This window comes from Starkeya sp. ORNL1 (assembly GCF_012971745.1).
GTDB lineage: Bacteria > Pseudomonadota > Alphaproteobacteria > Rhizobiales > Xanthobacteraceae > Ancylobacter.
In genome coordinates this window covers 6090853-6206195 of sequence record NZ_CP048834.1, presented here as the reverse complement: position 1 = coordinate 6206195, position 115343 = coordinate 6090853, and the positions used below count along the sequence as shown (strand labels likewise).

Sequence of the window (115343 nt, the reverse complement as noted above, 5' to 3'; positions counted from 1 at the left end):
TGCTCGATCGGCGCACCCGACCGCTTGTGCCAGAAGGTTGCCCAAAGATAGGCGTCTGCCACGCTCACCTCGTTGCCGGTCAGGAACCGGCGGCCATCGGAGAGACGGTCGTCCAGCATCCTGTAGGCGCTGACGAGCTTGTTCCGGCTCCAGGCAATGCCTTCTTCGGTCAGCAGCTTGCGCATGAGCGGGATGTGCTTCTGCGCGATCTCGGTGGCGATGAAGACCAGGAGCTGGTCGAATTTGGCCCGCTCGAACGTACCCCGCGTGGGAATGAGTCCTGCGTCCGGATGCTGGTCGGCGAGATAGGAGATGATCACGATCGTCTCGGAAAGCTGATCATCATTGTCATCGCCCGTCTTGAGCACCGGGACGTAGAGCATGGGATTGACCCCGGAGAACTCCTCGCCATTGGAGGTCGTCTTGCCGAAGACATCGAAGTGCACGAGATCGAGGTCGAGCCCGAGCTCATTGGCGATGATCTGGACCGCCTGGGAGCAGGTGTTGTCGGCGAGGTAGAGTTTCATGGGAAGCATCCTTGCTGTGCCTGACGCGTCCGATCCGTCGTCGCGCCGCGTCTGATGCCCCTTTATCGCCGTCGCGCCTGGAGCGATAAACTACCAGAATGCAGATACTCTTTCGCTCCTGAGGCGACAATGAAGAGATGAAAAAGGCGCCGCGGATCTTAGCCGCGACGCCTGGTTTTTCGCCTTTGTGTCAGCCCGCCCTCAGGCGCGGATGGCCTCTGAGGGTGCAGCGTGCATGTCGAGCTTCCGCCCTCCACTCAGCCGCCGGACCACCACGTAGAAGACCGGCGTGAAGGCAAGACCGAAGAGCGTGACGCCGAGCATGCCGAAGAACACCGCGATGCCCATCGCTTGCCGCATCTCGGCGCCCGGGCCACTGGAGGTCACCAGTGGCAGCACGCCAAGGATGAAGGCAAAGGACGTCATGAGGATGGGCCGCAACCGCAGCCGCGCCGCCTTAACGACGGCTTCGACAACGGCGTGACCTTCTTGCTCTAGCTGGCGAGCCACCTCGACGATCAGGATCGCGTTCTTGGCGGCAAGGCCAACCAGCACGATGAAACCGATCTGGGTCAGGATGTTGATGTCCTGGCCCAACGCTCGCACTCCGGCCGAACCGGCCAGAAGGACCATAGGCACGATCATGAGGATCGAGAACGGCAGGCTCCAGCTGCCATACTGGGCGGCCAGCACGAGATAGACGAACACCACGCTGAGCGGAAAGATCAGCAGACCCAAATTGCCGGTGGTGGTCTGCTGGTAGCTGAGGTCGGTCCATTCGAAGCTGATGCCGGCCGGCAGGACCTGCTTCGCCAGTTTCTCCATCGTGGCGATGCCGTAAGCCGCCCCGAAGCCCGGCAGGGTGTCCCCGTTCACCTCCGTCGCGGGGTAGAGGTTGTAGCGCGGCACGCGGTCGGCGCCGAAGCCGTCGGAAAGCGTGACCACATTGCCGAGCGGCACCATGTCGCCGACGGCGTTGCGGACCTTGATCCGGGTCAGGTCCTCGGCCGTCGTGCGGAACGGCAGGTCAGCCTGTGCCGTCACACGATAGGTGCGGCCATAGAGGTTGAAGTCGTTGATGTAGCTCGATCCGAAATAGCTCTCGATCGCGCCGTTGACGTCCTCGCTGGCCACGCCGAGCATCTCTGCCCGCTCGCGGTCGATCTCCACCTTGGTCTGCGGCGTATTGGCCGAGAAGGTGGTGTAGACGCCGACCAGACCCGGCGTCGCGTTGGCCGCCGCGACGAGATCGTTGGTCGCCTTGGCCAGGGCCGCGGTGCCGAGACCGGCGCGGTCCTCCAGCCGCATGGAGAAGCCGCCGGCGCTGCCGATGCCCGAGACTGGCGGCGGCGGCACGACGAGGATGCTGGCGCCGGTGATATGCGCGACGCGCTTGCGCAACTCTTCCAGGATCGATTGCGCCGTCTCGCCATGCTTCATGCGTTCCTCGAACGGCTCCAGCACGACATAGGCGGCCGCCGAACTCGACGAGATGGTCTGCGTCGCGCCGGAGAAGCCAGCGAAGGTCGGCAGGTGCGAGACACCAGGAATGTCGAGCGCGATGCGCCCGACTTCCTTGGCGATCTCGGTGGTGCGCTCCAGCGATGCGCCGGCAGGCAACTGCGGGATGGCGATGATGTAGCCCCGGTCCTGCGTCGGGATGTAGCCCTTCGGCGTCGTCACCAGCAGATAGCCAGTGGCCCCGAGCAGGATCACATAGAGGCCGAGCATTGCCTTGCCATGGGCGACCAGACGCGTGACGAGCGCGCCATAGAGCACGGACAGTCCTTCGAAGCCGGCATTGAACGTGTCCGCCGCGCGGGCGCCGAGCGACGCGATACCGCGCTTCGGCGCGTGCTCCTCGCTGTTCGCCGCATGCCGCTTCAGCATCATCGAGACCAGAGCCGGCGAAAGGGTGAAGGAGTTGAACAGCGAGATGATCGTCGCCACCGCGATGGTGATGCCGAACTGCCGGAAGAACTGGCCAGACAGGCCGGGGATGAAGGCGGTCGGAACGAACACCGAAGCCAGCACGAGGGCGATAGCCACCAACGCGCCGCCGACTTCCTGCATGGTCAGGAGCGTCGCCTCCCGCGCCGACTTTCCCTCCGACAGGTGTCGCTCGACATTCTCGACCACGACGATGGCGTCGTCGACGACGATGCCGACGGCGAGCACAAGCCCGAACAGGCTGAGATTGTTGATGGAGAAGCCGAGCGCCGCCATCACTGCCATCGTGCCCACCAGCGAGACCGGAATGGCGAGGATCGGGATGATCGAGGGCCGCCAGCCCTGCAGGAAGACGACGACCACAAGCACGACCAACACCATGGCCTCGTAAATGGTCTTCACGAGTTCATGGATGCTGTCGCCGATGAAGGCGGTCGGATTGTAGCCGATGTCGTAGTCGATGCCGGCCGGGAAATCCTTCTTGAGTTCCGCCATGGTGTGGGCAATGGCGTCCTGCGTGGAGAGCGCGTTGGCGCCCGGCCGCTGCAGCACCGCCAGGGCGACCGCCGGCTTGTCGCCGAGATAGCTGTCCGTGGTGTAGGTCAGGGCACCGATCTCGACGCGCGCCACGTCCTTCAGTCGGACGATGCGGCCGCCGGTGCCGCTCTTGACGATGATGTTGCCGAACTCGGCCGGCTTCTTCAGACGCCCCTCGAAGATCAGGGTCGACTGGAAGGCCTGGCTCGCGACCGGCGGCTCGGCGACCACTCCGCCGGCGACCTGCGTGCTCTGGGCGTTGACCGCCTGGCGTATGTCCGCCGGCGTGAGGTTGAACGAGGCGGCGCGTTCCGGATCGAGCCAGATGCGCATGGAATATTCCCGCACGCCGAACAGCTGGATGTCGCCGACGCCGTCGATACGCTTGATCACGTCGACCACGCGCCGGAGCGCGAAGTTCGACACATAGAGCTGATCGTAGCTGCCATCGGGCGAGTACAGGAAAACGCCGCTCAGGATGGTCGGGGATGACTTCTTCACCGACACGCCGTTGCGCTGGACCGGCTCCGGAAGCCGCGGCACGGCGAGCGCGACGCGGTTCTGGACCAGCACTTGCGCCTTGTCGAGATCCGTACCCGGCTTGAAGGTGACGGTGAGCGTGAGGCCGCCGTCTGATGTCGCCTGGCTGTAGAGGTACAGCATGTCCTCGACGCCGTTGACCTCCTGCTCGATCGGCGTGGCGATGGTGTCGGCCACCGCCTGCGCCGAGGCACCAGGATAGCTGGTCGACACCACCACGGTCGGAGGCACGACGTCGGGATATTCCGTCACCGGCAAAGTGAGATAGGCGATGCCGCCGATGATGATCGTCACGATGGAAAGGACGATGGCGAATATGGGCTGCCTGACAGAGAGCTGACCGAGGTTCATAACACACCTCCATTCGAGGCTAATTGCTTGGGATCCAGGGGTTCGAGCTGCACATTGACCTTCGTGCCCGGCTGGGCGCGCTGCAGGCCGGACACGACCACACGGTCGTCGGCGCTGAGGCCGCTCGTGATCTCGCGCAACTTTCCGAAGACGCGGCCAAGGCTGACGGGACGGGCGGCGATGGTGTCATCGCGGCCGACGACATAGAGGGCCGGTTGCGAGGCGTCGCTCGTCACCGCCGAGGCGGGCACGAGTAGGGCGGGATGCGACGCATCCGCGACCATGGAGATACGGACGAACTGGCCGGGGTTAAGGGCGCGGTTCGGATTGGGGATTCGTGCCCGTAACCGCAGTGTGCCGGTCGAAGCGTCGAGCCGGTTCTCCGCGAAATCCAGCCTGCCGACGAAGCGCGCAGTGGTCTCTCCGGGAAGCGCCACCTTAACCTCGCCGCCGAGTTCCACCATTGACATGCTGCCGTCTTTCTCGGCCAGCTTGCGGTAGTGGAGGTAGCTCGCCTCATCGATGTCGAAATAGGCATCGATGGCGTCGAGCGAGACGATGGTGGTAAGCAGCGTCGCGCCGGCATCGCCGCCAGCGACAAGATTGCCCTCGCCGACCAGCTTGCGGCTGATCCGCCCGTTGATCGGCGCGGAGATGCGCGTGAACTCGAGATCGAGCCGCGCCCGGTCGAGGCCTCCGGTCGCCGTCTTCACAGCGGCTTCGGCTTCCTGCTGGTTCTGTTGGCGCTGATCGACCGTCGCGGTCGAAACCGCCTGGGTCTTCACCAGTGACCGCGCCCGTTCCAGCTCCTTGTTGGCAAAATCGAGTTGCGCGCGGGCCTGGGCCAATTGCCCTTCCGCCTGTGTAACCACCGCTTGGTAGGGGCGTGGATCGATGACGAACAAGAGGTCGCCGCCATGGACATAGTCACCGTCGCGGAACGCCACCTGTTCGACATAGCCGCTGACGCGCGGGCGTACTTCGATGGTGTCGGCCGCCTCTAAGCGCCCTGTAAAGGTGTCCCAGCCCGTCACTTCTCGCTGCATGGGCACGCTGGCGGAGATGGTCGGCGGCGCCGGAGCCGCCACGCTGCTGGGCTCGCAGGCGGCCACCATCAGCGCGAGAACGCTGACCGCCGCGAGCCGTAGAGATGAGATGGTTGGCTTCATGGTCGAAAGCTTTCTTTCGTCCGAGCGACTTCCATCGGCGCCGGTCAACCTTGTGGCTGACCTTCGTCGAGATGTTCGCAAGCGGAGATCTATGCCGTTGGAATGCGTGATCGTCCGATGGGATCGGGCCGCTGGCGCCGCCTGGCGTCACCAGCGCTGCGAAGATGGCCGCTCCCCATTGGGAGATAAACGGGCCGAGGCGTTATGCTCTGTCGCCCGCATGGAGACAGTCCAAATGCGCTGCCGGCAGCCGGTGCACGATCGTCGCGATTGTCGGGCGATACCGCGGCAGTCTCTCAGCGCCGGGCGATCCTCAGTGTCGCCGTGACCAGCGGCCGCGCGATCTGGGCCGGGTGAAGCGCGACTGCGGCGGTGAAACGGGCTGTGAAAAGATCGCGCAGGGACTGGTCCTCGCCGAACAGACACGGTGCGAAGGCGGCGATGAAGAAGCCGGTGATATCGGCTGCGAATGCTGCGGCATCACCGGTTTCCTGCCAGCGCAGCATGGCGGCGTTCGGTGTCTCGGCAATCGCCAGTTCCTCGATTACCAGCGTGGGCAACGCGCCGTCGTCGAACGGCGCGCTGAACTCATCGCGTGCGCGCGGCCGGGCCGGGATTGTCATGCCGGCATACGCATCCGCATCGAGCCTGCCCTCGGCGACGAGTTCACCGAGCACGCGGTTCGCCAGATCCATCATCGGCTCCAGGCCGCTTGCGCCGCTCGCATCTCTGGCGCCCATAACCAGCACGAGCTGACCGCATGGCACCAGTTCCCGGGCACGGTGCGCCAGAAAGTTTCTCCAGTCCGTCGCTGCTACCTCCGCCAGCGGGCCGGCCTCATCGGGCGCAGCTAGATTCGTCCAGATGTGCGAACGTAGCGTCAGCGGCAACGTACTCATCCAGTGGACGGCGAAGGCCGACCAGCCAAAGGTGAGGCTCTCAGCCGGAAGCAGCCGCTCATAGAACGAGCGGCCAATGGCGGAGGCGAAGACATGGTCCCGGGTGCGCCGGTAGCTGTCCGGGGCGGTCTCAAGTGTCGCGAACAGCGAGGCGAAGTCGCAATGAGGCAGATCGGTGTGCACCACCATTATGTCACGGCCGGCGCCGGCGCGTTCCGTCAGCCGGTCCAGTGCCAAGGCCATCTGGCGCATGGAGTTGCGGCCTTGCGCCGAGCCAAAGTCAGCGATGGTCAGCGGTCCGGACGAGACCGCGACCGCTGCGAGCGCGCGCTCCAGCATCGCGTCCGCCTCCACGGCGGAGCGCGCCTGGATTTCCGAATGGGCATTGTAGTAGCCATGCCCCTCCATGACCGGTTCTTGCATCTGCCCCTCGCCGTCCCTCCAAAGTCCGCCCCGCGACCGTAGCAAGGACTGGGGCGCTGTCGAGTGAATCGCCTACTCCCTCGCTCCGGCAACTGATCCCTGCAGACGGACTTGTCTCGTCTCCGGCGAGTTCCCGCGAAGTCCCGGCTGATCACCCCCTGCCCGCGCTGATTGTTGGTATTTGAGTTGGCATCTGCGCGAACTGTGACGACTTATAGTGCTGATTACGCTACTGAATTATGTGAAAATGTGCGTCCTGCCGGGCCCACCAATTTCCTGCGACTGACCAACACGCCCGTGACCAACGCGACGACCGCAGCGGCGCCGAGCACGCGGGCCGGGGTGTGATGCTGATCCTGAAATGACGCGAAAATACTAGTCCAGTCGGGCACCCGACGCCTTCACGATGGGCGCCCATTTTGCGACTTCCCTCCGGACATGCTCGCGCAGTTCCTCGGGCGTCGAGCCAACCGGGATGGCGCTGAGCTCGACAAGGCGCGCCTGCACCTTCGGCGTGGCTAGCGCTCCGTTGGCGGCGGCATTGAGCTTGGCGACGATCTCCGGCGGCGTGCCTGCCGGCGCGAACAGCGCGTTCCAACTATAGGTTTCATAGCCGGGCAGCTGCTCGGCGACCGCCGGCATGTCCGGGAACGATGGCACGCGCGCGTGCGTCGTCACGCCAAGCCCGCGCAACTTGCCGCTCTTGATATAGCCCGACGACGTGGGAAGATTGTCGAACATGATCGGGACCTGCCCCGAGAGCACATCGACCATCGCCGGGCCGACGCCCTGATAGGGAATGTGCTGCATGTCGACGCCCGCCATGGTTTTGAAGAGTTCCGCCGACAGATGGCTGGGCGTCCCGTTGCCGGCGGAGGCATAGTTGTACTTGCCTGGATTGGCCTTCAGCACCGCGATAAGCTCCTCGACACTCGAGGCCGGGAAGCTCGGGTGCACGACCAACACGTTGGGCACGATGGCGAGCAACGACACCGGGGCAAAACCGGTGACCGGATCGTAGGGCAGGTTCCGGTAAAGCGCAGGATTGAGCGCGTGGGTCGAGACCGTGCCCATCATCACCTCGTAGCCGTCCGGCAACTGCCTGGAGAGATGGATGGTGCCGAGGCTGCCGCCGGCTCCGCCGCGATTCACCACGACCACCGGCTGGCGAAGCTCGGCGCTCATTCCCTCGGCAATGAGGCGGCCGACGAGGTCTGTCGAGCCGCCGGCAGGAAAAGGGATGTCGAGCGTAACCGGGCGGCTGGGATACTCCTGGGCGCTGGCTGGCGATAGCATCGACAATACGGCGATGACGGCCACGCACAACGAACGCGAGAAAATGAAGCGAGGCATGATGGGGACGCGCTCTGAGCAGGAGCCGTCATGATCCGTCATCTGACGCCATGCGCAAAGCGGATATGCGCCGGCCCTCATGATCCGGGCGTCGAAGGGATAAAAACGCAGCTGCACACTGGATGTCCAGTCACCGAATATAGGCGAAGTTGAGTGATTTCCAGACGTTAGTTTCAGCTCGAGAAGCGAACGCCGGCAACGCTTTGCGTGAGGCTCATACACTCAAAATTCAGAGCCTCAAAAATAGTTTAATGTTATTACGCTATGCCCTGAGCCTATATTTTGTATAATTCGAGTGAAAGTTCCGAAGATTTTCGCGTGTATGAATAGAATTTCCCTTACGTCGATAAAGGGTCATGCTGCGAAAAGACTTCGTACTACTTTCTGTGCCCCCCAGAACTTGCGATGCCTCAAACGTGTACAAGCGGTCGCTACCGGCGGACGTTTAGTTTCCTATAATCTGACGAGGGGATTCTGTTGGCGCGTCGACTACGCTGTCAGGAAGGATGGAGCCATGCTCACTCTGACAATCAACGGACAATTGCGCGAGGTCGATGCGCCGGAGGAGATGCCGCTTCTGTGGGTGTTGCGCGACCATCTCAATCTGGTCGGCACCAAATATGGCTGTGGCATCGCGCAGTGCGGCGTCTGCACCGTGCATGTCGGTGGCAAGCCGGTGCGGTCTTGCCAACTGGCCGTCGGCGATGTCGGCACGCGCGCCGTCGTCACCATTGAAGGGATTGGCGAGACTCCCAACGGCGCCAAGGTACAGGAGGCCTGGATGGAAATCGCAGTGCCGCAATGCGGCTACTGCCAGGCCGGCCAGATCATGTCGGCCACGGCGCTGCTGGACAGCAACCCGCACCCGGACGATTCCGACATCGATGCGGCCATGGCGGGCAATCTCTGCCGCTGCGGGACCTACATCCGCATCCGCCGCGCGATCAAGAACGCAGCCGACAAATCAGCCTGACGATGAAAAAACTCATCGGCATTGTCGTCGCGCTGATTGTCGTCATCGCGCTCGGACTAACCAGTTGGCTGGTTCTCGGCCGTGATCCGATGGCGTTTGCCGGCGGCTCAACCGTCGCGATAGAGGACTACAAGGGCGGCGGCGTCGCCGGCGTCCCAGCCCAGCTTGCCGATGCCGAGGTGGTGAAGCGCGGCGAATATCTCATCCATGCCGCGGACTGCCAAGCCTGCCACACCGCGCCCGGCGGCGCGCCCTTCGCCGGCGGCTTCGCCTTCAACATGCCGTTCGGCACCATCTATTCCACCAATATCACGCCGGACAAGGAAACCGGGATCGGCAGCTACACCGACGCCCAGTTCCTGGCGGCCGTGCACGAGGGCATTCGCGCCGATGGCGAGCGGCTCTATCCCGCCATGCCCTTCACCTCCTACGCCCTCATGACGAACGACGACGCGCTTGCCATCAAGGCCTATCTCTTCACGCTGGCCCCGGTGCATGCCCCGGCCCGGCGGAACCAGCTTTCCTGGCCTTACGACCAGCGCGCCCTGCTGGCAGTCTGGAACGCGGTGTTCAATGCCGATGAACGCTTCCGTCCCAACACAGGGCAGAGCCGGCAATGGAATCGGGGCGCCTATCTCGCCGAGGCCATGGGCCATTGCGGGGAGTGCCACACACCGCGCAACCTCGCTTTTGCGCTGGACAACCACGCCAAGTTCGCGGGCGCCCTCACCGCGGGCTGGCGCGCCTACAACATCACCAGCGACAAGGATTCCGGCATCGGCGACTGGAGCGACCAGGACGTCTATCTCTATCTTTCCACCGGCCATGCCAACGGACATGGCGGCGCGGCCGGCCCGATGGGCGAAGCCACCGACAACAGTCTCAGCTACCTGGTAGCGGACGACGCGCGCGCCCTGGTGACCTATCTGCGCAGCATCCCCGCCCATGCGACCGACCTGCCGCGCACCGTCACCACGCCGGCACCGGCCTCGCACAAGGAGGGCCTGGTGGCGGACGCCGACACGCGCGGCGAAAAGATCTTCGCCGGCGCCTGCGCCAGTTGCCATGACTGGACCGGAGTGAGCCCGGTCACCGGCTATGCCACGCTGACCGGCGTGCGCGCGGTGAACGATCCCAGCGCCACCAATGTGGCGCAGACTGTCATCAACGGCGTCAACCGCCAGACCGCCGACGGCAGGATCTTCATGCCGGCGTTCGGCGAGGGCTATTCCGACGACGACATTGCTTCCGTGGCCAATTACGTCACCGCCCGCTTCGGTGCCAAAGGCGCACACCTGACAGGGAAAGACGTGGCCGATCTACGCAAGCAGGTGAATCAGCAACCCAGCACCCGGGAGGCCCCCAATGGCTGACATCCAGTCCGACTTTGCCCGGTCCGATGCCTATCTCGCGGCGCTGATTCGCGACGTCCGCGACGTGCCTGCGGCCGATGCTTCCGCGGCCATGGGACGGCGCAGCTTCTTCAAGCTGGCCGGCGCGGGCGCCGCGGGTCTGGTGCTGGGCTTCCGCCTCGGAGATGTCGCGCTCGGAGGAGACGCGGCGTTCGCGGACGAGACCGCGGGCGGCAAGGACCAGGCGATGAACGCCTTCATCCGCATCGCTCCGGACAACACGATCACCATCTATTCCAAATGCCCGGAGATCGGCCAGGGCATCAAGACGTCCTTCGGCGTGATCATTGCCGACGAACTCGACGCCGATTGGAAGCACGTGGTCGTTGAGCAGGCGGACATCAATCCCAAGGTCTATGGCAGCCAGGGCGCGGGGGGGTCGACCTCGATTCCGCGCGCCTGGGACCAGCTGCGTCAGGCCGGCGCCGGCGCCAAGGCGATGCTGATCGCCGCCGCCGCCAGGCAGTGGGAGACCGATGCCTCTGAGATCACCGCTCAGGATTCTGTCCTGACCCATGCCGCCAGCGGCAGGTCAGCAACCTATGGGTCACTTGCTGCCGCAGCGGCGAAGATGCCCGTGCCCGATCCCAAGAGCCTCAAGCTGAAGACCCGGGCGGAATACCGCCTGATCGGCAAGCGCTATCGCGGTGTCGACGACGCCAAGGTCGTCAGCGGCCAACCGCTTTTCGGAATCGATGTCCAACGTCCCGGCATGGTCTATGCCACCTATACCAAGTGTCCGGCAGCGGGCGGCAAGGTGCGCTCCTTCAACGTGGATGAGATCAAGGCCCTGCCCGGCGTGCTCGACGCCTTTGCGCTGGACGGCACCGGCCTGATGATCGAAGTGATGCCGGGCGTGGCCATCATCGCCAAGGATACCTGGACCGCTTTCCAGGCCAAGGACAAGCTCACGGTGGATTGGGACCTCACCGCAGCGTCGAACGATTCAACCTCGCACTTCTCGGCCGAAGCGAAGAAGCTGGCGACCAATTTCCCCGAAAAGCCGGACGACAATGTCGGCGACGTGGACAAATCCTTCGCGAGCGCCGCCAAGACCGTGGAGGCCTATTACGAGTATCCCTTCGCCGCCCATGTGCCGCTGGAGCCCATGAACACCACCGCGCACTGGCATGACGGGGTGATGGAAATGTGGGTACCCACCCAGCAGCCCGATCGCGGCTTGCCTCTGGTCTCGAAGGTGGCGGGCGTCCCGCAGGAAAAGATCGTCATGCACCAGACGCGCGTCGGGGGCGGCTTCGGGCGGCGGCTGGTCAATGACTATGCCTGCGAGGCCGCAGCCATCGCGCAGAAGGTGAACGCCCCGGTGAAGCTGCAATGGACCCGGGAAGACGATTTCGCCCACGACTTCTATCGCCCCGCCGGCTACCACCAGCTAAAGGGCGCCATCGACACGGATGGCAGGCTCGACGCCTGGCACGAGCATTTCATCACCTTCACCGCCGACGGCAAGAAGGAAGCCACCGGCGCCAACCTCACCGACAATCTGAAATACTCGATCAAGGCGCCGAACCTGCGGCGCGCCAAGACCATGTTCCCCTTGAGGATCCCCACCGGCGCCTGGCGCGCGCCGGGCGACAACGCCCAGGTGTTCGCGGCGCAAAGCTTCATGCATGAATTGTCGCTCGCCTCGGGTCGCGACCATGTCGAGTTCCTGATCGACGCAGTGAACCGCGAGGTGCCCGAGCTGGCGCCCAAAGACCCGAGCGTCAATTTCGACCCCGAGCGGGTCAATGATGTCATCAAGATGTGCGCCGAGAAGGCAGGCTGGGGCAGGAAACTGCCAAATGGCAGGGGCCTCGGTCTGGCCTGGTGCTATTCCCACGCCGGCCACGTCGCGCAGGCGGTCGAGCTCAGCGTGGATTCCGACAGGCGGATCAGGATCGATCGCATCGTGGTGGTGCTCGATGTCGGCCCCATCATCGACATGGCCGGCTCCGAAGCGCAGGCCCAGGGCGCCTCCACCGACGCCCTCTCAACCGCCATGGGTCTCAAGATCAATATCGAGAACGGCCAGGTCCGGGAACAGAACTACAACGCCTACCCAATTTTACGCCTGCCTTTCGCACCGATGACGATCGATCCCTATTTCATCCAGTCGGACCATCCACCGACTGGCATGGGCGAACCCGCCTTCCCGGCGCTGGCTCCAGCGCTGGGCAACGCTATCTTCGCCGCAACCGGAGAACGGGTGCGGCGCTTGCCGTTGCGCGATCTGGGCTATTCGCTGGCAATCTGAAAGATCGTCTCATGTTCAAACCGTATGGGCCTGACGATTAGGATTTCTACTTTACCTCAGCAGCATGTCAGCCTGGCTGGTGTCCAAGGCCCGAAAACTGCCAACATCCCTGGGACGCCGGGCACAGTGAGATCGTAACCGCGGGTCGTCTCTTCGAGGGAGATCCGTGCTAGGCTCCTGTGCGACGAAGTCCTCGCGGTTCCTGGACGTCAGTTTGACCTCGCATGAAGTTCCTCATCGTCGATGATCATGCGCTAATCCGCGAAGCCATGCGCAGTGTGCTGCAAGTGGTGCAGCCCAATTGCCTTGTGCTGGAAGCCTGTGACGCTGCAGAAGCACTCGCAACACTGGAACGGGAAGACGACATCGACTTTGCGTTGTTGGATCTCCATTTGCCTGATCAGGACGGGCTGTCGCTACTGGCGATCGTGGCAGAACGGTACCCGACAATTGCAGTTGTCTTGATCTCCGGTGATCGGGATCAGTCGACTATCCGCAGTGCGCTCTCGCGGGGAGCTCAGGGCTTCATTCCGAAGACCGAGACCCGGGAAGTGCTGATTGCAGCACTCTCGCTGGTTCTGGCCGGCGGCATTTACGTGCCTCCTGCCGCGCTTCATATGAACCACACCAGCGAGGAAACGCCATGCGGCGGAACTCGCGCGACGCCCGCCTTGCAGTCTCTCGGTCTCACCGAGCGGCAGCGCGACGTGCTCGCGCTGCTGATCGAAGGCAAGAACAACAAGCTTATCTGTCGGGCGCTCGGGCTCGCCGAGCCGACCGTCAAAAATCACATCTCGTCGATTCTGAAGGCACTCGGCGTCAGCAGCCGTACCGAGGCTGTGATAGCCGTCACCCGCCCTGATCGGTTGAAGCCGGCGAACGAATAGCTGACCGCAGCAAGCGCGTCGCAGCGGCGCGAAGCCTTGAGGGCGCTACCGGCTTTTCAAGCATAAGCAGGCCCTGGGCCACGACGCGCTCACGGGTAGCTCGCGATACGTCGCCCGAGACGATCAATGCCGGGAAGGCGACCTTGAAGCGTTCTCTGAGCGATTGGACCAGCAACAAGCCATCATCGCCCTCGTTGAGATGCACGTCGGCGATCATCAGATCCGGGGGAACGTTTCCGATAAGCTTTACGGCTTCACTGCCGCATAGCGCCGTGACGGTTTCGCTGCCCCATAGTCGCAGCAACCCGCCGGTTCCCTGCAGGACGTCGGCGTCATTGTCGACGATCAGGATGCGTGCGCCCTGGATTGGATCATCCGGTGCATGCGCCGCCTCGGCGACAGGCCATGGGAGGGCTTTGGCAGCAGCGGGTGGGAGGATGACGGAAAAGCGCGAACCGGTCCCGAGGCGCGAGGTAACCTCGATCGTATGACCCAGGAGATCGGACAGCCGCCTCACAATCGCCAAACCGAGGCCGAGCCCTTTGCCCTGCAGCGCGCCGGCGGGCGCCAACTGATAGAACTCCGAAAAAATCTCTCTGTGCTTGTCCGGTGGGATGCCGATACCCGTGTCCCAGACTTCGATCCTGATCGCCCCCTTGCGCCGCCGACACAGGACCAGAACTCCGCCGCGTCTTGTGTAACGCAAGGCATTGCCGACCAGATTGCCGACGATGCGTTGCAAGAGCAACGGATCGCTCGATACCCACAGATCGGACGGCAGGATTCGGAAGCGCAATCCATTCGCCTGCGCTTCCGCCGTAAAGGCGGCCTCGACACGCTCGAGGACAGTCGCGACCGGAAACGCTGCGATCTCCGCACGAACCACACCCGAATCGATTCGTGAAATGTCCAGGAGATCGTCGAAAAGGCCGTTTATCGAGGCCACGGCCTGCTCGATCCGGTGCGCCAGGCGTTCGCGCTCGATAGGCAGTTGCTCAGCCCGCAACTGCCCCACCAGAAGATTCAAGGCGTGCAGAGGCTGTCTCAAATCATGGCTGGCCGCAGCCAGGAATCGCGATTTGGCTCGGCTGGCCTCTGTTAATTCCTGCGTTCGCTCCTCAACCTTGCGTTCCAGCGTCGTGTAGGACCCCTCCAGTTCGGCGGTCATCGTGTTGAACTGACGGCCCAGCTGCGCGATCTCGTCCGAGGTTTCGATCGCAATCCGGTGATCCAGGCGACCTGACCCGATCAGCTCTGCACCCGTTGTCAACACGCGTATCGGGCGCACCATCCGCCAGGAGAACACAATCGCGATGCCGACGGCGATCAGCAGACTGACCATCGCGATGGCGAGAGATCGCCTCAAAGCCCGATGCAGCGGCTCGTTGGCCTCGTCGACCGGAAGCTCGGCGATAACTCGCCAGTCCAACGGCGGGATGATGGCTTGGGTCAGCAGCGCCGGTTGCCCTGCGAGGCCAGCGACGCGATGAAGGATGGCGTCGGGATCGGTGTCGATGGCACGGACCATGGGCTTGAGATCCGTGTTTCTGAGAACGAGTCCCGCATCGGGGTGGACGATGAGCCTTCCGCTGTGGTCGATCACATAGGCTTGGCCGTCACGCCCGACGCGAACCCGGGAAACGATATTCCGCGCCAGCTCGAGATTGACCTCGGCCACCACGACCCCGGCTTCGCGACGCGTTCCCGAGAGCGCTACGGTCATGAAGGGCTCACTGTCGCGCTGGAAGTAGACCGCCCCGTGATGAACGCCTGTCTTTAGCGCATCGCTGAAGGCGATTTCGCCGGACCTGTCGTTCAAGGAAGAAATGCGGTCCATGCTTATGCGCGATACGAAAAGACGCTCCCGCCCCATTTCGTCGATCAAGGACAAATCCACGATGGCCGGAGCCTGCCGCAGCAGGCGCAAAGCATCGATAAGCCGCTGCTTTCCATCAGCATCCTCCCACGAGAGATGCGTCATCCAACGCAATTGTCCCTCGATGTCCCGGATGAACTGACTGATCCGGAACGCGGCGTTTTCGGCGTTGGCTCGCTGGATTTCGATCAGAGCGTTGCGATGCTCGGTCGAAGCGAACCACACGTCCGCGGCCGTGTAGCCGACGAGCGGAACGGCAACGACTGCGACGAAAGAGGCAATGTACTTGGCCAGCAAGGAGCGCGGCAGCGCCCTGCAGACGAGGGATCCGAGGCTTGGCCGAGCGCTCCTTTTCATCGCTCCGATCATAGCTCGGGTATGCGGACGAAAGCAGCCCGGTCCAAACGTACCAAGACGAAGGAACCGGCCCTCCGGGACCGATGGATGATTGTTGGATGCCGCCGACGCCGGGCATGGTTTGGGCGCAAGAGACAACACCGGAGGTCGATATGCTCAATGTGTTCTTCACCGGGAATGCGGTTCTTCGCACATGTTTGGTCGCGGCCGTGGCCTCAAGCCTCGGCTTTCCAGCATACGCCGCGGACATCAAGGTCATTGCGCCGAACGCGGTCAAGGAACCGGTCACCGAGGTCGCCTCATGGTTCGCCAATGAGACCGGTCAGAAGGTGGAGTTCACCTGGGGCGGCTCGGAGGCGATAGCCAAGCGTATCGCTGACGGCGAAGAATTCGACATCGTCATTACGACGTCTCAGGCAATCGACCGCATGGCCTCCGCCGGGAAGGTGGAGGCCGAAAGCAAAACGAACTTCTCCAGATCCGCGGTTGCTGCCGCTGTTCGCGCCGGTGTCCCTCAGCCCAATATTTCGACCGTCGATGCTGTTCGGCAGGCTTTGCTCGGTGCAGACTCCATTGCCATTTCTTCGGGCGCCAGCGGGCGCTATTTTGAAAAGCTGTTCGAGCAGCTTGGTGTAGCCGACCAAATAAAGCACAAGATAAAGCAGCCCCCGTCCGGAGCGCAGATCGGCGACTTGCTGGCGCGTGGCGAAGCGGAGCTCGGATTTCAGCAGGTGAGCGAACTCGTTCACGCCAAAGGTATCGTCTATCTGGGCCCGCTGCCCGCCGACATCCAGAACTACACCGTGTGGTCGGCCGCTCTGCACAAGAGCACCCGACAACCCGATCTCGCGCGCGCGTTGATCGTTGCGCTCGCAGGGATCCGGGCGAGAGATGTCCTGACCCGAAGCGGCCTCGAACCGCTGTAATTGCTTCATGACAACGTTGAAGATGAAAAATCGACTTTCTTTGCCGTTGTGAGCTGGCGTGCAAGGCATGTCGAATCTGTCCAAGTGCAGTTTCTCAGCAAACTGGCCGGGCCGGCGAGTCGGTCCTGCTGGAGGTTGCATCATGAGCACCGATGCCCTGTTCTCTCCCGCGACTTTGGCCGGCTTCGTGTTCGGCCTTGGCCTGATCTTTTCGCTGGGCCCTCAGAACCTGATGCTCATCCGGGCGGGTATGATGCGCAATCATCCTCTTGCCGTCGCCTCGACCGGCTACGTCTCCGAGATCGCATTTGTCGCAATGGGAATTGGCGGCCTCGGAACGCTGCTGACGCAGCACCCCATGGCTTCCGGCACTCTTCAGGCGGGCTGCGCGGCCTTTCTGGCTTGGTGGGGCGTGCGCGTTCTGCTCAATGCCCGTCGGGCACCCACGGGCGACACAGCCGAGGAAGTCTGCGGATCCCGTCTGCAAGCCATTGGCTCGATGCTTGCGGTCACCTGGCTGAATCCATTGGTATGGCTCGAGGCCATGTTCTTTGTTGGCGTTTTCTCGTCCGGTTATGCCAGCGAGGCGCAGATAGGGTTTGCGGCGGGCTTTCTCTCGGCGTCCGCCATCAAGTTCTACGGCTGGAGTCTGGCGGGAGTGGGTCTATCTCGCTGCTTCGACCGCCAGATTTGTCGCGAGAAATTGGATGCTGTCGCCGGCGTGGTCTTGATTTCGGCAGCCGTTTTGCTTTCCGCCAACATTTTCAATGCAATATAGCGACACATTTTAAGTGTAGATTCATCTATAATTTTTTCTCTTTGCAAGATCGAAACAACATTACTGAACACCGTACAAAACGACCTTCATTTATAACTGTTGCGTCGTCCGAAGTATGAGGATCGCAAATGCAAAATGGTCTATACATCGTGAGATTTGAAACGCCTCTGGGACAGGGATCGGGCGTTGTCGTCATACGCGATGGGTCAATCGGCGGCGGTGATACCGGTACATATTATCGGGGTACATACAGAATTGAAAACGAACGAGTGACTGCAATGATAGAGGTAAGGCGCTATCAACCTGGTTGGTCAGTTCTCGGCTCGGAGACCGCAACCCTCGATATCAGCGGATCCACGACGCGCAGTTCCGCAATCCTCGAAGGGCGTGGGCCCGGCGGCATCCCTCTCAAATGTAATCTGACGTTTATTCCCTAGATGCGATCTCATCCGCCGCTATTGCGTGCAATTTGTCAGCGACGCTGGTCGATCCGGAATTCCTCCGAAGCCGTCACTTGATCATCCGGTCGACGCGCACGGAAATAACGGCGGGTATAACCAGACCAAGTTCGGTCGCTGTGCGTTGATTGAGCACGAGCTCAAAGTTCGAAGGCTGCTCGACCGGAAGTTCGGCCGGACTGGCACCTCGAAGGATGCGATCGACGAAACTGGCGGCCTGTTCCCAGGTGGCGCGAAGATTCGGACCATATGTGAGCAGGTTGCCTTCGTCGGCAAACTCCGACCACCCCGAGACGGCGGGAATCCGGTTTTGCCGGGAAAATGCGGCGATGACACCGGCCTGGCTCATGACCAGCGCGTCGGGAAAAGCGACGATCGCTTCTGCGCGGCTCTCCAACAGCGCGGGCCAGGTCGTTGCGAAATCCTTGGCGGATGAGACTGCGAAGTAGCTGACCGAAATCTTCAATTTGTCTGCTGCCAGCCGTGAAGCCTGAAGTTCAAGCTGTTGGCCGGGATGCGCCGGGTTAGCCAAAATCGCGACCCGCGTGAGTGAAGGCGAAATCTCCTTCAGCAACTCAAGCCTCTTCCCGACCAGATCGAGGCGCTGCATGGCCATACCGGTCAGATTTCCTCCAGGTCGGGAGAAGCTCGTAACGAGTTTTGCCTCGACAGGGTCACCGCTGAAGCCGAACACGATCGGAATGCTGGCGCTGAGTTTACGCGCGCCAAGCACCATCGCGCCCTGCGCGACAAGAACGTCTGGCCGCATCGCAAGCAGCTCAAGCGCCAAGCGCTCGGCACTGTCCGGCTGCCCCCAACGTGTATCAATCGTAAGGTTTCGACCCTCTACCCAACCTGATGCGCGCAAACCTTTCCGAAGCGCTTCAAGATAGGCCGGCGTTGGCAGATAGCCGGCGCTTCCGGCCAGCCAGGCAACCCGTGCACTGTTCGTGATGTCACGTGCCATAGCGGGCAAGACAGATCCGGCCACCGCTGTCAGGAGGAGCCCACCGCGAACGAATTGACGACGTCCCAAGCACGCCATTGGCATCTCGTCGCGGACGTTACGGACGAACTCGGTGACAATAGCATTTCTTGCGCCGGATGTGAGGTCTCCGGGACAATCGCACGTATGGCGTAGGGGCGATCGCCTGCAGGAAGACGCACGATGCCGACCATAGCAAAGGGCAAGAGGCACGCCTCTCGCGAGGACAAGAGCGCGCTTGTGAGACGAACAATGAACTCCCCGGCGCCTTATGCGCACCGGGAAGTCAAACTAAGGTATCATCAAACGCAAATGCTGCCGAAGCTTCGAGCACTCGGAAACGCCCGGGGGCGATGCCGTACGCGGAAATAGATTCCTTCAGCTGTTGAGCAGGTTCCTCGCGTGGCTCATCGGTCAACTGGAAGCACCCCCAATGGATCGCGATCGCCTGCTTGGCATCTAGATCGAGCATTATCTGAACCGCCTCCTCCGGGTTTGCGTGCTGGGGAGCCATGAACCATCGAGGGGCATAGGCACCGATAGGCAGCAGCGCGAGATCAGGGGCTCCGTGATCTGCTCGCATTTGACGAAAAATCGCTCCATCGCCGTAGCCGGTATCCCCGGCGAAATATATCAGCACCCTCGGCGTTCGCAGCATGAAGCCACCCCACAATGCCATTCGCCGATCCCGCGCGTTGCGCGCCGACCAATGATGCGCAGGAACAAGGGTTACAGTAACGTTCTCGACGAGATTGATCTGTTCGCCCCAGTCGCCGGCGGTAGCCTTGATATCCGGAATGGCGCGGCGAACGATGGTGTCGTTGCCCAGGGGTGTAATGAGCCGTGGCTGATCGCGCAGATGCAATTTTGCAATGGTTGCAAGATCGAGATGGTCGTAGTGGCTGTGCGACAAAAGCAGCAAATCGATCGGCGGCAGGTCATCAAAGCGAATTCCGGGCTCGGTCACGCGCACGGGACCCGCGAAGGATAAGGGACTCGCGCGTTCCGACCACACCGGGTCGGTGAGAATGTTGAGGTAGCCGACCTGAATAAGTACGGTCGCGTGACCGACCATGGTGACACGACAACCCGCCACCCGCGCCTCGGGCTTGTTCGGCACAACCGCGACCCGCTTCGGCCACGGCGCGAATGTCGAGGAGAACCTCCAGCGCAGAACGTCCGCTAGCGACCTATCCGCTGGTGCACCAGGATTGAAGAACCGCGTGCCGTCAAAGTGGTCGCTCACAGGACCGGCATAATAGGGATTTCGCGCCATGGTCCGCTCAGCCCTCCCGCGCCGAACCGGGTTAAACCCGCCCAACCTAAGCAGGTTTCGTTGCAGCGAACGCGATGATGCTTCGCCGCTCCCTAATGCACAACAATGCACAACGCCCGGACGAGACTCCGTCCGGGCGCTTCGATTCTCTAATCTGTAAATCTATTCAATAACTTGAACAATCCGATGCGTTCGCGGATCCACGAGCACGGTCCTGTCATTCACCACCGTATAACGATACTCCGTGCGGCCGTATTCCGGCGGAACCTCGTAGTAGGTCACCCCCTCTTCGGGCAATTCGGCTCCGACGACAACCTGCCTGTCATAACGATAAGAAGGCCGGCGCTCCTCGACGACATATGTGTGGAAGCGCTTGTGATTGTCTTCGGCAATGCCGCCGACGATGGCACCCCCTACTGCGCCCACAACGGCACCCACAGGTCCGCCAACGATTGCTCCACCAACGGCTCCTGTTGCAGCGCCGGTCGTGACGCCTTCCTGCGCCGAAGCCACAGATATTGCAGAAACCATCAGGGTCGCCGCGAGAATTGTTTGACGCATCATTTTGATTATTCCTCTGTATGTCCAAGACCAACACAACTCGGTCTCGCGCCAACCGTTCCGTTGGAACAAAAATTCGCGCCGAATGTTAAATGAAATTCGATTTCAACAATTAGGAAGGGACGATGCACTCGAGGAGGCGCACATGGATACCATGGCGTTACTCGCCATCGCTCTTGGCATTGTTCTGCTAGGGGGCGGCTGGCATGGCCGCGCACGCTGGACCTGAACGAAGGCAGCGTGCGGGCGTCGGGGTATTGCCCCGCGCCCCCTCCCACGAATGCCACAGAGCGACGACACGGCTGACGGCGGCTCCCTGTGAGGATCTTACGGCGAGCACGGCTTCGTCAGTTTGGCCGATCAATCGGCGAATTCTGTTTCCCGAACGCTCCCTTGCCTTCGGCTACCATCGGAGCGGCGAACGGCTCGGTAACGGCCAGGCGGCAAGCCATGATGTCGATGGAACAGCTTCGAAAACGTCGCCGCGGTCTGATAGCCGACACGCGTCGCAATCTGTGCAATTCCATCATCGCTTGTTTCGATGAGAAACGCCGCTTCCGACATGCGACGTGCGATCAGATAACGGTACATCGACTGGCCGACGAGCTTGGTGAAGCGCGCCGAAAACGCCGAGCGACTGAGCCCTACCCTTTGCCCCAGGTCGCCAAGGGTCCAGGACCGTTCCGGCTGTTCGTGTATCAATTGAAGCGCCGGTCCGATGTGCGGGTCTGCCATCGCTCCCAGCCACCCGCCCTCTCCGGGACCGAGAGACTTGATCCAGCTTCGGAGAACCTCGACGAAGAGCACTTCTGTCAGTCGTGAGAGCGCGACGCCTTGGCCGGGTCGCTCAAGCGCCGCCTCGCTCACCATCCGTTGCAGAATCGCCTCGAGCCAGCCACCGTCGGCCGTCGGCTTCAGGAGAAGCACAGGCGGGAGTAATTCCAACACGCTGCCGCGCGAGGGACGCGCCACGGTGAAATTGCCACAGATCATCGTCGAGAGCGGCTGCGCACTGCCTCCGTGACGAACGACGCCAAGACGTCCGGACAGTCGATCGAGGTCCAGAACCGGTAACGGCTTCGTCCGGCGATCCGAATAAATCACATGGGGCTCGCCGCGTGTGACGACAACAAAGTCGCCCTCGGTCATTCGGACTTCGTGTCCCTGTTCAAGCGCGAGGGTAGCTGAGCCACGACTAAGGTAGTGGAACAGGGCGTAGGGGCGTTCTGGCAACGCCAGATTCCAGGGATGGCCTAGCTCGAAGTGGAACAGCAAGTTCCCGCCCAAGCGAACGCGATCGAGCACTTCGGCGAGGATGTCCATCTCCAGATGCTAATCGTCTGGACGATCAGACACAACATTCGGACGATTGGATCCTAACGTCTGAAAGCCCTCCACATTAGTTCAGGTCGCGGCGGGCAGTTGCGTCGTGCGGCAACCCGCTTCGCCAAAGGCCGACGCACCGTCGCGCCACAACGCCTGCCCATTCCCTGGACCCGCGTCGTCCGGCATCCGACAGGAACATTCAATGCGAAATCTTCTACTCTCCGCCGCCACCCTTCTCATGGCTGGAACAGCATTTGCTGCTCAAGCCGAATCAACTCCGCTGCCCAACGGGGCGGCTCATAATATCGTGCTCGTCCATGGCGCCTTCGTCGACCAGACGAGCTGGAAGCCCGTTGCCGAAATCCTCACGAAGAAGGGCTACAATGTAACGCTCGTAGAGAATCCGCTCACCTCCCTCGCAGCGGATGTTGATGCCACCAAGCGGGCGCTCGCGAAACAGAGCGGCAAGACTGTCCTGGTGGGCCACTCCTGGGGCGGAGTGGTCATCACGGAAGCAGGTAATGATCCCAAAGTCTCGGCACTCGTCTACGTCTCCGCATTTGCGCCCGACGTTGGCGAATCTCTGGCGACCCTGGCCAAGGCCGGTCCGGCAACCGAAGGCGGCGCGGCGATTCATCCCGACGACAAGGGCAACCTCTACATCGATCCCAAGGTGTTTCCTTCGGCGGTCGCGGCTGACCTTCCTCTGAAGATCGCCGAAGCTCTGGCAAACCATCAGCTCCCGCTGAACCACACGGCGTTCGAGGCTCCGGTCGATACGGCTGCCTGGCGCGACAAGCCGACATTCTATGTGATCACCACGAAGGACAAGGTCATCGCGCCCGAGGCCCAGAGGATGTTCGCCGCCAGGATGAAGGCCCAGACGACGGAGGTCGCCGGCAGCCATGCCTCCCTCGTCGTCCACGCCAACGAAGTCGCCGCGGAAATCGAAAAGGCGGCGCTCGCGAAGTGACGGTACCGCTCCCGGCGCTTTCGCACCGGGAGCGCGCACACGTGCTCCGAGAATGCAGAATGCATCGGACCGCGATGGCGAAAGCCAGTCAAAGCCGCGGAAACGCCAGCGACGTCCTGGAGCAAGGTTTCGGTCGCTGCGCCACGCCGGTCTTCCCACTCAACTATTCATGCCAAGCATCCGGAGGATGACATGACCGAACTCGACCTCGCGGGCCAGGGCGTCGCCACGCTCGAAACGGCGCCGACCCGTTACGTTGAGGGCCACGGCATTCGATTTGCCTATCGCCGGCTCGGCCCCGCTACCGGAACGCCGCTCATCCTCCTGCAGCACTTCTCCGGCAACATCGATGCGTGGGATCCCGTCGTCGTCAACGCTCTCGCCACCGATCGCCCTGTAATCGCATTCGACAACGCCGGGGTCGGTCGCTCGACGGGCCAAACGCCTGACAATGTCGCAGCGATGGCGAAAGACGCGCTCGCGTTCATCAATCTGCTCGGCCTTTCTGAGGTCGACCTGCTGGGCTTTTCTCTCGGCGGCTGCGTCGCCCAACTGATTGCCGCCGAGCAGGAACAGCTGGTCCGGAAACTCATCCTTGTCGGAACCGCGCCGAAAGGTGGAGAAGAACACCTGTTGGCGGTGCTGCAGGAGGCGTTTTCCCAAACCGATGCGCCGGACCCCCGTCTGCCGCTGTTCTTCACGAAATCGTCCGCCAGCCGGTCGTCCGGCTTGGCCTTCCTGAAGCGGACGAAGTTGCGTGAGGACGATCGGGACACCGATAACGGTCCCGCAGTCACCGATCCGCAGGCCAAGGCTCTGATCACCTGGTGCGCCACGCCTGATCCCGAGCACTCCATTCTACGCGCGATCCTCCAGCCCACTCTTGTGGTCAGCGGCAGCCACGACACCATGCTGCCCGCGAACAACGCCTACGCAATGTTCAAGGAGCTCAGCAATGCTCAGCTGATCCTCTATCCTGATTCAGGCCACGGCGCCTTGTTTCAGTACCCCGAGATGTTCGTTAGCCACGTCCGGACCTTCCTGGAAGCGCCGCCCGCGACTGCATGATCCCGACGCGTTCACACGCCATCGGACGCACTCTCTCAATGAGAGTTGTTACAGAGGACAAAATGACAATCACTAAAGTCGACGTGGAACGTTTCAGTCTCACGAGCTCAAAGCCATTCGACGCGATCGTGGCCGCTCTCAAGTCCGCGGTCGGGCAGCCTGACATGGTAGAATTTTTCAAGGAGACGAGGGCGACGAAATCCTTCGCGGATTTCAAGCGCTTTGTACAAAGCGGCCTCGGCCGAACGGACCTTATGCTCTTCGCGGAATTTGACCTGGGCGACGTTCTGCGTCGCGAAACCGGATCCAAGACGCCCAAGATCATACGGCTTGTAGTCGGCAATCCACTCATCATGAAAGAAATGGTCAAGCACGTGCCCGATGCTGGGTCCTACGCTCCAGTCACAGTACTCATTGATGAGCGTCCCGATGGCGTGCACGTCTCGTATGACAAGATGGAGAGTTATCTTCTGCAATACGGTAACCCGGAAGCCCTTGCCGTCGCCAGAGCTCTTGATACGAAAATCATGAACTTGCTACGCGAATCCGCGAGCTAAAACGTCCTGATGACGTCTTCGGCGGATCGAAGTGGGTAGCTCGCACCAGTCGCCGAACGCGAAGGGCGTTATGACGCGAACCAGACGTCGGAAGGAGAATTCCTGCATGCACAAGACACTTCTTGTCGCCCTCACGGTCTCGGCTCTTTCCACCGGAGCTGTCGCATCTGCTCACGCTGTCGAGAATGAGCCGCTGGATGCTGCGACCCTCGGCGCCATAAAATCGAAATTCGGCAGGCTGATGAAACTGGCCAACAATCATGATTTCAAGGCTCTGCATGGGATGTTCTGGCAATCGCCATCGACCCTATTGGTGGCTAAGAGCGCGATCCAGTCCGAGGGGAACTGGGCCGGCTTTTGGGGCAACGAAGCGGTGGATCAAAAGCTGCGTGATATCGGTAGCTCCGGTCCCGTCGTGCTCGATCCAGATTATTCGAAGCTCAAGGTTGTCGGCCTGACCCGCGACGTCGCCGAGTCCTACGTGCCATTGAACATCACCGTGTCGTATGCGGGACAAGACGGCACACCCAAGCCGTTTCTAATGATCATCAATTGGATAAAAGTTGCGAAAGACTGGAAGATAGCCTCTGAGATCATCTTGCCGGTCCCACCGGCACCGCCGGTCAAAGAATAGCGAATGGATCCAGAGGGGGCAGGTCATGGCGGGCCTCCGGACCTTTCCTCTTGCGTCGAGAGGGGTTTGAAAGTTCAGAAATCATGATCGTTATCGGTTCGGAGGAAGTGGCCCGCGAGCTCGATCGCCCGGGCTGCATCACCTTGATGCGGGAGGCCATGATCGCACTCTCGGCCGGCCGGACCCGCCAGTTGTTGCGAGGGATCATCGATCTCGGGGGCGGTGATCTGTTTGGTGTGATGCCGGGTGCCATGGAGGGCGCTGGCTTCGGTGCCAAGCTCGTGAGCGTCTTCCGATCGGCGTCGGCGCAAGGGCGCTCACACCAGGGTGCGATCCTGCTCTTCGACCGGGAGACCGGCGCACCCGTCTGCGTGGTCGACGCGGGCGAGGTCACGGCGATCCGGACCGCATGCGCGTCCGCTGCTGCGACCGATGCCTTGGCGCGCCCGGACGCAACACATCTCGCAATTCTTGGTACCGGCGAGCAGGCCTGGCAGCATGCACTCGCAATGAGTCATGTTCGACCGCTCGAAAGCGTCGTGTTCTGGGGGCGATCCGAAGCGAAGGCACATGAGTTAAGGGCTCGCATCAAGGTCGCGCTCGCCCTTCCCACCAATGTCGCAGAGAGCGCGGCCGCCGCTGCGCATGGCGCCGACATCATCTGCACGACGACCTCCGCTTCGGAGCCGATCCTCCTTTCAGCAGATGTCGCCGACGGCACCCATATCAATGTCGTCGGCTCGAGCTACGCCGGCCCGTCCGAGATTGACGGCGCCCTGGTGCAACGCGCCCGCTTCTTTCCGGACCATCGCGACAGCGTGCTCGCGCAAGGCGCTGAATATTTGTGGGCGAAAGCGGCAGGTTTAGTCACGGAAGATCATGTCCTTGCCGAGATTGGAGCCGTTTTCGCGGACAAGGCGCCTGGGCGCCAAAGTAGCGGGGATGTGACCATCTATAAGTCGCTTGGCTTGATTGTGCAGGATCTCGCCAGCGCCGCTTATCTCTACCGCCGCAGGAGCGCCTCATCGTCGCAGGATTCGGGGGAGCGGCGTTGACCGCCCCTCCGTTGCCCCGCCATAGCTACTTGAATGCCTTCTGGGCGAAGTCACGCAGGCCTGGGCGCCAGACCGCCCACTCATGGTCGCCCGGCCTTGCCTCGGTCAGAACGGCGACGTTATTGGCCTTGAATAGCGCCCACACCTTCTGACTGTCCGGATAGCCGGCGTCCTCCGTTCCCACGGTCCAATATACGAGCTTGGCTTTGCCGAGCGTATCGCGCAAAGCGGTCCACTCCGCTTCGGACTTCAGCCCCTCCATTTCCTTGCGAAGCGGGTTCACCCGAGAGCGGGAGAAACTGAAGATGCCTACATAGCCGAAAGCACCCGGGTGCTCTCGGGCGATGGCCATGGTCTGCGACGCGCCGCGCGAGAGTCCGGCAATCGCCCGGTCGCCCGCTTCCTTCGATACCGAATAATTGGCTTCCACATAGGGGATGATGGCGCCAAGCATTTCCGCGGTGAGCGGATCCGGCGAAGCACCGGACGGCGTGCGGAAATCCGCCTGATAGCCGTCCACCATGACGACGATCATCCTCTTGGCTTTACCTTCTGCGATCAGTTTGTCGAGGATGAAGCCCGCGCGTCCGATAGTGCCCCATTCGTCCTCGGCACCATTGCCCCCGTGCAGCAGATAGAGCGTCGGGAGAGTTTCCGTCTTCAGACCGTAGCCCGGCGGCGTGTAGACACGCATCCGACGCTCGAACGCGACGCTCGGGACACGATAGAACACCTCGGCGACGGCGCCATGCGGGATCGACGGGTCGTTCCTGGCGAAATCTTCGCCGCCGGCAACTTCCAGCATGTTCTCGACGCGCTGGCGTCCCGCCACGGTCCAGAGATTGTTCGGATCGAGAGTATCGACACCGTCAATCTCGTAATAATAGCTGTAATGACCCGGCTTCAACGGCGCAGACGTGTAGGTCCACACGCCGTCCGTACCTTTGGTCATCGGCAAGGCTTCGGCCTTCAGCCCACCGAGTGTGACCTTTTCAGCCTTTGGCGCATAAAGCCGAACTGTGACCTCGCCTGTCTGGGCGATTTCCGGAGAAACCAATTCCGGCTTGGGGTTCGCACGCTTCGCCCGGCAGGTGCTGTCGCAGCCCACCCAGTTCGAGGGAATGCCGGTGTCGGAAGCAGGCTGTTGCGCGAGCGCTAGTCCAGGGCTCGAAAGCACGAATGCTACGAGCATCAATCGAATCATCTTTCTGGATACCGAGGGCATTAAAATCCACTCCCTTGTTTATCGCTCTTGTGCTCAGCGGGACTGCAAGCAGGAACCCGTGGCGTAATAGGTTTTTCTAGCTCCAAAATGCTACGAGCCGAAATGTCGACAGTCAACATAATACAGCTAAGGGATATTTAGGGCGCTCGCCGGATCACCGTCGCGGCCTTGGTGGAGGCTTCGAGAGCTCTTTCCTGCGGTTTCTCAGGGATCTTGCAGGGCCGCTAAAGGGGAATCCGCCGCGCGGAACAGTGCGTTGCCGACGCTGACGGCCTCACGGAGAGGTTTCCTCAGCCTTCCGTGGCCAATATGAGATGGCGCCGCAGCGGCTGTCCTCGAACTTTCATCAGCCCTTGTCCGACCATCGGAAAGCTTGCGACCGAGAGAGCCCCAAGAAGGCCCGGAGCGACCGGGCCTTCTTTCGTTCAGCTGTCGTGATGCTCGGACATCGCCTTCAGCTCATCCTTCGTCCAGGTCGTGACGGCGTGAACGTCGCCGTCCTCGTCCCGCATGAAATCGAGATTGCTTATCGGCACTGCCACCGGCTTTGCGCCGATGCCCAGGAAACCACCGACATCAATCACGACCTGGGCGCTCGCGCCAGTTCCATGCATGTGCGAGACGCTGCCAATCTCCTCATCGTCCGGCCCGTAGATCGTCGCGTCTTCGAGGTTGGACGGTGTGAGCTCATTGTCGGTCAGCCGAACGTGCGTGCTGTGATCCATCGATGGACGCTCCTGTGCGATGAGCCCCCTCAACCCCGCGGCAAGACCAACAGTTCCAAAAGTGCGCGGCCATGTGGTCGTCTCTACGCCGCTCGTTGATCGTGAACGCATGCAGTTGCGCCGCAAGCGGTGTTGGCCTTCACCAACTGAAAAGCAGCTTTCCACCCATGCCTATCAGGACGGCACCCATCGTGGCCTCAATGGGGGTCTTAGCTCTTGCAAAGATACGCCGGGCAGATCCTTGGGAAAACAAAAGTGCCAAGCCACAATACCAGGCTAACGACACAGTACCCGCTATGATCACTACAGCGACGTAAAACCATGCGGTCGCGTGAGCAGGTACCATTATGGAGAAGATACTTCCATAGAACGCGATCGACTTCGGGTTGGTCATGCTCACGAGGTATGCCTTACGAAACGCTGCGGCGGCCTTTATTCCGACCTCAGTAGCCGTTGCCATCGGCTTACGGGCGCCAAGTACCAGTTTGACGCCTAGCCAAATAAGGTAGGCCGCTCCGGACACCCTCACGGCCGTATAGACCCAGGCAGCGTGTGTCAGAACAATTCCTAGGCCGGCGATGGCGAGAAGCGCCCAGGTACAAGATGCGGCGGCGAGGCCCATACCCGCGAGCACACCGGCGCGACGAGAGGCTGTCATCGCAGTAGACGTGACAATGGCAAAGTTTGGGCCCGGGCTGATAACGCCAAGCATAAGCACACCCGCAATTGCAAGGAGTTGCAGCATCTGATGCATAAGAACTTCCCGAACCCGCCGGTCTTTCACCTGTACGACATCCCCAACCGCGCCCAGACGGCACATCGCGGGAGAGAGTACGGTTAGGGTGTGGCAAACTTGCCGGTCGAACTCGTGCGACAACTAGGCTATTTGCTGCCAAGGCGCCGCCTCTCCCGATATGCATCGAGAAATCCCGGAGATGCCACAGTGTCTGCCAAGGCGCGTAGGGCGCCCGCGGAGACTCCAAGAACAACTTCAACGCGTTGATTGGCGTCCGCCCACAGCACGAGGGCCTCGTTTAGACGACGCTCCCCGATCTCCGTCATCGCCGCGCGCTTGGTCCGCCCATCACGTGCATCGGGCTCGAGGTTTACAATGCCGTCGCGGACAAGAGGTCGAAGGGCATGGGTCAAAGCCGATATACTCACGGCGAGACTTTCAGCAAGATATTGAAGCGTCGGCCAATCTCGTTCGCCGCCTGCGGAGGCCATTGCGATTTGAGAGAGCAGCCCCACCTGGGTCGCCTTTAGACCGGTGGGCGCCAAGGCGTCATCGTAGATCTGGCCAAGCCGACGTGACGCCCGCCGCAGCGCCGTGTTGGTGCACGCCAGATCGGCGACCAGTTGGTAAGGCGGAACCGCTTCCACCACGCTGTCATCGGTTGGATCGGCAAAAGTCGTGCTCATCACCGACATATAGTTGAGCACTTCACCATTGAAAAGGCGGGCCATCCTGGATAAGTTGAGGCCTCAACCAATTGGAGAGACGTCATGTCCCAATCCGCGCGCAAGCCCGTCGCCGTCGTAACCGGCGCCTCGGCTGGAATAGGCGCTGTTTATGCAGAGAGACTGGCCGCCAGAGGCTATGACCTTGTCCTCGTCGCGCGCCGCGCTGAGCGTCTGGAATCCCTTTCGCGCAATTTGGCCGCTGCACATGGCACGAAGGTTGAAGTCGTCGAAGCTGACCTCACAAAGGATACGGAACTCCGCCGCGTCGAAAATATCCTCAAGGGCAACCCTGCGATCACTCTTCTTGTCAATAACGCCGGTACGTCCACTCTGGCACCAGTGGCAATTACCTCCCAGGAAGATGCCGCAGCTATGGTGGCGCTGAATGTGACGGCCCTGACTCGGCTGACCCAGGCGATTCTCCCCGCATTCCTGGCGCGAAACGAGGGTGCCATTATCAATGTTGCCTCGGTTCTGTCCTTCCACTCGCTGCCAATTAGCGCGATCTACAGTGGCACGAAGGGCTATGTGATGAACTTTAGCCGAGGTCTCCAGCGGGAACTCGCTGGGACGAACGTTCGCGTGCAAGTCGTGATGCCTGCCTCGACCGCAACCGAGCTTTGGGACCTGTCCGGTGTGCCACTGGCGACGCTGGACCAATCGACGGTCATGTCGACGGAGAATCTTGTCGACGCCGCGCTTTCCGGCTTCGACAAAGGGGAGGCCGTCACACTGCCGTCCGTAGGTGACGCGCGTCTCTGGGACCAGTTTGACGAGGCGCGCGCGACACTGTTCGCCGCATCGCAGACCGGCCAGCCCGCGGCTCGCTACCGGGCCGCCTGAACCGGCCGCACAGGAACCGGAACAACTTGACTAAGACTACAACGCCCCTCTTGGCCGACGGACAGATTGGGTACTCCCTGTCAGCGTGCGAGGCCGCGGGTCGGAGCGGGACGGTGGTTTCGTCGCAAGTTGCGACAAAACCCTTGTGCTTGTTCCAGCGCCCAAAGCCGCGCTCTTGGCCGAGCGGCAGCTATCGTACGCCCGTCAGCGTCCACTCCAGCCACGAATGCGCGCCATACACCCTCGCGCCGCCCTCCACCTCGGTAATGTCGATGTGGACTTGCTTTATCTCGCCCTCGATTCGCTCGCCCTGCCGCCAGGCACAAAAAAGACGTGGTCGCGAAAGGAAGTTCATCAGACAACCTTGCGATCCACTCCGGTCGCTCCTGATGGTGACTCCGCTAGTCTCTTGACGATGTGGTCGACCAGATGGTCCGCCTCCTCTGCGACGGCCGGTATGGTGCCTGATTTCCGCGTTACCGCAAAATCGAGGCCGGCATAGTACAGCCCCGGAACGGTGCCGATGCCATCCTCCTGTATGGGTTGGCCGGCTCCATCGAGGGCGCCGGGGAGCTTCACCCATGAGAAGTCGCCCCGGAAGCCGGTGCACCAGACTATCGATGAGATGCCGCTTGATGGCAGGTCGAGCGAGCGGATCGGTGGGCTCGGCACGCGCGGCGCAACCGTTTCGGCTGGATCATCCTCGGCCGGGGGCGCATCGAGGCCGGCGCGCTCGATATACTGGTCGATCGCTCTCTTGGCGGCCGCCGAGGCCTCGTCTGCGAAGCGCATGTGCTCGACGACCTCGTCGCCAAACGCGAGCCTGCCGTTCACGACGCCCCTGAAACGGCCGAGCAGGACCACCCCTTGCGCGCTCAGCGATTGCAGGCTGATCGTGTGGATCGCCCCGACCAGCGGGCGTGGCGGCAGCCTGCCGTTTTCCAGGGTGAGCTCCCGGCGCGGGACGTCGACAAACCCGGATACAGTGAGCCAGTTCAACGAATCGCCGCCGCGATAGCGGCGTACCAGGCGGCCAGTGCGGCTTGTCGCCAGGAACACCCGACGTCCGCCATGCACCAAATCCTCGGCAATCTGGCCGCCCGACTGGCCGCTTCCGACCACCAGAACGGCACCGTCAGCGAGCTCGGCGGGGTTGCGATAGGCAGAGGAATCGACCTGGCGAACTTCCGTCGGCAACTCGGACGACCAAGGCGGCCGGACCTGGCGGCTCTGGTTGCCGGTTGCGATCACGATCGTCCGAGCTAGGAGCGTCTCGCGATCAGTCGTGACCCGGTAGACCGCGCCCTCTCGATCAAGCTTCTGTACCGCCGTTCCGGCGCGTACCGGCAAGCGGTGACGCTCAACATAGCCTTCCAGATAAGCGACGAGCTCGTGGTGCGTTATCGCGCCCCAGGGGTCCGGCCCGTCGTAGGTATCGCCGGGCAGGATAGTGCGCATGTTCGTCGAGTTCAGCCGGAAGGAATCCCAGCGCTGCGTTCGCCACGTCTCTCCGATACGGCCACGCTCCAGAACATAGTGCGCGCAGCCACGCTGTTGCAGGAAATAGCTGACGCCAAGCCCGGCCGAGCCAGCGCCTATGACGAGCGCATCAAGAATCCCTCTCATGCATTTCCCCGCCAAAATCGTACTGCCGATAACGAGCGCAGATAAGGGCGAACGACACTGAGCTCACCATCCGGGGCATGCGCAGTGCCCCGGCATTCCATCGCGAGGTCGTAAGCCACCGCGGATTTAGGAACTCGTCATTTTATTTCAACAATCAGCCCCGTTGATCCCCCGGAATGTTGATCCCGCGAGGGATGGCGCGTGACGCGCGGCGCCCACCGATGCTCGGCCCAAGCGAGAGTAATAGACCGAAGTCCGGCTTCCGCTCCGCGGCCCGCATCGGAGTTCCGAACGATGGGAGCGCTGTAGTTCGGGAAGATACCTGGCAGCAGCGGCGTGTTGCCGGTACGGTAGCTCATCACCCGCGCCACGCGGATGATGGCCTCTTGGTTCGTGGTGACGCTGTAGAGGTTGCACATTGCGCAACCTGGCCACGCTCCCCACAGGGCGGAAGCTACGGAGAATTCCATCGTGCACAAGACCGCGCTTCAAGACTTCGAATTCAACCAAGGCGAATGGATCGTTGAACACCGTCGCCTTCAGGAGCGGGGAAAAGGGAGTGATACCTGGGACCAGTTTGAAACCCGCACGCACGCGCAATTGTTAATGGGCGGCAGTGTTTCGATTGATGAGACCGACTTTCCCCAGAGCGGCTTCAAGGGGATGTCGGTGCGTGTTTACGATCCGATCCAGAACCGCTGGGCCATCTATTGGATCAACTCGACGGACGGGGTGCTGCAGCCGCCGGTATACGGCCGCTTTCACCAAGGCCTGGGCACATTCGAGGGCGACGACCTCGATGGGGAACGCCCAATCAAGGTGCGTTTCGAATGGGACGCCAGAAACCCGGCAACGCCGCGCTGGAGCCAGGCATTTTCCTACGATGCCGGAACAAGCTGGGAAGTGAACTGGACCATGGATTTCAGGCGGCCATAACGACGGTCATTTCTCGCGCGATACGTGCCGCAAGCTGTCTACCGTGACCGCCGGCTGATTGCCTCGTGTCCCTTCTTGCGCCGATCGTCGTGGCACCGAGAAGGGATGGGACATAAAGAGCCTACGAAAGAATCGTCTGCCACGGTGCCAAACCAGTTCACCGAGCCTGTCTATTCGTGGCGCATGCGCACGCCGCAACCGCTTCCATCGTGGGGAAGCAGCACAATGCCGGCCCCTTCCAACGTGCTGACCAGAATCGTCTGCGTCGCGCGCTGAAGTGTGTGGCGACCGGCTTCAAAGTCCCGGATCGTACTGCGCGACACGCCAGCGGCTGCGGCGAGCTGATCTTGCGTCCAATCGAGGAAGCCTCGCGCTGCACGGCACTGTCCCGGGGAAAGAACCATCACATACAGCCTTGCTCTCGTCCGGCAGAGTCAACCATAATGGGCGAGTTCGATCAATATGGACGTCCGAGACACGCATAGGGAGACGTTAGCCAGAGATGCCAACCGGCACGCAAGCCCTTCTGCTCATCCTGGTACTCCCGTTTGCCGGCAGCCTGGCTGCCGGTTTCCTGCCGACCAAGGCGCGCAACGCCGCGGCGCTGTTGACCGGCGGCATTGGCGTCGTCGGCACCGTCATCGTCGCGCTTCTCTATCCCCTGGCTGCGGGCGACGGCGTACGCTTCGGGCTCACCTGGCTGCCCACGCTTGGCCTCGATTTCACGCTGCGCCTTGATGGCCTGGCCTGGCTTTTCGCCGTCCTCATCTATGGCATCGGCGCGCTCGTCGCGCTCTATGCGCGCTACTATATGTCCGAGGAAGACCCGGTCCCGCGCTTCTTCTCGTTCCTGCTCGCCTTCATGGGCTCGATGCTCGGCGTGGTGCTGTCCGGCAATCTCGTGCAGCTGGTATTTTTCTGGGAGCTGACCAGCCTCTTCTCGTTCCTGCTGATCGGCTACTGGCACCAGAACCCCGCGGCGCGCGAGGGCGCGCGCATGGCGCTGACCGTCACCGGGACCGGGGGCCTCTGTCTGTTCGTGGGTGTGCTGCTGATCGGGCGCATCGTCGGCAGCTATGACCTCGACATCGTGCTGGCCTCCGGCGACCTGATCCGCTTCCATTCGCTCTATGTGCCGGCACTGGTGCTGATCCTCATCGGCGCCTTCACCAAGAGCGCGCAGTTCCCCTTCCATTTCTGGCTGCCGCACGCGATGGCGGCGCCGACGCCGGTCTCCGCCTATCTGCATTCCGCGACGATGGTGAAGGCCGGCATCTTCCTGCTGACCCGGCTTTGGCCTGTCATGGCCGGCACCGATGCGTGGTTCTACACGGTGGTGCCCGTGGGGCTCGCCACCCTGGTGTTCGGCGCCTATTCCGCGATCTTCCAGCAGGACATGAAGGGCCTGCTGGCCTACTCAACCATCAGCCATCTCGGCCTGATCACGCTGCTGCTGGGCCTTGGCAGCCCGTTGGCGGCGGTGGCGGCGATCTTCCACACCATCAATCACGCCACCTTCAAGGCCTCGCTTTTCATGGCGGCGGGCATCATCGACCACGAGACCGGCACGCGCGACCTGCGCAAGCTGAGCGGGCTCTATCCCTATATGCCGGTAACCGCCCGGCTCGCCATGGTGGCGGCGGCAGCGATGGCGGGGGTGCCGCTGCTCAACGGCTTCCTGTCCAAGGAGATGTTCTTCGCCGAGGCGATCGCAGACCATACGGGGTCGCTGCTCGACGATTCCCTACCCTATTTTGCGACGCTGGCCGCCATCTTCAGCGTCGCCTATTCGCTGCGTTTCATCCTCGGCGCCTTCTTCGGCCCGCCGCCGGTCGGCCTGCCGCGCACGCCGCACGAGCCGGCGCAATGGATGCGCTTCCCCATCGAGGTGCTGGTGCTGATCTGCGTCGTGGTCGGCATTGTACCGGGCCTGACCATCGGCCCGGTATTGGCTACCGCCGCGATGGCGGTGATCGGTCCCGACCTGCCCTATTACAGCCTCGCCGTCTGGCACGGCTTCACACTCGCATTGGCGATGAGCATTGTCGCTGTTCTCGGCGGCATCGCGCTCTATCTGTTCCTGCGCGGCTATCTCGACAGCGGCATCGAGGGCCCGCCGCTGCTGCGCCGTATCAAGGGCCAGCGCATCTTCGACGATGTACTGGTCACAGTATCCTGGAGTTGGGCCAGGGCGCTGGAGCGTTGGCTCGGGACGCGCCGACTGCAACCGCAACTGCGCATCCTGCTTGCCACTACGATCGTCGCCGCATTCCTGCCCTTCTACTTTAATGGCTGGCCGGGCGTCGGCAGCGTCCCGTGGACGTCGATCGACCCGGCCTTCGCGCTGGTCTGGGCGATCGGCGGAGGCTGCGCGCTCGCCGCCGCCTACAAAGCGAAGTACCACCGCCTCGCGGCGCTGATCTTCGTCGGCGTGGCCGGCCTCGTCACCTGCATCACCTTCGTCTGGTTGTCGGCACCGGACCTTGCGGTGACGCAGTTGCTCGTCGAGATCGTGACGACCGTGCTGATCCTGCTCGGCCTGCGCTGGCTGCCGCAGCGCCTGGAGCCGGAGAAGCCCGGGGGACCCGACCTCAACGCCCGCCTGCGCCGCTATCTCGATCTCGCCTTCGCCGTGCTGGTCGGAGCCGGGCTCACCGCGATCTCCTATGCGGTGATGACGCGCCCGCTGCCGGAAAGCGTCTCGCGCTACTTCGTCGAGCGCGCCTATACGGAGGGCGGCGGCACCAACATCGTCAATGTGATCCTGGTGGACTTCCGCGGCTTCGACACCCAGGGCGAGATCGCGGTGCTGTGCATCGTCGCGCTCACCGTGTTCGCGCTGCTGCGACGCTTCCGCCCGGCGACTGAGGCCACGCAGAGCCCGGAACAGCAGCGGATCCAGAATGCGCTCGACGACGCCGCACCGGATCGTCAGGTCGGCGACACGCTGTCCGATTATCTCTTCATCCCGCGCATCATCATGCAGTGGATGTTCCCGGTGATCGGCGTGCTCGCGATCTATCTCTTCATGCGCGGCCACGATCTGCCCGGCGGCGGCTTCGCCGCGGGCATCACGCTCTCCATCACTTTCATCGTGCAGTACATGGCGAGCGGCACGCGCTGGGTGGAAGACCGATTGCGCGTGCTGCCACTGCGCTGGATGGGCGTTGGACTTCTCACCTCGATCGCCACGGGCGCTGGCTCGTGGCTCTTCGGCTATCCGTTCCTGACCTCGGAAGCGCGCTATCTCGACGTTCCGGTCATCGGCAAGATTCCGATGGCGAGTGCCTTGCTGTTCGATCTCGGCGTCTTCGCCCTGGTGGTCGGCGCGACCGTGCTGATCCTCGTCGCACTCGCCCACCAGTCACTGCGCACACCGCGCCTGTCCCGCACCCTCGCCAGGGCCGAGGCGGAGACGGAAGCCGCGGCGCCGGCGGAAGCCGTGACGGGAGAAGCCTGATGGAACTGATCCTCGCCATCGGCATCGGCATCTTCGCGGGGTCTGGCGTGTGGCTGCTGCTGCGCCCGCGCACCTACCAGGTCATCATCGGCCTCGCCTTGATCTCCTATGCCGTCAATCTCTTCATCTTCGCCATGGGCCGCTTGCGCGTCGGCGCACCGCCGATCCTCCAGCCGGGCGAAGTAGGCAATCCCGCTAACTTCACCGATCCGCTGCCGCAGGCGCTGGTGCTGACCGCGATCGTCATCGGCTTCGCGATGACGGCGTTGTTCCTGGTGGTGCTACTGGCAGCGCGCGGCCTCACCGGCACCGACCATGTCGACGGGCGGGAACAATGACCATGCCCGCGATCGACCACCTCATATCACTGCCGATCCTGCTGCCCATCGTGGTCGGCGCGCTGCTGCTGCTGCTCGACGAGGGCCGCCGCGAGCTCAAGGCCGCGGCGAGCGTCGTGACGACGATCGTCCTGCTCGGCATCGCCATCGCCCTCATGGCGCGGGTGATGATGCCGGCGCCCGACGGCGACAGCATCGTCCTCGTCTATCCGCTGGGCAATTGGCCGGCGCCGTTCGGCATCGTCCTCGTCGCCGACCGGCTCTCGGTACTGATGCTGGTGCTCAACGCCATTCTCGGCGTTGCCTGCCTGCTGTTCGCGCTGGCGCGCTGGCACAAGATGGGGCCGCGTTTCCACACGCTGTTCCTGATGCAGCTCGCCGGTCTCAATGGTGCGTTTCTCACCGGCGACCTGTTCAATCTGTTCGTGTTCTTCGAGGTGCTGCTCGCCGCCTCCTACGCGCTGGTGCTGCACGGCTCGGGTACGGTGCGGCTGCGCGCGAGCCTGCACTATATCCCGATCAATCTCGTCGCCTCCTCGCTGTTTCTGGTCGGCGTGTCGCTGATCTACGCCGTCACCGGCACGCTCAACATGGCCGATCTCGCGCGGCTCATTCCTTCCGTGCCGCCCGAGAATCGCATCCTGCTCGAGGCCGGCGCCGCAATCCTCGGCGTCGCCTTCCTGATCAAGGCCGGCATGTGGCCGCTGAGCTTCTGGCTGCCGACCACCTATGCCGCCGCCTGCGCGCCGATCGCCGCGCTGTTCGCGATCATGAGCAAGGTCGGCATCTATGTGATCCTGCGGCTGTTCCTGCTGTTCTTCGGCGAGGGCACTGGCGCGACGGCGGGATTCGGCGGCGACTGGCTGTTCTATGGCGGACTCGTCACCATCGCCTTCGGCGGCATCGGCGTGCTCGCCTCGCAGTCCATGCCGCGACTTGCCGGCTACTATGTGCTGGTCTCCTCGGGCACGCTGCTCGCCGCCATCGGCACCGGCAACAGCGCCGTGATCTCGGGCGCGCTCTATTATCTGGTCAGTTCGACGCTCTCCATCTCCGCCTTCTTCCTGCTCATCGAATTGATCGAACGCGGCCGCGACGCCGGCGCCGACGTGCTGGCGGTGACGATGGAAATCTTCGGCGACCCGGAAGAGGACGTCGAGGACCAGGACGAGGAGGTCGGCGTCGCCATCCCCGCCACCGTCGCAGTGCTGGGCGGCGCCTTCGTTGCCTGCACCGTGCTGTTCGCCGGCCTGCCACCGCTCTCCGGTTTCATCGCCAAGTTCGCCATGCTCTCCGCGCTGCTCAATGAGGCCGGCGGCGTGCCACCCTCTCATTGGGCGCTCGTGGTGCTGCTCATGCTGTCCGGGCTGGCGGCACTGATAGCCATGACCCGTACCGGCATCCGCGTGCTGTGGGCACCACTGGAAAGCACGATCCCGAGGGTGCGTCTGGTCGAAGTCGGGCCGATGCTGGTGCTGCTGCTGCTCAGCGTTGGTCTCACCGTCTTCGGCGGACCGGCAATGCGCTACATGGAAGTAACGGCTCAAGTGCTGTACTGGCCTCGGGAATATGCCCGCGACGTGCTGGCGACTTCACCGCTGCCGGTGGAAAGGGCGGCGCCATGAAGCGGGTGCTGCCCTACCCTCTCCTGTTCCTCGCGCTATGGGCGATGTGGCTGCTGCTGAACCAGAGCGTCTCGCCCGGCCAGCTGATATTCGGCGCGCTTATCGCTTTCGGCGCCTGCTGGGCGATGGCGGCGCTCGGTCCGGAGCCGGCGCGGGTGCGCAGCCCGGGCGCGGTGATCCGGCTCGCCGGGCGCGTCGCAGTGGATGTCGTGCGCTCCAACATCGCCGTCGGCCGCATCATCCTCGGGCTGGCCCCGCCGAACCGGCGCTCCGGTTTCATGACCGTCCCGCTCGACCTCACCAACCACTACGGCCTCACGGTGCTGAGCATTGTCCTCACCGCCACACCAGGCACGCTATGGATGAACTACGACTCGGCGCGCCGCGAGTTGCTGCTGCATGTGCTGGACCTCGTTGACGAGGAGGAGTGGGTCCGTCTCATCAAGGACCGCTATGAGCGACTGCTGATCGAGATATTCGAATGAGCGCAACCATGGCTGCACAGATCCTCGACGGCGCGCTGGTCTTGGCGCAGGTGCTGCTGGCCGCGGCAATGGCGATCGCAGCATACCGGCTGGTGCGTGGGCCGCGGGCGCAAGACCGCATCCTTGGCCTCGACACCTTCTATGTGAACGCGATGCTGCTGCTCGTGGTGCTCGGCATACGCAGCGGTACCACGCTTTATTTCGAGGCGGCGCTTATCATCGGAATGCTCGGCTTCGTCGGCACCGTGGCGTTCGCCAAATTCCTCATGCGAGGTGAGGTCATCGAATGAACGGTGCGTCCACATTGCCGACCTGGGCCGCACTGCTGGTAGCCGCTCTCGTGGTAGCGGGAGCGCTGATCACCCTGATCGGCTCCTTCGGGTTGCTGCGGTTGCGCAGCTTCTATGAACGCGCCCACGCGCCGACGCTGGGCGCCACCCTCGGCACCGGATTCATCCTCGTCGGCTCGATGATATGCTTCACCGTGCTCAAGGGCAGGCCGTCCGTGCACGAGATCCTGATTGCGATCTTCGTGACGCTCACCACACCCGTCACGCTGATGATGCTTGCGAGGGCCACGCTATACCGCGACAAGCTGGAAGGCGGGGCGCCTCCGCCGAATTCTCCCCCGCCGACCACAATCGCCAGCAGCCGCGCCGGCCAGAACCATGCCGACGACATTGCCGGAACACGCGAGATCTGAGTGTCGAGGGCTACCAATCAGCCGTTCGTCCCAGCATCGCCCGAGCGCTTGCGATAGTGGGCGAGGATGAATGTTCGGATGGCTGAAGAGAGATTCGAGTCACCCCGATTGTAGTCAATCTCGGCAATCTGCGCGGCGATCGACCTTCCCTCGATCGCGGAAATCTCCTTCAACGCTCCCCAGAACTCGTCCTCGATCGTCAGGCCGATGCGTCGACCGGAGGTCCACACGGAACGTTTTCTCGAAGTGAGGGGGCAAGCAGGCAATAGTCTGCTCCAACTCGCGGCAATGATCCGAACCGCCGATTGGATGATAGCCTTTCGACTACCCGAAAAATACCTGGGTTGCCGAAAGCGTCACCCCGCATCGAGCGCCGCGACGAGACGGCCGGGCGCGAATTTGTCCTTGCTTCCCACGAGCGGGAAATCCACGAGGCCGGCACCAGTTGCCGGCCATCAGACGCCTGCCCGCCATTGCGGTAGAGTTCGCCAAAGGCGTGCAGCGAGCGCGGGCTCATCGCCATCTCATTGCCGCCATGCCCTGCGGATCGCACGCCCATGCGGCGATGGCGAGGCACTGTGCGCATCTACGCTGCGCTGCGAGTCTTCTGGATCAGGACGACGAGCCGCTGGCCGTCACTCGCCAGACGGTGTTGCCGACATCGTCAGCGATCAGAAGAGCGCCGCTCTTGTCCATCGCGACGCCAACCGGGCGCCCGCGCGCCTTGCCATCGGCATCGAGGAAGCCGGTCACGAAGTCCTCGGCCTTGCCGCTGGGGCGTCCGTCCTTGAACGGCACGAACACCACCTTGTAGCCGTTGAACTGGTCACGGTCCCAGCTGCCGTGCTCGCCGACGAAGGCGCCGCCGCGATATTTCTCAGGCATCGCGTCGGCTGTGTTGAAGGCAAGCCCGAGCGGGGCGACATGTGAGCTCAGCGCATAGTCCGGCGCGATCGCTTTCTCGACGAGGTCGGGCCGCTGCGGCTGCACCCGCGGATCGACATGCTGGCCATAATAGCTGTAGGGCCAGCCGTAGAAGGCGCCGTCCTTCACCGAGGTCATGTAGTCCGGCACCAGGTCGGGGCCGAGTTCGTCGCGCTCATTGATCACCGCCCACAGCGCACCGGTCTGCGGCTCCCAACTCAGCCCGTTGGGATTGCGCAGACCGCTCGCGAAGACGCGCCAGCGCCCGGTGGCACGGTCGACCTCGAGGATCGCGGCGCGGTTCTTCTCGGCCTCGATGCCGTTCTCGGTGATGTTGCTGTTGGAACCGACGCCGGCATAGAGCAGCTTGCCGTCGCGGCTGGCGACCAGGCTCTTTGTCCAGTGATGGTCGATCGGCCCGCCCGGCAGCTCGGTAAGCGTGGTGCCTGGCTGAGTGATCTTGGTGTCGCCGTCCTTGTACGGATAGCGCACGATGGCATCGGTGTTGGCGACATAGAGATCGCCACCGACCAGCGAGACGCCGAACGGCGAATTGAGATGGTCGAGGAACACCGAGCGGGTCTCCGGCTTGCCGTCGCCGTCGGCGTCGCGCAGGAGGGTGATGCGGTTGCTGGCCCCGGTGTCGCCGCCCGACGTCACCCAGGTTTCGACCCAGCCCATCACGATGTCCTTGGGCCGTTTCACCGCAGCAGCGGGGGGCGCCTTGGATTCCACCACCAGCACGTCGCCGTTGGGCAGCACATACAGCGAGCGCGGATGCTGGAGGCCAGTGGCAAGCGCCTCGATCTTGAAGCCAGCCGGGACGGTTGGCGCCTCGCCCTCTTTCCAGCCGATCACCTCGGCGAGGTGCATCGGCGGGAAAAGATACTGGTGAGGCTCGGGCAGGACCGGGTTCGGCCCGATCTGGGTCTGGGGATCGAACCGGTCAGCCGCATAGGCGGCGATCGCCAGTGTCGAGCAGCACAGCACCGCGAGAGCCGCGGTGCGGCCGGCCGGAATGAATTTGCGCTTCATTGGACAGTAACTCCGGGACGGGGGCGGTAGATCATGGTCCAGCCAAAGGACGCGGTGCCGATCAGGGACACCACGGTCGCGGCAGAGAGGATCAGCCCCCAGGGCACCACCGAGGTCCAGGCATCGCGGGTGTGAACCAGCATGTTCAGGGTGGCGAAGACCAGCACCACCAGATTGCCGATCAGATAGGCCCAGATGCCCTCGCGGCGACGGTGCGACGGCCGCGCGGCGATCTCGATGAGGCCGACTATGAGAAACAGCCAGCCGAGCACCACGCCGGTGCTGACCAGCCATGCCGAGAAATCCGCCCACATCATCTCGGCGCTTCGCCAGTAGACGAGGTCGGTGAGCAGCGCCCCGACGAAGCAGGTCGCCGGTACGACGGCCAGCATGGCGTGGAAGGGTGGTGCGGCGTAGACCACGGTAGCTGGACGATCGCCCAGCGCCCCGCTTGTCTCGAATGTCTCGATTTTCATTGAATGCAACCCCGCTGCGCAATTGCAGATGGCTGTCGGCCAAACATGCGGGGAAACGGCATGTTCCAGCGGGATCGATCACTCCACGCTGAGCGAACCTAGCGGCAGCCGGTACCGGCGCGCGACCATCGGCCGATGGCGCCCGACACTGTGCAGGAAATCCCGGCTGATCAGAGGTCCATCATCGAGCCTGAATTCGAAGGGCATAGAACGTGTCAGGGGGTAACTTGCGGAATTTGGCGTTACGCGAAGCAGTCTGCGCCAATACTCCTGTAAAAGTCACGAAGTCGTGCGGCGTCGGCAGCAAACCATCCCCCGACCCATTCATGATAGGCAGCCGCGATCTCGTCCGCAGGCGCCTTTCCGGCGATGCTGGCGGCGATCAAATGAGCTGCCGTCATTCCCGAAAGCAGCGCTTTCAACACGCCATGGGACGAGGTCGGATCCAGGGTCGCGGAGGAATCGCCGACCATGAACCAGCCGGCGCCGGCCGTCCGCTCAGCCATGCGCCAGGTCACGTCAGCACCACGCTCCGGACCCAGGGCGGCAAGGCCCCGGAGTTCATCCGGCACTTCGCCAACGGCGCGCTCGCCGAAGCGGATGGACGTCCATTGATAGGTCCGCGGACGCACCCGTGCGGACCACGTCCATCCCGATGCGTTCCCGACCAGCAGCGGCGCCTCGTCACGGGCGGGACACGAACCCTCGACATAGCCGTACCGCGCGACCAGTCGCGGCGAGCGGGCCGGGCTGGCAATGCCCATGGTGCGCCCCAGCCAGCGCGAGGCACCGGTGGCGTCGACGACGATCTGCGCCGTGATCGGCCCGGTCGATGTCATCACACCGCCGGGCATGGAGCCGTGCTCCAGCACCCCGGCCACCGCACAGTGCTCGCGCACGACGACTCCCAGTGATCGGGCTCGATCGAGCAGCAGCGCGTCGAAATCTGCACGCCAGACCTGAAGCCCTTGCCACGGCCCGGCGGCGTCACTGCCGAATGCCTCGAACCGGCGGGGACCACCCCATTCGATCCATAGTCCGTCGTGGCGCGCGCCGACCACCTCCGGCAGCCGGGCGGCGAGTCCGAGTTGCGCGAGCAACGGCTCCACTCCCGGATGAAGCGTCTCGCCCGGCCGATCCCGGGCGCCGGGCTCGCGCTCGCACAGCACGACGCGCAGACCGCGCGATGCGCAGGCGATCGCCGTGGCGCTGCCCGCAGGCCCGCCGCCGACAACGACTACGTCGGCATCGAATTGTCTGTCAGCCATGGACCGTTGTCGCGCTGGATCAGTACGGTGTTGCCGGAAACGTAAGCCCGGCCCTGCTCCAGTACTTCCACGAGGCTGATGTGGATGTCGAGCGGATCGGGCGTCTCCTTCCCCCAGCGATAGACATGGATCGCGTAGCGCCGCGGACCGGCAAGCTGCTGGGCCGCGGCCTTTTCCGCAGCCTGCAACCCGGGATCGTCGGCCCGCACCACCTGGAACGACAAGACGGCCCAGGCCGCCTTGGCCTGCAGCACCTTGTAGGTTGCCGCGGGCTTGCCGAAGCGCGCCACGAAGTCCGGGTCATGGATGCCGAGCGCCCAGTAAACGGCCTGCATCGCCATGATGCGGGCCTGATACTCCGGCGTGTCGACGCGCGAGGTAAGCGCCGCCGTCATGGTGCCGACCATGTCGATATAGTCGACGCGATTGGCATTCGCGTAGGCCACCACCGGCGCGCTCCCCGCTGCCCGCAGGGTCGGACCGCGCACCCCGTCCCACGGCAGGTAGCTCCCATCCTCGAGCGGCGCGCTTCCGATCTCCTGGTCGGTGAGCGGGGCGATCGTGGGGTATGGATAGAACTCGCCGCCGATGCGCTTGTCCGGCACGAAGGTGCGCGTCGAATCCGGCGCGACTCCCGGCCAATAGGCGCCCAGCGCCGCGCAAAGCTTGGCATCCTCGATGAAGGGCGAGCCGAGCGCATAGCCGGCCATGAATTTCTGCAAGGGGCGGTTCGGATCGTTATAGTAGACGCCCTGGCTGGTCTCCCATCCCGGATCGAACAGGCCCGGCGAGCCGTCGGGAAGGCCGGTCTTCTGCACTGTCCAGGGGCCGTTTGGCTGCTGGGAAGTCTGCGCAGCCTCGGTGGGCTGCGTCACGATGGCGGTGATCGTCGTGTCATCGAGGCTGAATCCGACCGGCAGCGTGATGTTCCCGGCGATACGCGTCTGGGACAGCGCCAGGGGCTGAATGGCCCAGAGCGCGTCGCGGATCGGCTCGGGCACCTTGGTGCGCCACCACACCATCAAGTCGCGCTGCGTGACCTTGGGAAAGAAATCCGGCAGCCCGACCGTGCAATAGGCCGGGTGGATCGCATCCACGCGGTCGGCCAGCTGGGGGCAGTCGACCTCGACCCATCCGTCGCCGACACCGTCGAAATAATGCAGCGCCTCATAGCCGCCGCGGGCTATGATGTCGTCCATGTCGGGTCGCAGGTTCAGATTGTCGATCTGGCCATTCGGCAGGACGCGATGGCGGATATTGATGTATTCCGGCGCGGGGCGCTGCGTGTCCTGGTACGTATCCAGCATGTATCGCGGTTCGCCGGGGGGCGGGTTCGGCGTGCCGAGCGGCAGCACCTGCATCGCCGCGAGCTGAAGATTTTCGGGATCCGACGTGTATCGCCCGTCGACCGGAAAGGTCAGCATGCGACCCTGGTATTGGGCCTGCGTGATCAGGGTATTCGGCCGGGGCTCGAGGACGCCGTCGCCGAAATCGGGGCGCTCGGAAAGTGATCCGATCATCGCATCCTTTATGACGAACGGGAAATTCTCCAGATCTTCGCCACGCCAGTTGTTCTTCAATCCGGCAAGATCAAGGAAGCGATGGAACTGAGCGAGACCGTCATTGCGCAGGTCGCGTTTCAGCTCAACGCGAAGATCAAGACCGGCAATGCATTCGCGCCCGCTGAACAGCTTGTGGACCGGCACCCAGAAGGCCAGGTCCTTGTCTCCCGGAAGCCGGTCTTGTGGTCCGAACGTCTCGGAGGTGCCGCGCATCTGCACGGCGAGATAAGCGCTGAAGCGCCTGGGGGTGACCCGGAAGTCGAACGGCCGAGCATCATCCAGCGAGACAAAGTTGCGCGCCCGCGCGTCGTACAATGGTGGCAGAGTCCCCAGTCGCGTGATGCCGGTGCGCGAGAAGCACAGTTCCGCGTGCCGGGAATGCACCGACATCGGGGCGCTCTGATATTGCGGAGCGAAGACCACCATTCCCAGTGGCTGGCCGTTTGCCCGCTGCCGCACTTCATCAAGGCTGGGTGGGGAAAGGCCATAGACGTAGTTCTCGACCGCCTCGATTTCGGCCAGTGTCGGAAAGCCCCGCAACTCACCGCCATTGCGGTCGGCCACCACGGTGGGCGACGCCAGCGCGTGATACAGCAGGCTGCGCTCCGGCCGACCGGCTTCGACCGCCCGCCTGCCGGCGAGCGTGAAATCGCCGAAGCCCGGGAAGCTTCGGTCGATCTGGGGCAAATCCTTCGTCAGTTCAGCGGCGAGGTCGTTCGACGTGATGTCGAGCCCGCCTGCTGTCGCGTCGAGCAGGAGCTGTCGCCACCCGAGCGGCGCGAGCCGCCGGCAGGCCGAGCTCACGTTCTCGATCAATGAGGAGGCGTTGTGTGCTGTGGCGCTGCTGGCGCCAAAGGCTACGAAAGCGCCGAAACCGAGCGCGGTTTCCCGGATGAACGCCCGGCGAGTCTTCGTCCATGACATTTGACAGGATCCAAGATCGATAACACGGGGCATGGCGTAGTACGTGTGGGCGGTATTTATGCGATACGCACACCAGTGCATGCAACTGATGATTGGAATGCTTTTACTTGGTGCTTACGGGACAACCGCCCTACGGGCGTTTTCGCCTGCGCCCAGGGTACCCATGGTCTTTGTGCGTACCGGCACCTGGAGAAAATCGCCTTCGCACGAACGTCGGCGCTGCCGGCAGTGTGCCGCTCCGAACGACAATCATGCAATCGCGACGTTAAGTTCCACCCTGTCTCGACCCGCGGCCTTAGCCCGGAATAGCGCAATGTCGGCGGCATTAATGGCGTCGTCCGGCGACGTCGCATCGCTGGGCACCGCCGATGCGACCCCGGCACTGATCGTCACCCGGCCCGCGCCATGCGGAATGGCAAGATCACGCACCTGCTGGACAAGGCGTTCGGCAATTGCTCCTGCCGCTTCAAGTGGCGCGTCGAGCAGGACGACGACGAACTCCTCCCCACCGAAGCGGGCCGCCAGATCGCCGGCGCGGCCGGCACCAGTCTGGATGACGCCGGCGACCTGCTTCAGCACCTCGTCACCGGCCAGGTGCCCATAGGCGTCGTTGTATCGCTTGAAGTTGTCGACATCGATCATCAGCAGGGACATTGTTGCCCTTGTCCGCTGCGCACGCCGCCATTCCGCCTGCATATACTCGTCGAAATAGCGCCGATTTCCGAGGCTGGTCAGTCCGTCAATCCGCGTCAATCGCTGCAGTTCGAGATTTGCGTTCAACAGCTGGCGCTGGCTCTCGCGCAGGGCAGTATATGCCGCGTCCCGCTGAACATGGTCCAGATAGGCCCTGCTGTGGTAGCGGATCCGCGCGATGAGCTCGACGCGATCCGGCAGCTTGACGAGGTAATCGTTGGCTCCAGCCCTGAATGCGTCGCTTTTTGTGCTCGGCTCGTCTTTTGTGGAGAGAACGATGACTGGCACGGCGTGGGTCGCCTGCGTCGCCCGGTATTGGCGCACGAGTTCAAGCCCATCTATGCCCGGCATGACAAGATCCTGCAGGATCACCGTCGGCTTGATCTCCTCGGCGGTGCGGACCGCTTCCAGCGGAGCTGTGCAGTAGTGGAAATCGATATCGGACTCGCCGAGCAGGGCGCGCCGGACCGCTTCGCAGATCAGCACCTGGTCATCGACGAGTAGCACCATGGACAGATAGTTGTCCGACAGCGGAGGAAGAAAAGTTGACGCTGCGCCCGGTTCGCTGGACATGCGGAAGCCTCTTCAATACGTGGTCGCACAGGCTTCGATGAGCCGGTTCGCAATCGAATTGAGCGGTAAGATGTCGACGGCTGCACCAATCGCGGCTGCCGCCTTGGGCATGCCATACACGGCGCTGGTCGCCTGGTCTTGCGCAATAGTCAGGTGATGCGCATCGCGGAGCGTCTTGAGCCCCCGCGCACCGTCTCTACCCATTCCTGTGAGCAACACACCGAACAGTTCTCCCCCCCACCTGCGTGCCGCGCTTTCGAAGAAGACGTCAACGGACGGCCGGTAAGGATAGTCGCGTGGCTCGGACGTATAGCCAAGTTCGGTGGCGGATTTGAAGACGAGATGGTTGCTCGTGGCAGCAACGAGGACCACTCCGACCTCCGGCCTGTCGCCGTCCTGCGCCGGGCGGACCGGGAGGGCCGTATGCTGACCCAGCCAGTCCGCCAGACCCGGGACGAACTTCTCGTCGACGTGCTGGACCAGCACGAGGGCCGCAGGAATATCGCCGGGCAGTCCGCCGAGCACTGCCGCGACCGCCGCCGGACCGCCCGCGGAGGCGCCAATGGCGATGAGCTTGCGGACTGCTCCGGACGCTGGGAGTGCATGCGGCATCGCCCGGCGCCGCGTGCCGCTGTCGCCCACCAGCTTGCCGATCGTGGCAATCTTCGACAGCAGCAGCGAGGCGTTCGATGCCATGCCTTCGAACGGAACTACCGACGGAATATCGACCGCGTCGAGCGCGCCGTAGCCCATCGCCTCGTAGACGCCGGGAACGTTGGCGTCGATGCTGGCCGTTACCAGTAGGATCGGGCAAGGGGTCTCCGCCATGATGCGCCGGGTCGCCTCGACGCCGCCCATCTCCGGCATGGTGAGATCCATCAGGACGAGGTCGGGCAGGTCGCGCCGGCATGCCTCCACCGCCTCGCGCCCGTTGGTCGCGGTCCAGGCGAGTTGGTGCGCGGGCGCGGAGGCGATCACGCGCCGGAGCAGTTCCACGGCCATCGGCAGATCATTGACGACTCCGATCCTCATTGCCCTGCCCTCATCATGACTATCCGGAACGGTCTCACTCGGACGCGGGACCGATCAGGTCCGCGACCGCCTGGATCAGCGTGTCGTCGTGGAAGCTTCCCTTCGTCAAATAATAGTCCGCTCCGGCATCGAGCCCACGGCGGCGGTCCTCCTCGCGGTCCTTGTAGGAAACCACCATCACCGGCAGGCTTCGAAGCCGGACGTCGCGCTTGATCAGCGTCACCAGCTCGATGCCGTCCATGCGCGGCATGTCGATGTCGGTGACCACCAGATCGAACGGATCCGAGCGTACGGCATTCCAGCCATCCATGCCGTCGACAGCAACCTCGACATCATAGCCATGCTGGTCAAGCAGCTTGCGCTCCAGTTCGCGGACAGTGAGTGAATCGTCCACCACCAGGACGCGTTTGCGCCGTGCCGGGTCGGCACTCGCCGTGGCCCGCTGCAGAGTGCGGAGCCGCCCTGACGATGTGAGCTTCTCGGCGGAGCGGATCAGATCGTCCACGTCGATGATAAGGACCGGAGAGCCATCCTCGATCAGCGCCGCGGCGCTCACATCCTTGACCTTGGCAAGGCGCGGATCGAGCGGACGCACCACGAGCTCGCGCTCGCCCAGGAAACGGTCGACGATAAGCCCGTAGGAATCAGCGCCCTCACCTATGATGACGATGGGCAGCTCCGCCCGGTCCAACCGTGCTTCCCCGCGGTCGAGTATCTCATGCACGGTGATGAGGCCGACCTGGCGGTCGCCGAAGCGAAAATGCGGCCTGCCTTCAAGTGTTTCGATCGCATCGCGGGACAGCACCAAAGTCCGCGTTATTCCGGCCAGCGGAAAGGCATAAGGTTCTTCGCTCACCTCGACCAGCAGGGTCCGCATCACCGACAGCGTGAGCGGCAGCTGGAGCAGGAACTGCGTTCCGAAGCCGAACGTCGAGGACACGCTGGCAAGCCCTCGCACCTGCTTGGCCATGGCCTGGACGGCATCGAGCCCGACGCCACGGCCCGATATGTCGCTGACCGTCGTCTTCATCGAGAAGCCGGGCAGGAACAGGAATTCGAGCAGTTCGGCTTCGCTCAGGCTGCCGACCGTCTCACGCGTGGTCAGTTGGTGGGCCAGGATTGCGCGGCGGAGCTGCTCGAAATCGATGCCTCGTCCGTCGTCGGCGACAAGGATCTGCAGCAAACCCGCATTGTGCCGCGCCTCTAACCGGATGACACCTTCTGGCGGCTTACCGGCGGCGATCCGCTCGTCCGGCATCTCGATCCCGTGGTCGATGGCGTTGCGGAGCAGGTGGCCGAGCGGCGCGTCGAGCTGATCGAGTATGTCACGGTCGATGCCGGTTGAGCCGCCGACAATCTCGAGCCTCACGTTCTTGCCGAGCGCGCGGCCGAGGTCGCGCACGGTGCGCGTGAAGTGACGCACGCCGTCCTCGAACGGTCGCATCCGGCTAGCCAGTGTCTCCGCATAGAGTCTGTTGGCAAGGTCTGTGGCCCGTCGATCGACGGAATCCAGTTCGGCGAGGCGCTCGATGAGAAAGTCCCGGCTCTGGACGAGCTTCTCCTGCGTGGTCGAGAGAGCCTGTCCGATTTGATCGTCGTTGTTGGCTAATCGCAGCGTCGCGCTGAGCTCGTCGAAGGCCCTGGCGAGTTGGTCATGATGTCGCTTCAGCCGCAGCAGCCGGTCGGCGAAGGGACGCAGGCGGCGAGCCTCCATCAGCGATTCGCCGGCGAGCCCGAGCAATCGGTTCATGGCGTCTGCCGTTATGCGGATCATCCGGTCCGAGCCGGGACCAGGCTGCGGTGCAGGCTCGACAAGGCCGGCGTCGGCCGGCGCCGCCGGTTCCAGGGCGTGCGCCGGGGCGGATAGGGTTGGCTCTTCCTCCGGTACTTTGCCGGCGCCGGGGACATCCCCTCCCGCAGAGGCTTGCTCCAGCGTGCGCAGGAAGCGCGCGATCTCCGGCTCCGCCGCAGCACCGCCCGCCGGCGCCCCGGAAGCGACCAAAGCGAGCAGGTCCACCCCCTTCAGCAAGGTATCTATATGTTCGTGCCGAAGGCGAAGCCGCCCGCGCTGTGCCGCGACGAGACATTCCTCCATGACGTGCGCGATCCGCACTGCGGGCTCGAGGTCGATGATCCGTGCGGCGCCCTTCAGTGAATGGGCCGCGCGCATGCAGCTTTCGAGATGGTCGGCGGCGACCGGATCGCGCTCAAGGGCGAGCAGGCCCGCCGTAAGAGCCTGCGACTGGGATTCGAGCTCGACCCGGAAGAGATCGAGCATGGAGAACTGGCTGAGGTCCTCCCCGCTCATGCGATGCTCCGGTCGAGCGTTTCGATAATCAGCTTGTCGTTCAGCCGGCCGACGGTGCGGCCCTTCCAGGCGATCATGATGGATGCGAAGGACGATGCCGACTTGCCGACTGTCACGGGTACGTCGACGACGTCCCGCGTCGCGTAGCGATGGACGCCATGCACCTCGTCGACGGGGAAGGCGACGCGCCGGCCATCGCGGCCGATCACCGCCAGGCGGGGGAACGCCTTGGTCCGGTCGCCGCGCTCCACCGTTTTCGCCTCGGCGATCCCCAGCAGGGCTGCCAGCGAAACGCAGACCAGCAACTCGCCACGAACATTGACGATGCCGAGCACCAGATTATCGCGGCGGTGCGGAAGCGAGTGATGGCGGCGCGGCTCGGCCACCTCGTGGAACAGGCCGGTCGACAGCGCCAGCCATTCGTCGCCGATCCGGAACAGAACGACCGTGCGATCCTCGCCGCCCTCCTCTTCGGCGGCGCGCCGATCCGGCTCGGCGAAGTGCCGCGCCCATTCCTCCCGGTATCCTGCCGGTAATGGCCGATCGAGCAGCCCATCCGCGATCTGGCCGCCGACGGCGTCTTCTCTTGACCGCTCGGACGGCTCGGCATCAATTCCGGCGCTCATCCGATGCCGTTCCTCTTCGCGATCCTGCCGAGCCGGCTATTGAGCACCTTTGCACCAGCCATGTCACCCTGGCGCTCCAGCAGGAGCGACAGGTGGGCAAGCGTCTCGCGATGGTCAGGAGCGAGATACAGTGCCTTGCGATAATTCTCGATGGCTTCCGGCACCGCGCGGCCGGCGTCATGGGCAAGGCCCAGCAGGTAGAAGATGCCGGGCGAAGGGCCAAAGGTCTCGATGTGCCTGTGCGCCGCCTGCTTCGCCTCCTCGAGGCGTCCCGCATTCGCCGCCCGCTCGACCGCCTCGAGACTTCGCTGCGCCGGATCGTCCTTCTGGAGAGGCGATGCGGGCTCATTGAGCGGTTTCGAGATAGGCAGATGTCGGGCCGGCGCCAGGCCGCGGGCCTTTGCAGGATCCACATCCCCGACGCGAGCGAGGGTTGCCGTGGGACGTCGGGCCTTCACCGGCCTGGCCGGAGACTGGACGCCAGACCCCGCGACCGGCGCGGCCTGGGGCACTGACTCCTGTTTGACGAAGGCGAAGGCCATCGGCGTTCGCGCCGAGGCAAAGCCGAAGAGTGTCGGCAGGCTCGATTCCGCCGGACCCACCAGCAGAAGCCCGCCGAGGCGCAGAAGCTGCCGCAGGCGGTCCAGGGCGCGCTGCTGCAATTCCCGGTCGAAATAGATCAGCAGGTTGCGACAGAACACGATGTCGTAGGAGTCCGCGCCCGAGGTCGCGGCAGGATCAAACAGGTTTCCCGCGCTGAACCGCACTTGCTTCAGGACAGCCGAGTTCGGCCGGTGGCCACCATCGACAGGATCGAAATAGCGGGCACGGAAGGCTAGGTCGGCACCGCGGAACGAATTCCGTCCGTAGATCGCGCGCGTCGCCTCCGCGATGTTGCGGGTCGAGACGTCGACCCCGTCGACCGTGAAGTCCGACGCGGCGAAGCCCGCATCGAACATCGCCATCGCCATCGAATAAGGCTCCTCGCCGCTCGAGCAGGGCAGGCTCAGCATCTGGATGGGCAACCCGGGGCGGAGGTTCGCTCGCGCATGGCGAGCCATGGCGGCGAAGGCTTCCCGATCGCGGAAGAACCAGGTCTCCGGAATGATGACGGCGTTGACCAGTTCCTGGAGTTCCTGGCGCGAGCTTGTCAGCAGCCGCCAGTATTCGGAAGCTTCCGTGAAGCGGCAGGCCGCCATGCGCTGCTTCAGTGCATACTGCACCACGGATCCGCCGACCGTCTCGACGTGCAGGCCGATCGCTTCACGAAGCAGTTTCTCCACATCTGCCAACATCATGCGCCGGCCCCGGCCTGCCGGAACAATATGCTGCGAATCTCGTCGGTGAGCAGCGCCTCGGCGCGTATCCACTGGATGAGCCCGTCCGCGTCCGAGACAACCGGCCCGAGATAGTCCGGCGTCCCCGCCTCGACGCCGGTGGCAACGAAATCCGCTGCGTCGCGCTGGATGGTCTTGACCACCCGCTCCGCACAAATGGCGAGGCGGTGGGCTTCCTCGCCCTCCGCCGGATAGCGCACGAGAATGATCCGCGTGCTCATCACCGGCGTCGACGGTCTGCCGAGCGCGAGTTGGCTCAGATCGATCAGCGGCACGGGCGCGCCACGATAGTTGATGACGCCGACGACGCCAGGCGGCGCGCCGGGCAGGCCCTTCGCGTCCATGAGCGGCAGCACCTGCTCGATCTGTTCTACATCGAGAACATATCGATCGCCTCCAACGTGGAACATCAGGAACAGCAACGTCCGCTCTCCCGCTCGATCACGCGCGAAGCTTGAACCGCGCGATCGAGTTGCGCAGGCCACTCGAGACCAGGTTGAGCTCGTCGATGGCGAGGGTCGACTGTTGCAGCGATTCGACAGTCTGTTGCGCAGCCTCGCTAAGCTGAGACAGCGCATCGCTGATCTGTCCGGCGCCGGTCGCTTGCGCCTGCATGCCTTCGTTGGCGATCTCGAAGCGGGGTACCAGGCCCTGGACCTGCTGGATGATTTCGGAGAGCTGGCCCCCGACCTGCTGCACCTCCAGCATGCCGCGCCGCACCTCTTCCGAGAACTTGTCCATGCCCATCACGCCGCCGGCCACCGCCGACTGGATGTCCTTGACCATCTGTTCGATGTCGTAGGTCGACACCGCGGTCTGGTCCGCGAGGCGGCGGATCTCGGTGGCGACGACAGCGAAGCCCCGGCCATATTGGCCGGCCTTCTCGGCCTCGATGGCGGCGTTCAGCGAGAGCAGGTTGGTCTGGTCGGCGACCTTGGTGATAGTCGTCACGACCTGGTTGATGTTGCCGGCCTTCTCGCTGAGCACGGCGAGCTTGGCGTTGATGACGCCGGCGGCGTCCATCACATGGCGCATCGTGGCTTCCATGCGCGACAGCCCGGCCTGGCCCCCGCCCGCAAGCGTTGCCGTCTGCTCCGCGACGGCAGAGACCTCGTCCATGGTCCGCACCAGCTCGTTCGAAGTGGCGGAGATCTCCTTCGAGGTCGCCCCGATCTCGGTGGTGGTCGCGGCGATCTCGCTCGCCGTCGCCTGCTGCTCCTTGGACGTTGCAGCGACTTCCGTGATCGATGTGTTGACCTGGATGCTGGACTTCTGCACCTGCCCGATCAGCGTGGTGAGATCGTCGGCCATGGCATTGAAACCGTCGGCCAGCGTGCTGAACTCGTCGCGCCGCTCAAGCTTCGGTCTTTCACTGAAATCACCCTGTCGCATGACCTCGACAATATGCAGTAGCTTGCCGAGCGGCACGGTTATGGCGCGGAAGAGCAGGTAGCCGCAGAGGATCGACAGCGCGACCGCGATCAGGAAGCCGACGATCAGGCCGAGTTCGGCCGTTCGGACGACCGATACGATTCTCCTCGTCGAGTTGTCGGCTTCGCGCTGGTTGAAGTCGACCGTATTCTTGAGAGCCACCTGGATCTTCGAAAGCTGCGGCTCCAGCTCGTTCCGTATCGACGCGCGAATATCGGCATTGGAGCCACCCGTAGCAGCCCCGGCCAGCGCAGCATCCTCGGCCGGGAAGAATCGACCCGAAAGCGCCCGCAGCGCCTCGTAGTTGCGCCTGTCGTCCTCCGTATCGATCGTCGTCTGGTAGGCCGACATGAGGCGGTTCAGCGTATCGCGATTTGCGGCGATCAGGCCGGCAACGCGGCTCCGATCTGCTGGATTTTCCTGCAATGCGAATTCGCGCAGCAGGCTGTGCCCTTCGGCCCACGCAGTCATCATCTGCAGACTGGAAGAGAGCGCAGGGACCGTGTTCATCTCGACGGTTGTCGCCTCGCGCTCCGTCTCCAGGAACCAGTAGTAGCTGACGGCCGCTACGCACGACAGGACCGCCAACACGGCCAAGAAGCTCGCCAGGATCCGCTGGCGTATGGTCAGGTTCGTCATGGGGGCGGTTTCCGTCGTCCACGCGCAATTTTAGGGGCGCTATCGGCCAGAACCCCAACTTTCGGGCGCGGCCTGGCCGATAATCCTGGAAATCCTACCGCCTATTTGTTTCCGCTCCGTTTCGGCATGGCTCACAAACTTTCGGGAGCGGGCTGGAGCGGTCAAGTGGCTGTTTATAAACGAATAAGCTAAAGTAGGTTTGGCGTAGTGTCTCCAACGGTTGTGCGATGGCCAAACTGACGAACAAGCCACGCTCGCCGCAACAGAAACAGCGTGCGAGCGCCCGATCTGCGCCCCTTGTCCTGCAGGGTCGGGAGCAAGACATTGCCCTTATCCATCATTTGGTTGACCGGATCGATCAAGGTGGTTCGACGCTCGTTATCAGCGGCGAGCCCGGGATCGGGAAATCTGCGCTCCTCGAGGTCGCAAGGCACCGAGCGAGTGAACGCGGCGTTTCCGTACTGAGCATGACCGGCGTCCTTGCCGAGGTTCATTTGCCGTTCGCAGCACTTGAGCAGGCGGTGCGCCCGCTGATGAAGCGGGCCGTGGGCCTGGTTCCCCGTCAGCGGTCCGCTCTGCTCGCCGCCTTCGGCATGCAGGACGACATGGGCGCGCCCGACATCTTTCTGGTGGCGCTTGCGACCCTGAGCTTGCTGACCGAACGCGCTGCACGCACGCCCATACTGCTCATTGCCGACGATGCGCAGTGGCTGGATCAGGCGACCTATGACGTGCTGGCCTTTATCTCGCGCCGGCTGAGCTCGGACCCCATCGCTCTCCTGGTGGCCATGCGCGATGGCTTCAATCGTCCATTCGGCGATGCCTCGACGTTGCGACACCGGCTTTCAACACTTGACGTTGCCGACGCCGAACACCTGCTGGATGCGCACGCGCCGGATCTTTCAGCCGATCTGCGCAGCCGCTTCCTAAAGGAAGCTTCCGGTAATCCTCTGGCCCTTGTGGAACTGCCCCGTGGCGAGCGGGTGGCAGACGCCCGGGATACGCCGTGGCTTCCGCTGACGGAGCGCCTGGAGCGCGCCTTCTCAAGTCGTTTGTCGGAACTCCCCAATACGACCCGAACGCTGCTGTTCGTTGCGGCGGAAAACGACGAGACATCGCTCCACGAAATCCTGCATGCCTGCGAAGCAGTGTTGGGCGAGCGCGTGGGCGTCGATGCCCTGACGCCTGCGATCGCCGCCAAGCTGATCGAGATTGACGGAACGGAGGTGCGGTTTCGCCACCCTCTGGTTCGCTCGGCCATGCATCAGGCGGCCGATCTGGCGACCCGCCAGCGCATCCATGCCGCGCTCGCGGCGACCATTCGGGGTCAGCTGGATCGTCAGCTATGGCATCGTGCGTCGGCGATCATCGGATCTGACGATGAACTCGCCGGCGAATACGATCAGATGGCAACGCGCGCGCTGCGCCGAGGTGCAGTGGCCATGGCGATCGAGGTCATTGAAACCGCAGCGCGACTAAGCAGCACCGCAAGAGCCAAAAGCGACCGGCTTTTGCGGGCCGCCGAACTTGCCGCTGACCTGGGACAGCCGGAACTGCTGGAACGTCTGTTGGGTCAGGTCGATGTGGACCAATCGCATCAACTCGCACCGGTACGGATCGGGTGGTGTCGAGAGATCAGCAAGCCTCCGACGATCGACGATCCCGCGAAGATCCCTGCCTTGATTGGCTTCGCCGCCCAGGCTTACGCCGCCGGCGCGAAGGATCTGGCAAGCAACCTCCTGTGGCGCGCCGCGCAACGCTGCTGGTGGAGCAACGCCAGCGACGAACTGCGCACACGAATCCTCATCGCGGCAAGCCAACTGGAGTTGCCGGAGACGGACCCCCGCTCGATCGCGATAACTGCCTATGTCGAGCCGCTTCGGCTGGGAGGCGCCGTGCGCGTCAAGCTCCAGCGGCTTTCTGAAACAAGGGACGGTGATCCTGCTGTAGCGCGGATCCTCGGAAGCACCGCCAACGTCATAGGCGCCTTCGACCTCGGCGTAAGCCTTCTCGCCGAATCCAGTGCCGCGCTGCGCGCGCAGGGACGGCTGAGCGATCTCGCGCGCGTTCTCTTTGCGCAGGGGTGGGCCGAGATGGAGGTCGGCGATTGGCCGGGAGCCATGAGGGAGGCCGAGGAGTCCGTCCGCTTCGCCGAAGAGACCGGCGGCACCCTGTGGATCGCCGCCGCCACGATCGTGAAAGCCAAGCTCGCCGGAATGCAGGGCAATCTTGAGCAATCCGAAGCGCATGCGGCGCACGCCGAACGCCTGGTGCTGTCCATCGGTGCCAGTTTCCTGCTCGCAATGTTGCAGATTGCGCGCGGCATATCCGCGATCGGAGCAGGCCGGCACTGGGAGGCCTACGAGCATCTGCGACGCCTTTTCGCGCCCGCCGATCCGGCGTTCAATCCCGGCCTTCAATTCTTCGGTCTCGCGGATTTCGTGGAAGCCGCCGTTTTCTCCGGGAATGCTGAAGCCGCCCAAGGCGTCATCGACGAGGTCGAGCGCGTCTCGGCTCCAATCCCCGTGCCGTGGGTCGAGACGATGCTGTCCTACGGCAAAGCGTTGCTCGCAGCGCCTGCAGACGCCGAACCATTATTCTTGCGAGGTCTTGGACCTGCAGCGAAGAAGTGGCCATTTTTACGAGGACGTCTTCTGCTGGCTTATGGCGTGTGGCTGCGCCGCCAGCGCAGGCCCGCCGATGCGAGGGCCCCGCTGCGTGAGAGCCGTGACATTTTCGATGCGCTCGGCGCTTCGCCCTGGAGCCACCGCGCACGAGAGGAACTGCGCGCTTCGGGCGAGGCCAGCCGCCGGCGAACCGAGCACGCGTGGGAGGCGCTGACCCCACAGGAGCTTCACATCGCCCAGCTCGCTGCCGAAGGACTCTCGAACAAGGAAATCGGCGCCAGGCTCTATTTGTCTCACAGAACCGTTGGCTACCACTTGCATCGGATCTTCTCGAAGACCGGCATCACGTCGCGGTCCGGGCTACGCCCCATCGTTGCCGAAGCACGCCATACCGCGAGCTGACCGCCGATCCGTCATCGGACTGGTCATTTGACAGAAGCGGCATCCCCTCCTCGCAGGCTACTTCGGCGGTTGCGTGCAACCTCCTCGGAGCATGACCGTGAAGTTCCTCACCTCGCTCGTAACATTCAGCCTCGGAGCAAGCCTTATGATCCAGCCCGTCCAAGCGGCCCCGAATGCCGCCACCGACCCTCGGATCGATCCCCAGGTTCGCGCCTTCCTGCAGGAGATCAACAAGGACTCGAGCCCGTTCTGGGAACTCCCCCAACCGAAACCCCAGGAGATCCTGACTGGCCTTCAGAACAAGACGCCCGTCGACATGTCGGGGGTGAACACCACCGAGCAGACCATCACCCAGGATGGTCAAACCGTGAAGATCTACATCATGAAGCCCGAGCAGATCACCGGCAAACCCGGCGTGCTGCTGTTCATTCACGGTGGCGTCTGGATCGTCGGCAACTTCCAGAACCATCAGCGTCTGCTGCGTGATCTGGTGGTCGGCTCCGGCCAGATCGGAGTGTTTGTCGAGTATACCTCCTTGCCTGAGGCGCGCTTCCCCACTCAGCTCGATCAGTCCTATGCCGCACTGAAATGGGTCGCGGCTCACGCCGAAGAGTTCAATGCGGACGGTAGCCGGATCGCGGTGGCGGGCAACTCGGTGGGCGGTAACATGTCGGCAGCGCTGGCGCTCATGGCCAAGGACCGCAACGGCCCGAAGATCAGCTACCAGGTGCTGATGATCCCGGCCACCGATGCCAGCGTGGATACCGCGTCGTACCATGAATACGGCACCGGACGGTTTCTCGCCCGCGCGTTCATGAAGTATGGCTGGGACTTGTACGCGCCGGACGCCAAGACCCGCGACAACCCTTATGTATCGCCGCTGCGCGCCAGCCTGCAGGAGCTGCAGGGGCTTCCCCCGGCCCTGGTCATCACCGCGGAAAACGATCCGTTGCGCGATGAAGGCGAAGCCTACGCGCGCAAGCTCAAGGAGGCTGGCGTTTCCGTGATCGCCACCCGTTACAACGGGATGATCCACGATTTCGTGCTGCTTAACGGCATCCTGACCAACCCCGAGCCTGAGGCCGCGATCCGGCAGATGTCGGCCGAGATCAAGGCCCATCTGGCGCCCTGAGCCAGATCGCGAGCAAGGGGACAGCCATCCGTATCAAGCAAGACCGGCGGCGGTGCCAAAGCACCGTTGCCGCCCCCATACCCAAGTATGGGCCCGCATTACCTAGCGGATGATTCTCAGGCGACCGGCGGTAAGCGATCTTCTCGTCACTGGCCGCCCGCTCCCCCGTCCCCTCCCGACCGGGCCGCCACATCCTCCTCGGGAGGCTCGCCCAACCCGCGGCGAGCCTCCCGATTTTTTGCCGACGTCGCCGGCGATCAGTGACCGGCCAAAGGCAGCACCGACAGGGGGTCGACGCTCATGGCTCGCCCCCGGCCTCGTATTTGCGGGCGACGTGCTCCTCGTCGAGGAAACGGCGCTCGATCTCCATGTATTCGGCGTAGCCCATCAGCTCGGTGATCTCGCGCATATCGGCGACGAGGTCGGGCCGCTCGATCATCACGTCGCCGTCGATCGCCTGGCGCATCACCGCGAGCGCCTGCGTCATGCCGTGGATGGCGGCGGCGGGAAGCAGGCGCGACAGGCTGACCCAGCGCACGCCGATCTCACGCAATTCGCGCACCGACATCAGCGGCGTGGTGGAGCGGGTGCGGATGCCGAAACCCATATTGATCCGCACCGGAATGTCTACGGCGGCGACGAGGCGCTCAATGTCCTCGCGCCCGCGCACGGCGTCGGGGAAGATCACGTCGGCGCCGGCCGCTTCATAGGCCCTGGCGCGCGCCGCCGTGCCCTCGATGCCTTCCACGGCGATGGCGTCGGTGCGCGCGATGATGAGGAAATCCTCGCTCGCCCGGGCATCGACCGCGCTGCGGATCTTGCCGACCATCTCCGCCGTCGGGATCACCTCCTTGCCGGCGAGATGGCCGCAGCGCTTCGGCGCCAGCTGGTCCTCGATGCTCACCGCCGAGACGCCAGCGTCCTCGAAGGCGCGCACCACATAATGCACGGTAGCGGCATTGCCGTACCCGGTCTCGGCATCGGCCGAAATCGGCAGGCTGGTGGCAGCGACGATGACGCGGCAGGCTTCGAGATTGTCGCGCACCGAGAACAGGCCGACATCGGGCACGCCGAGCCGGGAATTAGCGAGGCCGGCGCCGGTGGTGGAGACCAGCGCGAAGCCGGCACGCTCCGCGAGGCGGGCGCTGTAGCCGTCATAGACGCCGGGCGACACCAGGATCGGCTGCTCACTGAGCAGCGGGCGGAGGCTGCGCCGTGCGTCCAATGCTGCGTCCTCAATTGCGAATGGATTGCAGGAACAGCGCGGTATCGAGCGTGCGCCCGGCACCTGCGGCGCGCGCCCGCTCCACCAGGCGCCCGCACACCGCGGCGAATTGCAGGCCGTATATGTTGCCGCGCTCGGAGAAGGTGATCTGCGCGTCGCTGGTGCGCCCGCGCCCGGGATCCGTCAGCAGCTCGGCGAAACTCACGCGGTGCTCCGCCGGCACATCGGCATAGCGCCGCGTACCCGCGTGCGCCGCCTTGCCGCCGACCTCCGAAAAGGTGAGGCATTCGTCGGCAAAGGCGAGCCCGCCCAATTCCACCGGGACCTGGGAGAGGCCGAAGCGCAGCGCCACATCGACCCGGGCATTGGCTTCCCGATCGAGCGTGCCGCCGATACAGGTGACATGCATGCCCGGCTCCAATTGCCGGCCGAAGATCACCGGGCCGATGGCGCTGGCGCAGGAGGCGACGAGATCGGCGCCGCGGCAGGCCTCGTCCGGATCATCGAGCGCCACCGCCTCGATGCCGTGCCGCTCGGTGATCTCGCGGGCGAAGGCCTCGCGATTGGCCGGGGTCGGGCTGAACACCCGCACGCTGGATATGGGCCGCACCGCGCGCATGGCGTCGACATGGGCACGGGCCATGCCGCCGGCGCCGAGAATGGCGAGCACCGAGGAATCCGGCCGCGACATGTAGCGCGCACCGAGCGCGGAATCCGCGCCGACCCGCATCTTCTGCAGGAGCCCGTCATGGAGGATGGCGGCGAGTTCGCCGCTGGCGCGGTCGAACACCAGGATCAGGCCCATATAGGTGCCGGGCTCTATGCAGAACTTCTCCTTGCGCGGCCTGCCGTCGACCAGTCGCTGGAACACCATATCCGACTTGATGCGCAGCGCCGCATATTTGCCGGCCATGCCCAGGGTCACGCCGAGCTGGTAGTTGGCGCCATTGGCGTCGGGAGCGGATTGCAGGTCGATGCGCGACGTGCTCACGCCCTCACCGCCGGCAAAGGCGCGGTAGGCGATGTCCTCCGCTTCCACGAATTCACGCGCATCGATCAGCGGGGCGAGTTCGTCATTGTCGAGCAGCAGCGTCATGTCGGATCAGCCTCCGCCGAAGGGCGGCGGCAGCCGCACGAAATCCTGCAGCAGGCCGCTGGCATACTCGGCCTGCAGCACCTCGCCCATGGCATAGAGGAACAGGCCGAGGCCGAGCGCCATCAGGATGGAGAACAGCCAGGAGGCTTCCCCCAGCTTGCGCAGGAAGAGGCAAACATAGACCGGCGCGGCCATGAAGAAGCCGATGAAGAAGGCGAGCCCGGGTAGCGCCGCCATCAGGCCGGCCAGTGCCAGCGTGCTGCGGGTGCCGCTCTCGCCGCTCTCGCGGGCCTCGGCGTCGGCGTCATAGAGCAGGCCGGGCGAGGTGCTCCGGCGCAGCATCTGCACGGTGACGATCGCCAGCATGGTGAGGCAGATCGCGGCGACGATGAGCGGGAACACATTGGCAAGGAAGCGTAGCCGGCTTACATCGACGGCCAGTGCCACCACGAACGCCGTCAGCACGCCGACGAAGACCAGTTGTGGCCAGATCACCCGGCGCGATGCGTCCGACACTCCCGAGGTCTCGGTGGACATGCGCACCTTGGCGCGCACCGCGAAGAAGATGGAGATGATGGCGACGGCGAGGATGGCGAGCGCGATCGGCCGCAGGAAGATGTCGAGACCGTAGATCTGCACCGTGCGGTAGAGCGACGCCTCAAGGCGCTGCGACAGCACCAGGCCGATCAGCAGCGCCGGCCGCGACCAGCCGAAGCGCTTCATATAGATGCCGACCAGCCCAACCACGAGCAGCGCAACGAGGTCGCCCCAGTCGGTCTTGGCCTGGTAGCCGGAGAAGAAGATCATCACGATGACGAACGGCGCCACCAGCGTGAAGCGGATCGCGGTCAGCGTTGCGATCGGCCTGGCAAGGCCCATGCTGATGATGGTGGCGAGCACATTGGCGATCGCGAGCGACCAGATGATCAGATAGATCAGGTCGACATGGTTGGTGACCATGGTGCGGCCGGGCGTGATGCCGATCACCACCAGGCCGCCGAGCAGCAGCGCCATGGTGCCCGAGCTCGGAATGCCGAAGAACAGGGTCGGGATGAGGTCGCCGCCCTCCTTGGCATTGTTGGCGGATTCCGGCCCGATGACGCCGCGCACGTCGCCTTTGCCGAACTGGCTACGGTCCCTGGATGATTGCAGCGTGTGGCCATAGGCCACCCAGCCGACGATGCCGCCGCCCATGCCGGGCAGGATGCCGGTGAGCGCGCCGATCGCCGAGCAACGGATCACCAGGCCGAAATTCTTGATGACGTCGCGTATGCCCTGGATCCAGCCGCGGCCGACAAGGTCGACCTGGGAGATAGCGTAGTGCTGGCGCAGCACGTCGATGATCTCGGGCAGCGCGAAGGCGCCGAGCGCGACGATGACCAGCGGCACGCCGTCCGACAGATAGAGCGAGCCGAAGGTGAAGCGATATTCGGCGGTGGCCTGCGAGGAGCCGATGGTACCGATCAAGAGTCCCAGCGCGCACGAGGCGAGGCCCTTCACCACGTTCTCGCCGGTCAGCATGCCGACGAGGGTGAGCGAGAGCACCACGAGCATCAATTGCTCGCCGAAGCCGATGGCGAGCAGCAGCGGGCGGGCGCCGACAAAGGCGAAGGTCAGCACCAGCGCGCCGAACAGGCCGCCGATCAGCGAACCGCTGAACGCCGCGCTGAGGGCGCGGGCGCCCTCGCCCCGCTTGGCCATGGGAAAACCGTCGAGCACGGTCGCCGCCGCCCCTGCCCCGCCCGGCACGCCGATCAGCACCGAGCTGAAGGTATCGGAGGTCGCCGGCACCGCGGTCAGGCCGATCAGCATCGCCAGCGCCGGGCCGGGATCCATGCCGAAGATGAAGGGCAGCACCAGCGCCATGCCGGATAGCCCGCCAATGCCGGGCAGGATGCCCACCACCATGCCGAGCGCCACGCCGAACAGCAGATAGACGAGATGCGGACCGGTGAGCAGTTGCACCAGGGCCGGCACGGCGTACTGAAGGACGGAAAAGTCCATGGAAATTCCCAAGCGCGACGGGTGTCGAGCCCGCGGCAAGCAACGAATGGGGAAAAGGGGCCGGCCGCTGAATGCGGCCGGCCGTCCTGGAGGATCAGTCGGCGACGGCGATGTCGAAGCGCTGCTTCAGCCAGTCGCGCAGCCATTTCTGCTGCTCGGGGGTCATGCCGAGCCCGGCCTTGAACACCGCCTCGGAGGCGGCGCCGACGCTCTGCGGATATTCGCCGAGCACCAGCTTGGCCTGCGGACCGGTGAGGATGTCGGAGCGCAGCGCCTCGGCGGCAGCCTTGGTGTAGACATCCTCGATGTCCTGCGGCGTGCCGGGCGGCAGCACCAGCATCTTGGAGCCCATCACGCGCACATTGAACAGCGCCTTCCACACCGCATATTCGATGCCGGACAACGGCTTGCCGTTCACCTTCTCATAGAGCTCCAGGAAGGTCGGCACGTCCGGCAAGGTCGGGTCGCGGACGATCTTGCCGTCGACCTCGAGGCCGAAGGTGAAGAGCGGCGTCGCGGTGCCCTCATCCACCAGCGGCTTGACCTCTTCCGCCCAGGAGGCGGCGTTGTCGTACTTCAGCGAGAACTCGCCGCGCTCGAAGCCGGCGCGGGATTCCGCGTTGCTGAGGCCGAACACGTTCTTCTGCCGGATGCCCAGCAGGTCGAAGCTGAGCAGCGCCGGCAGGTCCGACGAGGTTGCGCCCGAACCGCCATAGACCGGGGGCTTGGCGATCAGCTTGCGGACATTCTCGACATAGTCCTTTCCGAGGCCGAGATCGGTGCGGGCATAGGCCAGGAGGCCGAAGGGCGAGGTGACGAACGGGCGGAACTCCGGCAGCGGATAGGCCACTGCCGAGTCCTTGAGAATGTACTGGAAGAAGGTGCCGGTGCCGATCGCCGCGATCATCATGCCGTCGGGACGGGCATCCTTATAGAATTGGTTGATGCCGCGCACCGAACCGCCGCCATCGATGTTGCGCACGATGATGGTCGGCTTGCCCGGCAGAGCGCGCTCCAGCGCCAGCGCGTACAGGCGCCCATGAATGGTGGAGCCGCTGCCCTCCTGATAGGGGATGATCAGCGTGACCCGCTTGCCGGCGAGATCCAGCGCGCTTGCCGGCGCGATGCCGGCGATCGCCGCCAAGGCGGCGATGCCGGCCAGCAGGCTTTTCCATCCGAAACGCGTGTCTCGTCTCATGTCGTTCCCTCACCTCGTTACGGCCGGATTCTGCGTCCGGATCCAATGAAATTGGCGTCGTGAAGCACTGTTGGCGTCAGATCGCTTCGGCCATGGAGCGCGTCGCATAGGCGGCGGCATGGGCGCCGGCGAACCGACCGAAGGTGGCGCCGGACATCAGCCCGGTGCCGCTGGCGTAATTCTGGAAGAACAACCCGCCGACCATCTCGCCGGCGGCATAGAGGCCGGGGATGACGCCGCTATAGAGGTCCTCGACCTCGGCATTCGCGCTCACCTTCAAGCCGCCGAAGGTGAAAGTGACGCCGGTGGTGACGTGGTAGGCATGGAAGGGTGCGGTATCGAGCGGGTTGGCCCAGTTCGACTTGTCGAGCGCGAGCCCCTGCGTGGCGCGTCCGTCGAGGACGTTCGGATTGAACGGCACGTCGGTCCGGCAGGCGGCGTTGAAGGCGTGCGCGGTGCGCAGGAAGGCCTCGGGATCGACGCCGGTGAGCTTGGCCGCCAGTTCCTCCAGCGTGTTCGCCTCAGCCTTGGTGACACGTCGGATGCGGTATTCGCCGCGCAGCAGATGGCTGACCTTGGCGTCGAACACCTGCCAGGCGAACATGCCCGGCTGCTTCAGGATCTCGCCGCCATACTTCGCATAAGTGTGGCTGTGGAAATTGGCGCCCTCGTCGAGGAAGCGCTCGCCCTTGGCATTGACGACGATGCCGAACGGATAATTGTGCTTCTGGAACTGGTCGCCGATGGTGAGGTCGCCGAACGGCGGCGCGTTCACGTCCCAGGCGACGGAATGGCAGCCGGACCAGTTGCCGTGCGGACGCGCGCCGGCGCGCAGCGCCATCATCAGCCCCTCGCCCATATTGAAGCGGGTGCCGCGCACCTTCGCCATGTCCCAACCGGGGCCGAGATAGCGGGCGCGCAGTTCCGGATTGGATTCGAAGCTGCCGCAGGCGAGGATTACCGCGCCGGCCTCGATCTTCACCCGTGCGCCGCGATGGCGAGCGATGAGCCCGGTCACTGCGTCGCCCTCGCGCAGCAGCTCGATCGCCGGGGTGTCGTAGAGGATGGGAATGCGGCGGCGCTCGGCATTGGCATAGAGCGCCTTCAGAAGCTCGCTGCCGCCGCCCCAGATGTGCAGCGCGAGGCCGCCCCAGAACTTGAACTTGCCGTCGACCTTGTAGGCCTGCCGGCCGAGGCCGGGCTGCAGCTTGACGCCCTGGCGGGCGATCCATTTCGCCGTCTCGAGGCTGGAGCGCACCAGCAGCTCCGATAGCTCCGGATCGGTGCGGTACTCGGTCAATTCGAACATGTCGTCGAGGAACTGCTCCTCGGAATAGGAGCCGTAATCGACATTGTCGATCTCGTCCTGCGTCATGCCGGGATAGACTTCGCGCAGATCGTCGACGCCGCGATAGGCGAAGCGGAAGGCGCCGCCGGTAAAGTGCGAATTGCCGCCGCGCTCTTCCTCCGACGCGGCCTCGAGCACCACGACGCGCGCGCCGGCCTCATGGGCGGAGATTGCCGCGCACAGCGCCGCATTGCCGCCGCCCACCACCACCACATCCGGCCTGGTGCGCAGCGCGTCGTCGATGTTGCTCGGGCTCGGGTCCGACATATCTACTCCCTGAAGTGTTCTTGATTTTTCCGGTTCCGGTTTCTGGGCCGACCTCAGCCGAACGCAGCGCGGCGCGGCTCCGTCTGGCGTACCCCTTCGCGCATCACGTCGCCGATGGTGCGTATGTTCGCCTGGGTCTCCAGGCCGAGGATCGCCGCCTCGATGGCGCGGGCGGCGTCATCCGCAATCACCGGCGCGGCGCAGTCGCGGAACTTGGTTTCGAGCGCGCCGGGCGGCAGCGGATGGTCGCGGTCGCGGCCAAGCGGACGGTCGACATAGGTGCGGAACGTCTCGCCGAAGGTCGTCGTCACCTCGACATCGGCAAAGAAATGCTCGGTGCTCTCCATCACCGCTTCGGGATGCGGCTCGGCAACGATGCGGCTCATGAAGGCGCGGACCTGCGGATCATGGACCGCGGCATCTTCGAAATGGTCGAGCCGCACCGAGCCGTCGAGCACGGCGCGGGCCAGCACATATTGCACGCTGAACTTGCCATCGAGGCCGGATTGCGGGTTCGGCCGGTTGGTGTGGCGCAGCCGCCGCGGATGCGTCCAGGAGCGGATCGCGGCGATGTCGGCGGCTTCGAGATCATGCTCGGCGGTGATGCGCAGCAGCGCGTCGACTGCCGGGTGGGTGGAGGCGCAGCAGGGGTGGCGCTTGAAGGCGATGCCGGGCTCCATGAGATCGAAGGGCGCGGCGAACTCGTCGATCATCCGCTCGGCATCGAACTTCCCCTCGCCGTTGAACACCATGAGGAAACCCTGCGGATCCTCCATGGCGGCGGGATTGGCGCTCAGCCCCTCACGGGCGAGCAGCGCGGCATAGAGGCCATTGCGCGCGCACTGGCCGACATGGAACGGCTTGGTCATGGTGCCGAAATTGGCCTTCAGCCCGCTCGCCATGGAGCAGGCGATGGCGAGCGCATTGGTGAAGACCAACGCATCGAGCTTCATCAGCTTGGCGCAGGCGGCCGCGGCGCCGAAGGTGCCGAGCGTCGCGGTGGGGTGCCAGCCCTTCTCGTAATGATGGAAATTGACGCCGCGGGCGATCTTGGTTTCGACCTCGACACCGGTGACATAGGCGTCGAGCACCGTGGCGCCACTCGCCCCCTCTTGCTCGGCCAGCGCCCACAGCGCCGGCACTACCGGCGCGGAGGGATGGCCGCCCAGCGAGTTGCTGCAATCGTCGAAATCGAGCGCGTGGGAGGCGGTGCCGTTGATGGTGGCGGCGTCGAGCGGCCCGACCATCGCCGAGCGCCCGAACAGGGTGGCAGTGCCCTTTCCGACTGCGCCCAGCGCCCGCTCGGCGATCTGTGTGCACGGCTCGGAAGCGCCGGCCAGCGTCACCCCGACGGTGTCGAGAATGGCAAGCCTGGCAATCGCCAGGCCGTCCTCGGGCACATCGTCGAGTCGGACCGCGATAGCGCGCTGGGAAAGCCGTTCGAGCAGCATACCGCCCTCTAGGAAACAGGGAGACGCGCCGGATCGATGCGTCCGGACCCGCAGCGGAAAACCACAGCAGGGAAGCGATGTTTGAGATTGTAGACACCAGTTTTGGGATTGTCTACAGCTCGGACGTCGATTATCGTGACGATCAGAGATGAGACGACGCGGAGTATCCTCGTTTCAAGCTCAAAAACTCAAAAGGCATGCCAATCTTCAATGAAAATTGTCGATTCGAACGTACAGATTGTCGACACGAACGTAGAAACAGACAGAGAGGCGCGCAGCAGCGGCTTGCTCGCCGATCGGGTCATGCTTCTTCTGCGCAAGGATATTGAAGATGGGCGCCTGAAGCCGGGCAGCCGGATCAATGAGCTGGAAATATCGCAGCGCCTGGGGATAAGCCGCGGGCCGATACGTGAAGCCATTCGACGTTTATCTTCGTCGGGCCTCGTCACCTATGAGCCGAATGTCGGCTCGCGCGTGGTCTCGCCCGATATAGACGCCGTCGCCCAGCTCTATGATGTGCGCGAGGCGCTGGAGGCGCTCGCCGCGCGCCTCGCCGCCCAGCACATGACCGAGGTGGAGCGGGCCAGGCTCGCCGAGACGCTCGACGCCCACGAAGCGCAGATGACGGAGGCCAACGCCACCTCCTATCCGCGCGGGCCGGCCGACTGGGATTTCCACCTGCTGATTATCAAGGGCTCGCGCAACGAGGTGGTCTGGCGCATCTGCGGCGACGAGTTCCGCGACATCATCTCGCTGCTGCGCGGCCAGCACGGCTCCAGCCGCGGACGCGGCCGCAAGGCGTTGCAGGAGCACCGCTGGATCGCCGAGGCGGTGATCGCCGGCAATGGCGACCTTGCCGCCTTGCTGATGGCGCAGCACATCCGCGCCTCGCGGGAGAATTTGCTCAATTCCATGCGCGCCGCACGCAAGCCAGGCTGACCGCGCGCCAAGAGGGTTCAGGGATCGATTGGTCGCACCACTCGATCCCGAGGGAGGGATAATGACAGCGACATGGCTCAACGGGGCTGAGGCCAACGCCAGCCCGGCTCTCGACCTCAGGGCGCTCGGCTCCGAACAAGGCATTGCCGTCGCCGGCGCCTGGGACGGCATCTCCGCCGTACTGGCCAAGCGCGCCGGCTTCCGCGCGCTCTATCTGTCGGGCGCCGCCCTCTCGGCCTCGATGGCGCTGCCGGACCTTGGCCTGACCACGCTCGAAGACGTCTGGCGCGCCGCCCGCACCGTGGTGCGCGCCTCGGGGCTACCGCTCATCGTCGATGCCGATACCGGTTTCGGCGAGGCGCTGAACGTGATGCGCGCGGTGCGCGAGCTGGAATCGGTCGGCGTCGCCGGCATCCAGATCGAGGACCAGCAATTCCCCAAGAAATGCGGCCATCTCAACGACAAGCGCCTGGTCTCCACCGACGACATGTGCCGCAAGATTTCCGCTGCCAAGCGCGCCGCCACCACCATGGCGATCTGCGCACGCACCGATGCGGCGGCGGAATCGCTCGACGACGCCATTACTCGTGCCCATCGCTACATCGATGCCGGCGCCGACATCATCTTCGTCGAGGCGATGACCAGCCGCGAGGACATGCAGCGGGTGCGCGCCGAGGTCCGCGCGCCACTCCTCGCCAACATGACGGAGTTCGGCCGCACCCCGCATGTCTCGGTGGCGGACTGGACCGAGCTCGGCTTCGAGCTGGTGATCTATCCAGTGTCCGCGCTGCGCGTCGCCTCGCGCGCCATGGAGAAGTTCTATGTGGCGCTCGCCCGTGACGGCAATGCCGAGGCCTATCTGCCGGAGATGATGACCCGCGCCGAGCTTTACGACCGCATCGGCTATTTCGATTACGAGCAGCTCGACGCCCAGATCGCCCAGACCGTGCTGCCGGCCTGAATCAATCAAAAGACGTTCACAGAACACGACATCAAAACACCTCATGGGAGAGGCGCCTTATGGCCGCGCATAGCATCGACAACCCGTACACGCGCGGCATCGCGGCGTTCGTATCCTCGCTGAAGTATGAGGACATTCCGGAGGAGGTGCGCCAGCGCATCAAGCTGCTGGTGCTGGATTCGCTCGGCTGCGGGCTCTATGGCGCGCATCTGCCGTGGACCGACATATTGCGCGACACCCTCACCGGGCTGGACGCGACCCGCACCACGCCGATCTGGGGCACCGACCAGGCGCTCTCGGCGCCGAACGCTGCCCTGCTCAACGGCACGCAGATCCAGGGCTTCGAGCTCGACGACGTGCATCGCCAGGGCGTGCTGCATGTCGGTGCCGTCACCCTCCCCGCCTTGCTTGCCACCATCACGCCCGACAGCAAGCTGGACGGGCGCGACCTGCTGACCGCAGCGGTGGCCGGCTATGAGATCGGCCCGCGGGTCGGCATGTGCATGGGCCAGGAGCATATCGGCCAGGGCTGGCACTCCGGCGCCACGGTCGGCGTGTTCTCCGCCGCCTCCGGCGCCGCCCGCGCGCTGCGCCTCACCGAGGAACAGACCGTCCACGCTCTCGGCATTGCCGGCACGCAGGCCGCCGGGCTGATGGCGGCGCAGTACGGCGCCATGGTGAAGCGGATGCATGCCGGGCGCTCCGCGCAAAGCGGGCTCTATGCGGCGTTGCTGGCGAATGCCGGCTTCACCGGCATCCTCGACGTGTTCGAGGCGCCCTATGGCGGCTTCTGCGGCACCTTTTCGCGCTCGACCGATCGCTACAATCTCACCGAGCTGACGGCCGGCCTCGGCGAGCGCTGGGAGACGATGCGCATCTCGCTGAAATTCTATTCCTGCGTCGGCAGCAACCACACCACGCTCGATGCCATCCGCGCCATCCAGGAACGCCATCCCTTCACGCTCGACCAGCTGGACCACATCGTGGTGTATGGCTCGCAAGTCACTGCCGACCATGTCGGCTGGCCCTATCGCCCGGAGGGGCTGACTTCGGCGCAGCTGAATCTGCCGTTCTGCGTCGCCACGCTATTGCTGGAAGGCGATGTCTTTGTTGAACAGTTCGACGAGGCCTGCGTGACCGACCAGCGCCGCATCGAGCTCTCCCGCAAGGTGGAGGTGCGGCACGATCCGGCCATCACCGCGCTCGGTTCGAAGTTCCGGCACAAGGTGCGGGTCGAGGTGCATTATCGCGACGGCAGCGTCGAGGCCGAGACCCGCGAGGCGCCGCGTGGCAGTGAATATTCGTTCGCCTCGGAAGCCGACCTTGTCGACAAGTTCAACAAGCTGACCCACCATTTGCTTCCCGAGTCGCAACGCGACGCGCTCATCGAGGCCATATTGGGCATGGAGAGGCTGGACCACGCCCACCGGCTGGTCGAACTGCTGCGGCGCGACCCTGCACAGCGCGTGGCAGCTTGACCGCCGGTCCCGAGGCCGCCGCGGCGAAGCCCTCGCCCGGCCGGTTTCGGCTGCCTCCGCCACGGGCTTTCATCAGCCTCGCCATATCCATCGTGGTGGGCGCGCTGGCCGCCTGGCTGCACGTGCCGCTGGCCTGGACACTCGGCCCGCTGGTGGTGACCGCGGCGATGTCGATCTTCGGACAGCCGGTATTCGCCCCGCTGCTCGGGCGCCGCTTCGGCCAACTGGTGATCGGCACCAGCATCGGCCTCAGCGTGACCGCGGTGGTGCTGGAGAGCATCGTCGCCTTCCTGCCGGTGATCGTGGTGACCTCTCTTGTCGCCGTGCTGCTGTCAGGCGTGGTCTCAGTGTTCTTCGCGCACTTCGCCCGGCTCGACCGCAAGACCGCCTTCTTCGCCATGGTGCCGGGCGGTCTCTCGGAGATGGCGAATATCGGGTCGCTGGTCGGCGCCCATGCGGAACCGATCGCGGTGTCACAGGCGATGCGTGTCGCACTTCTGGTGCTGATCATGCCGCAGTTGATCGTCAGCCTCGGCATCCATGGCGATATCAACGACCTCGCGGTGCAGGCCTATCTGACCTGGCCGATGCTGTTCGCCGCGCTCGGCTGCGGCATCGTCGGCATCGGCGTCGCCTGGCTGCTGCGCTTCAACAATCCCTGGATGATCGGGGCGCTGATCGGCGCCGGCGCGGCGACCTCGATCGGCTTGCTGCACGGCCGCATGCCGTATTGGCTGTTCGCCACGGGACAGATGTTCATGGGGCTCGCCATCGGCGCCCGCTTCCGCCGCGAAATGGTGATGCGGCTGCCTCGGCTGTTCGCCATCAGCACGATGCACACGCTGGCGCTTGCCGCCATGCTGCTCGCCGTGGCGTTCACGGTCTCCAGCCTCACCCGCCTTGATTTCGCCAGCGCCGCGCTCGGCACCTCACCCGGCGGCACCACCGAAATGGCGGTCACCGCGCAGACACTGCATTTATCGGTTGGGCTGGTGACAGCGTTCCACGTGGTGCGGGCGTTCGTCGTGAACGGCTTCGCGACGCGGTTCTACGCGCTTTTTGAACGCATCCGGCTGTTCGATACCGTCGCGAATTGGGCGGCGTTGCGGAAGGACTAGCGCTCTTTCCGTTCGGGTGCGACGCCGTCCATCCGGCAAATCGGCAAAAGCCGGGCAGCCTGGGAAGCTCGGCCGGCCCATGACGGGCACCCTCGACCCGAACCAGAGGAGCACCGTCAATGGCTATTTTCACGATCAAACTGGAACGTACGGTCGCAAGCCGCGAGATTGCGGAAGTCATGATCGACGCGGATGATTTCGGTGATGCCGATCGGCAAGCGCGCGAACAGGCGAAAGCCGGCGTTCTGGATGAACGTTGCTGGCGCACCGACATGCGGGAGCACGGCAAGATCGTCGTCGTCGACGTCGAAGAACGCCGTGCCGAGCGGCGCGCGGCGTAGGCAGGCGGCTGGAGAAACAGATCCGGCACAAGCGGTGCGATACCGCTTCGCCGGTCGGGCGCCATGCACTAGCATTGCCTTCAGGTTCTGAATTTACCTTCAGAAAGGCGAAGGCCAGCTGAATGCGCGCGATTCTTGAGCACTGCGAAGACCTGCCGGAGCAGCACATGGCCGGAGGCACGGTGCTGTTGGCGGAGGGTCAAAGCACCGGCCGGGTCTATGTGCTTGTCAGCGGTCGCATCGAGGTGCTGCGCGGCGACACCCAGGTCACGATTCTCGACGAGCCCGGTTCGCTCGTCGGCGAGATGTCCTACCTGCTCGGCACCCCGCATACCGCGACCGCCCGGGTGCTCGGCGAGGCAACGGTGCGCGTCGCCGAGAATGCCGAAGCATTTTTCCGCGCCCATCCCGAGCTTTCGTGGTTGATCGCACGCCTCCTGGCATTTCGGCTGAAGGCGGCGACGACTTATCTCGTCGACCTGAAGCAGCAGTTTTCCGGATCGGGCGATCACCTGGAGATGGTGGGCGAGGTGCTGGAGACGCTCCTGCATCAACAGGAACGCGATTTCCATCCCGGCTCCGATCGCGATCCGGGCATGGATGACGGCGCGCGAGACCGCGCCATTCAGGGCCGGGCCAGCACCTCGTAGCCCATGGCGGCGGCAGCCGACTTTCCACCTCCAAACCAGGCCGGCAGCGCGGATGCGGGAGCGATGGGTCGATGCAGCGGCGCATCGAGCCGGACCACCTGCACGCCCATGGCGGACATCCACACCGCCTCCCCGGCGACGATGTCCAGCGCGATGAAGGCGGGCGGCGCGCCGAACTGAAAACCCGTATTGAAGACCCAGGTCGTGCCGACGCGATCGACCCACGAGCCGTCCTTCACAAAGGGCGATTGGTGGATATGACCCGCGATCACCAGGTCGGGACTGTAGCGGGCAATCCACTGTTCGAGATCGGTATCGCCGAGCGAGCGGCTGCCGGACCAACTCGTCGGTGAAGCGCTCGGTGGCGCATGGTGGACCCATACCCAGCGCAAGCCGGAGCGGCGCGCGCGGTCGGCTTCGAGTTGCGCGGTGAGCTTCTCGCGCACTACCGGCCCGTCCCACCACGGGCAGATCGTGAACAGCGTGTCCCCCAGCACGATGCTGTCGCCATCGCTGGCGATCCCCGCGGTGTGCAGATCGTTGATCCACCGGGCCACTTTCTCGCCGCCCTCGCTGCGCGAGTCGAGATCATGGTTCCCCGAGCACACGATGATCGGCGTGATGCCCGCGATGCGTTCGAGATACTTGCGCACGACCAGGGTCTGCGCCCGGAAATCGACGATCGAGCCGACATCCAGCGCATCACCGGCGAATATGACGAGGTCATAATCGGCGGCGATTTGCAGCAGCCAGTCGAACTTGGGAAGCGAGTAGTGCAGGTCGGCCACAAGCAGCCAGCGCATTGTCTACTCACGATGAAGTGGAAGCGGAGCGTATCGGCGCCCGACGATGCGTACAGTTATTATCACATCGGGCCCGCAACTTTAAGCAAGCTCCTCCCCTCACCTCGCCGACGGCATTCATAGCCGGGCGAGGAGTTCCGCCTTCTTCGCCCGGAACTCGTCCTCGGTGAGGATGCCCTTCTTGAGCAGTTCGGAAAGGCCCTCGATCCTGCGGAATATCTCATCCGCACCCGTTGCCTCGGTTCGCACGCCTTCAGCGGTGGGCGTGGGCACAGGCGCCCGGGCTTCGTCGCCCCCACGCGAGACCCGCCGAAGATCGCTCAGTTTCACGTCGCCCTTCTGGCTGGTGAAGGCGAGGTTTCGGGAACTGCCCTGTTGTTGCGAGACGCCGGAAATGATGTGGTCCTCGGTATCGTAGACCGTGACATCGCCGCCATCGCTGATCGCCAGCCTGCGCTCGCTCGGAAAGAAGGCATAGCGCATGTCGTTCTGGGCGCCGCTCGAGCTCGGAATCCCAAGGCCTTCCGGCCACCAGCCCCGCATGCCGCCCGATGCCGCGTCACCATGCAGCCCACGCGGATGGCGCGCAGCGAGTTCGGCGAGCTGCGAGCACATGCGATCGACGCGGGCCTTCAGTCCATGATTGAACATGTCGCCGATCATCAGCATGCCGCCGCGCGACCATTGGCCCATGCCGCCGAGTTCCGGATGACTGAACTGCGCCATGGTACCGCCGCCAGCGGCGAGCGCGTCGAACAGTGCCTGCGCCGCTCCAGTGCTTACGCCATTATCGGCGGCGACCTTCTCGATGGCCGCCTGTACCGAGGTATCTTCGCTCATTGCAGCGCTCCTTCGCGGGGACCTGACAGTGACCCGCCGGACAGCGTTCCAGCGGGTCACCCACTCTAGGCCTATCTTCGCTTACCGTACGCGACGGAGCTTGATGCAGGAGCGCCAATTCCAGCGCCTGCTCAGCCCGGCTGGATGCCGAGCTGGCCTTTCGGGAACCGCGCCAGCACGGCGGGGTCGATATTGAGATGCTGGGCCACGAGCTCGGGCGGCGCGTGGGTCAGCCAGTCGGAGAGATCGACCTCCTGGTATTCCGGCGCCTTGAAGACCACGAGCATCTGCACTTCCTCGTCGCCGGTGTTCTCGATGTAGTGGCCCTGGCTCTTCGGCACGACGCCGAGATCGCCGGGACGGAAGTCGATGGTCTGCGCACGAGGCCCGGTATTGAACACGGTCATGCGGCCCTGGCCCTTGATCCAGTACTGCCACTCGTCCGCATTCGGGTGCCAGTGCATCTGCCTGAGACCGCCGGGCTTGATCGTCTCGATGGCGGCGGCGATGGTCTTGGAGACCTTGAAGTTGCGGCTGTCGGCAAGTTGGACGCGGCCGGATGCATTCTCCTTCACCGGCTTGGTGGCGGTGAGCGAGAAGGTGAACGGCTCCGGCGGCGTGCCGCCCGAGGCGACGGCCGCCTGATCCACAGCGAGCGCCGGCGGCTCCTTGCCCTGGAAGATCCATAGGTCATGCAACGGGATATTCTTGAAGACGTCGGCCGGGACGCCGAAATTGCGCGCCAGGATGTCCGGCGGCGTATGGGCGATCCAGTCGGTCAGCAGCAGCGTGTTGTATTCCGACTGGAAGGCGTCATCAAAGACGAGCAGGAATTCCGCGCCCTCGGGCCCGAGGCCCTGGAGGGAGTGCGGGCAGCCGGCCGGGAAGAACCAGAGGTCGCCGGCCCCGACATCCTGCACATAGGCCCGGCCCTGCTGATCAAGCATGGTGACGCGGCAGCGCCCATTGGTCATGAGCGCCCATTCCCCGGCGAGGTGCCAATGCATCTCGCGGACGCCGTTCGGGCCGAGCCGCATGTTGACGCCGGACACCGCGGTCGAGGCGGGAAACTCGGTCGCCGTGATCTGCCGCGCCCAGCCGCCGGCCTGTATGCGCTTCGGCATGATGTTGAAGGAGGACCACATCATCGGCATGCTGCCGACATCGGTCGCCGGCGGATTCTGGAACGACGGGAGCTGGGCTTCCAAGGCGGTGTTCTGCGGCCCGGGATTGGAGAGCGCTCCGGGTGTCGAATTGATCGCGCCCTCTGCGGGCTGGTCGGGGTTGCCGAAAGTGGCGGCATTGGCCGAACCGGCGGCAACGACTGCGCCGCCGACTGCGCCGAGCGCAAGCAGCTTGCGGCGGGACAGGTCATCCATTTCCAATCTCCTCACTTGTCAGTCGTGAAGGCCGCGAATACTGGCGCGTCGGCCGTTCACCTTGCGGCTCACCGGACTATCCGGCGCGCTCGGGCTACACATGACGTAGCGTGCGTTAGGTTTCTTCTCCGATCGCACGCCGCATTCCGGATGCGCCTTATGCCACGCGAGAAAAGCGGCGTCAGGCGCCCTGCGCGACCGTGGGCGCGTGCTTGTCCTGCCGGCGGCGGCCCAGGCGATCGAGATAGAGATAGATGACGGGCGTCGTGTACAGGGTAAGCAACTGGCTCACGATCAACCCGCCGACGATAGCATAGCCGAGCGGCTGACGCAGTTCCGAGCCGGTGCCGGTCCCGAGCATCAACGGCACGCCGGCGAGCAGCGCCGCCATCGTCGTCATCAGGATCGGGCGGAAGCGCAGCAGGCAGGCCTCGCGGATCGCGTCGTGCGCCGACATGCCCTCGCCGCGCTCGCGCTCGATGGCGAAGTCGACGATCATGATGCCGTTCTTCTTCACGATGCCGATCAGCAGGATGATGCCGATCAGTGCGATGATCGAGAAGTCGAAGCCGAACGCCCAGAGCACGGCGAGCGCCCCGAGACCGGCCGACGGCAGGGTCGACAGGATGGTCAGGGGGTGCACGTAGCTCTCATAGAGCACGCCAAGGATCACATAGATCACCAATAGCGCGGCGAGCACGAGCGCGGGCTCACTCGCCAGCGAGGCCTGGAACGCCTGGGCATTGCCCTGGAACGAGCCGGTCAGCGTGGGCGGGATGCCGATCTCCTGCTCGGCGCGATGGACCGCCGCCACCGCATCACCCAGCGCGACGCCGGGCGCGAGGTTGAAAGACAGCGTCACCGCCGGAAACTGGCCCTGGTGGTTGATCGACAGGAATCCGGTGGGCTCCGAGGTCCATTTGGCGAGCACGCTGAGCGGCACCTGATCGCCGGTCAAGGGCGAATGGATGTAGAGCTGCTCCAGCGCGCGCGGTGAATTCTGCAGCTCCGGCAGCAATTCGAGGATAACGTGGTAGCTGTTCAGCTGCGTGAAGTACTGCGTCACCTGGCGCTGGCCGAACGCATCATAGAGCGTGGCGTCGATATCGGTCGGGTCGATCCCGAACCGCTCGGCCTGGTCGCGGTCAATGGTCAGCGTCAGCGTCGCGCCGCCCGACTGCTGATCGGTGGCGACACCGGTCAGCTCCGGCAGCGCCTTCAGCTTGGCCAGCAGCTTCGGCGCCCAGGTGTTCAGCTCCGTGATGTCGCCGTCCTGCAGCGTGTACTGGAACTGCGTGCGCGCCACGCGCCCGCCGACATTGAGATCCTGCGCCGCCTGCAGGAACAGCGCGGCCCCTTCCACCTTTGACAGCGGCTTCTGCAGCCTGCGGATGATATCGAACGCCGAGGCGCTGCGCTGGTCCCGAGGCTTCAGCGCGATGAACATGCGGCCATTATTCATGGTCTGCCCGCCGGACGAGCCGATCGTCATGCCCACCGAGGCTACATCGGGATCCGCCGCGACCACCTTGCCAAGCGCGAGCTGATGCTTGGCCATCTCGGCAAAGGACACGTCCTGCGCCGCCTCCGAAACCCCGAGAAGGAGGCCGGTGTCCTGCTGCGGGAAGAAGCCTTTCGGGATGTAATAGAATAGCGTGCCTGTCGCCATCACCCCGGCGAGGAAGACGCAGAGCGTGATCCGGTGATGGTCGAGCGCAATGTCGAGCGTCGTGCGATAGGCGCTCAGCAGGCCGTCGAACATGCGCTCGGAAAGCCGATAGAGCCGACCGTGGGTGCGGCTTTCGGCGGGCCTGAGGAACAGCGCGCACATCATCGGGGTCAAAGTCAGCGAGACGAAGGCCGACACCGCGATGGTGATGGTCACGGTGATCGCGAATTCGCGGAACAGGCGCCCGACGATGCCGCCCATGAACAGCAGCGGGATGAAGACGGCGACCAGCGACAGGCTGATGGAGAGGATGGTGAAGCCGATCTCGGCCGAGCCGTCGAGCGCGGCCTGGAGCGGGGTCTTGCCCATCTCCAGGTGCCGCTCGATGTTCTCGATCATGACGATGGCGTCATCCACCACGAATCCGATGGCGATGCTCAGCCCCATCAGGGAGAGATTGTCGAGGCTGTAGCCGAGCGCGTACATCGCGGCGAAGGTGCCGATCAGCGCCAGCGGCACGGCGACGCTCGGGATCACCGTCGCCCACAGGCTGCGCAGGAAGACGAAGATCACGGCGACCACCAGCACGATGGTGATGAGCAGTGTCTTTTCGACATCCTGCACCGAGGCGCGGATGGTGCCGGTACGATCGCTGATGATGTCGACCTTGAGCGCCGCGGGCGCCAGCGCGGTCAGGCTCGGCAGTTGCGCCTTGATGCGGTCGACGGTGTCGATGACGTTGGCACCCGGCAACTTGAAGACCGCAAGCAGGATCGCCGGCTTGCCGTCGGCCCAGGCGGCGAGCTGCTCGTTCTCCGGCGCATCGACGGCGGTGCCGATATCGCGCACCCGAACCGGCGCGCCGTTGCGATAGGCCAGGATCGAATCCAGCCACGGCGCCGCCGCAAGGAGCTGGTCGTTGTCATAGATCGTGAAGGTTCGCGTCTGGCCCTGCACGGTGCCTTTCGGCCCGTTCACCGTGGTGGTGACGATAGCCTGGCGGATATCTTCCAGCGACAGGCCGAGATTGGCGGTCTTGGCCGGGTCGACCTGGATCCGCACCGACGGCTTCTGCTGGCCGAGGACGGAGACCTGCCCGACACCGCTGATCTGGCTGATATGCTGTTCGAGCACGTTCTCGGCATAGTCGTCGACCTGGATGATCGGCAGCGTGTCCGAGTGGAGCGACAGCACCAGGATCGGCGGATCCGCCGGATTCACCTTTCGATAGGTCGGCGGCGCCGGCAAATTGGTAGGCAGCTGGCCGCCGGCCGCGTTGATCGCGGTCTGCACGTCCTGCGCCGCGCCATTGATGTCGACGTCCAGATCGAACTGCAGCGTGATCGAGCTGTTGCCCAGCGTGCTGACGGAGGTCATCTGCGTGACGCCGGGAATCTCGCCGAACTGCCGCTCCAGCGGCTGCGTCACCGAGGCGGCGATGATCTCGGGGCTCGCACCCGGCAATTGGGTCGAGATCGACAGGGTCGGGAAGTCGACCTGCGGCAGCGGCGCCACCGGCAGGAACGGAAAGCAGGCCGCGCCGACCATGAGGATGCCCGCCATCAGCAGCGACGTACCGATGGGGTGACGGATGAACCAGGAGGAGATCGACATTATTTCGTCCCCTCGGCGGCTCGCGTTATCTCACCCGGAGGCGTGGCCGTGATCCTTGTGCCCTGGCTGAGCCGGTATTGGCCACTCACCACGACACGCTGCCCCTCCTCCAGCCCGCTCTCGATGACGGCGCTACCCTCCGAGATCTGCCCGGCCTTGACCGGCACCGGGTTCGCCGTCTCGTTCTTGTCGACGGCATAGACGAACAGGCCGTCCGAACCGCGCTGGATCGCATCGGAGGGCACGGTCAGCACATTGCTCAGCATCGCGACCCGCACTTTCAGGTCGACGAACTGGCCGGGCCAGAGGCTGTCATCCTTGTTCGGGAAGTTCGATTTGAGGCGGAACGTCCCGCTCGAAGGATCGATCTGGTTGTCGATGGTCTCGACCGTGCCGGTGTCGAGCACGGAGCCCTTCTCGCGGGAGATCGCCTGCGCCTGTGCAACGCCGGCGGCCAGCGCCGCGCGCACCGCCTGGACGTTCTCCTGCGGCAGCGTCGAGACCACGGAGATCGGATGGATCTGATTGAGCACCACCAGTCCCGTCGTGTCGGTGGCGTGGACGATGTTGCCCTGATCGACGAGACGAAGCCCGACGCGCCCGTCGATCGGCGCGGTGATCCGCGTGTAGGAAAGCTGCGTCTGCGCCGTGCTGACCATGGCGTGGTCCTGGACCACCTGCGCCTCGAGCTGCTGGACCATGCTGCGCTGGTTGTCGATGGTCTGCGGGCTGGCGAAGTCGCTCTTGCCGAGCTGGGCATCGCGCCCCAGTACAATCCGCGCGTTATCAAGCGTGGCGCTGTCCTGCTGCAGCTTGCCGTTCGCCTGGTCGAGCGCAGCCTGGAAAGTACGCGGATCGATGACGGCGAGGACATCACCCTTCTTGACGTCCTGACCTTCCTTGTACAGCACCTGCTGCAACTCGCCGTCGACGCGCGTGTGCACGGTCACGGAGTTGAAGGCGGTCACGGTGCCGAGGCCGGTCAGATAGACCGGGACGTCACGGCGGGCAGCGCTCGCCACCTGGACCGGGACGGTGGGCACGACGGGCACCTGTGCTCCCACTGCCGGTGTCTCGATCCGCCAGGCGGCATAGCCGGCGCCGGCGAGTACGAGAACCAGCAGCAATATCAGGCGCTGCGGATGGGTGGCCGGCTTCGCGGACATCGGTTCGCATCCCTCTGAAGTGCGAGTGTTCATCCTCCATTGCCGCAAGAAGAATGGTGGTTCTTTCGGGAACACCGGATCCTTGCGAGTCCGCCGTATTTCCATCTGGGGAGTGCCACTCGTTCCAAGGAGTCACACCAAAGTATGAGTGAGCTAAACCCATCCCCTTACCAACCAAACGCTCGTACAATGGTGCGTGAGCGAGGCTCAAATACTCTTGATAACCGAACGTCAGCGTTAGGTCAGGTCGAGACGAGGCACACATCAAGCGTATAGCGGAAGACTATCAACCCGCGATGCAAGATTATCCTCGAACACGACTTGACCCTGACCTGGATCTATTTCGGCAACCAAGGGGGTCCGATCATGTCACTGCACGTCTCGCCTTTTTACGCAGGCTTCTCCTCCCGCGTGCCGGCCGGGGAGATCCTCTCTCCGGAGCTGATCGATGGGGCCGTGCGCGATCCCCGGTCCACCGCGGATGTGCGTGACCCGGTCGAGGATCGGCTGTCGATCCGCCTCGACACCATGGATATGGTGATCTCAATCTCCGCGCTCGGCAACGTCGCCGCACCGGCTTTGCGCCTGGCCGTCGGTTCGGGCAGTGAAGCGAGCGAAAGTGCCCTCCATCTCCAGTTCGACCACGGCAGGCTCGCTGAAGACGCCGCCGCCAACCAGGCGCCAGGGCACGCGGCCAATGACGATCCGGTGGTGCAACGTTTTTCCCGGGCGCTGACGCAGCTCGGCGATCGCGAGGATGAAGCCGCTGCGGTCTATGCCGATGCGCTGCGCCTGGCGATCGTCACGCGGATGCTGAGCCTGCGGACGCAGCCGCAGCCGGAACTCCAGCCAGCCCCACCGGCCGAGCAGCAGACCCGGTCCGGCCTGCCCAAATGGCGGCTCAAGCGCGTTGCCGCCTATGTCGAGGAGAATATCAGCGAGGCCATCACCCTGGCCGGCATGGCGGCAGCCGCCGGCCTCAGCCGTATGCATTTCGCGGCACAGTTCCGCGTCGCCACCGGCATGCGCCCGCATGAATATGTGATGCGCCAGCGGATCGAGCGCGCCAAGCAGATGCTGCTGGAGACGCGCGATTCACTGGTGCAGGTCGCGCTTGGTGTCGGCTTCCAGACCCAGGCGCACTTCACCACCGTGTTTCGCCGCTTCGTTGGCGACACGCCGTACCAGTGGCGCTGCGCGAACTCCGAGTTCGCCCAGGCGTAGCCATTTCGCCGCTTCCCCCTCGACAAAAAAACAAATCCAGAGGTGCCCAATGAGCATCGTCAAGACCATTCGCCCCTATCACAGCCCAGCCGGTGGATGGGGCGCCCTCAAGGCCATGGGCACCGCTCTCGCCGAGCAGGATATCGCCGTGTCGGGCATGGCGCTGTTGGCTCACATGAACCAGCCGGGCGGCTTCGATTGTCCCGGCTGCGGATGGGCTGACCCCAAGCAGACCTCGCCGTTCGAATATTGCGAAAATGGCGGCAAGGCCGTCGCCTGGGAGGCGACGACCAAGCGCTGCACGCCCGATTTCTTCGCCGAGTACACGGTGAGCGAGCTTGAGGCGATGACCGACTTCGAGCTCGAGATGCAGGGCCGTCTCACCAATCCCATGCGTTACGAGGCCTATACCGACAAATATGTGCCGGTGAGCTGGGACGAGGCGTTCGCCACCATCGCCCGCCACCTCAACGCGCTGCCCGATCCGAACATGGCCGAGTTCTACACCTCGGGCCGGGCCTCGAACGAGGCCGCCTTCCTCTACCAGTTGTTCGCCCGCGAATTCGGCACCAACAATTTCCCCGACTGCTCGAACATGTGCCACGAGGCCACCAGCGTCGGCCTGCCGCAATCGATCGGCGTCGGCAAGGGCACGGTACTGCTGGAGGATTTCCAGAAGGCCGACGCGATCTTCATCTTCGGCCAGAACCCCGGCACCAACTCGCCGCGCATGATGACCGATCTGCGCAATGCCTCGCGCCGGGGCGCCACCATCATGTCATTCAACCCGTTCCGCGAGCGGGCGCTGGAGCGCTTCCAGGCGCCGCAGAACCCGGTGGAGATGGCGACGCTGACCTCGACGCCGATCTCCTCGCGCGTGTTCCAGGTGCGGGTCGGCGGCGATATCGCGGTGCTCAAGGGCATCATGAAGTGGCTCGTCGCCGAGGACGCCGAAGCGCGCCGCGAGGAGCGTGCTCCGGTGCTCGACTGGGACTTCATCCACGGGCACAGTGTCGGCATCGAGGCGTTGATCGCCGATCTCGAGGCGACGAGCTGGAACGACATCGAGCGCACCTCCGGCCTGTCGCACGCCGACATCGAGGAAGCCGCCCGCGTCTATGCGAAGGCCGAGCGCACCATCCTCGTCTTCGGCATGGGCATCACCCAGCACCGCCATGGCACCCAGAACGTCCAGCAACTCGCCAATCTCGCGCTGCTGCGCGGCAATATCGGCCGCGAGGGCACCGGCATGTGCCCGGTGCGCGGACATTCCAACGTGCAGGGCGACCGCAGTGTCGGCATCACCGAGGTGCCGACCCGCGAATTCCTCGATCGCCTCAAGGCTCGGTTCGGCTTCGAGCCGCCGGACGCCCATGGGCACAACGTCGTCACCGCGCTGGAGGCGATGATCCGCGGCGAAGTGCGGGTGTTCATCGGCCTGGGCGGCAATTTCGTCGCCGCCATTCCCGACTGGGAACTGACGCAGACCGCGATGCGCAAGCTGGCGCTGACAGTCCACATCTCGACCAAGCTCAACCGCAGCCATCTGGTTCACGGCCGCGAGGCGTTGATCCTGCCCTGTCTCGGCCGCACCGAGATCGACATGCAGGCCGGCGGCCCGCAATCCGTCACCGTCGAGGATTCGATGTCGATGGTGCATGCCTCGGCCGGCGTCAGGTCGCCGGCCTCGGAGCACCTGAAGAGCGAGCCGGCGATTGTCGCCGGCATGGCGCGGGCAACGCTCGGCGCACTCTCGGTGGTGAACTGGGAACGGCGGATCGCCGATTATGCTCTGATCCGCGAGGACATCGAGGCGGTGTTCCCGATCTTCGAGGCCTATAATGCCCGGATCCAGGAGCCCGGCGGCTTCCACCTCACCTCGCTCGCCCGCGAGCGGATATGGGCGACCGCCACCGGAAAGGCGAACTTCCTCCGCCATGACGGGCTCGGCGAGGATCCGAGCGTGGTCGACGAGGACGCGCTGTGGCTCACCACGGTGCGCAGCCACGACCAGTACAACACCACGCTCTATTCGCTCTCGGATCGCTATCGCGGTGTCTACAACCAGCGCGACGTCATCTTCCTCAACGAGCAGGAGATGGAACGGCGTGGCCTCGCGGCCGATGACCGGGTCGATATCGTGACGATCTCGACGGATGGGATCGAGCGGGCGGTGCGTGGCTTCCGCGTGGTGCCCTATGCGTTCCCGGCGGGCAGCTGCGCCGCCTATTATCCCGAGACCAACCCGCTCGTGCCGCTCTATGCGCACGACCCGCAGAGCTTCACCCCCTCCTCGAAGGGTGTGCCGGTGCGTCTGGTAAAGACCACCGCCGGGACGGGAGCGCTCTGACCATGGATGCGGTTGATCTCGCCCGGCTGCAGTTCGCCTTCACCATCGGCTTCCACATATTGTGGCCGACCTTCACCATCGGCATCGCCTGGTTCGTCACCTTGCTCAGCGCCCTGTGGTGGCGGACGGGAAACGTCGTCTATCGCGACCTGATGCGCTTCTGGACGCGCATCTTTGCCCTCGGCTTCGGCATGGGTGTCATCACCGGCATCGTGCTGAGCTACGAAATCGGCACCAACTGGGCGGGTTACTCGCGCGCGGTAGCCAACGTGCTCGGCCCGCTCTTCATGTACGAGACGCTGACCGCCTTCTTCCTCGAGGCCGGCTTCATCGGCATCGTGCTGTTCGGCGAGGGCCGGGTCAGCAAGGGCGCGCATTTCTTCGCATGCCTGATGGTCTCGAGCGGCGCACTGATAAGCGCCACCTGGATCATCGCCGCCAATAGCTGGATGCAGACGCCCGCCGGCGCGGTGGCGGACGCCGACGGCATCTTCCACGTGGTCGACTGGGCCTCGGTGATCTTCACGGCGTCCTTCCCCTACCGGCTGGCGCACATGGTCACCGCGAGCTTCCTCACGGGCTCCTTCGTGGTGGCGGGGGTCTCGGCCTTCCATCTGTGGCGCCGCCAGCACCTCGTCGCCTCGCGTACCGCCTTCTCGCTGGCGATGTGGCTGGCGCTGGTCCTGGCCCCCACGCAGATCCTCATCGGCGACCTCCACGGCCGCAACACTCTGGAACATCAGCCGACCAAGCTCGCCGCCATGGAAGGGCTGTGGGACACCACAAAGGGCCCGGCCATGACGGTGATCGCGTGGCCGGACATGGCGCAGCAGCGCAATCTCTATGCGCTCGACATCCCGCACCTCGCGAGCCTCTATCTGACCCATAGCTGGGACGGCGAAGTGCAGGGCCTGAAAGCCGTGCCACCGGCGGACCAGCCGAATGTGCCGGTGGTGTTCTTCGCCTTCCGCATCATGGTCGGCGTCGGCCTCGTGCTGCTCGCCACCGCCGTCACCGGGCTCATCCTGCGTCTGCGCCACCGGCTGTTCGAGACCCGCTGGTTCCAGCTCCTCGCCATGGTGGCGACACCACTCGGCTTCATCGCCGTGCTGGCCGGCTGGACCGTGACCGAGGCCGGCCGTCAGCCCTGGATCATCTATGGCCAAATGCGGACCGTGGATGCCGCCGCGCCGGTGAGTTTCGGCGCCGTGACCACCAGCCTTCTCATCTTCTTTGCCGTCTACAACGTCCTGCTGCTTGCCTTCTTCTGGTTCGCCGCCCGCATCGCCCTCAAGGGACCGGCGGAATCAGGGCCGCCGACACACGAGCATCCGGGCCTCGACCGGACCAATGCGGGCCTTCTCGACAACGATGATGCCGCGCCGGCCCTGGGCCGCGCCGAACAGGCGGGAGCTTGATCATGACGGAGCTGATGCAGGCGGAGCATGTTCCGCTGTTCTTCGGAGCGCTCGCCGCCTTCTGCGTGACGATCTATGTGCTGGCCGACGGCCTCGACCTCGGCGTCGGCATCATCTTCCTCGCGGCGCCGCGCGATGCCGACCGCGACCTGATGATGGCGAGCATCGAGCCGGTGTGGGACGGCAACGAGACCTGGCTGGTGATGGGCGGTACCTTGCTGTTCGCGGCCTTCCCCGCCGGCTATTACGTGCTGCTGCCGGCTTTCTATCTGCCGATCATGTTCATGCTGTTCGCGCTGATCTTCCGCGGCGTGGCCTTTGGCTTCCGGCTGCAGGCGACCAGCTTCCGCATCGTCTGGGATATCGCCTTCGCCGGCGGATCCGTACTCGCGACCTTGTGCCAGGGCTTCATCCTCGGCGGGCTGATCAATGGCGTGCCGGTGGAGAACGGCATGTTCACTGGGGGCGCCTTCAGCTTCTTCAGCCTGCTCGGGCTGATGTGCGGGATCGGGCTGGTCGGCGGCTATGCGCTGATCGGCGCCGGCTGGCTGATCTGGAAGACCGACGGGCCGACCCAGGTCTTCGCCCGCGAGATCGCCCATGCCGCTCTCATCCTCTCCGGCGCCATGATGCTGCTGGTGAGCGCGTGGAGTGCCTGGAGCGTGCCCGAAGTCGCGGCGCGCTGGTTCGCCTGGCCGAACCTCTTCCTGCTGGCGCCAGTGCCGCTCATCACCCTCGCCGTCGTGCTGTCGATCTGGCGCGGCCTGTGGGAGGGGTCGGAAGCACGCACCTTCGTGCTGTCGATCGCGCTGTTCCTGCTCGGCCTCATCGGCCTGGTGGTGAGCATGTGGCCCTATGTGGTGCCGCGTACCGTGACGGTGTGGGACGGCGCCGCCGATCCGCAGACGCTGGCCTTCATCGCCGTCGGTCTCGTGATCATCCTGCCGATCGTGCTGGCCTATCAGGCGCATGCCTATTGGGTGTTCCGCGGCAAGACCGTGCATCATGACGGCTATGGCGGCGGCGCGGCGGAGGGCTCTCACCCGTGATGAATCTTGGCCTGGTGCTCGTCCCGATCCTCGCCGGCGTGATCACGCTGTTCGTCGGCGCCACCCTGCTGGTCCACCATCCGGCGCCGCGGCGCTGGATGGTCGGCACCTATGTGCTGCTGGAGATTGCGCTGCTGGGAACCGGGCTGTTTCTGCTGCCCTTCGCCCTGCGGTTCGACAGCTTCTGATCGATTGTCCGCGATTGCGTCCCGAGGTAGGGAAATCTCCCATGGCTCGCCGGCTCCCGATACTTGGCCGGGGGAGTCCTGTCAGTCGTCTGTTTACTTGGGTTCGGTGCCGCTGAATGATCCTTGGTTTCTCCATGCTGGCACTCCGGGCTGCTGGAAGAAGTAAACGCGTCCTGGCGCGTGCGCTGCTGGCCGCCGCCTGTCTCGCCAGCGCAACCTCATCGGCACGGTCAGAGGCCAGCGGGCCATTGGAGCCGCTGCGCGTCGCGGCCCTGTTGCACACGCTCAATGCCGAGCTCCTCGGCAATGCCAGCGCCACCCTCACGCTGGATCGGTGGTGCGCATCGCGTCAGCTCGCGCCGGCGGGCTCCAAGATCGTTGCCGATCGCGTCCGCGGCGAGGACAAGCCTGCGGATGCGTCGATCCGCGCACTGCTGCAGGTCGGCCCGCAGGAGCCGGTCGCCTATCGTCGGGTCCGGCTGCGCTGCGGCGAGCGCGTGCTGTCCGAAGCCGACAACTGGTATGTCCCGGCCCTGCTGACGCCGGAAATGAACCGGACGCTCGACACCACCGATACATCCTTCGGCCGTGTCGTCGCCCCGCTCGATTTTCGGCGCGAGACCATGTCGGCGAAGCTGCTATGGAGCCCGGAGAGCCGCAGTTCCGGTTCGCCGGTCGCGCTGCCGCGCGTCGTGCTTCAGCATCGGGCGGTGCTGGAGCGGGCCGACGGGCGGCCATTCAGCGCGCTGGTCGAGACCTACACGAGCGAGGTGCTGGGGCCGCCCGCCCAGCGTTGATCGATCGTCCGCTGGCGAGATCACTCATCGTAGTCGCCCCGAAGCTGGCCCAACCCATACCGAAGTATTGTCGGCGCGATCTACCGGATAATTGGCCGGAGCGCCGTATTTGGCGATGCTCCTCAAGTCGACCAAGCGGTTGACTGGCCAGCCCGTCTTTCGCCCCCCAGGTGGGCAGGCCAGGCTTGCCTCAGGAGCCCCTGCCATCTCCATCCGGCAGGCGGCTTCTGAGGCCCCAAAAGGGCGAAGGGAGCCGCCATGCAGCACGATGTTGAAATCGGCGCCAATCTCTTCCGCGACGCCCTTGTCGGTGTTGGTGGCGGCGCGGCCCTCGTCTCTCCGATCCTCGGCGCCGCGTGGTACTGCAACGATATCGTCTCGCTGTGGGCGCTGGCCGTCGCGCACGCGTTTTTCTAGAACTCCGGGCTACTGGCCGCCTTCGCTACTGGCCGCCTTCTTGGCCGCCACCTGCGAGCCGATCCCGGCGACGCCCGAAACGCAGACCCGTCGCGCACGAGTGTATCAAAGCGTACGCGTCGCGGGATCGGCGACAGCTGAAGACAAACTCCCGCGTCCGCCGGGGAATATCCGCGACATTCGCCCGATAGGGTTCCTCCATCGAACAGCCACCCGCTGCCACGTCGATGGAGGAGCTACCGGTGCATGATCTCGCCATCCTGGCCGTCGCAGCCGTGCTGAACCTGTCCAGCCCTGCCAACAGCCTTGCCGATCCGCGGCCGCCTTGCGCCGCCGCGACAGCGCAAGCAGCCAATCCGCCGGCACCGACCACATCGCGACCAACGGTGTGCGTGGTCGATCCCGACATGATCAGCCAGCAATAGCGATCAACCAAGCCGCGACGCGCCGGGAACGCCCCCATCCGGCGTGCGCGTGGCCGCGAGGCCGGCATTCCCCGGCACTGGCACCAAGTTGCCCACCACGGCGCCGCACGACGCCGGCCTCGCCCCCTCTTCGAGCCGTTGCCCATGCGGGCGCTCCAACTCACGCGGCAGGCTTTCAGTGCCGCTTCAAGGTCATCGCCAATGGCTCGTCATCGCACGTTTCTGACCGGGACAGTCCTGTCCGGCATCGCCCTATTCGCGCTCGGCCTGCTGTGGCAGGGCCCGTACGGGGCACGCTCGCAGGCGCAGGTCCAGCCGCCGGCGCCGCCTACCGTGGTGGTGGCGCGCCCGCTGGCGCGCGAGATCGTGGAGTGGCGAGAATTCGCCGGGCGGTTCGAACCGAGCGCCGCCGTCGAGGTCCGCGCCCGCGTCACCGGCCATCTCCAGTCGATCGATTTCAAGGACGGCGAGATCGTCGAGGCGGGCCGCCAGCTGTTCGCCATCGATCCCCGCCCCTACCGCGCCACGCTGGACGAAGCTCGCGCACAACTCGCCAGCGCCGCCGCGCAGGTCGAACTGGCCGACCTCGAATTGCGGCGGGCCGAGCAGCTCATCGGCAGCAATGCGGTGTCGCAGGCAACGCTCGACCAGCGCCGGCAGCAGAAGAAAGCGGCGGACGCCGCCCGCGCACTGGCCGAAGCCGCGGTGAGCCGCGCCGAGATCGAGCTTGGTTTCACCGAGGTCAAGGCGCCGTTCACCGGCCGCGTCTCCAACCGGCGGCTCGACATCGGTGCGCTGGTGAGCGACGGCGCCATGCTGACCACGGTGGTGGCGCTCGATCCGGTCTATTTCGTCTTCGACATCAGCGAGCAGGATCTGCTTGCCTATCAGCAGGCCGCGCTCGCCGGCGCGCTGCCGGCCATGCACGGCCGGCAGATCCCGGTCGAGGCCCGCGCGCAGGCCGACAAGGACTGGCCGCACAAGGGCATGATCGACTTCGTCGACAACCGGCTGGAGGCCGGCGCCGGCACCATCCGCGCCCGCGCCACGCTGTCGAACGCCGGCGGACTCATCACGCCCGGCCAGTTCGGCCGCGTGCGCCTGCCCTTCTCCGCCAGCTACGAGGCGATGCTCATACCCGAAAGCGCGCTGCTGACCGACCAGGCAGACCGCGTGCTGCTCACCGTCGATCCGGACAACACGGTGCGCACCGCCAGGATCGAGCTCGGCCCGCGCCAGCCGGACGGACTGCGCATCGTGCGCGGCGGCCTCAAGCCCGATGACCGCGTGGTGGTGAGCGGCCTGCTGCGCGCCCGCGCCGGCCAGAAGGTGACCGCGCAATCCGCCGATCCGGAACCGCGCGCCGCCGCGCTTGGCGCCGCCGCGCTCGGCAACTGAGGGACGACGATGCGACTGGCTCATTTCTGCATCGACCGGCCGATCTTCGCGACGGTGATGTCGATCCTCATCGTGCTCGTCGGCCTCGCCGGCTATGCCACCTTGCCGGTGGCGCAATATCCGGAGATCGCGCCGCCCACCGTGGTGGTGAATGCGCAATATCCCGGCGCTTCCGCCGAGGTGGTCAGCAATACCGTCGCCGCGCCGATCGAGCAGGAGATCAACGGCGTCGAGGACATGCTCTACATGTCCTCGCAGGCGACCGGCGACGGCCAGCTTGCCATCACTGTGACCTTCACCCTCGGCACTGATGTCGACGAGGCGCAGGTGCTGGTGCAGAACCGCGTCGCGGTGGCCGAGCCGCGTCTGCCGGAAGACGTGCGCCGGCTCGGCGTCACCGTGCGCAAGAGCTCGCCGGACATCCTGATGGCGGTGATGCTGTTCTCGCCGGACAATTCGCGCGACCAGCTCTATCTCGCCAATTATGCGACGCTGCAGATCCGCGACGCGCTGCTGCGCGTGCCCGGCGTCGGCGATGTCCGCATGCCGTCCTCGCGCGACTATGCGATGGTGGTCTGGCTCGATCCCGACAAGGTCGCCGCACGCAACCTCACCGCCGGCGAGATCGTCGAGGCGCTGCGGGCTCAGAACGTGCAGGTCGCCGCCGGCGTGGTGAACCAGCCGCCGGTGCCCACAAACGGCGCGTTCCAGCTCAATGTCGAGACGCTCGGCCGGCTCTCCGATCCGGCGCAGTTCGAGGACATCATCGTGCGCACCGATGCGGACGGCCGCGTCACAAGGGTGCGCGACGTCGCGCGGGTCGAACTGACCGCGCAGAGCTATCGCGCCGCCGCCAATTTCGACGGGCGCGCCGCGCAGCCGGTCCAGGTGTTCCAGCAGCCCGGCTCCAACGCGCTGGAGACCGCGGAGCGCGTCGCCGCGGAGATGCGGCGGCTCGGCGAGCGCCTGCCGGCGGGCGTCGCCTACGACATCCCCTTCAACCCGACGCTGTTCATCGCGGAATCGGTCAGCGAGGTCTACAAGACGCTGGCCGAAGCCATCGTACTGGTGGTCGTGGTGGTGCTGCTGTTCCTGCAGACCTGGCGGGCGGCGATCATCCCGATCCTCGCCATCCCGATCTCGCTGATCGGCACCTTCGCAGTGATGTCGGCGCTCGGCTATTCGCTCAACAATCTGTCGCTGCTTGGCCTCGTACTCGCCATCGGCATCGTCGTCGACGACGCCATCGTGGTGGTGGAGAACATCGAGCGGCATCTGCGCAGCGGCCTGTCGCCCAAGGACGCCGCGCACCATTCCATGGACGAGATCTCCGGCGCGCTGCTCGCCATCGCGCTGGTGCTGTGTGCGGTCTTCATCCCGGCAGCGCTGGTGCCGGGGATCACCGGCCAGTTCTTCCGGCAATTCGCCGTCACCATCGCCACGGCGACGGCGATCTCCGCCTTCGTCTCGCTCACTTTGAGCCCGGCCCTGGGCGCGCTCTTGCTGAGGCCGCACGACGCTAATGCCCGTCCGTCCCGCGGCCCGCTCGGCTGGGTGCAACGCGGCCTCGGTGCGTTCAATGCCGGCTTCGACCGGCTCTCATCGGGCTATGGCGGGCTGACCCGGCGCCTGCTGAGATTCGGCGCGCTGATGCTGGTGCCCTATGCCGGATTGCTGGCACTGACTGCGTTCCAGATGGAGCGCGCCCCCCGCGGCTTCATCCCGGAGCTGGACCAGGGCTATTTCATCACCGCCGTGCAGTTGCCGCCCGGTTCGTCGCTGTCGCGCACCGAGAACATCATGAGGGAGCTGTCGAACCGCGTGATGGCGATGGAAGGCGTCGCTCATGTCGTCGCCATTGCCGGCCTCGACGGCGCGACCTTCACCAACGCCTCGAACAACGGCGTCGCCTTCGTCATCCTGAAGCCGTTCGCCGAGCGAGCGGGTCGCAATCTCGGCGTCGATGCGCTGATGGCGGCGCTGCCGGGCAAGACCGCGGACCTGACCGAGGCGCGCCTCATCCCGATCAAGCCGCCATCGGTGCGCGGCATGGGCAATGCCGGCGGCTTCAAGATGATGGTGCAGGACCGCAATGGCGCGACGCCGGTCGAACTGGAGGCGGTGCTGCGCGACGTCGTCGCTGCCGCCGCCCGGCATCCGGAACTGGTGCGGGTCTTCACCCCCTTCAACACCGCGACGCCGAAGCTCTATGCCGACATCGACAGGGTGAAGGCGGAGATGCTCGGCGTGCCGGCGAGCCGGGTGTTCGAGACGCTCGAAGTCTATCTCGGCTCGTCCTATGTGAACGACTTTAACTTCCTCGGCCGCACCTTCCAGGTGCGCGCCCAGGCCGACGGCGCGTTCCGGCAGGACCCGGCGACCATTGCCGGCTTCAAGACCCGCAGCGAAACCGGCGCCATGGTGCCGCTGAGCTCGGTGGCCACCTTCGAGGAGCGCACCGGGCCCTACCGCATGCCGCGCTACAATCTCCAGGCCGCCGCCGAGGTGCAGGGCGCCGCCGCACCGGGCACCTCCACCGGCGCCGCACTCGACCGCATGGAGCAGATCGCCGCGCAGACGCTGCCGGCCGGCTACAGCGTCGAGTGGACCGAGCTCGCCTTGCAGGAGCGGCTCGCGGGCAATTCCGGGCTGATCGTGTTCGCCGCCTCCATCGTCTTCGTCTTCCTGCTGCTCGCTGCGCAATATGAGAGCTGGATGCTGCCGCTCTCGGTCATGCTGATCGTGCCGATGTGCCTGCTCGCCGCCGTCAGTGGCCTGCTGGTGATGTCGATGGACGTGAACATATTGGCGCAGATCGGCTTCATCGTGCTGATCGGCCTCGCCGCCAAGAACGCCATCCTGATCGTCGAGTTCGCCCGCCAGCGCGAGGATCTCGGCAGTTCCACGGTGGAGGCAGCGGTCGAGGCGTCACGTGTGCGGCTGCGCCCGATCATCATGACCTCGCTCGCCTTCATCCTCGGCGTGGTACCGCTGGTGCTGGCAAGCGGCGCCGGCGCCGAGCTGCGCCGCTCGCTCGGCACCGCGGTGTTCTCCGGCATGATCGGGGTGACGCTGTTCGGCCTGATCTTCGCGCCGATATTCTACGTGCTCTGCCGCAAGGCCGCGGAGCGGTTCGGAGGACGGCGGGCGCCGGCGCCGGGCGACATCGTCGCCCCTCTGGCCTGAGCCGGGCCGCGGCTATCGCAGGTGGGTCGGCTTGAGGCTGGGGAGGAACCAGGCCAGCAGGCCGATGGCGGGCAGGAAGGAACAGATCTGATAGACGGTCTGGATGCCGACATGGTCCGCCACCTCGCCCAGCACCACCGCGGCGACGCCGCCGAGGCCGAACGACAGCCCATAGAAGAAGCCGCCGACGAGGCCGATGCGACCCGGCAGCAATTCCATCGCATAGACCAGGATGGCGGCGAAGGCGCTCGACATGATCAGGTTGATGATCACGGTGAGAACCCCGGTCCAGAACAGATCCGCATAAGGCAGCATCACCGTGAAGGGCAGCGCCCCGAGGATGGAGAACCAGATGATCTTGTTGCGCCCGACCCTGTCGCCGAGAATGCCGCCGCCCAGCGCGCCGACCGCCGAGGATGCCAGGAACAAGAACAGCATCATCTGCGATGCCTGCACCGACACGCCGAATTTCTCGATCAGGAAGAACGTATAGAATGAGCTGAAGCTCGACGTATAAGCGTTCTTCGAGAACAGCAGAACGATCAAGATCGTGATCGGCAGCGCCACGCTTGCCGGGCGCGTTACCGAAGACTTGATGACGGCATCCGAAGCCAGAGCGGCAGCGGCGCGCTGCTTGCCGATGTTGATGTGTCGTCCGGCGGTCCAGGCCATCAGGATCATGGCGATGAGCGCCGCGACTGAGAAGTAGGCGACGCTGCCCTGCCCTCTCGGCACGATGATGAAGGCCGCCAGCAATGGCCCCAGCGCGCCGCCGGTCTGGCCGCCGAGCTGGAAGATGCCCTGCGCCATGCCGTGCTGCCCGCCCGACGCATTGCGTGCCATCCGTGCCGCTTCGGGATGGAAGATCGAAGAGCCGATGCCGACGCAGGCCGCGGCCAGCAGCAGCAGCGGATAGCTGCCGGCCGAGGCGAGGCCGACGAGACCGGCCAGAGTGAATCCCATGCCGACCACCATCGAATACGGCATCGGATGCTTGTCGGTGTAGAGCCCGACCAGCGGCTGCAGCAGCGAGGCCGTGATCTGGAAGGTCAGCGTCATCAGCCCGATCTGACCGAAATCGAGCGCATAGGTGGTCTTGATGATCGGATAGATCGCCGGGATCAGCGACTGGATCATGTCGTTGAGCAGGTGCGTGACGCTCAATGCGATCAGCACGGGCATGGTGGCGCGCTGGGCGATCCCAGCCGCGGCATTCATGTTCATGGGACTACGGACGTTGGTGAGTGAGTTCTAAAGACATGACGTTCAGTAGTGCAGAATCGCCGGCCCGACAATTTATTTGCCGCGCGCAAGGCGACCGCTCGCAGCGGGGTGCCTCGCCTACTTCTCCAGGACCACATTGCCCGGGACATCCGCGGGAACGGTGTCGAACACGATCAGCCGCACAGCGTCGGCACCCGTGGTCCGGCCGAAATGGCGCTGGCCGATCACCTCGATCACCACATCGCCGGGCTTGTAGTTGAACTCCTGCCCGGTGTCCTTGTCGGTGACCTCCAGCATGCCCTGGAGCACATAGGCGACGCGCGGATAGGGATGCTGGTGGAGCGGCAGGACCGCCCCCGGCGCGATGACATATTCCGACACCACCACGCGTCCGGGTCCCTGCGGGAAGGCGATCGCCTGCCCCGAAGCAGTCTCGGTGGCGGAAGCGAGCGGCTTCACCGTGATCGGCGCCGGAAGGCTCGCCGGCGCCGTATCGGCGAGTGCGCCGCCGGTGGTCAGCAGGATGGCGAGAAGCACGGCACTGCCGAGGCGCGTCATGAAACATCTCCGATGAAACAAACGCCTGATAGCAGGTCACTGCCGCTCGCGCGCTACTTTCGCTGGTCGACGTCGCGCACCGCGCCGCGTGCGGCACTGGTGGCGAAAGCGGCATAGGCCTTGAGCGCGGTCGAGACCTTGCGCTTGCGCTGGTGCGGCTTCCACGCATCCGCGCCGCGCGCCTCCTCAGTCGCGCGCCGGGCCGCGACCACCTCGGGGGCGACAGCGAGGCGGATCGAGCGGCTCGGGATGTCGATCTCGATCAGGTCGCCATCCTGGACCAGCGCGATCAGCCCACCTTCCGCCGCTTCGGGCGAGACATGGCCGATGGAGAGGCCCGAGGAACCGCCGGAGAAGCGGCCGTCGGTGACCAGCGCGCAGGCCTTGCCCAGCCCCTTGGATTTCAGATAGCTGGTCGGATAGAGCATCTCCTGCATGCCGGGGCCGCCGCGCGGTCCCTCATAGCGGATGACCACCACCTCGCCCGGCTTCACGCGTCCGCCGAGGATGCCGCTGACCGCATCGTCCTGGCTCTCGAACACCTTGGCGGGGCCGGAGAACACTAGGATGGATTCGTCGACCCCGGCGGTCTTCACGATGCAGCCATCCTCGGCCAGATCGCCCTTCAGCACGGCAAGCCCGCCATCCCTGGAGAAGGCGTGCTCGGCATCGCGGATCACGCCGGAGGTGCGGTCGAGGTCGAGCTCGTCCCAGCGGCGATCCTGGCTGAAGGCAACCTGGGTCGGCACGCCGCCGGGCGCCGCGCGGAAGAAGGTCCGCACCGCGTCGCTGCCGGTCTCGACGATATCCCAGCGCTTCAGCGCGTCACCGAGGGTCGCGCTATGGATCATCGGCTGCTCGACATCGATCAGCCCGGCTCGCGCCAGCTCGCCGAGAATGGCCATGACGCCGCCGGCGCGGTGGACGTCCTCCATGTGCACGTCGGACTTTGCCGGGGCGACCTTGCAGAGTACGGGAACGCGCCGCGACAGCCGGTCGATATCGTCCATGGTGAAGGGCACCTCGCCCTCATGGGCGGCGGCCAGCAGATGCAGCACGGTGTTGGTCGAGCCACCCATGGCGATGTCGAGGCTCATCGCATTCTCGAACGCGGTGAAGTTCGCCACCGAGCGCGGCAGGATGCTGGCGTCGTCGTTCTCGTACCAGCGGCGGGCGAGATCGACGATGATGTGGCCGGCCTCGACGAACAGGCGCTCGCGGTCGGCATGGGTCGCCAGCGTCGAGCCGTTGCCCGGCAGCGAGAGGCCGAGCGCCTCGGTGAGGCAGTTCATCGAATTGGCGGTGAACATGCCGGAGCAGGAGCCGCAGGTCGGACAGGCGGAGCGTTCGATCGCCGCCAGATCGGCCTCGGGCACCCGCTCGTCGGCGGCCGCCACCATGGCGTCGACCAAATCGAGCGCGACCTCCTTGCCCTTCAGCACCACCTTGCCCGCTTCCATCGGCCCGCCGGAGACGAACACGGTGGGGATGTTGAGGCGCAGCGACGCCATCAGCATGCCGGGGGTGATCTTGTCGCAATTGGAGATGCAGACCAGCGCATCGGCGCAATGCGCATTGACCATGTATTCCACGCTGTCGGCGATGAGTTCGCGCGAAGGCAGGCTGTAGAGCATGCCGTCATGGCCCATGGCGATGCCGTCATCGACGGCGATCGTGTTGAACTCCTTGGCGACGCCGCCGGCTTTTTCGATCTCGCGCGCCACCAACTGGCCGAGATCCTTCAGGTGGACATGGCCCGGGACGAACTGCGTGAAGGAATTGGCGATGGCGATGATCGGCTTGCCGAAATCGCTGTCCTTCATCCCGGTCGCGCGCCACAGGCCGCGGGCGCCGGCCATGTTGCGGCCGTGGGTGGTGGTGCGGGAACGGTAAGCAGGCATCGCATCTATCCTGGAATTGCTCGAACAACCGGCGCTCATATACGCCGTTTCCGTGCGCGCACAAAGGCTTGGGGTCGTTGTGCGGAGCGCTCGTGCCGCTGCCGCGACGTCAATCGCCGGAAATCGACATCAGCGTGCGCTGCAGATATTCGCAGATCAGCTGGCGGGCGACCTCGCCCTTGCGCGCCTGCAGCGCCTCGACGATGGCGGCGTTGTCGCGCACCGCGGCGTCGCGCAGCATCGGCAGCGGCACCAGATGGCCACCCGGCCGCGCCCAGCCGGCCTTGCGCCGGGAAGCGACGACTTCCTCGAACATGCGCTCCAGGAAGCGGTTCTTCGAGGCACGGGCGATGGCGAGGTGGAGGGCGTATTTCGCCTCCTTGAAATCCACCCAGGACTGCGCCGAGCGCAGCGCTTCGAGATGGCTGAAGAGGCCGTTGAGTTCCGCCTCGCTGGCGCGCTCCACCGCGAGTTCGGCGAGCCGCGGCTCGAACAGCAGGCGCGCCTCCAGCAGTTCGCTGAGCTTGTAGTTCTCCGTCTCAGCTCCATCATTGGCGGAGGTCTCGGCGACGAAGCTGCCGCGCCCGACATGGCGCACCACCAGCCCCTCGTCGACCAGCCGGTTCATGGTCTTGCGCACGGTGTTGCGCGCGGCGCTGTAGCGCTCGGCCAGCGCGCGCTCGGTCGGCAGGCGCGTGCCCGGCGGAAAGCCGCCGCCGACGATGCGGTCCTTCAGGCTGCGATAGATGGCGTGGCTGTTCGCGTCGGAGACAGCGCGCGCGCCGGAAATTTCGGCAGTACCGGCCAAGGTCCTAACGTCTCCAATGGTCAAGGGATTCTCTGCTTGCAGACCCGATTATAGGACGACACGTCGCGAAATGTACCATGCGCCACGGCTTGTCAGGCTGTTCGCATTTGGTCCATATTGGCTCACATTGGTTGGAAATGGCAACTGGAGTCGGCGTTGCAGGACGGCAAGAACGAAATGCGGACCAACCAGACGCCACGCACCGGCGGCTCCATATTGGTCGAAGCACTGCTGACCCAGGGAGTCGACGCGGCATTCTGTGTGCCGGGCGAGAGCTATCTCGCCGTGCTCGACGCGCTCTACGAGGAACGTGAGCGGATCCGTCTCATCGTCTGCCGGCAGGAGGGCGGTGCCGCCAACATGGCGGAGGCCTATGGCAAGCTGACCAACCGGCCGGGCGTGTGCTTCGTCACCCGTGGGCCCGGCGCCACCAATGCCTCGACCGGCGTGCACACCGCCTTCCAGGATTCGACGCCGATGGTGCTGTTCATCGGGCAGGTGGCGCGCGGCATGCGCCATCGCGAGGGCTTCCAGGAGGTCGACTTCGCGGCGATGTTCGCCCCGCTCGCCAAATGGTCGGCGGAGATCAGCGACGCCGCGCGCATCCCGGAATATGTCCACCGCGCTTTCCAGGTGGCGATGGCCGGCCGCCCCGGCCCGGTCGTGCTGTCATTGCCGGAAGACGTGCTGTCCGATCTGGTCGAGGAGGCGCCGGAGCCCGGCATCAAGGCGCAGGCCATTCCCGCTGCCGCGCGCGAGGACCAGCTCGAGCGGCTGGAGGCGATGATCGCGGGCGCCGCGCGGCCATTGCTGATGGTTGGGGGCGGCGGCTGGACCGGCGAGGCCGGCCGGCAGCTCATGGCCTATGCCGAACGGCGCGGCCTGCCGGTTGCGGTGTCGCTGCGCTGCCAGGACTATGTCGACAACGACCATCCGAACTATGTCGGCCATTTCAGCGTCGGCGCCGAGCCCAGCCTCGCCCGGCGGCTGCAGGAGGCGGACCTGCTGGTGGCGCTCGGCCCGCGGCTCGGCGAGATGACCACGGCCGGCTACACGCTGGTGAAGCCGCCGCGGATCGGCAAGCCGTTCGCCCATATCCATGCCGACCCGGACGAACTCGGACGGGTCTACCAGGCCGATCTGGCCATCGCGGCCAGCCCGGCCGTGGTCGCCGGGCAGCTCGCCGCGCGCGGCAACGACGCCCCCCACGCGCGCGGCGAGTGGCTGTCCGAGGCGCGGGCCGATTACGAGCGGACGCTGCTTCCCGGCCCCCTGCCCGGCGCGGTGAATTTCAGTGAGGTGATGGTGGCGCTGCGCGAAGCGCTCCCCGCCGACACCATCGTCTGCTCCGGCGCCGGCAATTACACCGGCTGGGTGCATCGCCACTGGCGTTTCCACGACTACCGTACCCAGCTGGCGCCGACCTCCGGCGCCATGGGCTACAGCGTGCCGGCGGCCATCGCGGCGAAGGTCGTCCATCCCGGGCGCACTGTGCTCTCGGTCTCCGGCGACGGCTGCTTCCAGATGCACGGCCAGGAGATCGGCACCGCCGTGCAATATGGGCTGAAGGTGCTGTTCGTGGTGGTGAATAACGGCATTTACGGCACCATCCGCATGCATCAGGAGCGCGAGTTCCCCGGCCGCGTCATCGCCACCGAGATCAAGAACCCGGACTTCGTCGCACTGGCCCGCGCCTATGGCCTCCACGCCGAACGCGTGGAAGCGAGCGCCGACTTCACGGCCAGCCTCGAGCGCGCCCTCGCCGCCCCAGGCAGCGCATTGATCGAAGTGGTGACCGATCCCGAGGCGATCACCGCGCGGACCACGCTCTCAAAGCTGAGACAGGCTTCTCTCGAGCGGCAATTGCAGTCAGCCTGAGGCAACCGCCGGAAGGCGGCAAAAAGAAGCAATCGAGGAGGAAGCATGGCGAATCCGACAGGTGCTCCGGCGCAGCCCATCGCCGACGCGCCGTCAGCGACGGCAAGCGGCATCGGCCTTGTGCTGTTCCGGCTGGTGGCGCTCGGCTTCGGCCTGCTCGGCCTGTGGGTGATGTGGTACGCCATCGACCTCGTCTATTACACGCCGGTCGGCCCCGGCCCGGGCTTCTTTCCGATGTGGCTCGGCGGCGCGTTGGCGCTGTTGTCCTTCGCCATCCTCGCCCTCAGCCTCTCCGGCCTGTCCCCGGCTTTGCCGGCGGACATCATCCCGGCGCGCACCCCGGCCATGCAGATGGGCGTGACCTTCGGCTCCATCGCCTTCTTCGCGCTCGCCGTGGAACGCGCCGGCTTCGTCGTCACCATGTTCCTGGTGCTGCTGGTGCTGATGCTGGTGAACCGGGTCCGGCTGTTTCCGACCGCGCTGGTCGTCGCGCTCGTGGGCAGCGTCGGCGTCGGCTACGCCTTCGTGCAATGGCTCGGTGTGTTCCTGCCGGCGACGCCGTTCGGCCTCCTCAGCGCGATCGGGCTCTAGCCGATGACCAGCAGTCTCTATGATTTCGTTATCGGCTTCGGCATCGCGCTGACGCCGGAAAACCTGTTCTACGCGCTGATCGGCTGTCTGGTCGGCACGCTGGTCGGCGTCTTGCCCGGCATCGGCTCGGCCGGCGGCATGGTGATCCTGCTGCCCCTCACCTACAAGCTCGACCCGACCGGCGCGATCATCATGCTCGCGGCGATCTTCTATGGCAGCTATTACGGCGGCACCATTTCCACCGTGCTGATGAGCGTGCCGGGTGAGATCGCCTCCGTCGTCACCATGCTCGATGGCACCGAAATGGCGCGCCAGGGCCGCGCCGGCGCCGCGCTCAGCATCGCCGCCATCGGCTCCTTCATCGGCGGCACCGCGGCGGTGCTGGCACTGGTGCTGCTGGCGCCGCTCCTCACCGACGTCGCGCTGAAATTCGGGCCACCGGAATTCTTCGCGCTGCTATTCATCGGCCTCGCAACCCTGGCCTTGCTGGCCGGCGATTCCATGCTGCGTGCGCTGGCCATGGCGGTGTTCGGCCTGCTGCTCGGCACCATCGGCACCGACCCGACCATGGGCACGCCGCGCTTCGATCTCGGCTTCACCAACCTGCTCGGCGGCCTCGATTTCGTGCCTGTGGTGATGGGCCTGTTCGGCCTCTCCGAGATCCTGCTGGCGGCCGAAGGCCCGCCGCCGACGCTACGCGAGGCGAAGTTCGCCTCCCTCTACCCGACGAAACAGGACATGAAGGATTCCGCCGGGCCGATTGCCCGCGGCACCGTGCTCGGCTTCTTCCTCGGCCTGGTGCCCGGCACCACCCAGGCGCTCGCCTCTTTCATCTCCTATGGCGTGGAGAAGGCGGTGTCGAAGCGTCCCTGGACCTTCGGCCAGGGCGCCATCGAGGGTGTCGCCGGGCCGGAGACGGCGAACAATTCGCACGCCAATGCCGCGCTGATCCCGCTGTTCACGCTCGGCATCCCCGGCTCGCCGAGCGTCGCCATCCTGCTCGGCGCCTTCATCATGAACGGGCTGGCGCCGGGACCGCTGCTGTTCAGCGAGAAGCCGGAAGTGGTGTGGCCGATCATTGCCTCCATGATCATCGGCAATCTCATGCTGCTGGTGCTCAACGTGCCGCTGGTCGGCCTGTGGGTGCGCATCCTGAAGATCCCGGTCGGCATCCTTAACCCGCTGATAATCCTGTTCATTTGCCTCGGCACCTACCTGGTCAACAACGCCGTGTTCGATGTCTGGGTGATGCTGCTGTTCGGCTTCATCGGCGTGGTGCTTCGCAAGCTCGAATTCCCGCTGGCGCCGATCGCGCTCACTCTCATCATCGGGCCGCTGATGGAGCAGGCGCTGCGCCAAGCGCTCAGCATCTCGCGTGGCAATATCGACATATTGTTCCGCAGCCCGCTCGCCTGCGTGCTGCTGGTCTGCGGCGTCATCGTGCTGACGGTGCCGCTGTGGAGCCGCCGCGCGCGGCAGGCCCGCGGCCAGCTCGGCAAGGACGCCACCGACTGATGCAGGCGCTCGGACCGGCAATTGACTCGGCCGTCCCGGCGGGTACGAATTGATATGGATTTGGTTGGATTTGGTTCACGACCACCCGCGCATCGCGCCAATCGCCGGCGGCCCAAGCCGCCCGGAACAGGGAGGATAAGATGAAGTCCATGCATATCGGCGCCGCCACGCGCCGTGCGATCCTCGCCGCCGCGCTCGCCGCGGCCGGCGTCGGTCTGGTGACCACCCTGCCCGCCTCGGCGCAGACCTATCCGGAGCCGGGCAAGCGCTTCGCCGTCATCGTTGCCGGCTCGGCCGGCAGCGGCACCGACATCAATGCCCGCTTCGTCGCCGCCGCGCTGGAGAAGGAATTCCCCGGCACCTCGTTCCAGGTGGTGAACCGGCCCGGCGCCGGCATCCAGGTCGGCGTGCAGGCGCTCGCGGATGCGCCGAAGGACGGCTACACCTTCGGCCTGATCTCGCTGCCGACCGCCATCACCCTCACGCTCGACGCTTCGCGCAAGGCGAATTTCAACAAGGACAGCTTCGCCCCGATCGGCAATTTCTCGTACGACGCCGGCGCCATCGCGGTGCGCACCGACAGCCCCTACAAGACGCTGGGCGACCTGATCGCCGCCGCCAAGGCGAAGCCGCAGGAGCGCACCATCGGCGTCGTCGGCCCGCGCGGGCGCGAGCATCTCGACGTCATTGCCATGGAGCAGGCCTCCGGCGCCGCCTTCACCCCGATCTTCCATAATGATTCCGGCCTCGCGCTGAACACGCTGCTGGGCGGCAATATCGATGCCGTGCAGGGCAGCGTCGGCGACTTCGTCGCGCAGGTGAAGTCCGGCCGCGTGCGCATCCTCGCGGTGTTCGACAAGCAGGAAAGCGCCTATGCGCCGGGCGTGCCGACCGCGGAATCGCAGGGCTTCAAGATCTATTCCGGCACCTCGCGCGGCTTCGCCTTCCCGGCCGGCGTCGATCCGAAGATGGCGGCGCGCATCGGCGAAGCGCTCGGCAAGATCGCCAACTCGCCGGAATACAAGGCGAAGTTCAGCGAGATGGGGCTCGACATCCGCTACATGGACGCCAAACAATATGACGCCTACTGGTCCGGCGAAGTCGCCCGCATCACCGAGCTGATGTCGAAGATCAAGTGATCCATCCCCTCGTCCGCTCCACGTGGAGTTCGCAATGAAGAAGATCGCCATTCTGGCGGGCGACGGCATCGGGCCCGAAATCGTGCCGCAGGCGGTGAAGGTGCTGCGCGCGCTCGGCCGCAGCGGCGAGCGGTTCAGCTTCGAGGAGGGCGCCGTCGGCGGCGCCGGGCTGGAGGCGGCCGACGATCCGCTGCCGCCGGCGACGCTCGACATCGTGCTGCGCTCCGACGCCATATTATTCGGCGCCGTCGGCGCGCCGAAATATGATCACCTGCCGCACACCCGAAAGCCCGGCGCCGCGCTGCGCCGGCTGCGCAAGGAACTCGGCCTGTTCGCCAATTTCCGCCCGGTGATGCTGTTCCCCGAGTTGATCGATGCCTCGACGCTGAAGCCCGAGGTCATTGACGGCCTCGACATGCTGATCGTGCGCGAGCTGAACAGCGACATCTATTACGGCACGCCGCGCGGCCGGGTGGACACACCGGATGGCGAGCGCGCCTCGATCAACACCATGCGCTACAGCGCCTCCGAGATCGAGCGCATCGCCCATGTCGCGTTCCAGGCCGCGCGCAGCCGCCGTCGCAAGCTGTGCTCGATAGACAAGTCGAACGTGCTGGAGACCTCGGCGCTGTGGCGCGAGGTGGTGAGCGAAGTCGGGCGCGACTATCCCGATGTCGAGCTCACCCATCAACTTGTCGATTCCGCCGCCATGAGCCTGGTGCGCAATCCGCGCCAGTTCGACGTCATCGTCGCCGGCAATTTGTTCGGTGACATCTTGTCGGACGAGGCCTCGATGCTCACCGGCTCGATCGGCCTGCTGCCCTCCGCCTCGCTCGGCGACAACAACAAGGGCATGTACGAGCCGATCCATGGCTCGGCCCCGGACATTGCGGGCAAGGATCTCGCCAATCCGATCGCCACGGTGCTCTCCGCGGCGATGATGCTGCGCCAGAGCTTCGCCATGGAAGAAGACGCGGTACGGGTAGAGAATGCGGTGCGCGCCGTGCTCGCCGCCGGCATCGCCACGCCGGACCTCGCTCTGCCCGGCGCCAGGATCGTCGGCACGCAGGCAATGGGCGATGCCATTGCTGCAGCATTGGCTTAGCATTGGTGTATCCCCGCCATGGCCGAACTTGACCAGCCTCCTCGCCTCACCATCGGTTTTGCCCACGCCGCCTATCAGCTGCGCGACGAATTCCTGACGCGCGGACAGCCAGCGGAATCCTTCGAGGTGCGCAGCCTCGCCGAACTGGAGCGGCGGGTCGGCGAGGCCGATGTGCTCGTCGTCTCCGGCCTGTGGCGCAACGAGCTGGTGGAGCATGCGCCCAGGCTCCGGCTGATCCAGTCGATCAGCGCCGGCACCGACCAGTTTTCGCGCGCCGTGCTGCGCGAGCGCGGCATAAAGCTCGCGAGCGCGCAGGGCGGCAACGAGATTGCCGTCGCCGAGCACGCCATGGCGCTGATGCTCGCTCTGACGCGGCATCTGCATCTGGCACGCGACTTCCAGGCCCGGCAGCATTGGCGCCCGATGATCAGCGACCGCGCGCGCCGCGAGGACGAACTCGACGGCAAGACCTTGCTGATCGTCGGTTTGGGGCGCATCGGTGCGCGGCTCGCCCGGCTGGCCAACGCCTTCGGCATGACGGTGATCGGGGTGAAGCGCGATCCGGTCGCCGTGCCGGCCGTGTCCCAAATGGTGACGCCGGCACAACTGCTCGACGTGCTGCCGCAGGCCGATTTCGTAGCTCTCACCTGCCCGCTCACGCCAGAGACCGAGGGCCTGATCGGCGCGGCCGCTCTCGCCGCCATGCGGCCGAGCGCGCACCTCGTCAATGTCGCGCGCGGCCGTGTCGTCGATGAGCCGGCGCTGATCGACGCGCTGCGCCGGGGGGCCATTGCCGGCGCCGGGCTCGATTGCGTTTATGAGGAGCCGCTGCCGGCGAATTCGGAGATCTGGCGCTTTCCGAACGTTCTGGTGACGCCGCACAGCGCCGGCGAGACCCGACGCTACGAGACGCGCGTGGTCGACCTGCTGCTGGAGAACATCGCGCGGATGTCCGCTGTCGCCCGCCTGCTCAACGAGATCGTGTGAGCAGGACGGACCGGCCTGACACCGGCCGAGACAATCACCGTCAAGTGCTAACGAGTCCAAAAAACGCTACCGTTGCGCCATATCAACAATATTTGAGCGACGACTGTAACAATATGTAGAACTGATAACGTATCCGCAATTTCAAGACCTGATTATATGCTTATCGGAAACAGTGCGTTGCTCTGCAGCCTGTTTACCGATGCGGTATCGGAAGCCATTCTCCTCGCCATGTTCGTTGCCGCGTTCGGCAACACCCTCATAGCGCTCCGAGGCCCCGGGCCTTGGACGGGAGATACGACCATGAAGACCACCATCCTCACCATTGCTCTGGCTGCCGCCACGATCCTCGGCCTTGCTACCGCGGCGGACGCCGCGGGCCGCGACCGCACCTGGGGCGACGGCTGGAAGCAGAGCGTCGGCCGCGTCAACCATGGGCAGGCGCCGGTGCACGCCGCGCCCGTGACCGAGGGGCGCAATGCCACGTCGGCCGGGCCGGCACCGGTGCAGGGCGTCGAGCCCTACATTGCGCGCCAGATCGAGAGCAACCGCCGCAGCCGCTGATCCAGGCTTAACACCTCCGGGCCGCGGCACGCCGCGGCCCGGAGGTTCTTCGTCTCACCAGCTCGTCGGCTTGGGATTGCGCTCGTCGAAGCCGCGCTGGTGCCAATAGGGATAGGCCGGCGTCTTGTGGCTGGCGGCATCGAGCCGGGCCACCTGCTCCGCGGAGAGCGACCAGCCCACGGCACCGAGATTCTGCTTGAGCTGTTCCTCGTTGCGGGCGCCGACCACGATGTTGGCGACGGTCGGGCGCTGCAGCAGCCAGTTCAGCGCGACCTGCGGCACGCTCTTGCCGAGTTCCTTGGCGATCTCGTCGAGCACATCGACCACCTTGAACAGATGCTCGTCATCGACGATCGGTCCGCGCTCGTCGCCGCCGGAAGCGATGCGCCCACTGGTCGGCGCCTGGCCGCGGCGGATCTTGCCGGTGAGGCGGCCCCAGCCGAGCGGGCTCCACACCATCAGCCCGACGCCCTGGTCGAGCCCGAGCGGCATCAGCTCCCACTCATAGTCGCGGTCGATCAGCGAGTAGTAGCCCTGATAGACCACATAACGGGCGAGGCCGTACTTCTCCGAGGTCGCCAACGACTTCATCAAATGCCAGCCGGAGAAATTGGAGGCGCCGATATAGGAGATCTTGCCGCTCGACACGAGGTCGTCGAGCGCGCGCAGCGTCTCCTCGACCGGGGTCAGCGCGTCGAAACCGTGCATGAAATAAAGGTCGATATGGTCGGTGCCGAGCCGCTTCAGGCTCGCCTCGCAGGCGCGCACGATATGGTAGCGCGAGGAGCCGACGTCGTTCGGACCCTCGCCGAACGCAAACGTCGCCTTGGTGGAGATCAGCGCCTTGTCGCGCCGGCCCTTCAGCGCCTGGCCGAGTATCTCCTCCGACGCGCCCTGCGAATAGACATCCGCCGTGTCGAAGAAATTCACGCCGGCGTCGAGGCAGAGATCGACGAGGCGGGTCGCTTCCGCGACGTCGGTCTGGCCCCAGCGCTGGAAGAACTCATTGGTTCCACCGAAAGTGCCGGTGCCGAAGCTGAGCGCGGGCACCTTGAGGCCCGAACGTCCGAGTTGCCGATATTCCATAGCAGGATTTCCTATGCGCTGTGCTGGCCGAGAATGGCATCCAGCAGTCCGGGGAAGCGGCTATCGACGTCGCTCCGCCGGATGCTGTTGACGACTTCAACTCCCTTCCGTTCCGAACGGATCAGCCCCGCCTCCCGCAGGATGCGGTGATGATGATGCACCGTGGACGGCGGCAGCGTCTTGCAGGCGTCGCCGCAATTCATGGGGCCTTCCGCCAGCAGCTTCACGACGATGTCGCGCCGGGTCGGGTCCGACAGCGCGTGAAGCACGCCATCGAGCGTCAGGTCATCGAACGAAGGGTGATGATGGGAGCGAACCATCAGTTCACCCTATCCAGGATTTTCAATATTTCAAGATAATTGAAATATGCGATCCAGAGTGACCGGGCGCTGGGTACCTCAGAGCCTTCTCATAATTCGACTTATCCGTTGAAGGAGCCACCTTTCCACCCTCATCCCCGGACTTGATCCGGCGATCCAGCCCCTCCGCATGCACCCGGTCGAAGTCTGGATCCCCGGATCAAGTCCGGGGATGAGGGCGTACTGGAGTTTTCGGTCAGGCTCTCAGGACTCGACGATCTCCCGATCCGCCGGCGCCGCCACGGCGAGCTCCGCCCAGTCCAGCTCCTGCTCCATCGCGTGGAACACATCGTCTTCGATCTCGCCGTGGCGGCGCATGCGGGCGAGCTCGTGCCGTTTGGTGGCGATGCTCTGGCGGCGGAGATCATCGGTGGGGGAGAGCGCGCGCGGGTTCTTGCCCTTCAGCGCGATGGCGCGATCGGCCTCGTACATGTCGCGCTGCTGCATGGTGGCTTCATCGTTCCGGCCGTCCAGATCGGCAATCGCAGCGTCCAGCAACTTCACCCGCGAACTGGCGAGTTCCGCGTCGAACGATTTGTCGGGCGGGAATCGCAGCATCTGGATCAACGGTCCCAGCGTCAGCCCCTGGAGAACGAGCGTGCCGAGTACCACCGCCAGGGCGCTCAGCACGATCAGGTCACGGCCCGGGAAGTCGAAGGGCAGCGCCAAAGCCGTCGCCAGTGTCACCAGCCCGCGCATGCCGCACCAGGAGACGATGATCCCCTGTGCCAGCGTCGGCGCACCCGGCTTGCCGATCGCCACGTAGACCAGGTTGATCGCGCGGTTATAGAGCATCACCCAGACGACGCGGACCAGTATGACCACCGCGAGAACCACCGCGGCAAAGGCCAGCGCGCGGCCGAGCTGGCCCGGGTCGAGCCGAGTGACGATGGCCCGTGCCTGCAATCCCATCAGCAGGAAGGCGAGCACATTGAGCAGAAAGACCACCGCCTCCCACACCGCATAGGCATGCACCCGCTCCAGCGCCGTCTGCCGCTCTGGAATGTAGCGCGCAATCGTCATGCCGCAGGCGACCACGGCAGGATGGCGGACAAATGCAGCCGCTCGGCGATGATCCAGACGCCGAAGGTGGCGACGAAGCTGAATACCGTGCCGCCCAACGTCCCGGCGAGAAAGCCGTAGACGGCAAGGTACGCCGCGCCCGCCGCGAGACCGAACAGCACGCCGCCCGGCGCCGCCAGTGCCAGCTCGCGCATCAGCCCGGCCTCCGTCGGGCCGCTCGCCATGCCGACGGCGGCGGTGAAGATCAGCAGCGCGACCGCATCATTGAGCAGGCTCTCGCCCTTCAGCACGGTGACGGTGCGGCGCGGCAGCGAGAACCGGCCGAGCATGGCGGTGGCGGCCGCGGCGTCCGGCGGCGCGACGATGGCGCCCAGCGCGATCGCCGCCGCCAGCGGCAATCCGGCAAGCGCAACGCCGACCCAGGCGACGGCGGCTGTCGTGAGCAGCACCGCCGCCGCGGCGAGCGCCAGCAGTGGCAGCCAGTTGCGCAGCACCGCACGCGGCGGAAAATCATAGCCGGCATCGAGCAGCGCCGGCGCCACGAACAGCGCCAGCATCAGTTCCGGCTCGATCCTGATCTCGGGCGCGAAGGGCAACGCCGCGACCACCGCGCCAGCAAAGGCCAGCATCGTCGGATAGGCAATCGACAGGCGCCGCGAGACCTGCAGCAGGATGACGGCGAGCGTCACCAGGACCAGCATGCTCTCGAACAGCGCCATGGGTGTTCAGCCCAGCCGGTCCAGCACCGGCGGGGTGGTGTCGCCCGGCGCCAGCGCCACCGGCGAGACCGTGTACATCGCCGACAGGCGCCAACTGGATCGCAAGGTCGACCAGACACTGAGCCAGGTCGGCAGATCGGCGGCGAAGGGCGTGATGGCGAGGCGCCCGTCATGCTCTACCCAGTCCGCCCGTTCCGTTCCGATCAGCGGCGCGCCATCGGTCGCGAGGGACAGGCCGGCCCGTGCCGACGTCAGGACCGCGATGTCGCTGAACCGCCGCGCCGCGTGCTCCAGCAGCACCTCGGCCATCAGATCCTCGGTGCCGAGCGCCGTGACGAGATAGAGCAGCTCGAAGGTCGGCGCCGGTCGAAGGCGACTGCCCGCGGCAAGCGAGGGCAGCGACGCAGAACTGCGCATCGGCGACGTCGACAGCATCAGTACATTGAGCGTGTTGCGCCCGGCGGGCTGGCTGAGCAATTCGTCGATCGGCCGGCTCGACAGCACGACATCATCGCCCAGCCCGTCGCGCAGCAGCCCGCGCAAGGCCGAGGTCACGGACGCGAACTCGATGAACATTGGGCTCCTCCGTCATTGCTCGCCGGTCGGCAAGAAGGTTCGACCTTAATACTGTATCCGGGGTTCGATACAGGCTCTCCTGCGCTCGGCGTGGTCCAGGCCTGTTGACCGGACCAAGAGTGCCGGGGCATGCGCGCCCAGGGGACATCAAGGTGGGGGTTCGCCGAACCTTCGCTTATGATGCCGCCATCGGATGTGACGCGGTGAGAATGAATGAGTACGGACGGCGACTACGTCTATGATGAAGCGACGGGTGAGTGGCTCAGCCCCACCGACGCAGCCCTGAAAGCTCAAGCGGCCGGCGTCCAGGTGCGCGACTCCGTAGGCAACCTGCTCAGCGACGGCGACAGCGTGGTGCTGATCAAGGATCTCCCGGTCAAGGGCGCCAATCAGACGCTCAAGCGCGGAACGGTGATCAAGACCATCTATCTGACGGGCGACGAGCAGGAGATTGATTGTCGCTATCCGGGCATCAAGGGACTGGTCCTGCGCGCCGAATTCGTAAGGAAAGCCTAGAGTCTTATCGCCCGGATGGGATCATCTGAGCGATAAGTTCGTGGGGCCAGACGGAAATGAACGCCCGGCCGGCGGGCCGTACCGGCTACCCTGCACCGGGCGTCAGGAACTCTTGCTGCTCCGGCCGAGGCCGAGGCTTTCCCAGATCGACCCGCTTTTGGCCGGCTCCGCCGGTGTCGGCTCGACCGCCTCAGGCGCCACGGCTGCCCCCTCCTCCCGTGCCGGCGGGATGTCGGCCTGCGACCCCTCAAGCGGCGGTTCAGCGGCAAGCGCCGGCGCCTCCAGCGTCGGCTCGGCCTCGGGTGCCGCCGCTTCGGTGCTGTGCGGGATCGCCATTTCGCCCGGGTCGGTCAGGGCCGGGAATTCGCCGGCATTCTCCAGCACCTCGACCGGCACGACCGGCTCGCCGGCATGGATCTCCGCCAGCGGAACGCTGGTGTCGATCTGGCTGTCCTCGATCACCACCAGCTCGCTGGCGAGCGCCCAATGCCGCTCCTGCTGGCCCTCCGGCCGGCCCTCCTCCAGCCAGAGCTGGAATGCCTTCTCACGGATACGTTGCTCGCGGTCGTCCATGACACACCCGATCGGTTGCGCTTTGTGGGTCAACGGCTCCGATGGCGCGCCGGTTCCTGGGGACCGCCAACGCCGGGAACCATTGACGCACTGAAATGGCAGCAGGAGATGACGCCGTGAACACGAAACGACGAACACGCAGTTCGCGGATCGGATAGAGCGCGGCCTTGGCTCCGGCATGCCTACGCCCAGGCAAGGGCATATCAGCGGAAGGGCGGCTCGTCGAAGGAGCGGAGCTTGCGCGAATGGATGATGTCGCCGGCTTCCTTGAGCTTGTCCAGCGCGGCGAGGCCGATCTTGAGATGCTCGCCGACGGCGCGCTCATAGAAAGCGTTGGCGGCGCCAGGCAGCTTGATCTCGCCATGCAGCGGCTTGTCGGACACGCACAGCAAGGTGCCGTAGGGCACCCGCAGGCGGTAGCCCTGCGCAGCGACGGTGCCGGATTCCATATCCACCGCGATGGCACGCGAGAGGTTGATGCGCCGACGTTCCTGGGTCCAGCGCAATTCCCAGTTCCGGTCGTCTTGCGTGACGACGGTGCCGGTGCGCAGGCGCCGCTTGAGCAGGTCGCCCCCCTCGCCGGTGACATCCGCCGCCGCCTGCTGCAGCGCCACCTGTACTTCGGCAAGTGCAGGTATCGGGATGTCGGGCGGTACGACTTCGTCGAGAATGCCGTCCTGCCGCAGATAGGCGTGGGCGAGCACATAATCGCCGATGACCTGCGTCTGCCGCAGGCCCCCGCAATGGCCGACCATCAGCCAGCAATGCGGCCGTAGCACCGCAAGGTGGTCGGTGATGGTCTTGGCGTTGGAGGGGCCGACGCCGATATTCACCAGCGTCACGCCCGCCCCGCTGGCCCGCACCAGATGGTAGGCCGGCATCTGGAAACGGTGCCAGGGCGCGGACATCACGCGCTCGGCGGCAGTGGCGTCGATGCTGGCGCGGTCGATACGAATGCCGGCCGGCGTCACCAGTGCCTCGGCCGTTCCCGCCTCGATCTCCGCAAGGCCGGAGCGGACGAACTGGTCGACATAGCGATGGTAATTGGTCAGCAGGATCCAGGACTGGAAGGCTCGCCAGTCTGTCCCGGTATAGTGGACGAGGCGGCGCAGCGAATAGTCGACGCGCACGGCATCGAACAGCGCGAGCGGGCGCGGCTCGCCCTCCACCAGCTCGAAGGTGCCGTCGGCGATCTCGTCGCCGACCAGCGACAGCAGCGGCGTCGGGAAATGCCGCGCCAGCTCGGAGGCCGTGACGTCGCCGCGCCCGAGTTCATCGCCGCCGTCGAGTGCGTAAGGGTAGGGAATCTCCTGGCGGCTGACGCCGGTCTCGATGGTTGCGCCATACTCATCGACGAGCGGCCGCAACTGATCGAGGAGATAGGAGCGGAATTCGGCGGGCTGGGTCACCGTGGTCTGGTGGACGCCCGGCACCGCGAACTTCGCATAGCCGCGCCGGGTCCTCACCACCGTCGGCACCACCGCCTGGTAGGTCACGCGCAGCAGAGGGTAGCGATAGCGCGCCCGTTCCTCGGCGGACGGCGCCTGTCCGGTCTCGAAGAAGCGGTTCAGGTCATGGCGTAGCGCCCGCCGCGCTGCCCTGTAGAGCGTCTCCAACCGGTCGATGGCGCCCTCGGGGGTCGCCGCTGTCTCGAACATCATCGGATCCGTATCCTCCCTCGGACCCGCTGCTAGCGCGGTTTGCCGCAATCGTAAACGCTGGCCAGCAGGTCATCGAGTGCACGGTAGCCATGGAATATATGACAACGCTTGAACAGGAAGCGACCGGCGCAAGGCGAATCCCAACGATCGATTGCCGGGTGCGCCGTCTTGATGTCCAATCATTCTAAAGAAGCAGGTTGGACATGCCGCCGATTCTCACCCGCCGCGATGCCATTCTGGGCGCCCTCGCCGCTGCGCTCGCGACCGCCGGATCCAATGGATTCGCGGCGGCCGACGGCGACCTCGACGTCAACGGCTTCCTCGCGCTCTCCACGACCCTCACCGGCGCGCCCGCCTCACTCGTCGACCGGGATGTCGCGACCACCCTGCTCGGCGGCTTCATCGCCACCGGCAATGGCGACGCCCTCAAGCGCCTCGTGGCGGATCCCACTTCCGACCGGGAGCTGGGCGATGCGATCGTCGCCGCCTGGTATTCCGGCGTCTATTCGACCGGCAAGGGTGAAGCTGTCGCCACCTTCGACCACGCACTGGTCTGGCAGGCGCTTAGCTTCACCAAGGCGCCGGGCAATTGCGGCGGCGAAACCGGCTACTGGTCGCAGCTGCCCGGCTGACGACCCAGAGCCCTTTCCGTTCGGATGGAGACATCCGATCGATAAGAAAACACTCTAGATTCAACAAGTTGGAGCATATTCTAAAGGATATGCTCCAGGAGCGCGACGAATGGCCGACACCATCACCGCCGAGGTCATCATCGTGGGTTCCGGCATCGCGGGCGCGCTACTCGCGGCGAAGCTCGCTGAAGCCGGCGTCAAGGTCGCGATCCTGGAGGCCGGCGCCACAGTCGACCGCGCCAATGCCGTCGATGCCTATTGGAAGGCGGTGATCAAGGTTCCGGAATGCCCCTACCCGGCGGTGCCGCAGGCGATGCATCCCGTCTCCGACAATCTCGATTTCTGGTACCGCCAGAGCGGCCCGGACAAGTTCGCCAGCACCTACCTCAAGGTGGTCGGCGGGACGACATGGCACTGGCTCGGTACCTGCCTGCGGCTCGTGCCCAACGATTTCCGGCTGAAGACGGCGTATGGCCAGGCGGTCGATTGGCCGGTCTCCTATGACGAGCTCGAGCCGTTTTACGGCCAGGCCGAGACCGAGATCGGAGTTTCCGGCGATTCCGGCGAGGCGCTCGGCTCGCCGCGCTCGACGCCCTATCCGATGCCGGTCATTCAACCGACCTATCTCGACAAGGCATTCGGCGACGTGCTCAAGAGCACGACCTATGAGGTTCGCGCCACGCCGCAGGGCCGCAACTCGGTCGAGCGCGACGAGCGCATGGCGTGCTGCGGCAACGCCAGTTGCATCCCGGTCTGCCCGGTGCAAGCGAAATACGACGCCACCGTGCATCTCGGCCGCGCCGTCGCCGCCGGTGCGGCGCTGCACGAGAAGACCACGGCAGTTGCGCTCGACGTGGCCGCCGACCGCACCATCGCCGCGGTGCGCTTCAAGCGCTGGGACGGCAGCGAGGGCCTTGCCACGGGCAAGGTGTTCGTCATCGCCGCCCACGCCATCGAAGGCCCACGCTTGCTGCTCGCCTCGCGCAACGAGACCCTGCCGAACGGCGTCGCCAACAGCTCCGATCAGGTCGGACGGAACCTGATGGACCATCCGACCCAGCTGTCGTGGGCGCTGGCGCCGGCGCCGCTCTATCCCTATCGTGGCCCGCTCTCGACCTCGGGCATCGAGAATGTGCGCGATGGCAACTTCCGGCGGGAGCGCGGTGCGTTCCGCATCGAGATCGGCAATGATGGATGGTCCTGGCCGACCGGCGCGCCGATCTCCACCGCGAGCGAGCTTGCCAAGCAGGGCCTGCGCGGCAAAGCGCTCGACGCGGCGCTGCGCGACCAGGCCTCGCGTCATATCCGCCTCGCCTCGCTGGTCGAGCAATTGCCGGAGCCGGACAATCGCGTGACCCTCGATGCCGACGAGCGCGACATGTACGGCGTGCCGCTGCCACACATCACCTACCGGCTGGACGATTATGTGAAGGCTGGCTTCGCCGCCTCCGTCGCCGCCCATGACGACATCTTCGCGCGCCTCGGCGCGACGCAGATCAAGCATAGCCCGGACGCACAGGGCGCCGGCCATATCATCGGCACGGCGCGGATGGGTGATGACCCGAAAAGCTCGGTCGTCGACAAGGATCTGCGCAGCCACGATCACCGCAACCTGTTCGTGCTCGGCTCCGCGGTGTTTCCAACCTCGGCGACCGCCAACCCGACGCTCACCATCGCCGCGCTGAGCCTGCGTGCGGTCGCGACCGTGAAGGCGACCCTTGTCGGATAGGTGCGGCTGGCTCCTTGGGCTGGGTTCCCGGATCAATAGCGTTCCTACGGAACGTAGATGCCACCAGGCTCGTTGATTCACAGGAACCGCGCAGGAGTGGTTGCCATGAACATCGAGAGCCATATCGAGACCTATCGCATCGTCGGCGCCGCAGGCGCCTGGCGGATCGCGCACGATGACGAGACCAGTAGCGACGAGACCATCATGGCCTATGTCACCAAGGAGGCCGCCTTCGAGGCGGCGGTGAATGCGGCGTCGAACGCCGTCAGGGCCGGCCACGAAGTATCGATCCTGGTGCCGGGATCGCATACCGGCGAAACGTTGTTCGGCGGAGCCGACTGGAGGGAGCTCTCCTGAGCTTCGGCCGGCAGCGGCGGAAATAAAGGCCTTGCGGCGCGGAACGCGAACGGGACGAGCGGGGTTGCTGCAAGGCACTTCCCGCCACCATCGCTTGAGGTTCCAGCCGCCAGATGAGACGCGTCAATCCCGGCTATGCCTTCCCGCTCGGCGTTACCGTCGACCGTACTGGAACCAATTTCGCGCTCTTCTCGGACAATGCCGTCGGCGTCACGCTCTGCCTGTTCGATCGCTATGGCGAGACCGAGCTGGAGCGCATCGACCTGCGCGAATGCACCAATGGTGTCTGGCATTGCCATCTGCCGGGCGTCGGCCGCGGCCAGGTCTATGGCTGGCGCGTGCTCGGCCCCTGGGCGCCGCAGGACGGTCACCGCTTCAACTTCAACAAGCTGCTGCTCGACCCCTATGCCCGCATGCTGGTGGGCGAGCTGACCTGGGACGATGCGCTCTATGGCTACACCATCGGCGCCGGCCCCGACGCCGACCTGGTGCTCGACGAGCGCGACAGCGCGCGCTTCATGCCGAAAGCGCGTGTCGTAGCGGGCCAGCCGAACGCGGCCGCCCGCCATCCTCGCGTTCCCTGGCACAAGACCGTCATCTATGAGGGCCATGTGCGCGGCCTTACCATGCGCCATCCGCTGATCCCCGAAGACATTCGCGGCACCTTCACCGCGCTCGGCCAGCCGGAAATCGTCGACTATCTGGCGAGCCTTGGTGTCACCGCGCTGGAATTGCTGCCGGTCCATGCCTTCGCTCAGGACCGGCACCTGATCGAGCGCGGGCTGTCGAATTATTGGGGCTACAACACGCTGAGCTTCTTCGCCCCCGAGCCGCGCTATCTCGGCGAGGACGGGCTCGACGCGATCGGCGAGGCGGTGGATCGGCTGCATCAGGCCGGCATCGAGGTGATCCTGGACGTGGTCTATAACCACACCTGCGAGGGCAACCATCTCGGCCCGACGCTGTCGTGGCGCGGCATCGACAACGCCTCCTACTACCGGCTGATGCCGGACGACCCGCGCTACTATGACGACATGACCGGCTGCGGCAATGCCGTGAACACCGCCCATCCGCGTGTGCTGCAGATGGTGATGGACAGTCTGCGCATGTGGGTCACGCAATATGGCGTCGATGGCTTCCGCTTCGACCTTGCGGTCACGCTCGGCCGGCGGCCGGACGGCTTCGATCCCGGCCACGCTTTCTTCAACGCCATCCTGCAGGATCCGACGCTCGGCGGGCTCAAGCTCATCGCCGAACCCTGGGACATCGGCCAGGGCGGCTACCAGCTCGGCGCCTTTCCGCCCGGCTTCTCCGAATGG

The 115343-nt window shown here is 64.8% G+C and carries 98 protein-coding genes and 2 pseudogenes (2 of these 100 only partly in view); 49 read left to right on the top strand and 51 right to left on the bottom strand.

Translation table 11 applies throughout. From position 1 onward, the window contains the following. The 5 genes from G3545_RS29120 to G3545_RS29100 all read right to left on the bottom strand — a co-directional run. Positions 1–527: the 5' portion of a glutathione S-transferase N-terminal domain-containing protein gene (locus tag G3545_RS29120; protein WP_170017763.1), read on the bottom strand. The gene continues 115 nt to the left of window position 1, outside the view; 527 of the gene's 642 nt are visible here — the first part of the coding sequence; its start codon is at positions 525–527; the stop codon falls past the left edge of the window. Positions 528–728: 201 nt separating this feature from the next. Next, positions 729–3905, bottom strand: coding sequence for a multidrug efflux RND transporter permease subunit (locus tag G3545_RS29115; protein WP_170017762.1), 3177 nt, complete (start codon positions 3903–3905; stop codon positions 729–731). Continuing rightward, positions 3902–5074 (bottom strand): efflux RND transporter periplasmic adaptor subunit, encoded by a 1173-nt coding sequence (locus G3545_RS29110; RefSeq protein ID WP_170017761.1) that lies wholly within the window; start codon positions 5072–5074, stop codon positions 3902–3904. Before G3545_RS29110 ends, G3545_RS29115 begins: the two co-directional genes overlap by 4 nt. Before the next feature lie 296 nt (positions 5075–5370). Beyond that, positions 5371–6381 (bottom strand): hypothetical protein, encoded by a 1011-nt coding sequence (locus G3545_RS29105; protein WP_170017760.1) that lies wholly within the window; start codon positions 6379–6381, stop codon positions 5371–5373. Between the two features lie 390 nt (positions 6382–6771). Beyond that, positions 6772–7692, bottom strand: a complete 921-nt coding sequence (locus G3545_RS29100) for a tripartite tricarboxylate transporter substrate binding protein (RefSeq protein ID WP_246702955.1) — start codon at positions 7690–7692, stop codon at positions 6772–6774. Positions 7693–8263: 571 nt separating this feature from the next. Here G3545_RS29100 and G3545_RS29095 point away from each other — a divergent pair. From G3545_RS29095 to G3545_RS29080, 4 genes are all read left to right on the top strand, one after another. Continuing rightward, entirely contained in the window at positions 8264–8722 is a 459-nt protein-coding gene (locus G3545_RS29095; RefSeq protein WP_170017759.1) for a (2Fe-2S)-binding protein, read from the top strand. Beyond that, complete coding sequence (locus G3545_RS29090) at positions 8713–10095, top strand: cytochrome c (protein WP_170018334.1); 1383 nt, start codon at positions 8713–8715, stop codon at positions 10093–10095. Before G3545_RS29095 ends, G3545_RS29090 begins: the two co-directional genes overlap by 10 nt. After that, positions 10088–12391, top strand: a complete 2304-nt coding sequence (locus tag G3545_RS29085) for a molybdopterin cofactor-binding domain-containing protein (protein ID WP_170017758.1) — start codon at positions 10088–10090, stop codon at positions 12389–12391. Before G3545_RS29090 ends, G3545_RS29085 begins: the two co-directional genes overlap by 8 nt. A 224-nt stretch (positions 12392–12615) precedes the next feature. After that, positions 12616–13278, top strand: a complete 663-nt coding sequence (locus tag G3545_RS29080) for a response regulator transcription factor (protein WP_170017757.1) — start codon at positions 12616–12618, stop codon at positions 13276–13278. Here G3545_RS29080 and G3545_RS29075 read toward each other — a convergent pair. Beyond that, positions 13241–15451 (bottom strand): ATP-binding protein, encoded by a 2211-nt coding sequence (locus G3545_RS29075; RefSeq protein ID WP_170017756.1) that lies wholly within the window; start codon positions 15449–15451, stop codon positions 13241–13243. The genes G3545_RS29080 and G3545_RS29075 overlap by 38 nt on opposite strands. 158 nt (positions 15452–15609) lie before the next feature. On the opposite strand from G3545_RS29075, the gene G3545_RS29070 reads away from it, so the two are divergent. After that, positions 15610–16437 (top strand): molybdate ABC transporter substrate-binding protein, encoded by an 828-nt coding sequence (locus G3545_RS29070; protein ID WP_170017755.1) that lies wholly within the window; start codon positions 15610–15612, stop codon positions 16435–16437. Between the two features lie 142 nt (positions 16438–16579). Then, entirely contained in the window at positions 16580–17215 is a 636-nt protein-coding gene (locus G3545_RS29065) for a LysE family transporter (RefSeq protein WP_170017754.1), read from the top strand. 510 nt (positions 17216–17725) lie between these two features. Here the strand turns inward: G3545_RS29065 and G3545_RS29055 are convergent. The 4 genes from G3545_RS29055 to G3545_RS29040 form a co-directional block, all read right to left on the bottom strand. Then, the gene (locus G3545_RS29055) at positions 17726–18640 is read right to left on the bottom strand and encodes an ABC transporter substrate-binding protein (RefSeq protein WP_170017752.1); all 915 of its coding nucleotides are present in this window, start codon (positions 18638–18640) and stop codon (positions 17726–17728) included. Between the two features lie 304 nt (positions 18641–18944). After that, the gene (locus G3545_RS29050) at positions 18945–19934 is read right to left on the bottom strand and encodes an MBL fold metallo-hydrolase (RefSeq protein WP_170017751.1); all 990 of its coding nucleotides are present in this window, start codon (positions 19932–19934) and stop codon (positions 18945–18947) included. Positions 19935–20096: 162 nt separating this feature from the next. Further along, positions 20097–20498: a DUF1236 domain-containing protein gene (locus G3545_RS29045; protein WP_170017750.1), complete on the bottom strand. Its 402-nt coding sequence runs from the start codon at positions 20496–20498 to the stop codon at positions 20097–20099. 357 nt (positions 20499–20855) lie between these two features. Beyond that, positions 20856–21818, bottom strand: coding sequence for an AraC family transcriptional regulator (locus G3545_RS29040; protein ID WP_170017749.1), 963 nt, complete (start codon positions 21816–21818; stop codon positions 20856–20858). Positions 21819–22023: 205 nt separating this feature from the next. Here G3545_RS29040 and G3545_RS29035 point away from each other — a divergent pair, with 205 nt between their 5' ends. The 5 genes from G3545_RS29035 (at position 22024) to G3545_RS29015 (ending at position 26108) form a co-directional block, all read left to right on the top strand. Further along, positions 22024–22794, top strand: a complete 771-nt coding sequence (locus G3545_RS29035; RefSeq protein WP_170017748.1) for an alpha/beta hydrolase — start codon at positions 22024–22026, stop codon at positions 22792–22794. 192 nt (positions 22795–22986) lie between these two features. Next, positions 22987–23862, top strand: a complete 876-nt coding sequence (locus tag G3545_RS29030; RefSeq protein WP_170017747.1) for an alpha/beta hydrolase — start codon at positions 22987–22989, stop codon at positions 23860–23862. Between the two features lie 62 nt (positions 23863–23924). Beyond that, entirely contained in the window at positions 23925–24419 is a 495-nt protein-coding gene (locus tag G3545_RS29025) for a DUF302 domain-containing protein (protein WP_170017746.1), read from the top strand. 106 nt (positions 24420–24525) lie between these two features. Then, positions 24526–25053, top strand: coding sequence for a hypothetical protein (locus G3545_RS29020; RefSeq protein WP_170017745.1), 528 nt, complete (start codon positions 24526–24528; stop codon positions 25051–25053). Positions 25054–25136: 83 nt separating this feature from the next. Beyond that, positions 25137–26108, top strand: coding sequence for an ornithine cyclodeaminase family protein (locus G3545_RS29015; RefSeq protein ID WP_170017744.1), 972 nt, complete (start codon positions 25137–25139; stop codon positions 26106–26108). Positions 26109–26133: 25 nt separating this feature from the next. On the opposite strand, the gene G3545_RS29010 is transcribed toward G3545_RS29015, so the two are convergent. From G3545_RS29010 to G3545_RS28995, 4 genes are all read right to left on the bottom strand, one after another. Next, positions 26134–27333 (bottom strand): esterase, encoded by a 1200-nt coding sequence (locus G3545_RS29010; protein WP_170017743.1) that lies wholly within the window; start codon positions 27331–27333, stop codon positions 26134–26136. A gap of 425 nt (positions 27334–27758) precedes the next feature. Then, the gene (locus G3545_RS29005; RefSeq protein ID WP_170017742.1) at positions 27759–28058 is read right to left on the bottom strand and encodes a PRC-barrel domain-containing protein; all 300 of its coding nucleotides are present in this window, start codon (positions 28056–28058) and stop codon (positions 27759–27761) included. Between the two features lie 139 nt (positions 28059–28197). Beyond that, entirely contained in the window at positions 28198–28812 is a 615-nt protein-coding gene (locus G3545_RS29000; RefSeq protein WP_170017741.1) for a LysE family transporter, read from the bottom strand. A 128-nt stretch (positions 28813–28940) separates the two neighbouring features. After that, the gene (locus tag G3545_RS28995) at positions 28941–29480 is read right to left on the bottom strand and encodes a MarR family transcriptional regulator (RefSeq protein WP_246702954.1); all 540 of its coding nucleotides are present in this window, start codon (positions 29478–29480) and stop codon (positions 28941–28943) included. A gap of 84 nt (positions 29481–29564) precedes the next feature. Here G3545_RS28995 and G3545_RS28990 point away from each other — a divergent pair, with 84 nt between their 5' ends. Then, a complete protein-coding gene (locus G3545_RS28990; protein ID WP_170017740.1) occupies positions 29565–30365 on the top strand; it encodes an SDR family oxidoreductase in 801 nt (266 codons plus the stop codon). 354 nt (positions 30366–30719) lie between these two features. On the opposite strand, the gene G3545_RS28985 is transcribed toward G3545_RS28990, so the two are convergent. Together G3545_RS28985 and G3545_RS30025 are read right to left on the bottom strand one after the other, a co-directional pair. After that, a complete protein-coding gene (locus G3545_RS28985; RefSeq protein WP_170017739.1) occupies positions 30720–31991 on the bottom strand; it encodes an NAD(P)/FAD-dependent oxidoreductase in 1272 nt (423 codons plus the stop codon). Between the two features lie 137 nt (positions 31992–32128). Continuing rightward, positions 32129–32410: a hypothetical protein gene (locus G3545_RS30025; RefSeq protein ID WP_206151359.1), complete on the bottom strand. Its 282-nt coding sequence runs from the start codon at positions 32408–32410 to the stop codon at positions 32129–32131. A gap of 52 nt (positions 32411–32462) precedes the next feature. Between G3545_RS30025 and G3545_RS28975 the strand changes: the two genes are divergently transcribed. Next, positions 32463–32927 carry a hypothetical protein gene (locus G3545_RS28975; RefSeq protein ID WP_170017738.1) on the top strand — a complete coding sequence of 155 codons (465 nt, stop codon included), beginning with the start codon at positions 32463–32465 and terminating at the stop codon, positions 32925–32927. A gap of 170 nt (positions 32928–33097) precedes the next feature. Here the strand turns inward: G3545_RS28975 and G3545_RS28970 are convergent, their stop codons facing one another. Next, on the bottom strand, positions 33098–33331 hold the full coding sequence (locus G3545_RS28970) for a helix-turn-helix transcriptional regulator (protein WP_170017737.1): 234 nt from the start codon (positions 33329–33331) through the stop codon (positions 33098–33100). Between the two features lie 98 nt (positions 33332–33429). On the opposite strand from G3545_RS28970, the gene G3545_RS28965 reads away from it, so the two are divergent. The 6 genes from G3545_RS28965 to mnhG are packed head-to-tail and all read left to right on the top strand — an operon-like array spanning position 33430 to position 39538. Next, positions 33430–36387 (top strand): monovalent cation/H+ antiporter subunit A, encoded by a 2958-nt coding sequence (locus G3545_RS28965; RefSeq protein ID WP_170017736.1) that lies wholly within the window; start codon positions 33430–33432, stop codon positions 36385–36387. After that, positions 36387–36725 carry a Na+/H+ antiporter subunit C gene (locus G3545_RS28960; protein ID WP_170017735.1) on the top strand — a complete coding sequence of 113 codons (339 nt, stop codon included), beginning with the start codon at positions 36387–36389 and terminating at the stop codon, positions 36723–36725. The genes G3545_RS28965 and G3545_RS28960 overlap by 1 nt, the downstream gene beginning before the upstream one ends. After that, entirely contained in the window at positions 36722–38350 is a 1629-nt protein-coding gene (locus G3545_RS28955; RefSeq protein ID WP_170017734.1) for a monovalent cation/H+ antiporter subunit D, read from the top strand. The genes G3545_RS28960 and G3545_RS28955 overlap by 4 nt, the downstream gene beginning before the upstream one ends. Beyond that, a complete protein-coding gene (locus G3545_RS28950; protein WP_170017733.1) occupies positions 38347–38835 on the top strand; it encodes a Na+/H+ antiporter subunit E in 489 nt (162 codons plus the stop codon). Before G3545_RS28955 ends, G3545_RS28950 begins: the two co-directional genes overlap by 4 nt. An 8-nt stretch (positions 38836–38843) precedes the next feature. Beyond that, positions 38844–39125 (top strand): K+/H+ antiporter subunit F, encoded by a 282-nt coding sequence (locus tag G3545_RS28945; protein WP_170017732.1) that lies wholly within the window; start codon positions 38844–38846, stop codon positions 39123–39125. Continuing rightward, on the top strand, positions 39122–39538 hold the full coding sequence (gene mnhG / locus G3545_RS28940; RefSeq protein WP_170017731.1) for a monovalent cation/H(+) antiporter subunit G: 417 nt from the start codon (positions 39122–39124) through the stop codon (positions 39536–39538). The genes G3545_RS28945 and mnhG overlap by 4 nt, the downstream gene beginning before the upstream one ends. Before the next feature lie 17 nt (positions 39539–39555). Here the strand turns inward: mnhG and G3545_RS28935 are convergent, their stop codons facing one another. From G3545_RS28935 to G3545_RS28880, 13 genes and pseudogenes are all read right to left on the bottom strand, one after another. Further along, entirely contained in the window at positions 39556–39768 is a 213-nt protein-coding gene (locus G3545_RS28935; RefSeq protein WP_246702618.1) for a ribbon-helix-helix domain-containing protein, read from the bottom strand. 161 nt (positions 39769–39929) lie between these two features. Then, positions 39930–40105, bottom strand: a pseudogene (locus G3545_RS29830) (6-aminohexanoate hydrolase); the annotation flags it as partial. A gap of 45 nt (positions 40106–40150) precedes the next feature. After that, positions 40151–41497, bottom strand: coding sequence for a sorbosone dehydrogenase family protein (locus G3545_RS28930; protein WP_170017729.1), 1347 nt, complete (start codon positions 41495–41497; stop codon positions 40151–40153). Further along, complete coding sequence (locus G3545_RS28925) at positions 41494–41973, bottom strand: DUF2231 domain-containing protein (RefSeq protein ID WP_246702617.1); 480 nt, start codon at positions 41971–41973, stop codon at positions 41494–41496. Before G3545_RS28925 ends, G3545_RS28930 begins: the two co-directional genes overlap by 4 nt. Before the next feature lie 242 nt (positions 41974–42215). Next, positions 42216–43241: an FAD-dependent oxidoreductase gene (locus G3545_RS28920; protein ID WP_170017728.1), complete on the bottom strand. Its 1026-nt coding sequence runs from the start codon at positions 43239–43241 to the stop codon at positions 42216–42218. Then, the gene (locus G3545_RS28915) at positions 43211–45760 is read right to left on the bottom strand and encodes a hypothetical protein (RefSeq protein ID WP_170017727.1); all 2550 of its coding nucleotides are present in this window, start codon (positions 45758–45760) and stop codon (positions 43211–43213) included. Before G3545_RS28915 ends, G3545_RS28920 begins: the two co-directional genes overlap by 31 nt. Positions 45761–45976: 216 nt before the next feature. Beyond that, complete coding sequence (locus G3545_RS28910) at positions 45977–46993, bottom strand: diguanylate cyclase (protein ID WP_170017726.1); 1017 nt, start codon at positions 46991–46993, stop codon at positions 45977–45979. Between the two features lie 12 nt (positions 46994–47005). Further along, entirely contained in the window at positions 47006–48025 is a 1020-nt protein-coding gene (locus G3545_RS28905; RefSeq protein ID WP_170017725.1) for a chemotaxis response regulator protein-glutamate methylesterase, read from the bottom strand. A 34-nt stretch (positions 48026–48059) separates the two neighbouring features. Continuing rightward, positions 48060–50333, bottom strand: coding sequence for a hybrid sensor histidine kinase/response regulator (locus tag G3545_RS28900; protein WP_170017724.1), 2274 nt, complete (start codon positions 50331–50333; stop codon positions 48060–48062). Then, positions 50330–50959, bottom strand: coding sequence for a chemotaxis protein CheW (locus G3545_RS28895; protein ID WP_170017723.1), 630 nt, complete (start codon positions 50957–50959; stop codon positions 50330–50332). The genes G3545_RS28900 and G3545_RS28895 overlap by 4 nt, the downstream gene beginning before the upstream one ends. Then, the gene (locus tag G3545_RS28890; RefSeq protein ID WP_246702616.1) at positions 50956–52257 is read right to left on the bottom strand and encodes a protein-glutamate O-methyltransferase CheR; all 1302 of its coding nucleotides are present in this window, start codon (positions 52255–52257) and stop codon (positions 50956–50958) included. Before G3545_RS28890 ends, G3545_RS28895 begins: the two co-directional genes overlap by 4 nt. After that, positions 52254–52706, bottom strand: a complete 453-nt coding sequence (locus tag G3545_RS28885) for a chemotaxis protein CheW (RefSeq protein WP_246702615.1) — start codon at positions 52704–52706, stop codon at positions 52254–52256. The genes G3545_RS28890 and G3545_RS28885 overlap by 4 nt, the downstream gene beginning before the upstream one ends. A gap of 31 nt (positions 52707–52737) precedes the next feature. Next, positions 52738–54366, bottom strand: coding sequence for a methyl-accepting chemotaxis protein (locus G3545_RS28880; protein WP_170017721.1), 1629 nt, complete (start codon positions 54364–54366; stop codon positions 52738–52740). Positions 54367–54593: 227 nt separating this feature from the next. Between G3545_RS28880 and G3545_RS28875 the strand changes: the two genes are divergently transcribed. Further along, positions 54594–57395: an AAA family ATPase gene (locus tag G3545_RS28875; RefSeq protein WP_170017720.1), complete on the top strand. Its 2802-nt coding sequence runs from the start codon at positions 54594–54596 to the stop codon at positions 57393–57395. Positions 57396–57492: 97 nt separating this feature from the next. Continuing rightward, on the top strand, positions 57493–58527 hold the full coding sequence (locus tag G3545_RS28870) for an alpha/beta hydrolase (RefSeq protein WP_246702614.1): 1035 nt from the start codon (positions 57493–57495) through the stop codon (positions 58525–58527). Positions 58528–58825: 298 nt separating this feature from the next. Here the strand turns inward: G3545_RS28870 and G3545_RS28865 are convergent, their stop codons facing one another. From G3545_RS28865 to G3545_RS28840, 6 genes are all read right to left on the bottom strand, one after another. After that, a complete protein-coding gene (locus G3545_RS28865; RefSeq protein ID WP_170017719.1) occupies positions 58826–59752 on the bottom strand; it encodes an isocitrate lyase/PEP mutase family protein in 927 nt (308 codons plus the stop codon). A gap of 10 nt (positions 59753–59762) precedes the next feature. Then, positions 59763–60848 (bottom strand): ornithine cyclodeaminase family protein, encoded by a 1086-nt coding sequence (locus tag G3545_RS28860; protein WP_170017718.1) that lies wholly within the window; start codon positions 60846–60848, stop codon positions 59763–59765. Between the two features lie 6 nt (positions 60849–60854). Further along, positions 60855–62852, bottom strand: coding sequence for a tripartite tricarboxylate transporter permease (locus G3545_RS28855; protein WP_170017717.1), 1998 nt, complete (start codon positions 62850–62852; stop codon positions 60855–60857). Positions 62853–62946: 94 nt separating this feature from the next. Next, positions 62947–64050 carry a hypothetical protein gene (locus tag G3545_RS28850; protein ID WP_170017716.1) on the bottom strand — a complete coding sequence of 368 codons (1104 nt, stop codon included), beginning with the start codon at positions 64048–64050 and terminating at the stop codon, positions 62947–62949. Positions 64051–64126: 76 nt separating this feature from the next. Next, a complete protein-coding gene (tcuA, locus tag G3545_RS28845; protein WP_170017715.1) occupies positions 64127–65665 on the bottom strand; it encodes an FAD-dependent tricarballylate dehydrogenase TcuA in 1539 nt (512 codons plus the stop codon). Positions 65666–65718: 53 nt separating this feature from the next. Beyond that, positions 65719–67116 carry an MmgE/PrpD family protein gene (locus G3545_RS28840; protein WP_170017714.1) on the bottom strand — a complete coding sequence of 466 codons (1398 nt, stop codon included), beginning with the start codon at positions 67114–67116 and terminating at the stop codon, positions 65719–65721. Between the two features lie 135 nt (positions 67117–67251). Here G3545_RS28840 and G3545_RS28835 point away from each other — a divergent pair, with 135 nt between their 5' ends. From G3545_RS28835 to G3545_RS28810, 6 genes are all read left to right on the top strand, one after another. Further along, the gene (locus tag G3545_RS28835; RefSeq protein WP_170017713.1) at positions 67252–68055 is read left to right on the top strand and encodes a GntR family transcriptional regulator; all 804 of its coding nucleotides are present in this window, start codon (positions 67252–67254) and stop codon (positions 68053–68055) included. Positions 68056–68116: 61 nt separating this feature from the next. Further along, a complete protein-coding gene (gene prpB / locus G3545_RS28830; protein WP_170017712.1) occupies positions 68117–69016 on the top strand; it encodes a methylisocitrate lyase in 900 nt (299 codons plus the stop codon). A 59-nt stretch (positions 69017–69075) separates the two neighbouring features. Beyond that, positions 69076–70494 carry an MmgE/PrpD family protein gene (locus G3545_RS28825; RefSeq protein WP_170017711.1) on the top strand — a complete coding sequence of 473 codons (1419 nt, stop codon included), beginning with the start codon at positions 69076–69078 and terminating at the stop codon, positions 70492–70494. Then, positions 70491–71612: an AbrB family transcriptional regulator gene (locus tag G3545_RS28820; protein WP_170017710.1), complete on the top strand. Its 1122-nt coding sequence runs from the start codon at positions 70491–70493 to the stop codon at positions 71610–71612. The genes G3545_RS28825 and G3545_RS28820 overlap by 4 nt, the downstream gene beginning before the upstream one ends. A gap of 119 nt (positions 71613–71731) precedes the next feature. After that, positions 71732–71953 carry a hypothetical protein gene (locus G3545_RS28815; RefSeq protein ID WP_170017709.1) on the top strand — a complete coding sequence of 74 codons (222 nt, stop codon included), beginning with the start codon at positions 71732–71734 and terminating at the stop codon, positions 71951–71953. Positions 71954–72075: 122 nt separating this feature from the next. Continuing rightward, positions 72076–72603 (top strand): cyclic nucleotide-binding domain-containing protein, encoded by a 528-nt coding sequence (locus G3545_RS28810; RefSeq protein ID WP_170017708.1) that lies wholly within the window; start codon positions 72076–72078, stop codon positions 72601–72603. Here G3545_RS28810 and G3545_RS28805 read toward each other — a convergent pair. The 5 genes from G3545_RS28805 to G3545_RS28785 form a co-directional block, all read right to left on the bottom strand. After that, on the bottom strand, positions 72579–73406 hold the full coding sequence (locus tag G3545_RS28805) for a metallophosphoesterase (protein WP_170017707.1): 828 nt from the start codon (positions 73404–73406) through the stop codon (positions 72579–72581). The genes G3545_RS28810 and G3545_RS28805 overlap by 25 nt on opposite strands. A 117-nt stretch (positions 73407–73523) precedes the next feature. Then, complete coding sequence (locus G3545_RS28800) at positions 73524–74246, bottom strand: SHOCT domain-containing protein (protein ID WP_170017706.1); 723 nt, start codon at positions 74244–74246, stop codon at positions 73524–73526. Between the two features lie 131 nt (positions 74247–74377). After that, positions 74378–75625, bottom strand: a complete 1248-nt coding sequence (locus tag G3545_RS28795; protein WP_170017705.1) for a cupin domain-containing protein — start codon at positions 75623–75625, stop codon at positions 74378–74380. A gap of 181 nt (positions 75626–75806) precedes the next feature. Continuing rightward, entirely contained in the window at positions 75807–78908 is a 3102-nt protein-coding gene (locus tag G3545_RS28790; RefSeq protein WP_170017704.1) for a multidrug efflux RND transporter permease subunit, read from the bottom strand. Further along, on the bottom strand, positions 78908–80074 hold the full coding sequence (locus G3545_RS28785; RefSeq protein ID WP_170017703.1) for an efflux RND transporter periplasmic adaptor subunit: 1167 nt from the start codon (positions 80072–80074) through the stop codon (positions 78908–78910). The genes G3545_RS28790 and G3545_RS28785 overlap by 1 nt, the downstream gene beginning before the upstream one ends. A 366-nt stretch (positions 80075–80440) precedes the next feature. Between G3545_RS28785 and G3545_RS28780 the strand changes: the two genes are divergently transcribed. The 10 genes from G3545_RS28780 (at position 80441) to G3545_RS28735 (ending at position 92526) form a co-directional block, all read left to right on the top strand. Then, positions 80441–81298, top strand: coding sequence for an AraC family transcriptional regulator (locus tag G3545_RS28780; RefSeq protein ID WP_246702613.1), 858 nt, complete (start codon positions 80441–80443; stop codon positions 81296–81298). A gap of 49 nt (positions 81299–81347) precedes the next feature. After that, complete coding sequence (locus G3545_RS28775; RefSeq protein WP_170017702.1) at positions 81348–83648, top strand: FdhF/YdeP family oxidoreductase; 2301 nt, start codon at positions 81348–81350, stop codon at positions 83646–83648. 2 nt (positions 83649–83650) lie between these two features. Beyond that, positions 83651–85066: a cytochrome ubiquinol oxidase subunit I gene (locus G3545_RS28770; RefSeq protein WP_170017701.1), complete on the top strand. Its 1416-nt coding sequence runs from the start codon at positions 83651–83653 to the stop codon at positions 85064–85066. A gap of 2 nt (positions 85067–85068) precedes the next feature. Then, entirely contained in the window at positions 85069–86115 is a 1047-nt protein-coding gene (gene cydB, locus G3545_RS28765) for a cytochrome d ubiquinol oxidase subunit II (RefSeq protein WP_170017700.1), read from the top strand. Next, the gene (locus G3545_RS28760; protein WP_170017699.1) at positions 86112–86303 is read left to right on the top strand and encodes a hypothetical protein; all 192 of its coding nucleotides are present in this window, start codon (positions 86112–86114) and stop codon (positions 86301–86303) included. Before cydB ends, G3545_RS28760 begins: the two co-directional genes overlap by 4 nt. A 257-nt stretch (positions 86304–86560) precedes the next feature. Next, positions 86561–87100: a hypothetical protein gene (locus tag G3545_RS28755; protein ID WP_170018328.1), complete on the top strand. Its 540-nt coding sequence runs from the start codon at positions 86561–86563 to the stop codon at positions 87098–87100. A 258-nt stretch (positions 87101–87358) separates the two neighbouring features. Continuing rightward, entirely contained in the window at positions 87359–87517 is a 159-nt protein-coding gene (locus G3545_RS28750) for a hypothetical protein (protein WP_170017698.1), read from the top strand. Positions 87518–87759: 242 nt separating this feature from the next. Then, positions 87760–87942, top strand: a complete 183-nt coding sequence (locus G3545_RS28745) for a hypothetical protein (RefSeq protein WP_170017697.1) — start codon at positions 87760–87762, stop codon at positions 87940–87942. A gap of 201 nt (positions 87943–88143) precedes the next feature. Then, the gene (locus G3545_RS28740) at positions 88144–89340 is read left to right on the top strand and encodes an efflux RND transporter periplasmic adaptor subunit (protein ID WP_170017696.1); all 1197 of its coding nucleotides are present in this window, start codon (positions 88144–88146) and stop codon (positions 89338–89340) included. 9 nt (positions 89341–89349) lie between these two features. Then, entirely contained in the window at positions 89350–92526 is a 3177-nt protein-coding gene (locus G3545_RS28735; RefSeq protein ID WP_170017695.1) for a multidrug efflux RND transporter permease subunit, read from the top strand. 12 nt (positions 92527–92538) lie between these two features. On the opposite strand, the gene G3545_RS28730 is transcribed toward G3545_RS28735, so the two are convergent. The 4 genes from G3545_RS28730 to G3545_RS28715 all read right to left on the bottom strand — a co-directional run bounded on the left by G3545_RS28730 (position 92539) and on the right by G3545_RS28715 (position 97017). Then, positions 92539–93750, bottom strand: a complete 1212-nt coding sequence (locus tag G3545_RS28730; protein WP_170017694.1) for an MFS transporter — start codon at positions 93748–93750, stop codon at positions 92539–92541. 117 nt (positions 93751–93867) lie between these two features. Beyond that, on the bottom strand, positions 93868–94308 hold the full coding sequence (locus G3545_RS28725; protein ID WP_170017693.1) for a cupin domain-containing protein: 441 nt from the start codon (positions 94306–94308) through the stop codon (positions 93868–93870). A gap of 53 nt (positions 94309–94361) precedes the next feature. Further along, positions 94362–96209 carry a dihydroxy-acid dehydratase gene (gene ilvD, locus G3545_RS28720; protein ID WP_170017692.1) on the bottom strand — a complete coding sequence of 616 codons (1848 nt, stop codon included), beginning with the start codon at positions 96207–96209 and terminating at the stop codon, positions 94362–94364. A gap of 109 nt (positions 96210–96318) precedes the next feature. Next, positions 96319–97017, bottom strand: a complete 699-nt coding sequence (locus G3545_RS28715) for a GntR family transcriptional regulator (RefSeq protein WP_170017691.1) — start codon at positions 97015–97017, stop codon at positions 96319–96321. 177 nt (positions 97018–97194) lie between these two features. Between G3545_RS28715 and G3545_RS28710 the strand changes: the two genes are divergently transcribed. The 7 genes from G3545_RS28710 (at position 97195) to G3545_RS28680 (ending at position 104793) form a co-directional block, all read left to right on the top strand. Next, a complete protein-coding gene (locus G3545_RS28710) occupies positions 97195–98895 on the top strand; it encodes a thiamine pyrophosphate-binding protein (protein WP_170017690.1) in 1701 nt (566 codons plus the stop codon). 45 nt (positions 98896–98940) lie between these two features. Continuing rightward, positions 98941–99486, top strand: a complete 546-nt coding sequence (locus G3545_RS28705) for a tripartite tricarboxylate transporter TctB family protein (protein WP_170017689.1) — start codon at positions 98941–98943, stop codon at positions 99484–99486. A gap of 3 nt (positions 99487–99489) precedes the next feature. Beyond that, positions 99490–101001, top strand: a complete 1512-nt coding sequence (locus tag G3545_RS28700) for a tripartite tricarboxylate transporter permease (protein WP_170017688.1) — start codon at positions 99490–99492, stop codon at positions 100999–101001. A gap of 140 nt (positions 101002–101141) precedes the next feature. Continuing rightward, on the top strand, positions 101142–102140 hold the full coding sequence (locus G3545_RS28695; protein WP_170017687.1) for a tripartite tricarboxylate transporter substrate binding protein: 999 nt from the start codon (positions 101142–101144) through the stop codon (positions 102138–102140). Positions 102141–102174: 34 nt separating this feature from the next. Continuing rightward, positions 102175–103245, top strand: a complete 1071-nt coding sequence (leuB, locus tag G3545_RS28690; protein ID WP_170017686.1) for a 3-isopropylmalate dehydrogenase — start codon at positions 102175–102177, stop codon at positions 103243–103245. A gap of 18 nt (positions 103246–103263) precedes the next feature. Next, the gene (locus tag G3545_RS28685; RefSeq protein ID WP_170017685.1) at positions 103264–104232 is read left to right on the top strand and encodes a D-2-hydroxyacid dehydrogenase; all 969 of its coding nucleotides are present in this window, start codon (positions 103264–103266) and stop codon (positions 104230–104232) included. Positions 104233–104532: 300 nt separating this feature from the next. Beyond that, entirely contained in the window at positions 104533–104793 is a 261-nt protein-coding gene (locus G3545_RS28680) for a hypothetical protein (RefSeq protein ID WP_170017684.1), read from the top strand. Positions 104794–104847: 54 nt separating this feature from the next. Here the strand turns inward: G3545_RS28680 and G3545_RS28675 are convergent, their stop codons facing one another. From G3545_RS28675 to G3545_RS28660, 4 genes and pseudogenes are all read right to left on the bottom strand, one after another. Further along, positions 104848–105879, bottom strand: coding sequence for an aldo/keto reductase (locus G3545_RS28675; RefSeq protein WP_170017683.1), 1032 nt, complete (start codon positions 105877–105879; stop codon positions 104848–104850). An 11-nt stretch (positions 105880–105890) separates the two neighbouring features. Beyond that, the gene (locus G3545_RS28670; RefSeq protein WP_170017682.1) at positions 105891–106199 is read right to left on the bottom strand and encodes a helix-turn-helix domain-containing protein; all 309 of its coding nucleotides are present in this window, start codon (positions 106197–106199) and stop codon (positions 105891–105893) included. 243 nt (positions 106200–106442) lie between these two features. Next, a pseudogene (locus tag G3545_RS30020) lies at positions 106443–107980 on the bottom strand (cation:proton antiporter). Between the two features lie 6 nt (positions 107981–107986). Beyond that, positions 107987–108556: a Pvc16 family protein gene (locus G3545_RS28660; protein ID WP_170017681.1), complete on the bottom strand. Its 570-nt coding sequence runs from the start codon at positions 108554–108556 to the stop codon at positions 107987–107989. A 213-nt stretch (positions 108557–108769) separates the two neighbouring features. Between G3545_RS28660 and G3545_RS28655 the strand changes: the two genes are divergently transcribed. Then, positions 108770–109072: an alkylphosphonate utilization protein gene (locus G3545_RS28655; protein WP_170017680.1), complete on the top strand. Its 303-nt coding sequence runs from the start codon at positions 108770–108772 to the stop codon at positions 109070–109072. 102 nt (positions 109073–109174) lie between these two features. Here G3545_RS28655 and G3545_RS28650 read toward each other — a convergent pair whose 3' ends face one another. After that, positions 109175–109645, bottom strand: coding sequence for a DUF2934 domain-containing protein (locus G3545_RS28650; RefSeq protein ID WP_170017679.1), 471 nt, complete (start codon positions 109643–109645; stop codon positions 109175–109177). A gap of 203 nt (positions 109646–109848) precedes the next feature. Next, positions 109849–111306: an AMP nucleosidase gene (locus G3545_RS28645; protein WP_170017678.1), complete on the bottom strand. Its 1458-nt coding sequence runs from the start codon at positions 111304–111306 to the stop codon at positions 109849–109851. Between the two features lie 203 nt (positions 111307–111509). Between G3545_RS28645 and G3545_RS28640 the strand changes: the two genes are divergently transcribed. The 4 genes from G3545_RS28640 to glgX form a co-directional block, all read left to right on the top strand. Next, positions 111510–111938, top strand: a complete 429-nt coding sequence (locus G3545_RS28640) for a sugar dehydrogenase complex small subunit (protein WP_170017677.1) — start codon at positions 111510–111512, stop codon at positions 111936–111938. Positions 111939–112047: 109 nt separating this feature from the next. After that, positions 112048–113667, top strand: coding sequence for a GMC family oxidoreductase (locus tag G3545_RS28635; protein WP_170017676.1), 1620 nt, complete (start codon positions 112048–112050; stop codon positions 113665–113667). 105 nt (positions 113668–113772) lie between these two features. Further along, the gene (locus G3545_RS28630) at positions 113773–114024 is read left to right on the top strand and encodes a hypothetical protein (RefSeq protein WP_170017675.1); all 252 of its coding nucleotides are present in this window, start codon (positions 113773–113775) and stop codon (positions 114022–114024) included. A 113-nt stretch (positions 114025–114137) separates the two neighbouring features. Then, a protein-coding gene (gene glgX, locus G3545_RS28625; protein WP_170017674.1) for a glycogen debranching protein GlgX crosses the window boundary here: on the top strand, positions 114138–115343 show its 5' portion. Its footprint extends 858 nt past the window's final position; 1206 of the gene's 2064 nt are visible here — the first part of the coding sequence; it begins with the start codon at positions 114138–114140; its stop codon lies off the right edge, out of view.

Excerpts from the sequence above, each read along its gene's own strand:
- G3545_RS29115 (WP_170017762.1), bottom strand. The coding sequence starts at position 3,905 with ATGAACCTCGGTCAGCTCTCTGTCAGGCAGCCCATATTCGCCATCGTC.
- G3545_RS29110 (WP_170017761.1), bottom strand. The coding sequence starts at position 5,074 with ATGAAGCCAACCATCTCATCTCTACGGCTCGCGGCGGTCAGCGTTCTC.
- G3545_RS29105 (WP_170017760.1), bottom strand. The coding sequence starts at position 6,381 with ATGGAGGGGCATGGCTACTACAATGCCCATTCGGAAATCCAGGCGCGC.
- G3545_RS29100 (WP_246702955.1), bottom strand. The coding sequence starts at position 7,692 with ATGCTATCGCCAGCCAGCGCCCAGGAGTATCCCAGCCGCCCGGTTACG.
- G3545_RS29095 (WP_170017759.1), top strand. The coding sequence starts at position 8,264 with ATGCTCACTCTGACAATCAACGGACAATTGCGCGAGGTCGATGCGCCG.
- G3545_RS29085 (WP_170017758.1), top strand. The coding sequence starts at position 10,088 with ATGGCTGACATCCAGTCCGACTTTGCCCGGTCCGATGCCTATCTCGCG.
- G3545_RS29080 (WP_170017757.1), top strand. The coding sequence starts at position 12,616 with ATGAAGTTCCTCATCGTCGATGATCATGCGCTAATCCGCGAAGCCATG.
- G3545_RS29070 (WP_170017755.1), top strand. The coding sequence starts at position 15,610 with ATGCCGCCGACGCCGGGCATGGTTTGGGCGCAAGAGACAACACCGGAG.
- G3545_RS29065 (WP_170017754.1), top strand. The coding sequence starts at position 16,580 with ATGAGCACCGATGCCCTGTTCTCTCCCGCGACTTTGGCCGGCTTCGTG.
- G3545_RS29055 (WP_170017752.1), bottom strand. The coding sequence starts at position 18,640 with ATGGCACGTGACATCACGAACAGTGCACGGGTTGCCTGGCTGGCCGGA.
- G3545_RS29050 (WP_170017751.1), bottom strand. The coding sequence starts at position 19,934 with ATGGCGCGAAATCCCTATTATGCCGGTCCTGTGAGCGACCACTTTGAC.
- G3545_RS29045 (WP_170017750.1), bottom strand. The coding sequence starts at position 20,498 with ATGATGCGTCAAACAATTCTCGCGGCGACCCTGATGGTTTCTGCAATA.
- G3545_RS29040 (WP_170017749.1), bottom strand. The coding sequence starts at position 21,818 with ATGGACATCCTCGCCGAAGTGCTCGATCGCGTTCGCTTGGGCGGGAAC.
- G3545_RS29035 (WP_170017748.1), top strand. The coding sequence starts at position 22,024 with ATGCGAAATCTTCTACTCTCCGCCGCCACCCTTCTCATGGCTGGAACA.
- G3545_RS29030 (WP_170017747.1), top strand. The coding sequence starts at position 22,987 with ATGACCGAACTCGACCTCGCGGGCCAGGGCGTCGCCACGCTCGAAACG.
- G3545_RS29025 (WP_170017746.1), top strand. The coding sequence starts at position 23,925 with ATGACAATCACTAAAGTCGACGTGGAACGTTTCAGTCTCACGAGCTCA.
- G3545_RS29020 (WP_170017745.1), top strand. The coding sequence starts at position 24,526 with ATGCACAAGACACTTCTTGTCGCCCTCACGGTCTCGGCTCTTTCCACC.
- G3545_RS29015 (WP_170017744.1), top strand. The coding sequence starts at position 25,137 with ATGATCGTTATCGGTTCGGAGGAAGTGGCCCGCGAGCTCGATCGCCCG.
- G3545_RS29010 (WP_170017743.1), bottom strand. The coding sequence starts at position 27,333 with ATGCCCTCGGTATCCAGAAAGATGATTCGATTGATGCTCGTAGCATTC.
- G3545_RS29005 (WP_170017742.1), bottom strand. The coding sequence starts at position 28,058 with ATGGATCACAGCACGCACGTTCGGCTGACCGACAATGAGCTCACACCG.
- G3545_RS29000 (WP_170017741.1), bottom strand. The coding sequence starts at position 28,812 with ATGCATCAGATGCTGCAACTCCTTGCAATTGCGGGTGTGCTTATGCTT.
- G3545_RS28995 (WP_246702954.1), bottom strand. The coding sequence starts at position 29,480 with ATGAGCACGACTTTTGCCGATCCAACCGATGACAGCGTGGTGGAAGCG.
- G3545_RS28990 (WP_170017740.1), top strand. The coding sequence starts at position 29,565 with ATGTCCCAATCCGCGCGCAAGCCCGTCGCCGTCGTAACCGGCGCCTCG.
- G3545_RS28985 (WP_170017739.1), bottom strand. The coding sequence starts at position 31,991 with ATGAGAGGGATTCTTGATGCGCTCGTCATAGGCGCTGGCTCGGCCGGG.
- G3545_RS30025 (WP_206151359.1), bottom strand. The coding sequence starts at position 32,410 with ATGTGCAACCTCTACAGCGTCACCACGAACCAAGAGGCCATCATCCGC.
- G3545_RS28970 (WP_170017737.1), bottom strand. The coding sequence starts at position 33,331 with ATGGTTCTTTCCCCGGGACAGTGCCGTGCAGCGCGAGGCTTCCTCGAT.
- G3545_RS28965 (WP_170017736.1), top strand. The coding sequence starts at position 33,430 with ATGCCAACCGGCACGCAAGCCCTTCTGCTCATCCTGGTACTCCCGTTT.
- G3545_RS28960 (WP_170017735.1), top strand. The coding sequence starts at position 36,387 with ATGGAACTGATCCTCGCCATCGGCATCGGCATCTTCGCGGGGTCTGGC.
- G3545_RS28955 (WP_170017734.1), top strand. The coding sequence starts at position 36,722 with ATGACCATGCCCGCGATCGACCACCTCATATCACTGCCGATCCTGCTG.
- G3545_RS28950 (WP_170017733.1), top strand. The coding sequence starts at position 38,347 with ATGAAGCGGGTGCTGCCCTACCCTCTCCTGTTCCTCGCGCTATGGGCG.
- G3545_RS28945 (WP_170017732.1), top strand. The coding sequence starts at position 38,844 with ATGGCTGCACAGATCCTCGACGGCGCGCTGGTCTTGGCGCAGGTGCTG.
- mnhG (WP_170017731.1), top strand. The coding sequence starts at position 39,122 with ATGAACGGTGCGTCCACATTGCCGACCTGGGCCGCACTGCTGGTAGCC.
- G3545_RS28930 (WP_170017729.1), bottom strand. The coding sequence starts at position 41,497 with ATGAAGCGCAAATTCATTCCGGCCGGCCGCACCGCGGCTCTCGCGGTG.
- G3545_RS28925 (WP_246702617.1), bottom strand. The coding sequence starts at position 41,973 with ATGAAAATCGAGACATTCGAGACAAGCGGGGCGCTGGGCGATCGTCCA.
- G3545_RS28920 (WP_170017728.1), bottom strand. The coding sequence starts at position 43,241 with ATGGCTGACAGACAATTCGATGCCGACGTAGTCGTTGTCGGCGGCGGG.
- G3545_RS28915 (WP_170017727.1), bottom strand. The coding sequence starts at position 45,760 with ATGCCCCGTGTTATCGATCTTGGATCCTGTCAAATGTCATGGACGAAG.
- G3545_RS28910 (WP_170017726.1), bottom strand. The coding sequence starts at position 46,993 with ATGTCCAGCGAACCGGGCGCAGCGTCAACTTTTCTTCCTCCGCTGTCG.
- G3545_RS28905 (WP_170017725.1), bottom strand. The coding sequence starts at position 48,025 with ATGAGGATCGGAGTCGTCAATGATCTGCCGATGGCCGTGGAACTGCTC.
- G3545_RS28900 (WP_170017724.1), bottom strand. The coding sequence starts at position 50,333 with ATGAGCGGGGAGGACCTCAGCCAGTTCTCCATGCTCGATCTCTTCCGG.
- G3545_RS28895 (WP_170017723.1), bottom strand. The coding sequence starts at position 50,959 with ATGAGCGCCGGAATTGATGCCGAGCCGTCCGAGCGGTCAAGAGAAGAC.
- G3545_RS28890 (WP_246702616.1), bottom strand. The coding sequence starts at position 52,257 with ATGATGTTGGCAGATGTGGAGAAACTGCTTCGTGAAGCGATCGGCCTG.
- G3545_RS28885 (WP_246702615.1), bottom strand. The coding sequence starts at position 52,706 with ATGTTCCACGTTGGAGGCGATCGATATGTTCTCGATGTAGAACAGATC.
- G3545_RS28880 (WP_170017721.1), bottom strand. The coding sequence starts at position 54,366 with ATGACGAACCTGACCATACGCCAGCGGATCCTGGCGAGCTTCTTGGCC.
- G3545_RS28875 (WP_170017720.1), top strand. The coding sequence starts at position 54,594 with ATGGCCAAACTGACGAACAAGCCACGCTCGCCGCAACAGAAACAGCGT.
- G3545_RS28860 (WP_170017718.1), bottom strand. The coding sequence starts at position 60,848 with ATGACGCTGCTGCTCGACAATGACGAACTCGCCCCGCTGATCGATGCG.
- G3545_RS28855 (WP_170017717.1), bottom strand. The coding sequence starts at position 62,852 with ATGGACTTTTCCGTCCTTCAGTACGCCGTGCCGGCCCTGGTGCAACTG.
- G3545_RS28850 (WP_170017716.1), bottom strand. The coding sequence starts at position 64,050 with ATGAGACGAGACACGCGTTTCGGATGGAAAAGCCTGCTGGCCGGCATC.
- tcuA (WP_170017715.1), bottom strand. The coding sequence starts at position 65,665 with ATGTCGGACCCGAGCCCGAGCAACATCGACGACGCGCTGCGCACCAGG.
- G3545_RS28840 (WP_170017714.1), bottom strand. The coding sequence starts at position 67,116 with ATGCTGCTCGAACGGCTTTCCCAGCGCGCTATCGCGGTCCGACTCGAC.
- prpB (WP_170017712.1), top strand. The coding sequence starts at position 68,117 with ATGACAGCGACATGGCTCAACGGGGCTGAGGCCAACGCCAGCCCGGCT.
- G3545_RS28825 (WP_170017711.1), top strand. The coding sequence starts at position 69,076 with ATGGCCGCGCATAGCATCGACAACCCGTACACGCGCGGCATCGCGGCG.
- G3545_RS28815 (WP_170017709.1), top strand. The coding sequence starts at position 71,732 with ATGGCTATTTTCACGATCAAACTGGAACGTACGGTCGCAAGCCGCGAG.
- G3545_RS28810 (WP_170017708.1), top strand. The coding sequence starts at position 72,076 with ATGCGCGCGATTCTTGAGCACTGCGAAGACCTGCCGGAGCAGCACATG.
- G3545_RS28805 (WP_170017707.1), bottom strand. The coding sequence starts at position 73,406 with ATGCGCTGGCTGCTTGTGGCCGACCTGCACTACTCGCTTCCCAAGTTC.
- G3545_RS28800 (WP_170017706.1), bottom strand. The coding sequence starts at position 74,246 with ATGAGCGAAGATACCTCGGTACAGGCGGCCATCGAGAAGGTCGCCGCC.
- G3545_RS28795 (WP_170017705.1), bottom strand. The coding sequence starts at position 75,625 with ATGGATGACCTGTCCCGCCGCAAGCTGCTTGCGCTCGGCGCAGTCGGC.
- G3545_RS28790 (WP_170017704.1), bottom strand. The coding sequence starts at position 78,908 with ATGTCGATCTCCTCCTGGTTCATCCGTCACCCCATCGGTACGTCGCTG.
- G3545_RS28785 (WP_170017703.1), bottom strand. The coding sequence starts at position 80,074 with ATGTCCGCGAAGCCGGCCACCCATCCGCAGCGCCTGATATTGCTGCTG.
- G3545_RS28780 (WP_246702613.1), top strand. The coding sequence starts at position 80,441 with ATGTCACTGCACGTCTCGCCTTTTTACGCAGGCTTCTCCTCCCGCGTG.
- G3545_RS28775 (WP_170017702.1), top strand. The coding sequence starts at position 81,348 with ATGAGCATCGTCAAGACCATTCGCCCCTATCACAGCCCAGCCGGTGGA.
- G3545_RS28770 (WP_170017701.1), top strand. The coding sequence starts at position 83,651 with ATGGATGCGGTTGATCTCGCCCGGCTGCAGTTCGCCTTCACCATCGGC.
- cydB (WP_170017700.1), top strand. The coding sequence starts at position 85,069 with ATGACGGAGCTGATGCAGGCGGAGCATGTTCCGCTGTTCTTCGGAGCG.
- G3545_RS28750 (WP_170017698.1), top strand. The coding sequence starts at position 87,359 with ATGCAGCACGATGTTGAAATCGGCGCCAATCTCTTCCGCGACGCCCTT.
- G3545_RS28740 (WP_170017696.1), top strand. The coding sequence starts at position 88,144 with ATGGCTCGTCATCGCACGTTTCTGACCGGGACAGTCCTGTCCGGCATC.
- G3545_RS28735 (WP_170017695.1), top strand. The coding sequence starts at position 89,350 with ATGCGACTGGCTCATTTCTGCATCGACCGGCCGATCTTCGCGACGGTG.
- G3545_RS28730 (WP_170017694.1), bottom strand. The coding sequence starts at position 93,750 with ATGAACATGAATGCCGCGGCTGGGATCGCCCAGCGCGCCACCATGCCC.
- G3545_RS28725 (WP_170017693.1), bottom strand. The coding sequence starts at position 94,308 with ATGACGCGCCTCGGCAGTGCCGTGCTTCTCGCCATCCTGCTGACCACC.
- ilvD (WP_170017692.1), bottom strand. The coding sequence starts at position 96,209 with ATGCCTGCTTACCGTTCCCGCACCACCACCCACGGCCGCAACATGGCC.
- G3545_RS28710 (WP_170017690.1), top strand. The coding sequence starts at position 97,195 with ATGCGGACCAACCAGACGCCACGCACCGGCGGCTCCATATTGGTCGAA.
- G3545_RS28705 (WP_170017689.1), top strand. The coding sequence starts at position 98,941 with ATGGCGAATCCGACAGGTGCTCCGGCGCAGCCCATCGCCGACGCGCCG.
- G3545_RS28700 (WP_170017688.1), top strand. The coding sequence starts at position 99,490 with ATGACCAGCAGTCTCTATGATTTCGTTATCGGCTTCGGCATCGCGCTG.
- G3545_RS28695 (WP_170017687.1), top strand. The coding sequence starts at position 101,142 with ATGAAGTCCATGCATATCGGCGCCGCCACGCGCCGTGCGATCCTCGCC.
- leuB (WP_170017686.1), top strand. The coding sequence starts at position 102,175 with ATGAAGAAGATCGCCATTCTGGCGGGCGACGGCATCGGGCCCGAAATC.
- G3545_RS28685 (WP_170017685.1), top strand. The coding sequence starts at position 103,264 with ATGGCCGAACTTGACCAGCCTCCTCGCCTCACCATCGGTTTTGCCCAC.
- G3545_RS28680 (WP_170017684.1), top strand. The coding sequence starts at position 104,533 with ATGAAGACCACCATCCTCACCATTGCTCTGGCTGCCGCCACGATCCTC.
- G3545_RS28675 (WP_170017683.1), bottom strand. The coding sequence starts at position 105,879 with ATGGAATATCGGCAACTCGGACGTTCGGGCCTCAAGGTGCCCGCGCTC.
- G3545_RS28670 (WP_170017682.1), bottom strand. The coding sequence starts at position 106,199 with ATGGTTCGCTCCCATCATCACCCTTCGTTCGATGACCTGACGCTCGAT.
- G3545_RS28660 (WP_170017681.1), bottom strand. The coding sequence starts at position 108,556 with ATGTTCATCGAGTTCGCGTCCGTGACCTCGGCCTTGCGCGGGCTGCTG.
- G3545_RS28655 (WP_170017680.1), top strand. The coding sequence starts at position 108,770 with ATGAGTACGGACGGCGACTACGTCTATGATGAAGCGACGGGTGAGTGG.
- G3545_RS28650 (WP_170017679.1), bottom strand. The coding sequence starts at position 109,645 with ATGGACGACCGCGAGCAACGTATCCGTGAGAAGGCATTCCAGCTCTGG.
- G3545_RS28645 (WP_170017678.1), bottom strand. The coding sequence starts at position 111,306 with ATGATGTTCGAGACAGCGGCGACCCCCGAGGGCGCCATCGACCGGTTG.
- G3545_RS28640 (WP_170017677.1), top strand. The coding sequence starts at position 111,510 with ATGCCGCCGATTCTCACCCGCCGCGATGCCATTCTGGGCGCCCTCGCC.
- G3545_RS28635 (WP_170017676.1), top strand. The coding sequence starts at position 112,048 with ATGGCCGACACCATCACCGCCGAGGTCATCATCGTGGGTTCCGGCATC.
- G3545_RS28630 (WP_170017675.1), top strand. The coding sequence starts at position 113,773 with ATGAACATCGAGAGCCATATCGAGACCTATCGCATCGTCGGCGCCGCA.